Annotated in this window: 111 protein-coding genes and 2 pseudogenes (1 of these 113 only partly in view); 47 read left to right on the top strand and 66 right to left on the bottom strand. The window is 67.3% G+C overall.

Translation table 11 applies throughout. The features are described from left to right. The 7 genes from DDE13_RS00560 to DDE13_RS00530 all read right to left on the bottom strand — a co-directional run. A protein-coding gene (locus tag DDE13_RS00560) for a substrate-binding domain-containing protein (protein WP_235868523.1) crosses the window boundary here: on the bottom strand, window positions 1-909 show its 5' portion. The gene continues 243 nt to the left of window position 1, outside the view; 909 of the gene's 1,152 nt are visible here — the first part of the coding sequence; its start codon is at window positions 907-909; its stop codon lies off the left edge, out of view. Between the two features lie 42 nt (window positions 910-951). Beyond that, window positions 952-2,088: an ABC transporter permease gene (locus DDE13_RS00555; RefSeq protein WP_111400786.1), complete on the bottom strand. Its 1,137-nt coding sequence runs from the start codon at window positions 2,086-2,088 to the stop codon at window positions 952-954. Window positions 2,089-2,102: 14 nt separating this feature from the next. Then, window positions 2,103-2,870, bottom strand: a complete 768-nt coding sequence (locus tag DDE13_RS00550; protein ID WP_222625994.1) for an ATP-binding cassette domain-containing protein — start codon at window positions 2,868-2,870, stop codon at window positions 2,103-2,105. Window positions 2,871-3,061: 191 nt separating this feature from the next. After that, window positions 3,062-3,580, bottom strand: coding sequence for a gluconokinase (locus DDE13_RS00545; RefSeq protein WP_222625993.1), 519 nt, complete (start codon window positions 3,578-3,580; stop codon window positions 3,062-3,064). Between the two features lie 257 nt (window positions 3,581-3,837). Further along, entirely contained in the window at window positions 3,838-4,170 is a 333-nt protein-coding gene (locus DDE13_RS00540; protein ID WP_111400784.1) for a hypothetical protein, read from the bottom strand. Further along, window positions 4,167-5,054, bottom strand: a complete 888-nt coding sequence (locus tag DDE13_RS00535) for an NAD(P)-dependent oxidoreductase (protein WP_111400783.1) — start codon at window positions 5,052-5,054, stop codon at window positions 4,167-4,169. The genes DDE13_RS00540 and DDE13_RS00535 overlap by 4 nt, the downstream gene beginning before the upstream one ends. Before the next feature lie 64 nt (window positions 5,055-5,118). Next, window positions 5,119-5,877 (bottom strand): SDR family oxidoreductase, encoded by a 759-nt coding sequence (locus tag DDE13_RS00530; protein WP_111400782.1) that lies wholly within the window; start codon window positions 5,875-5,877, stop codon window positions 5,119-5,121. A gap of 110 nt (window positions 5,878-5,987) precedes the next feature. Here DDE13_RS00530 and DDE13_RS00525 point away from each other — a divergent pair, with 110 nt between their 5' ends. Beyond that, window positions 5,988-6,935, top strand: coding sequence for a 2-hydroxyacid dehydrogenase (locus DDE13_RS00525; protein WP_111400781.1), 948 nt, complete (start codon window positions 5,988-5,990; stop codon window positions 6,933-6,935). A gap of 8 nt (window positions 6,936-6,943) precedes the next feature. Continuing rightward, window positions 6,944-7,972 carry an L-idonate 5-dehydrogenase gene (locus DDE13_RS00520; protein ID WP_111400780.1) on the top strand — a complete coding sequence of 343 codons (1,029 nt, stop codon included), beginning with the start codon at window positions 6,944-6,946 and terminating at the stop codon, window positions 7,970-7,972. Here the strand turns inward: DDE13_RS00520 and DDE13_RS00515 are convergent. Together DDE13_RS00515 and DDE13_RS00510 are read right to left on the bottom strand one after the other, a co-directional pair. Continuing rightward, entirely contained in the window at window positions 7,963-8,373 is a 411-nt protein-coding gene (locus DDE13_RS00515) for a GlcG/HbpS family heme-binding protein (RefSeq protein WP_235868522.1), read from the bottom strand. The two genes, DDE13_RS00520 and DDE13_RS00515, sit on opposite strands and share 10 nt — an antisense overlap. 8 nt (window positions 8,374-8,381) lie before the next feature. Next, window positions 8,382-9,305, bottom strand: coding sequence for an SMP-30/gluconolactonase/LRE family protein (locus tag DDE13_RS00510; protein ID WP_111400778.1), 924 nt, complete (start codon window positions 9,303-9,305; stop codon window positions 8,382-8,384). A gap of 361 nt (window positions 9,306-9,666) precedes the next feature. Here DDE13_RS00510 and DDE13_RS00505 point away from each other — a divergent pair, with 361 nt between their 5' ends. From DDE13_RS00505 to DDE13_RS23330, 3 genes and pseudogenes are all read left to right on the top strand, one after another. Beyond that, window positions 9,667-9,891 carry a hypothetical protein gene (locus DDE13_RS00505; RefSeq protein WP_111400777.1) on the top strand — a complete coding sequence of 75 codons (225 nt, stop codon included), beginning with the start codon at window positions 9,667-9,669 and terminating at the stop codon, window positions 9,889-9,891. 33 nt (window positions 9,892-9,924) lie between these two features. Beyond that, window positions 9,925-10,008: pseudogene (locus DDE13_RS23710) on the top strand (hypothetical protein); the annotation flags it as partial. Between the two features lie 31 nt (window positions 10,009-10,039). Further along, window positions 10,040-10,213 (top strand): annotated as a pseudogene (locus DDE13_RS23330) (carbohydrate ABC transporter permease); the annotation flags it as partial. On the opposite strand, the gene uxaC reads toward DDE13_RS23330, so the two are convergent. The 4 genes from uxaC to DDE13_RS00480 are packed head-to-tail and all read right to left on the bottom strand — an operon-like array spanning window position 10,209 to window position 15,849. After that, window positions 10,209-11,648 (bottom strand): glucuronate isomerase, encoded by a 1,440-nt coding sequence (uxaC, locus tag DDE13_RS00495; RefSeq protein WP_111400775.1) that lies wholly within the window; start codon window positions 11,646-11,648, stop codon window positions 10,209-10,211. The pseudogene DDE13_RS23330 and the gene uxaC overlap by 5 nt on opposite strands. 22 nt (window positions 11,649-11,670) lie before the next feature. Further along, window positions 11,671-14,034, bottom strand: a complete 2,364-nt coding sequence (locus DDE13_RS00490) for a glycoside hydrolase family 31 protein (RefSeq protein ID WP_111400774.1) — start codon at window positions 14,032-14,034, stop codon at window positions 11,671-11,673. After that, entirely contained in the window at window positions 14,031-15,335 is a 1,305-nt protein-coding gene (locus DDE13_RS00485; protein WP_111400773.1) for a TRAP transporter large permease, read from the bottom strand. Before DDE13_RS00485 ends, DDE13_RS00490 begins: the two co-directional genes overlap by 4 nt. 10 nt (window positions 15,336-15,345) lie before the next feature. After that, a complete protein-coding gene (locus tag DDE13_RS00480; RefSeq protein WP_111400836.1) occupies window positions 15,346-15,849 on the bottom strand; it encodes a TRAP transporter small permease in 504 nt (167 codons plus the stop codon). Window positions 15,850-16,056: 207 nt separating this feature from the next. Here DDE13_RS00480 and DDE13_RS00475 point away from each other — a divergent pair, with 207 nt between their 5' ends. From DDE13_RS00475 to lpxK, 6 genes are all read left to right on the top strand, one after another. Beyond that, entirely contained in the window at window positions 16,057-17,055 is a 999-nt protein-coding gene (locus DDE13_RS00475; RefSeq protein ID WP_235868521.1) for a TRAP transporter substrate-binding protein, read from the top strand. A gap of 9 nt (window positions 17,056-17,064) precedes the next feature. Next, window positions 17,065-18,849 (top strand): glycoside hydrolase family 2 protein, encoded by a 1,785-nt coding sequence (locus tag DDE13_RS00470; protein ID WP_111400772.1) that lies wholly within the window; start codon window positions 17,065-17,067, stop codon window positions 18,847-18,849. Then, window positions 18,846-19,577, top strand: a complete 732-nt coding sequence (locus tag DDE13_RS00465; RefSeq protein ID WP_111400834.1) for an FCD domain-containing protein — start codon at window positions 18,846-18,848, stop codon at window positions 19,575-19,577. Before DDE13_RS00470 ends, DDE13_RS00465 begins: the two co-directional genes overlap by 4 nt. A gap of 260 nt (window positions 19,578-19,837) precedes the next feature. Then, window positions 19,838-20,086: a DUF4170 domain-containing protein gene (locus tag DDE13_RS00460; RefSeq protein WP_111400771.1), complete on the top strand. Its 249-nt coding sequence runs from the start codon at window positions 19,838-19,840 to the stop codon at window positions 20,084-20,086. A 2-nt stretch (window positions 20,087-20,088) separates the two neighbouring features. After that, window positions 20,089-21,381, top strand: a complete 1,293-nt coding sequence (locus DDE13_RS00455) for a 3-deoxy-D-manno-octulosonic acid transferase (RefSeq protein ID WP_111400770.1) — start codon at window positions 20,089-20,091, stop codon at window positions 21,379-21,381. Then, window positions 21,381-22,385 (top strand): tetraacyldisaccharide 4'-kinase, encoded by a 1,005-nt coding sequence (gene lpxK, locus DDE13_RS00450; protein WP_111400769.1) that lies wholly within the window; start codon window positions 21,381-21,383, stop codon window positions 22,383-22,385. The genes DDE13_RS00455 and lpxK overlap by 1 nt, the downstream gene beginning before the upstream one ends. Here lpxK and DDE13_RS00445 read toward each other — a convergent pair whose 3' ends face one another. Together DDE13_RS00445 and DDE13_RS00440 are read right to left on the bottom strand one after the other, a co-directional pair. After that, window positions 22,386-23,015 carry a DsbA family protein gene (locus DDE13_RS00445; protein WP_111400768.1) on the bottom strand — a complete coding sequence of 210 codons (630 nt, stop codon included), beginning with the start codon at window positions 23,013-23,015 and terminating at the stop codon, window positions 22,386-22,388. A gap of 11 nt (window positions 23,016-23,026) precedes the next feature. Then, complete coding sequence (locus tag DDE13_RS00440; protein ID WP_111400767.1) at window positions 23,027-23,548, bottom strand: DUF721 domain-containing protein; 522 nt, start codon at window positions 23,546-23,548, stop codon at window positions 23,027-23,029. Between the two features lie 84 nt (window positions 23,549-23,632). Between DDE13_RS00440 and DDE13_RS00435 the strand changes: the two genes are divergently transcribed. Beyond that, a complete protein-coding gene (locus DDE13_RS00435) occupies window positions 23,633-24,700 on the top strand; it encodes an A/G-specific adenine glycosylase (protein ID WP_111400766.1) in 1,068 nt (355 codons plus the stop codon). Here DDE13_RS00435 and DDE13_RS00430 read toward each other — a convergent pair. From DDE13_RS00430 to DDE13_RS00420, 3 genes are all read right to left on the bottom strand, one after another. Beyond that, entirely contained in the window at window positions 24,697-25,632 is a 936-nt protein-coding gene (locus DDE13_RS00430) for a pirin family protein (RefSeq protein ID WP_111400765.1), read from the bottom strand. The genes DDE13_RS00435 and DDE13_RS00430 overlap by 4 nt on opposite strands. A gap of 16 nt (window positions 25,633-25,648) precedes the next feature. Then, window positions 25,649-25,945 carry a GNAT family N-acetyltransferase gene (locus DDE13_RS00425; RefSeq protein WP_111400764.1) on the bottom strand — a complete coding sequence of 99 codons (297 nt, stop codon included), beginning with the start codon at window positions 25,943-25,945 and terminating at the stop codon, window positions 25,649-25,651. 88 nt (window positions 25,946-26,033) lie between these two features. After that, complete coding sequence (locus DDE13_RS00420; RefSeq protein WP_111400763.1) at window positions 26,034-27,485, bottom strand: aldehyde dehydrogenase family protein; 1,452 nt, start codon at window positions 27,483-27,485, stop codon at window positions 26,034-26,036. 129 nt (window positions 27,486-27,614) lie between these two features. Here DDE13_RS00420 and serB point away from each other — a divergent pair, with 129 nt between their 5' ends. Together serB and DDE13_RS00410 are read left to right on the top strand one after the other, a co-directional pair. Continuing rightward, window positions 27,615-28,490, top strand: a complete 876-nt coding sequence (gene serB, locus DDE13_RS00415) for a phosphoserine phosphatase SerB (protein ID WP_111400762.1) — start codon at window positions 27,615-27,617, stop codon at window positions 28,488-28,490. A 154-nt stretch (window positions 28,491-28,644) separates the two neighbouring features. After that, complete coding sequence (locus DDE13_RS00410; RefSeq protein ID WP_111400833.1) at window positions 28,645-29,175, top strand: invasion associated locus B family protein; 531 nt, start codon at window positions 28,645-28,647, stop codon at window positions 29,173-29,175. 56 nt (window positions 29,176-29,231) lie between these two features. On the opposite strand, the gene DDE13_RS00405 is transcribed toward DDE13_RS00410, so the two are convergent. Further along, a complete protein-coding gene (locus DDE13_RS00405) occupies window positions 29,232-29,900 on the bottom strand; it encodes a hypothetical protein (protein WP_111400761.1) in 669 nt (222 codons plus the stop codon). Window positions 29,901-30,099: 199 nt separating this feature from the next. On the opposite strand from DDE13_RS00405, the gene rlmN reads away from it, so the two are divergent. Continuing rightward, a complete protein-coding gene (gene rlmN, locus DDE13_RS00400; RefSeq protein ID WP_111400760.1) occupies window positions 30,100-31,311 on the top strand; it encodes a 23S rRNA (adenine(2503)-C(2))-methyltransferase RlmN in 1,212 nt (403 codons plus the stop codon). Here rlmN and DDE13_RS00395 read toward each other — a convergent pair. From DDE13_RS00395 to DDE13_RS00375, 5 genes are all read right to left on the bottom strand, one after another. After that, complete coding sequence (locus tag DDE13_RS00395; RefSeq protein WP_111400759.1) at window positions 31,272-32,873, bottom strand: caspase family protein; 1,602 nt, start codon at window positions 32,871-32,873, stop codon at window positions 31,272-31,274. The genes rlmN and DDE13_RS00395 overlap by 40 nt on opposite strands. A gap of 2 nt (window positions 32,874-32,875) precedes the next feature. Beyond that, the gene (locus DDE13_RS00390; protein WP_111400758.1) at window positions 32,876-33,241 is read right to left on the bottom strand and encodes a hypothetical protein; all 366 of its coding nucleotides are present in this window, start codon (window positions 33,239-33,241) and stop codon (window positions 32,876-32,878) included. A gap of 90 nt (window positions 33,242-33,331) precedes the next feature. Continuing rightward, window positions 33,332-34,654 (bottom strand): ABC1 kinase family protein, encoded by a 1,323-nt coding sequence (locus DDE13_RS00385; protein WP_111400757.1) that lies wholly within the window; start codon window positions 34,652-34,654, stop codon window positions 33,332-33,334. A gap of 240 nt (window positions 34,655-34,894) precedes the next feature. Beyond that, window positions 34,895-35,260: a cupin gene (locus DDE13_RS00380; protein ID WP_111400756.1), complete on the bottom strand. Its 366-nt coding sequence runs from the start codon at window positions 35,258-35,260 to the stop codon at window positions 34,895-34,897. A gap of 130 nt (window positions 35,261-35,390) precedes the next feature. Then, window positions 35,391-35,960 (bottom strand): YceI family protein, encoded by a 570-nt coding sequence (locus DDE13_RS00375; protein WP_111400755.1) that lies wholly within the window; start codon window positions 35,958-35,960, stop codon window positions 35,391-35,393. 341 nt (window positions 35,961-36,301) lie between these two features. Between DDE13_RS00375 and DDE13_RS00370 the strand changes: the two genes are divergently transcribed. From DDE13_RS00370 to DDE13_RS00335, 8 genes are all read left to right on the top strand, one after another. Beyond that, window positions 36,302-36,913, top strand: a complete 612-nt coding sequence (locus DDE13_RS00370) for a ribonuclease D (protein WP_111400754.1) — start codon at window positions 36,302-36,304, stop codon at window positions 36,911-36,913. After that, a complete protein-coding gene (locus DDE13_RS00365; RefSeq protein ID WP_394340273.1) occupies window positions 36,883-37,875 on the top strand; it encodes a KpsF/GutQ family sugar-phosphate isomerase in 993 nt (330 codons plus the stop codon). Before DDE13_RS00370 ends, DDE13_RS00365 begins: the two co-directional genes overlap by 31 nt. Before the next feature lie 3 nt (window positions 37,876-37,878). Next, on the top strand, window positions 37,879-38,478 hold the full coding sequence (locus DDE13_RS00360) for a hypothetical protein (protein ID WP_111400752.1): 600 nt from the start codon (window positions 37,879-37,881) through the stop codon (window positions 38,476-38,478). A 23-nt stretch (window positions 38,479-38,501) separates the two neighbouring features. Continuing rightward, the gene (locus DDE13_RS00355) at window positions 38,502-39,017 is read left to right on the top strand and encodes an LptA/OstA family protein (RefSeq protein WP_162630808.1); all 516 of its coding nucleotides are present in this window, start codon (window positions 38,502-38,504) and stop codon (window positions 39,015-39,017) included. After that, window positions 39,014-39,769 (top strand): LPS export ABC transporter ATP-binding protein, encoded by a 756-nt coding sequence (gene lptB / locus DDE13_RS00350; RefSeq protein WP_111400750.1) that lies wholly within the window; start codon window positions 39,014-39,016, stop codon window positions 39,767-39,769. The genes DDE13_RS00355 and lptB overlap by 4 nt, the downstream gene beginning before the upstream one ends. Window positions 39,770-40,044: 275 nt before the next feature. After that, window positions 40,045-40,620 carry a ribosome hibernation-promoting factor, HPF/YfiA family gene (gene hpf, locus DDE13_RS00345; RefSeq protein ID WP_111400749.1) on the top strand — a complete coding sequence of 192 codons (576 nt, stop codon included), beginning with the start codon at window positions 40,045-40,047 and terminating at the stop codon, window positions 40,618-40,620. A gap of 72 nt (window positions 40,621-40,692) precedes the next feature. Continuing rightward, window positions 40,693-41,157 carry a PTS sugar transporter subunit IIA gene (locus tag DDE13_RS00340; RefSeq protein WP_111400748.1) on the top strand — a complete coding sequence of 155 codons (465 nt, stop codon included), beginning with the start codon at window positions 40,693-40,695 and terminating at the stop codon, window positions 41,155-41,157. Continuing rightward, a complete protein-coding gene (locus DDE13_RS00335) occupies window positions 41,154-41,462 on the top strand; it encodes a Flp family type IVb pilin (RefSeq protein ID WP_222625991.1) in 309 nt (102 codons plus the stop codon). The genes DDE13_RS00340 and DDE13_RS00335 overlap by 4 nt, the downstream gene beginning before the upstream one ends. A gap of 42 nt (window positions 41,463-41,504) precedes the next feature. On the opposite strand, the gene galU is transcribed toward DDE13_RS00335, so the two are convergent. The 4 genes from galU to DDE13_RS00315 form a co-directional block, all read right to left on the bottom strand. Beyond that, entirely contained in the window at window positions 41,505-42,398 is an 894-nt protein-coding gene (gene galU / locus DDE13_RS00330) for a UTP--glucose-1-phosphate uridylyltransferase GalU (protein WP_111400747.1), read from the bottom strand. A gap of 114 nt (window positions 42,399-42,512) precedes the next feature. Next, window positions 42,513-43,316: a 3-deoxy-manno-octulosonate cytidylyltransferase gene (locus tag DDE13_RS00325; protein WP_111400746.1), complete on the bottom strand. Its 804-nt coding sequence runs from the start codon at window positions 43,314-43,316 to the stop codon at window positions 42,513-42,515. Beyond that, window positions 43,313-44,110 carry a 3'(2'),5'-bisphosphate nucleotidase CysQ gene (gene cysQ / locus DDE13_RS00320; RefSeq protein ID WP_111400831.1) on the bottom strand — a complete coding sequence of 266 codons (798 nt, stop codon included), beginning with the start codon at window positions 44,108-44,110 and terminating at the stop codon, window positions 43,313-43,315. The genes DDE13_RS00325 and cysQ overlap by 4 nt, the downstream gene beginning before the upstream one ends. 76 nt (window positions 44,111-44,186) lie before the next feature. Beyond that, window positions 44,187-44,828: an alpha-ketoglutarate-dependent dioxygenase AlkB family protein gene (locus DDE13_RS00315; RefSeq protein WP_394340272.1), complete on the bottom strand. Its 642-nt coding sequence runs from the start codon at window positions 44,826-44,828 to the stop codon at window positions 44,187-44,189. 149 nt (window positions 44,829-44,977) lie between these two features. Here DDE13_RS00315 and dnaK point away from each other — a divergent pair, with 149 nt between their 5' ends. The 3 genes from dnaK to radC all read left to right on the top strand — a co-directional run bounded on the left by dnaK (window position 44,978) and on the right by radC (window position 48,955). Then, entirely contained in the window at window positions 44,978-46,894 is a 1,917-nt protein-coding gene (gene dnaK / locus DDE13_RS00310; RefSeq protein WP_111400745.1) for a molecular chaperone DnaK, read from the top strand. A gap of 78 nt (window positions 46,895-46,972) precedes the next feature. Beyond that, window positions 46,973-48,121 (top strand): molecular chaperone DnaJ, encoded by a 1,149-nt coding sequence (dnaJ, locus tag DDE13_RS00305; RefSeq protein WP_111400744.1) that lies wholly within the window; start codon window positions 46,973-46,975, stop codon window positions 48,119-48,121. Window positions 48,122-48,184: 63 nt separating this feature from the next. Beyond that, a complete protein-coding gene (radC, locus tag DDE13_RS00300; RefSeq protein ID WP_111400743.1) occupies window positions 48,185-48,955 on the top strand; it encodes a RadC family protein in 771 nt (256 codons plus the stop codon). Between the two features lie 16 nt (window positions 48,956-48,971). Here radC and DDE13_RS00295 read toward each other — a convergent pair whose 3' ends face one another. The 5 genes from DDE13_RS00295 to dapD all read right to left on the bottom strand — a co-directional run bounded on the left by DDE13_RS00295 (window position 48,972) and on the right by dapD (window position 55,153). Next, entirely contained in the window at window positions 48,972-50,270 is a 1,299-nt protein-coding gene (locus DDE13_RS00295) for a lytic murein transglycosylase (RefSeq protein ID WP_111400742.1), read from the bottom strand. 95 nt (window positions 50,271-50,365) lie between these two features. Continuing rightward, window positions 50,366-52,630, bottom strand: a complete 2,265-nt coding sequence (gene rnr, locus DDE13_RS00290) for a ribonuclease R (RefSeq protein WP_111400741.1) — start codon at window positions 52,628-52,630, stop codon at window positions 50,366-50,368. Between the two features lie 135 nt (window positions 52,631-52,765). Next, a complete protein-coding gene (dapE, locus tag DDE13_RS00285; protein ID WP_111400740.1) occupies window positions 52,766-53,926 on the bottom strand; it encodes a succinyl-diaminopimelate desuccinylase in 1,161 nt (386 codons plus the stop codon). A 7-nt stretch (window positions 53,927-53,933) separates the two neighbouring features. Continuing rightward, window positions 53,934-54,281, bottom strand: coding sequence for a hypothetical protein (locus DDE13_RS00280; protein WP_111400739.1), 348 nt, complete (start codon window positions 54,279-54,281; stop codon window positions 53,934-53,936). A gap of 23 nt (window positions 54,282-54,304) precedes the next feature. Next, window positions 54,305-55,153 (bottom strand): 2,3,4,5-tetrahydropyridine-2,6-dicarboxylate N-succinyltransferase, encoded by an 849-nt coding sequence (dapD, locus tag DDE13_RS00275; protein WP_111400738.1) that lies wholly within the window; start codon window positions 55,151-55,153, stop codon window positions 54,305-54,307. An 86-nt stretch (window positions 55,154-55,239) separates the two neighbouring features. Between dapD and DDE13_RS00270 the strand changes: the two genes are divergently transcribed. Then, window positions 55,240-56,067 (top strand): LOG family protein, encoded by an 828-nt coding sequence (locus tag DDE13_RS00270; RefSeq protein ID WP_111400737.1) that lies wholly within the window; start codon window positions 55,240-55,242, stop codon window positions 56,065-56,067. 13 nt (window positions 56,068-56,080) lie between these two features. On the opposite strand, the gene DDE13_RS00265 is transcribed toward DDE13_RS00270, so the two are convergent. Continuing rightward, window positions 56,081-56,422 carry a DUF2853 family protein gene (locus DDE13_RS00265; RefSeq protein ID WP_111400736.1) on the bottom strand — a complete coding sequence of 114 codons (342 nt, stop codon included), beginning with the start codon at window positions 56,420-56,422 and terminating at the stop codon, window positions 56,081-56,083. 171 nt (window positions 56,423-56,593) lie between these two features. Here DDE13_RS00265 and msrA point away from each other — a divergent pair, with 171 nt between their 5' ends. Then, a complete protein-coding gene (gene msrA / locus DDE13_RS00260; protein ID WP_111400735.1) occupies window positions 56,594-57,265 on the top strand; it encodes a peptide-methionine (S)-S-oxide reductase MsrA in 672 nt (223 codons plus the stop codon). 13 nt (window positions 57,266-57,278) lie between these two features. On the opposite strand, the gene DDE13_RS00255 is transcribed toward msrA, so the two are convergent. Continuing rightward, complete coding sequence (locus tag DDE13_RS00255; RefSeq protein WP_111400734.1) at window positions 57,279-59,534, bottom strand: NADP-dependent malic enzyme; 2,256 nt, start codon at window positions 59,532-59,534, stop codon at window positions 57,279-57,281. Window positions 59,535-59,698: 164 nt separating this feature from the next. Here DDE13_RS00255 and mutS point away from each other — a divergent pair, with 164 nt between their 5' ends. After that, window positions 59,699-62,332, top strand: coding sequence for a DNA mismatch repair protein MutS (mutS, locus tag DDE13_RS00250; RefSeq protein WP_111400829.1), 2,634 nt, complete (start codon window positions 59,699-59,701; stop codon window positions 62,330-62,332). A gap of 114 nt (window positions 62,333-62,446) precedes the next feature. Here mutS and DDE13_RS00245 read toward each other — a convergent pair whose 3' ends face one another. Together DDE13_RS00245 and hrcA are read right to left on the bottom strand one after the other, a co-directional pair. Next, entirely contained in the window at window positions 62,447-63,043 is a 597-nt protein-coding gene (locus tag DDE13_RS00245; protein WP_111400733.1) for a nucleotide exchange factor GrpE, read from the bottom strand. Window positions 63,044-63,054: 11 nt separating this feature from the next. Continuing rightward, window positions 63,055-64,119 carry a heat-inducible transcriptional repressor HrcA gene (hrcA, locus tag DDE13_RS00240; protein WP_111400732.1) on the bottom strand — a complete coding sequence of 355 codons (1,065 nt, stop codon included), beginning with the start codon at window positions 64,117-64,119 and terminating at the stop codon, window positions 63,055-63,057. A gap of 95 nt (window positions 64,120-64,214) precedes the next feature. Between hrcA and rph the strand changes: the two genes are divergently transcribed. Genes rph through DDE13_RS00220 form a run of 4 tightly spaced genes read left to right on the top strand, consistent with a single transcriptional unit; the run spans window position 64,215 to window position 67,045 of the window. Beyond that, window positions 64,215-64,928 (top strand): ribonuclease PH, encoded by a 714-nt coding sequence (gene rph / locus DDE13_RS00235; protein ID WP_111400731.1) that lies wholly within the window; start codon window positions 64,215-64,217, stop codon window positions 64,926-64,928. Further along, the gene (gene rdgB, locus DDE13_RS00230; protein ID WP_111400730.1) at window positions 64,925-65,545 is read left to right on the top strand and encodes an RdgB/HAM1 family non-canonical purine NTP pyrophosphatase; all 621 of its coding nucleotides are present in this window, start codon (window positions 64,925-64,927) and stop codon (window positions 65,543-65,545) included. The genes rph and rdgB overlap by 4 nt, the downstream gene beginning before the upstream one ends. Then, a complete protein-coding gene (gene hemW / locus DDE13_RS00225; protein WP_111400729.1) occupies window positions 65,502-66,689 on the top strand; it encodes a radical SAM family heme chaperone HemW in 1,188 nt (395 codons plus the stop codon). The genes rdgB and hemW overlap by 44 nt, the downstream gene beginning before the upstream one ends. 2 nt (window positions 66,690-66,691) lie before the next feature. Next, window positions 66,692-67,045 carry a YbaN family protein gene (locus DDE13_RS00220; protein ID WP_111400728.1) on the top strand — a complete coding sequence of 118 codons (354 nt, stop codon included), beginning with the start codon at window positions 66,692-66,694 and terminating at the stop codon, window positions 67,043-67,045. Here DDE13_RS00220 and DDE13_RS00215 read toward each other — a convergent pair. The 7 genes from DDE13_RS00215 to hemJ all read right to left on the bottom strand — a co-directional run bounded on the left by DDE13_RS00215 (window position 67,020) and on the right by hemJ (window position 74,363). After that, window positions 67,020-67,916: a ParB/RepB/Spo0J family partition protein gene (locus DDE13_RS00215; RefSeq protein ID WP_111400727.1), complete on the bottom strand. Its 897-nt coding sequence runs from the start codon at window positions 67,914-67,916 to the stop codon at window positions 67,020-67,022. The two genes, DDE13_RS00220 and DDE13_RS00215, sit on opposite strands and share 26 nt — an antisense overlap. A gap of 18 nt (window positions 67,917-67,934) precedes the next feature. Further along, window positions 67,935-68,765 (bottom strand): ParA family protein, encoded by an 831-nt coding sequence (locus DDE13_RS00210; RefSeq protein ID WP_111400726.1) that lies wholly within the window; start codon window positions 68,763-68,765, stop codon window positions 67,935-67,937. Continuing rightward, on the bottom strand, window positions 68,725-69,336 hold the full coding sequence (locus DDE13_RS00205) for a 16S rRNA (guanine(527)-N(7))-methyltransferase RsmG (protein WP_111400725.1): 612 nt from the start codon (window positions 69,334-69,336) through the stop codon (window positions 68,725-68,727). Before DDE13_RS00205 ends, DDE13_RS00210 begins: the two co-directional genes overlap by 41 nt. Beyond that, the gene (gene mnmG / locus DDE13_RS00200) at window positions 69,329-71,191 is read right to left on the bottom strand and encodes a tRNA uridine-5-carboxymethylaminomethyl(34) synthesis enzyme MnmG (protein WP_111400724.1); all 1,863 of its coding nucleotides are present in this window, start codon (window positions 71,189-71,191) and stop codon (window positions 69,329-69,331) included. Before mnmG ends, DDE13_RS00205 begins: the two co-directional genes overlap by 8 nt. 12 nt (window positions 71,192-71,203) lie before the next feature. Then, window positions 71,204-72,481 carry a tRNA uridine-5-carboxymethylaminomethyl(34) synthesis GTPase MnmE gene (gene mnmE, locus DDE13_RS00195; protein ID WP_111400723.1) on the bottom strand — a complete coding sequence of 426 codons (1,278 nt, stop codon included), beginning with the start codon at window positions 72,479-72,481 and terminating at the stop codon, window positions 71,204-71,206. 19 nt (window positions 72,482-72,500) lie between these two features. Next, a complete protein-coding gene (gene rho / locus DDE13_RS00190) occupies window positions 72,501-73,784 on the bottom strand; it encodes a transcription termination factor Rho (protein ID WP_111400722.1) in 1,284 nt (427 codons plus the stop codon). 129 nt (window positions 73,785-73,913) lie between these two features. Continuing rightward, complete coding sequence (gene hemJ / locus DDE13_RS00185; RefSeq protein WP_111400721.1) at window positions 73,914-74,363, bottom strand: protoporphyrinogen oxidase HemJ; 450 nt, start codon at window positions 74,361-74,363, stop codon at window positions 73,914-73,916. Between the two features lie 403 nt (window positions 74,364-74,766). Between hemJ and DDE13_RS00180 the strand changes: the two genes are divergently transcribed. The 4 genes from DDE13_RS00180 to dnaQ are packed head-to-tail and all read left to right on the top strand — an operon-like array spanning window position 74,767 to window position 77,483. Beyond that, a complete protein-coding gene (locus tag DDE13_RS00180) occupies window positions 74,767-75,366 on the top strand; it encodes a Maf family protein (protein ID WP_111400720.1) in 600 nt (199 codons plus the stop codon). Continuing rightward, window positions 75,363-76,196, top strand: a complete 834-nt coding sequence (locus tag DDE13_RS00175; protein ID WP_111400719.1) for a shikimate dehydrogenase — start codon at window positions 75,363-75,365, stop codon at window positions 76,194-76,196. Before DDE13_RS00180 ends, DDE13_RS00175 begins: the two co-directional genes overlap by 4 nt. After that, the gene (coaE, locus tag DDE13_RS00170) at window positions 76,193-76,786 is read left to right on the top strand and encodes a dephospho-CoA kinase (protein WP_111400718.1); all 594 of its coding nucleotides are present in this window, start codon (window positions 76,193-76,195) and stop codon (window positions 76,784-76,786) included. The genes DDE13_RS00175 and coaE overlap by 4 nt, the downstream gene beginning before the upstream one ends. Continuing rightward, window positions 76,779-77,483, top strand: coding sequence for a DNA polymerase III subunit epsilon (gene dnaQ, locus DDE13_RS00165; RefSeq protein ID WP_111400717.1), 705 nt, complete (start codon window positions 76,779-76,781; stop codon window positions 77,481-77,483). The genes coaE and dnaQ overlap by 8 nt, the downstream gene beginning before the upstream one ends. A 10-nt stretch (window positions 77,484-77,493) precedes the next feature. Here dnaQ and secB read toward each other — a convergent pair whose 3' ends face one another. Continuing rightward, entirely contained in the window at window positions 77,494-78,003 is a 510-nt protein-coding gene (gene secB, locus DDE13_RS00160) for a protein-export chaperone SecB (protein WP_111400716.1), read from the bottom strand. A gap of 79 nt (window positions 78,004-78,082) precedes the next feature. Then, a complete protein-coding gene (locus tag DDE13_RS00155) occupies window positions 78,083-78,577 on the bottom strand; it encodes an FxsA family protein (protein WP_111400715.1) in 495 nt (164 codons plus the stop codon). Between the two features lie 105 nt (window positions 78,578-78,682). Between DDE13_RS00155 and DDE13_RS00150 the strand changes: the two genes are divergently transcribed. From DDE13_RS00150 to hslU, 3 genes are all read left to right on the top strand, one after another. Continuing rightward, window positions 78,683-79,351 (top strand): Tim44/TimA family putative adaptor protein, encoded by a 669-nt coding sequence (locus tag DDE13_RS00150; RefSeq protein ID WP_111400714.1) that lies wholly within the window; start codon window positions 78,683-78,685, stop codon window positions 79,349-79,351. A 21-nt stretch (window positions 79,352-79,372) separates the two neighbouring features. Next, window positions 79,373-79,999 (top strand): Smr/MutS family protein, encoded by a 627-nt coding sequence (locus DDE13_RS00145; protein ID WP_111400713.1) that lies wholly within the window; start codon window positions 79,373-79,375, stop codon window positions 79,997-79,999. Window positions 80,000-80,061: 62 nt separating this feature from the next. Further along, the gene (gene hslU / locus DDE13_RS00140; protein ID WP_111400712.1) at window positions 80,062-81,366 is read left to right on the top strand and encodes an ATP-dependent protease ATPase subunit HslU; all 1,305 of its coding nucleotides are present in this window, start codon (window positions 80,062-80,064) and stop codon (window positions 81,364-81,366) included. A 236-nt stretch (window positions 81,367-81,602) separates the two neighbouring features. Here hslU and hslV read toward each other — a convergent pair whose 3' ends face one another. The 12 genes from hslV to trhO all read right to left on the bottom strand — a co-directional run bounded on the left by hslV (window position 81,603) and on the right by trhO (window position 99,016). Continuing rightward, on the bottom strand, window positions 81,603-82,163 hold the full coding sequence (gene hslV / locus DDE13_RS00135; protein ID WP_111400711.1) for an ATP-dependent protease subunit HslV: 561 nt from the start codon (window positions 82,161-82,163) through the stop codon (window positions 81,603-81,605). A 67-nt stretch (window positions 82,164-82,230) separates the two neighbouring features. Further along, window positions 82,231-82,845 (bottom strand): response regulator transcription factor, encoded by a 615-nt coding sequence (locus DDE13_RS00130; protein ID WP_111400710.1) that lies wholly within the window; start codon window positions 82,843-82,845, stop codon window positions 82,231-82,233. An 86-nt stretch (window positions 82,846-82,931) separates the two neighbouring features. Next, entirely contained in the window at window positions 82,932-85,565 is a 2,634-nt protein-coding gene (locus DDE13_RS00125) for a hybrid sensor histidine kinase/response regulator (protein WP_111400709.1), read from the bottom strand. Between the two features lie 273 nt (window positions 85,566-85,838). Further along, window positions 85,839-86,159: a thioredoxin gene (gene trxA / locus DDE13_RS00120; protein ID WP_111400708.1), complete on the bottom strand. Its 321-nt coding sequence runs from the start codon at window positions 86,157-86,159 to the stop codon at window positions 85,839-85,841. Window positions 86,160-86,217: 58 nt separating this feature from the next. Next, a complete protein-coding gene (addA, locus tag DDE13_RS00115) occupies window positions 86,218-89,646 on the bottom strand; it encodes a double-strand break repair helicase AddA (RefSeq protein ID WP_111400707.1) in 3,429 nt (1,142 codons plus the stop codon). Further along, window positions 89,643-92,603, bottom strand: coding sequence for a double-strand break repair protein AddB (addB, locus tag DDE13_RS00110; protein ID WP_111400706.1), 2,961 nt, complete (start codon window positions 92,601-92,603; stop codon window positions 89,643-89,645). The genes addA and addB overlap by 4 nt, the downstream gene beginning before the upstream one ends. Continuing rightward, window positions 92,600-93,313 carry a nucleotidyltransferase family protein gene (locus DDE13_RS00105; protein WP_235868517.1) on the bottom strand — a complete coding sequence of 238 codons (714 nt, stop codon included), beginning with the start codon at window positions 93,311-93,313 and terminating at the stop codon, window positions 92,600-92,602. Before DDE13_RS00105 ends, addB begins: the two co-directional genes overlap by 4 nt. After that, the gene (locus DDE13_RS00100) at window positions 93,303-94,301 is read right to left on the bottom strand and encodes an aminoglycoside phosphotransferase family protein (RefSeq protein WP_111400705.1); all 999 of its coding nucleotides are present in this window, start codon (window positions 94,299-94,301) and stop codon (window positions 93,303-93,305) included. The genes DDE13_RS00105 and DDE13_RS00100 overlap by 11 nt, the downstream gene beginning before the upstream one ends. Then, window positions 94,294-94,851, bottom strand: coding sequence for a tRNA (adenosine(37)-N6)-threonylcarbamoyltransferase complex ATPase subunit type 1 TsaE (gene tsaE / locus DDE13_RS00095; protein WP_394340271.1), 558 nt, complete (start codon window positions 94,849-94,851; stop codon window positions 94,294-94,296). Before tsaE ends, DDE13_RS00100 begins: the two co-directional genes overlap by 8 nt. Before the next feature lie 57 nt (window positions 94,852-94,908). Further along, entirely contained in the window at window positions 94,909-96,243 is a 1,335-nt protein-coding gene (locus DDE13_RS00090) for a S41 family peptidase (RefSeq protein ID WP_111400704.1), read from the bottom strand. Window positions 96,244-96,405: 162 nt separating this feature from the next. Next, window positions 96,406-97,926 carry a 2,3-bisphosphoglycerate-independent phosphoglycerate mutase gene (gene gpmI, locus DDE13_RS00085; RefSeq protein ID WP_111400703.1) on the bottom strand — a complete coding sequence of 507 codons (1,521 nt, stop codon included), beginning with the start codon at window positions 97,924-97,926 and terminating at the stop codon, window positions 96,406-96,408. A 172-nt stretch (window positions 97,927-98,098) separates the two neighbouring features. Beyond that, window positions 98,099-99,016, bottom strand: coding sequence for an oxygen-dependent tRNA uridine(34) hydroxylase TrhO (gene trhO, locus DDE13_RS00080; RefSeq protein WP_111400702.1), 918 nt, complete (start codon window positions 99,014-99,016; stop codon window positions 98,099-98,101). 112 nt (window positions 99,017-99,128) lie between these two features. On the opposite strand from trhO, the gene pncA reads away from it, so the two are divergent. Then, window positions 99,129-99,731: a bifunctional nicotinamidase/pyrazinamidase gene (gene pncA, locus DDE13_RS00075; RefSeq protein WP_111400701.1), complete on the top strand. Its 603-nt coding sequence runs from the start codon at window positions 99,129-99,131 to the stop codon at window positions 99,729-99,731. Window positions 99,732-99,751: 20 nt separating this feature from the next. Next, window positions 99,752-101,041 carry a nicotinate phosphoribosyltransferase gene (gene pncB / locus DDE13_RS00070; protein ID WP_111400700.1) on the top strand — a complete coding sequence of 430 codons (1,290 nt, stop codon included), beginning with the start codon at window positions 99,752-99,754 and terminating at the stop codon, window positions 101,039-101,041. Between the two features lie 24 nt (window positions 101,042-101,065). Here the strand turns inward: pncB and DDE13_RS00065 are convergent, their stop codons facing one another. Beyond that, window positions 101,066-101,389 (bottom strand): H-NS histone family protein, encoded by a 324-nt coding sequence (locus DDE13_RS00065; protein WP_111400699.1) that lies wholly within the window; start codon window positions 101,387-101,389, stop codon window positions 101,066-101,068. Between the two features lie 262 nt (window positions 101,390-101,651). Between DDE13_RS00065 and DDE13_RS00060 the strand changes: the two genes are divergently transcribed. Continuing rightward, a complete protein-coding gene (locus DDE13_RS00060) occupies window positions 101,652-102,191 on the top strand; it encodes a sigma-70 family RNA polymerase sigma factor (protein ID WP_111400826.1) in 540 nt (179 codons plus the stop codon). Beyond that, entirely contained in the window at window positions 102,188-102,913 is a 726-nt protein-coding gene (locus DDE13_RS00055; protein ID WP_111400698.1) for an anti-sigma factor, read from the top strand. Before DDE13_RS00060 ends, DDE13_RS00055 begins: the two co-directional genes overlap by 4 nt. 73 nt (window positions 102,914-102,986) lie before the next feature. Here DDE13_RS00055 and DDE13_RS00050 read toward each other — a convergent pair whose 3' ends face one another. After that, window positions 102,987-103,415 carry a c-type cytochrome gene (locus DDE13_RS00050; RefSeq protein WP_111400697.1) on the bottom strand — a complete coding sequence of 143 codons (429 nt, stop codon included), beginning with the start codon at window positions 103,413-103,415 and terminating at the stop codon, window positions 102,987-102,989. Window positions 103,416-103,765: 350 nt separating this feature from the next. Between DDE13_RS00050 and idi the strand changes: the two genes are divergently transcribed. After that, window positions 103,766-104,296 (top strand): isopentenyl-diphosphate Delta-isomerase, encoded by a 531-nt coding sequence (gene idi / locus DDE13_RS00045; protein ID WP_111400696.1) that lies wholly within the window; start codon window positions 103,766-103,768, stop codon window positions 104,294-104,296. A gap of 97 nt (window positions 104,297-104,393) precedes the next feature. Here idi and sseA read toward each other — a convergent pair whose 3' ends face one another. The 5 genes from sseA to dapA all read right to left on the bottom strand — a co-directional run bounded on the left by sseA (window position 104,394) and on the right by dapA (window position 107,649). Beyond that, complete coding sequence (sseA, locus tag DDE13_RS00040) at window positions 104,394-105,242, bottom strand: 3-mercaptopyruvate sulfurtransferase (protein WP_111400695.1); 849 nt, start codon at window positions 105,240-105,242, stop codon at window positions 104,394-104,396. Between the two features lie 128 nt (window positions 105,243-105,370). After that, on the bottom strand, window positions 105,371-105,655 hold the full coding sequence (locus DDE13_RS00035; protein ID WP_111400694.1) for a hypothetical protein: 285 nt from the start codon (window positions 105,653-105,655) through the stop codon (window positions 105,371-105,373). Window positions 105,656-105,734: 79 nt separating this feature from the next. Beyond that, the gene (gene smpB, locus DDE13_RS00030) at window positions 105,735-106,211 is read right to left on the bottom strand and encodes an SsrA-binding protein SmpB (RefSeq protein ID WP_111400693.1); all 477 of its coding nucleotides are present in this window, start codon (window positions 106,209-106,211) and stop codon (window positions 105,735-105,737) included. A gap of 65 nt (window positions 106,212-106,276) precedes the next feature. After that, the gene (locus tag DDE13_RS00025; RefSeq protein WP_111400692.1) at window positions 106,277-106,777 is read right to left on the bottom strand and encodes a TrmO family methyltransferase domain-containing protein; all 501 of its coding nucleotides are present in this window, start codon (window positions 106,775-106,777) and stop codon (window positions 106,277-106,279) included. After that, window positions 106,777-107,649: a 4-hydroxy-tetrahydrodipicolinate synthase gene (dapA, locus tag DDE13_RS00020; RefSeq protein ID WP_111400825.1), complete on the bottom strand. Its 873-nt coding sequence runs from the start codon at window positions 107,647-107,649 to the stop codon at window positions 106,777-106,779. Before dapA ends, DDE13_RS00025 begins: the two co-directional genes overlap by 1 nt. A 165-nt stretch (window positions 107,650-107,814) precedes the next feature. Here dapA and DDE13_RS00015 point away from each other — a divergent pair, with 165 nt between their 5' ends. Then, window positions 107,815-109,740: a transglycosylase SLT domain-containing protein gene (locus tag DDE13_RS00015; protein ID WP_111400691.1), complete on the top strand. Its 1,926-nt coding sequence runs from the start codon at window positions 107,815-107,817 to the stop codon at window positions 109,738-109,740. 1 nt (window position 109,741) lies between these two features. Here the strand turns inward: DDE13_RS00015 and mnmD are convergent, their stop codons facing one another. Next, on the bottom strand, window positions 109,742-110,413 hold the full coding sequence (mnmD, locus tag DDE13_RS00010; RefSeq protein ID WP_111400690.1) for a tRNA (5-methylaminomethyl-2-thiouridine)(34)-methyltransferase MnmD: 672 nt from the start codon (window positions 110,411-110,413) through the stop codon (window positions 109,742-109,744). A gap of 132 nt (window positions 110,414-110,545) precedes the next feature. On the opposite strand from mnmD, the gene DDE13_RS00005 reads away from it, so the two are divergent. Further along, on the top strand, window positions 110,546-110,868 hold a 323-nt coding region (locus DDE13_RS00005; protein WP_162630806.1), incomplete at its 3' end, for an FAD-dependent oxidoreductase.

Raw genomic sequence — 110,868 nt, 5'->3', positions numbered from 1 at the left:
GGTCCCGCCCCAGCCGGTCGAGAAGACGCGACCCGTGGCATCGACCGCGGCCTGCGCCTCGACTGAGCCCATCGCCATGGCGGTATTGGCGTTGTGGATCACGGTGGCTTCCGGATAGGCCTGCAGGATCAGCGAGGTGCCCTCGTAGCCGCCCTCGTTGGTGTATTCGCCGTAATGCTCATAGGCCATCGTCCAGTTGCCACGTTCCTCCACGCAGGCCGCCCATTCGCCCGAGCGCTGGTTGTCGGTGATGCCCGGAATGCCGCGGTTCATGGCATAGGTCACGTCGTTGCCCAGCCGTTCCAGCATGTAGTCGCACATCACCGACGCACCCAGCGAGGAAGAGAAGTCGAACCAGTTGGCCGGTTGGTTTTCGAGGTATTGCAGCGGCGTATGGAACGCCCAGACAAAGGTCGTCAGGTCCGGGTTGGCCGCCAGCTTGTCGATATTGTCGGCCTGCGTGGCCAGTTCCGAGGGACCGAAGATGACGAAGTCGTAGATGTCGGCGTCCTGATCGACCTGCGACGCATAGGTCGCCTGAAGCGAATGTTCGATCTGGCGGCTGGCGAATTCCGTGGTCTCGTAGGGAATCCCCAGTTCGTCCAGGCGTTTGGTCATCGCCAGGTAGTTTCGCGCCCAGAAATCCGACGTGTCCGCCGAAGGATAGATCAGCGCGATCTGGATCGGCCCCTCCAGCGTGCCCGAGAACTGTGCCGCCGGCTCGCCCGTGACGGCCTGCAACGCTTCGAGTGTTCCGGGTTCGTTAACCTGGCTGGGCAGCCAGTAGTCGCGTTCGCTGTCATCGGGCAGGGTCACGAGCGGCAGATGCCCGTCGGCCCAGACCATTCCCGCGGTCAGGGCAAGCGCCGGGGCGAGGCCCCAAAGCCCTATGCGTGTCGTCGGTTTCATGTGTCGTCCTCCCTTGGTGAACTGTGTGTCGTCCGCCTTGCGTCAGCCGCTCGCCCCCGGTGGGGTCGCAAGAACCGCTCCAATGGCGAACAGGGCCGCAAGGATTGCCGCGAAGGTCAGGACCAGCGACAGGATCTTCCGGTTGTCCGGATTGGCCAGCGCGGCGGAAAGCGATGCAGCCCCGTCGCGGTCCTTCTTCTGCAGAAAGGCATACGCCGCGACCGACAGGATGATGACCACGCCCGACGCGACCGATTGCCAGAAGAACTCGATCCGCAGGGTGACGAGCGCGTTGATCATCATCGACAGCAGCAGCACACCCGCGAGCGAGCCGACGATGGACGGGCGCCCGCCAAAGAGCGATGTGCCGCCGACCACGACGGCCGCGATGACGTGCAGGTTGAAATAGGGCGCGGAAGTCGCCTGGATCGCGTTGAGCTTGCCCAGCAGCATCAGCCCGGCCAGCGCCGCCATGGCCCCCATCAGCGTGTAGGCATAGACCTTGTGCCGGTCCACCGACACGCCGGTCATCTCCGACGCTTCGGGGTTCGACCCGATGGCGATGGTGTAGCGGCCGAAATGGGTGGTGCGCAGCAGGAAATAGCCCGCAACCATCGTGATCAGACCGATCACCACAGGCGTGGGCAGGATACCGAACATCTGGCCGCGGCCGATTTCCGTTATGAGATCCGGGAACCGTGCTAGGACGAGGCCTTTGGCAAGAACCAGCGCGAAGCCGCGATAGACCAGATCCATCGCCAGCGTGCCGATCAGGTCCGGAACCTTGAGCCGGGTGATGACAAGGCCGTTGATAAGCCCCATCGTTCCCCCAAGGCCCAGCGCGATGAACACGCAGACCCAGGCCGGAAAGCCGTATTGCTTCATCAGGAACGCGATGATGATCGCGGACAGCGCCGCCACGGAGCCGATGGACAGGTCGATGCCGCGCTGGGTGATGACGAAGGTCATCGCCATCGCCATCGGCATGTAGAGCGCCGCGTCCAGCAGGATCTGGTTCATGTTGGACAGGCGGAAATAGCGGGCCGGTTCGAACACGCCCATGAACAGCGCGATCATCACGATCATCACGAGCGGGCCGAGCACACCCATATAGGGTTCGATCCGGGCGATGAATCCGTTGGGGCGTGCGGACGCCGAGGCGGTGGTGGCGGTTGACATCTGTATGGATCCCTTCAGGCCGCGGTCGCCCTGGCGCCCGTGATCAGGCCAAGAACGTCTTCGACGGTGACATCTGCGGTTTCGACAACGCCGGCACAGGTGCCGCGGCGCTGGATATGGATTCGGTCCGAGATCTCGAACACATCGTCGAGCGAGTGCGATATGACGATCACGGCCAGCCCCTGGTCGCGCAGGGCCTTGATCAGGCTCAGTGTCCTTGCGGTTTCCTGCGGGCCGAGCGCCGCGGTCGGTTCGTCCATCACCAGCACGCGCAGATCCTTGTGCCGGACGGCGCGGGCGATGGCGACGGCCTGGCGCTGGCCGCCTGACAGGCTTTCGGTCAGCACGTTCATGTCGCGCAACTCAACGCCCAGTCGGGTCCGCAGCACCTCGGTCGCCTCCCGCTCCATGCGCGCGTTGTCGAGGATGTTCATGCCTAGATAACTGCGCGTCAGTTCCGCCCCGAGGAACAGGTTCTGGGCGGGCGTCAAGTGGTCGGCGATAGCGAGATTCTGGTAGACCGCGTCGATCCCGTTGGCGATGGCGTCGGAATGGTCGGCCATGGTGAAGCGCTTGCCGTCCAGTTCGACATGACCCGTCGTCGGCTGGTAGACCCCGGTCAGGATCTTGATGAGCGTTGATTTTCCCGCGCCATTGTCCCCGACGATGGCCAGAACCTCGCCCGCATAGGCATCGAGATCGACCCCGTCGAGCGCCACGACGCCGCCAAAGCGCTTGGTGATCCCGCGCATGGAGATCACCGGTTTCCTGTTGGCTGTCATGACATCCTCCCGGTCAGTCCGAAGCTGGTTGAAAGCTTATGGTATCGATACCATTCGTCAAGGCAAAATCGCATTCCATTCTGTTTACCTCCGTTCAGGGGCCGATATGGCCGGCTAGTCTACAACTGCTCCGGGCCATTCGGTGCTGCCCATTGGCCGGCCGGAACTTGCGGCCGAAGGCGCACACCAAGCTATAAGTCATCGTCGCGCGCGTCGGCGGTTGCCCCCATCAGCCCCGACAGGAAGGCCGCGACGATGGCCTGCGGCGGCGCGTCGATATCCGCCGTCACGCATCTTTCGTCCCGACCGGGGACCTCCAGTGTCGCGAGCTGGCTATCGAGCAGCGAAACCGGCATGAAATGCCCGGCCCGCAATGCCATCCGCGACAACAACACGTCGCGGCGACCCTTCAGGAACAGGAAGGTCACCGGCGCACCCGCGGCATCGCAGATCGCGTCGCGGTAATGCCGCCGCAGCGCGGAACAGGCCACGACGGTGCCGGGGTGCCGCAGGGTACCGCCGATCCGTTCGAGCCACGGCGCGCGATCCGAGTCAACCAGCGCCACGCCGCGGGCCATCTTCTCGACATTCGCCCGCGGGTGCAGGTCATCGCCGTCGAAAAATCGCGCGCCGATCACGCGGGCAAAGTCGCGCCCGATATGGGACTTTCCACAACCCGACACGCCCATCACCACGAATCGCCCGTTCATGACAGCGCCCCCCTATGCGCCTGTGCGGGAACATGACCAGAAGCGCCGGCCCCCGCCGGTCCCGCAAGATTGCCTCGGCTGTCGGAACGCCCCGACCGCGCGGCGGCCACGGCGCGTCCTTCGGCAGGGTGGAACCCTTCCAGCGCCATGATTCGGGCCTTCCCCGCTTCGAGACCTCTGCCATGCATTTTCGTTTTCGCCCTCACGGGCAACCCTGAAACCGCGGGCGCGACGGCTGCGACACCGGACCAGGGTTCCTAGCTCGGGAAGACGTGCAGGTTCGTGACATGGTGATGAATGCGCCCGTCGAAGAACTCCGCCACGATCTCGCCGGTCACATCCCTCGACGCAAAACGCGCCGGGCATCCCAGCGCCGCGTCCATCGTTGCCCGGTCGGGATAGCTGATGGCGAGGATCAGGGGAAACTCCGGCGCGCCGTCGTCCCGTTCCACGCTGAACATGACGCGCACGTCCGTGTTCCCGGTGAACTGCGTCCAGAGCGGCACGAGTCGTTCCTGCACTGCCGCGCGAAACGCGTCTGTCCGGCCTGGTCTGACTGTGCCCTCGAACAGGGCGAAACGCGTGATCATGGGATTGCATCCTTTCCGGCGCCCTTGAAGAATTCCATGACGGCTGCCTGGTCCTCGCCCCCCAGACCGGCAGCGGTCAGCATCCGGTGAATCTCGGCGCAGAGCGCGGTCATGGGCATGGCGGTCCCGGTCTGGCGCGACAGGTCCGCGGCCATCCCGAGATCCTTCACCATGTTGTCGATCCGTCCGGTGCGGCGATAATCCTTGCTGGCCATGCGCGGCATGTATTCCTGCAAAAGCGCGCTGTCGGCCCGACCGCCTTTCAACGCGACCGGGATCATCGCGGCATCCACACCGGCGTCCAACGCCAGTTGCGTGGCCTCCGCCACTGCGAGAAAGCCCAAGCCGCAAAGCACCTGGTTGATGATCTTCGTCGTCTGCCCGGCGCCCGGCCCGCCCATGCGGGTCATGTTGGCGGCAATGCCCTTCAGCACCTCCTGCGCGCGGGCCACATCCGCCGCGGCACCGCCCATCATGAGCGTCAGTTCCCCTGTCAGCGCCTTGGGCGCGCCACCGGAGAGCGGGCTGTCGACCCAGGCCAGCCCCTTTTCCGCGGCCTTGCGCGCGAAATCCCGCGTGGATTCCGGATCGATGGATGACATGTCGATGATCAGCGTTCCGGGGGCCGCGCCGTCGCCGATGCCTTCCCTGCCGAACGCGGCCAGCTCGACGATGCGTGCAGCGTTCAGGCTGGTGATGACGGCCGAGGCCCCGCGCGCAGCCTCGGCGGCGCTGCTTGCCGCGGTTGCGCCCTTGTCGACCAGTGCCGCCACCTTCGCGGGATCGAGGTCGAAGACCGTCAGGCGGCTGCCCGTTTCCAGAAGGCGGGTGCCGATCGCGCCGCCCATCGCGCCCGCGCCGATCAATGCGATGCTCTGGCTCATGTCACGATCCCTTCTTGTCGCGGCGGCATGCTATCGGCTCCGCCGCGGCGCGTCACGGCCATGGTCACAGGCTCGCCGTGATGCCACCGTCCACGAACAAGGTATGTCCGTTGACGAAGCTGGACGCGTCCGACGACAGGAACACCGCCGCGCCGACAAGTTCCTCGACCCGCCCCCAGCGCCCTGCCGGGGTGCGCTTTTCCAGCCATGCGGAGAACTCCGGGTCGGCCACGAGTGCTGCGTTCAGCGGCGTGTCGAAATAGCCGGGCGCGATCGCATTGCATTGCAGCCCGTGGCGCGCCCAGTCGGTCGCCATGCCCTTGGTCAGGTTGGCCACGGCGCCCTTGGTCGCCGTGTAGGGCGCGATCCCCGGACGGGCGAGCGCGCTCTGGACGCTGGCGATGTTGATGATCTTGCCCTGACCGCGTACGATCATGTGGCGCGCGACGGCCTGTCCGACATGGAACACGCTGGCCACATTGGTCTGCAACAGGCGCTCGAACGCGTCGGCAGGGAAATCCTCCAGCGTGGTGCGATGCTGCATCCCCGCGTTGTTGATGAGGATGTCGATGGGCCCGTGATCCGCCTCGAACCCGTCCACGGCGGTGCGCACCGCATCATGGTCGGTCACGTCGAAGACAAGGGTCCGCGCATCCACGATCCGGGCGGCTGCGGCGGCAAGCCTGCCTGCATCCCGCCCGTTCAGCACAATCCCGGCCCCGGCCTCCGCCAGACCCTGCGCCAGCGCGAAACCGATGCCCTGCGACGATCCGGTGATGAGCGCGCGTTTCCCCGCCAGCGAAAACAGACCCGGTGCTGCCATTCGAACTTTCTCCGTCTTGTTTCGGCGGCGGTCAGTAAGGACTTGCCGCCGCGATTTGTTATCGATACCATCTTCATCATGCGAAGGGCTGTCAACAGGGAATATCCGCCATGCCAAAACCCGTCATTCTCCAGGTAGGCCCTTATCCGGACTGGGATCAGGGTCCGATCGATGCGGCCTTCGACGCCCGGCGTCTGTTCGAGGCACAGGATCGGGATGCGTTCCTGACAGAGCACGGGCCGCATGTGCGCGCCATCGCAACCCGCGGCGAACTGGGTGCCGACGCCGCCATGATCGCGGCCTGTCCCCACTTGGAGGTGATCAGCGTATATGGCGTCGGCTATGACGCCGTCGACCTTGACACGTGTCGGGCGCGGAACATCCGGGTGACCAATACGCCGGACGTGCTGACCAGGGACGTGGCGGATCTCGGCGTGGCAATGATGCTGTGCCAAGCACGCGGCATGATCGGGGCCGAGGCATGGGTGCGGGACGGATCCTGGGCGGCGAAGGGGCTATATCCGCTCAAGCGGCGCGTGTTCGGGCGTCGGGCCGGCATCCTCGGGCTGGGGCGCATCGGGTTCGAGGTGGGCAAGCGCCTCGCCGGGTTCGACATGGACATCGCCTATTCGGACGTGGCCGCAAAGGATCATGCCTCTGGCTGGACCTTCCTGCCCGACCCGCTCGCCTTGGCCCGGCATTCGGATTTCCTGTTCGTGACGCTGGCCGCATCGGCGCAGACACGCCACATCGTCGGGCGCGACGTGATCGACGCGGTGGGGCCCGACGGAATGATCATCAATATCAGCCGCGCCTCGAACATAGACGAGGACGCGCTGATCGCGGCCCTGTCGGATGGGCGGCTCGGGTCAGCCGCGCTGGACGTGTTCGAGGGGGAACCGGCGCTGGATCCCCGGTTTCTCGACCTGCCCAACGTGCTCTTGCAGCCCCATCACGCCAGCGGCACGGTCGAGACGCGGCAAGCGATGGGCCAGCTTCTGCGCGACAACCTGACCGCGCATTTCGCAGGGCGGCCCCTGCCGACGGCCGTTCTGTGACGCGCGCCATGAAAGCCATCGTCGCGCACGCCGCGAAGGATCTGCGGATCGAGGACCGGTACATGCCCGCCCCTGCACCCGGCGAGGTGCTGATCCGCGTGGAACGGGGCGGCATCTGCGGGTCCGACCTGCACTATTACAACCATGGCGGCTTCGGCAGCGTGCGCCTGCGCGAGCCGATGATCCTCGGCCACGAGGTATCCGGCCGGGTCGCGGCATTGGGCGACGGCGTGACCGGATTGTCCTTGGGCGAACTGGTGGCGGTGTCCCCGTCGCGCCCCTGCTACGCCTGCGCCTATTGCCTCGAAGGGCGGCACAACCATTGCCGCGAAATGCGGTTCTACGGCTCGGCCATGCCGTTTCCCCATATCCAGGGCGCGTTCCGCGCGTACATCGCCGCGGATGCGCGCCAATGCGCCCGCGCCGAAGACCTGACGCCGGGCGAGGCCGCGATGGCCGAACCCTTGTCCGTGGTCCTGCATGCGGCGAAGCGGGCGGGCGACCTGATGGGCAAGCACGTGCTGGTGACGGGGTGCGGCCCCATCGGGCAACTGGCGGTGTTGGTGGCCCGCGCCGCGGGCGCCGCGCGGGTCGTCGCCACCGATATCGCGCCCTTCACGCTGCGCATGGCGCAGGACATCGGCGCGGACGCCGTGCACAACATGGCCGAGGACCCTGACGCGCTGGACCGCTACACCGCGGACAAGGGCCGTTTCGACGTGATGTTCGAATGCTCCGGCGTCGCAGCCGCCCTGTCCGGCGCCGTCCCGGCCCTGCGGCCCGGCGCGGTGGTGATGCAACTGGGGCTCGGCGGCGACATGACGCTGCCGGTGCAGGCCATGACGGCGAAGGAAATCGAATTGCGCGGGTCGTTCCGCTTTCACGCCGAGTTCTTCACCGCCGTCGCGATGATGCAGGGCGGGCGGCTGGACGTGACGCCGCTGATCACACAGGCCATGCCACTCGCCGACGTGGTGGCGGCCTTCGATCTCGCCTCCGACCGGGCGCAGGCGATCAAGGTGCAGATTCAGTTCTGAACCTCGGCCCCGATGGCCGCGAGCGCCGCCCGCGCCACCGCGATATCCTGGTCCGCGCTGCCCGACCCTACGCCGATGCCGCCGACCAGCACACCGTCGACGCGGATTGGCAGGCCGCCGCCAAGCCCGGTCATATTGCCCTGCGTCGCCGCCGCGATGTGCAGCCGCACCGGTTCTGGGATCGCGGACGATGGCGCACCGATGCTGGCCGCGGTGCGCGCCTTGGCCCGCGCGCTGCGCCGCGACAGGTACTTGGCCCCGGTCATGCGGATCTCGCCCAGCGTTTCGCCGCTGGCATCGACGATGACGATACATTGCGGCTGGTCGATCTCTTCGGCGCAGACCACGGCCGCACGCAGCATGTCCAGCACGGCGGCATGGGTCAGGGTCAGGGTCGCCACGACATGGCTCATACCGGCGAGACCCCGTTGACGTTCAGGAACACGGAGTAAAGCGAGGTCGTCCCGCAGATGAACAGCCGGTTCAGCTTGGCCCCGCCGAAACAGACATTGGCCACCATCTCGGGGATGCGGACCTTGCCGATCAGCCGCCCGTCGGGCGCATAGCAATGCACGCCATCGGCGGCCGAGGTCCAGATGCGCCCGTCCCGGTCCAGCCGGAACCCGTCGAAGACCCCGCTGGTGCATTCGGCAAAGACCTCGCCCCCCGACAGGGTGCCATCCGCGTTGACCGCGTGCCGGCGGATGTGTTTCGGCCCGCCCGCGTGATGGGTCACGCCGGTGTCGGCGATGTAGAGCAGACTTTCATCCGGCGAGAACGCCAGCCCGTTGGGCTTGAGGTAATCGGTGGCCACCGCCGCCACGGCACCATCCGGCCCGACGCGATAGACATGGCAGGCCCCGATCTCGCTCTCCGCCCGGTCGCCTTCGTAGTCCATCATGATCCCGTAGCTGGGATCGGTGAACCAGACCGAGCCATCGGATTTCACCACCACGTCATTGGGCGAATTCAGGCGCTTGCCATCGACCCGGTCCGCGATCACGGTCACGCGCCCGTCATGTTCGGTGCGGGTCACCCGGCGGGTCAGGTGTTCGCAGGACACGAGCCGCCCCTGCCGGTCCACCGTGTGGCCGTTCGCATTGTTCGACGGCTGGCGAAAGGTGGACACCGTGCCGTCGGTGTCGTCCCAGCGCAGGATGCGGTCGTTGGGAATGTCGGACCACAGAAGATACCGGCCTGCCGCGAACCAGACCGGCCCTTCGGACCAGCGCGCCCCGGTCCAAAGCCGTTCGACACGGGCATGCCCGATGATACAGGTCTCGAAATCGGGGGCGATCACGTCAAGACCCGTGCCGTCAATCACTCCGTACATGCTGCGGTTCCTTCTCCTTCTGGTGACATGTTCCCGGGCCGTTCGGGGGGCGGCGATGCGTCGGAGAAGCGCTGCCCGCTCCCCGGATGGCCCTGTTCGTGTCGATGGACCGGCCATAGACCGGCAGAATGACCAAAGCCGCAAGGACGGCCCGCCATCAGAAGCCGGTCACCAGCCACGTCCAGCACCGGGCATCCGTCCGCTACAGACCCGGCGGAATGACCGAAACCGCTGGAAACGGCGCGGCATGGTCCAGGGTCTTTTGGTTCGGCTCGAACACCTTGCGTCACTCTGCGTGTCCTCGTGTCTCGACGATCCCGCCCTTGTTACCGATAACAAGTGTCGCGCAGGATGCCCGCCGATGCAAGACGGCACGCGCATTCTCGGGCAACAACTGACGGTCACGGCGCCCGGCGTCGATGCGATCGCCCATGGGCGGCGGGTTCTCTTCGGCGCCATGATCGCGGCGACCGCATCCGCCTGTGGCAATCGCGGGTCCGGCCAGATCCGCAAGGCCGGTCATAAGGCGGCGTCCCGCCGTCCCGGTGCGACTGCGCGGTGTCGGGGAACCGTCACGCTCATGTAGTTACGGTGACAAGCAAAGTTGCTCGATAAAGGCATGTCGACTGGTCCGTCGAGCATGACCGAACGGCGTGACGAAATCCTGCGCCTTGCCCGGCGCGACGGCCGCGTGACGGTCGAAGTGCTGTCCGAATGCCTCGTCGTCTCCTCCCACACGATCCGACACGACCCGGCCCCTGACCGTCGGCCTGTCGATCTTCGCCGCGCCGGAAAACGGGGTGGACATCGCGGTGATATCGGCGGTCATGGTGATCGCGCCCCTGCTGATCGGCTTCGTGCTGTTCCAGCGCCGTTTCGTGCAGGCGTTCCTGCGCGCGGGCATCAAGCAGCCGTTGCAGACCGACCGCCGCCCGGCGGCACCGCCGGTCCGTCCACGAACCAGTCGCGCGCGTTGCGGTAGCACACGTTCCGCACAAGCTCATCCAGCGCGCGAGGCTGGTCGGGGACATGGCCCTCCGCCTGCCAGCGCCCCAGCATCCGGCAGAACAGCCGTCGGAAATATTCGTGCCGCGGGAAGGACAGGAAGGACCGGCTGTCGGTCAGCATGCCGAGGAATGTGGAGATCAGCCCCATCTGCGCCAGCGTGCGCATCTGCACCTCCATCCCGTCGAGCTGGTCGTTGAACCACCACGCGGTGCCCGCCTGCACCTTGCCGGGCACGGTGCCGTCCTGGAAATTCCCGGCGGTTGTCACGATCACCGGGTTGCGCGCGGGATCGAGCCCGTAGATCACCGTCCGCGGCAGCTCGTCCGTCCGGTCGAGCCGATCCAGCAGCCTGTTCAGCGGCCCCGCCAGGTCCGTATCGCGGATGGAATCCGCCCCCGCGTCGCGCCCGACCGACGCCAACAGCCGCGTGCGCGCGTTGCGCACGGCGTTCAGATGCAACTGCATGACAAGCCCGCGCCGCGCATAGGCCCGCCCCATGGCGACGAACACCGCCGCCCGCCACGCCGCCGCATCGCCGGGGGCCACGTCACGCCCCGCGCGGGCCGCATCGAGGGCTGCATCCAGCGTCGCCGCCCCCGCCTCCGCCCCGGCATCGAGCAGGTCGATCCCGTGGTCCGCCGCACGGCAGCCATGGGCCACGAAATGATCCAGCCGCATCTCCAGCGCCGCCACCAGATCGTCGAAGCCGCGGATCGGATGGGTGGCCTCCTCCAGCCGGTCGACATAGGCCGCGAAGCCCGCCTGCCCGATCTTCGTCACCGGGTCGGGGCGGAAGGTCGGCACCACCCGCCACGGGGCGTCGCGCAGCGCGGCATGGTGTTCCAGCGTGTCGAGCGGATCGTCGGTCGTGCCCACCAGTTCGACCTTCATCCGCGTCAGCAGACCCTGCGCCCCGTAATCCGGCTGGGCCAGCCGTTCGCGCGCGGCATCCCAGACGCGGTCGGCGGTGGACGGGTCCAGCACCGTGCCCTCCAGCCCGAAATACCGCCACAATTCCAGGTGGCTCCAGTGATGCACCGGGTTCGCCACCATCCGCGGCAGCGCATGGGCGAAGGCGTCGAATTTCGCGCGCGGGGGCGCGTCGCCGGTGACCAGACGTTCGTCCACCCCCGCCCAGCGCATCAGGCGCCACTTGTAATGGTCATGCCCGAGCCAGAGGGTCCCCAGCTCGTCCCAGCGCCGGTCCGCCGCGATCTCCGCCGGGGGCAGGTGATTGTGATAGTCGATGATCGGCAGATCGCGCGCCACGTCGTGGAACAGGCGGCGGGCCTCGGGCGTGTCGAGCAGGAAATCGTCGTTCAGAAAGCGGGTCATCGGCATCCTCTGGTGGGCGCGGTCAAAGCGCGATCTGATCGCCCGGCACCGCGTCACGGCCCCGCACGCGCAGGTTGCGGGTCTCCTCTGCCGGCAGGATCACGCGCGCCGTGGGCAGGACAGGCCGCCCCGGCCCGCGCTGCCGCCAGTCGAGAGACAAGGTACCGTCATCGGCATCCAGCGCGAAATCCAGCAGGCTGTGCACCGGATCGGTGCTGGCACCGTCATCCTCGTACATCAGCCCCCCGCCCGGCCCCTGCGGTGCTGGGAAGAGACGCAGTTCCCGCCCCGTCTCGGCCCCCGGATCCGCGCGCAAAGCCCCGGTGGACATGGGCAGCACGGCCCCCGCCCGCACGAACAGAGGAATGCTGTCCAGCCCGACCGCCAGCGTAACCTCCGTGCCCGGCGCGTGCCAGCGCCCGGCGTGGAAATCCCACCAGCCGGTGCCGTTTTCGGGCAGGCGCAGGCTGCGGGTCGTGGCACCTTCGTCCAGCACCGTGGCGACCAGCAGATCGCGCCCGAGCAGGAATTCGTCCCGTTCCCCCCAGCAGGCGGGATCGTCGGGATGGTCGAGAAACAGCGGCCGCAACATCGGTTCGTCCCGCGCCACCGCCTGCCACAGGCAGGTATAGAGATAGGGCAGGAACCGGTAGCGCAGTGCGATCGCGTCGCGCACCAGCGGCGTGACCTCCGGGTGCATCCACGGCTCGTTCACCGTGCCGTCGTCGTTCCAGGAATGGATGGTGAAGCGCGGATGGAAGACGCCGTTCTGCACCCAGCGCAGGAACAGCTCCGGCCCGGGACGCGGCCCGGAAAACCCGCCCACGTCATGGCCAATGTTGAAGAAACCCGACAGGCTCATGCCCAGCCCTGTGCGCTGGTTGTAGCGCAGGGTCTTCCACGCGGTGCGGTTGTCGCCGGACCATGTCTGCGCATGGCGTTGCAGGCCGGGCGCGCCGGACCGCGAGATCAGGTAGGGCCGCACGCCCGGCGCATGGGCGCGCTGCGCCGCCTCGGACGCGCGGGTCATCAGGATCGGCATGACCGGGCGCATCAGAGCGATGTCGATCGGCTGCCCGAAGCCCGCGCATTGCGCGGCCCCGTCCCAGACCTCGTACTCGTTGTTGTCGTTCCAGGTGGACCCGATGCCATGCTCCAGAAGCTGCGTCGTGACGCCGTTCTGCCACCACGCCGCCGCATCCGGGTTGGTGAAATCCAGATGCGAGCCTTCATCGTCCCAGAAGCTCGACCGTTCCGGTCGGTCGGGCGCATCGCCGTCGCGCACGAACAGACCCGCCGCCGCGACCTCGCCATAGCGGGGATGGTCCTGCAAGAGGCAGGGCTTGATGTTGGCGATCAGGTGGATGCCCGCCGCGCGGAACTTCGCGGTCATCGCGTCCACGTCCGGCACCTTCTCGCGGTTCCAGTGGAACACGTAGCGCTTCGCCCCGATGGAGCTGTAGCCCGACGACATCTGGAAACTGTCGCAGGGCAGCTCATGCGCCGCGATCCGGTCGATGAACCCTTCGAGCTGCGCCTGCGCGTCGGGCGCGTCGGTGTAGTGCATGGTCGAGCCGGAATAGCCCAGCGTCCAGCGCGGCGGAAAGGCCGTGCCCCCCGTCAGCCGCACCTGACCCTTCACCAGATCCAGAAGCTGCGGCGCCCAGCGGATGTAATAGTCGAGATCCCCGTCCTCTGCCCGGAAGGACCGATAGGGCACGTGGTAATTGTCGATCTCGTTGCCCAGATCGAACCAGCAGGACGCCAAATTGTCGTAGAAAACCGACCATGCGCCCGCGCCATCGGTCTGCGTCATCGTGAACGGCACGTGCTTATACAGCGGATCGGTGGTGTCCGCGTCATAGCCCATGGCATCCAGATTGCGCATCTCGAACCGCCGGCCCGTGCGCTCCAGATCGCCGGTCTTCTCGCCCAGCCCGAACACCCGCTCGCCGGGATGGCGGCGCAGGAAATGTCCGTGCCGGTGGTCGCGCGACCCCAGCATGGTGCCGCCCGTGGGGCGCTCGGCGGCAAAGGTCACCCAAGCATCGCCGATCCGCGCCGCCCAGGACAGGTGGAGCGGGTGCGACACGGTCAGCCGCAGCCGGTCGGTTTCGATCATCAGCCCGTCATCGCTGTCCAGGATGGCAGGGGTCGGGCAGGCAAACCCGTCCAGCCGGTCGCGGGCGCGGCCCTCCAGCGGCGCGTCGCCGCCCGGCGCCACGGTCCAGGTCCGGTCCAGCCGCCACGCGCCATCGCGCAGCAGCGACACGCGGATCAGGTCATGCTCCAGCACGCGCAGGCGCAGGATGTGCCGCCCTTCCACCAGCAGGTCCGCGCCCGCTTGGTGCCGTTCGGCAAGTGTCCAGTCGCGCAGCGTCTTCATCCGCCATACCCCAGCAGCAGGCGCGGCAGGAACAGGCTGATCGCGGGCACATAGGTCACCACGAACAGCAGCACCACCAGCACGGCATAAAGCGGCAGCAGCGGGCGGATCACCTCGGCGATGGACGTGCCGCCCACCGAACAGCCGACGAACAGCGCCGACCCCACGGGCGGCGTGCAGATCCCGATGCACAGGTTGAAGGTCATCACGATGCCGAAATGCACCGGGTCCATCCCCAGATCGCCCACGACCGGCATGAAGATCGGCGTGAAGATCAGCAGCGCGGGCGTCATGTCCATGAATGTGCCCACCAGCAGCAGCGTGATGTTGATCGCCAGCAGGATCATCAGCGGGTTGTCCGATATCCCCAGCAGCAGGTCGGAAATCGTGCCCGGGATCATGCCGAAGGCCATGGCGCGGCTCATGGCGATGGACGCCCCGATCATCAGGAGCACGACCGATGTGGTCACCGCCGAATCGACGATGATCCGCGGCAGGTCACGGACCGAGATCTCACGGTACCACACCAGCGCAAGCACCAGCGCATAGATCACCGCGGCCGCCGACGCCTCGGTCGCGGTGAACACCCCGCTGATGATCCCGCCCATGATGACGACGATCAGCCCCAGCGGCAGGATCGCATCGCGCCCCGCGCGCCAGACCTCGCCCCATGCCGGGCGGGGGGCCACGGGATAGCCCCGCCTGTGGGCGATGATGCCGGCCACCGTCATCAGCCCCAGCCCCATCAGCAGCCCCGGCAGGTAGCCCGCCACGAAAAGCGCCGCGATGGAGGTGCCCCCGGTGATCAGCGAATAGACGATCAGCGTGGCCGAGGGCGGGATCAGCAGCCCCGTCGGGCAGGACGCGATGTTGACGGCGGCGGAAAAGCCCCGGTCATAGCCTTCCTTGGCCTGAAGCGGCGCCATGACCCCGCCCACCGCCGCGGCGGATGCGACAGCGGACCCGGAAATCGCGCCGAACATCATGTTGGCGATAACGTTGCAATGGGCAAGCGCCCCGGGCAGCCGCCCGGCGAGGATCTTGGCGAAGGCGATCAGACGCAGCGCGATGCCGCCGCGGTTCATGATGTTGCCCGCGAGGATGAAGAACGGGATCGCCAGCAGCGTGAAACTGTCCAGCCCCGACGCCATCTGCTGGGCGACGATGAAGATCGACTGCTCGACCCCCATGAACAGCAGGAAGGTCAGCGTGGCGGCGGTGCCGATGGCAAAGGCGATGGGCACGCCCATGGCCATGAACAGGGCGAAGGATCCGAACAGGACCCAGATGGCGGAAGTCATGGGCGCGTCCTCATTCCAGCGGCAGGGCGGGTTCGGTGCCCGCGTCGGGCATCCGGCCGCGGGCGATCTGGGCCAGGAACAGCCCGCAGTAATAGACGATGACCGCCCCCGCGAAGGGGATGGCGCCATAGACCCAGCCCATGGGCAGCCGCAGCGCGGGCGTCACCTGCCCCGATGCCAGCGTGCGCGTCACCAGCGACATGCCGCCGCCGATCATCACGATGGCGGCGAAGCCGAGAACCACGAGGATCACCGCGGCCTCCGACGCCAGCTTCGCGCGCCCGCGCAGGTTCATGGTCAGCAGATCGATGGCCAGATGGCGGCGCTGCCCGAAGGTGTAGGCCCCGCCGATCAGCGCGAGCCACATGAACAGGAAGCGCGCGATCTCGTCCGTGACGGTGCTCGGCGTGCCGAGAACGTAGCGGCTCGTGACCTGCCATGTCACGCAGGCCACCAGCGTTGCGAAGACCACGATGACGATCCAGCGGAGCACGGCATCCACCCCCGCCTTCATGGCGCGGCACCCGGTCCCGGCCCGCAGCGCATGTGCATCGATATCATGTGACCCTCCCTGCCCCGTGATTTGCGCCACACTGTCAGCCCGCACAAAACTGGTCAACCAATTTCAGTTTTTGGTTGACTGATTTGACCGCCGATGCCCAGTATCCCCGTGGATAGGGCGCCCAGCCGCCTGTCCCCGACGTCAGACAGGGAGGAACCCATGACCATGCCGATCTTCAAGGCCACGACCGCGCTTGTCGCGCTGTCCGCCGCGATGACCACCGCCGCCGCCGCGCAATCCACGCTGCGGCTCAACCACAACAACCCGCCGGATCACCCCACCCATATCTCCATGGAATTCATGGCCGACCGGGTGGCGGAACTGACGGATGGCGAAATCCGCATCCAGGTCTTCCCGAACGCGCAACTCGGCACCCAGCGCGAATCCATGGAACTGGTGCAGAACTGCGCGCTGGAAATGGCCCGGTCCAACGCCTCCGAACTCGAAGCGTTCGAGGAAAGCTATTCCGCGATCAACCTGCCCTACATCTTCGATTCCGAAGAGCATTTCGAAGCGGTGATCTCGGGCGATGTCGGGCGCGAAATCCTCGATGCGTCGGTGGATAACGGGTTCCGCGGCATCGCCTTCCTGACCGAAGGGGCGCGGTCCTTCTATGGCCAGAAACCGATCCTGTCGCCCGCCGATCTCGAAGGGGTGAAGGTGCGCGTGCAGCCCTCGCCCTCGGCCATCCGCATGGTGGAACTCCTGGGCGGCAGCCCGACCCCGATCCCGTGGGGCGAGCTGTACAGCGCGCTGCAGCAGGGCGTGGTGGACGCGGCCGAGAACAACCCGACCGCGCTGACCAATGCCCGCCACGGCGAAGTGTCCAGCCATTTCTCGCTGGACGAACACACGATCATCCCGTCGGTCGTCGTCATCTCCAACTGCGCCTGGGACGACATGACCCCCGACCAGCAGGAGGCCATGCGCACCGCCGCCGCCGAAATGCAGGTCCGCCACGGCGAAGACTGGGGCAAGGTCTCGGACGCCGCGCTGGAAGAGGCGCAGGCGGACATGGGCGTGACGATCCACGAGGTGGACAAGGCCCCCTTCGTCGCAGCCGTGCAGCCCATGTTCGACGAGGTCGCGGCCCAGTCCGACGCGGTGGCCGCGCTGATCGAGCGCATCCAGGCGCTTGCCGAAGACTCCGGGTCGTGACGGGCAGCGATGCTTGAACGCTCCGATCTTGCGGAAAACGCGCTTCAGGCGCTGCATGACGAAGGCTACGACGCGCCCTTCAACACGCAGAGCCTGAACGCGGACACGCTGATCTTCACTGGTGGCCGGCAGGGCCGGTCGCTGGATGGGGACTGGTTCTTCTGCGTCGATCTGCTGGACACCGGCCTGCGGCAGAAATGGTTCGCCCTGCCGCAGGCGGCCCCCGAAGACCGCATCGAGCCGTGGGATTACGACCCCCGCGCGGGCGAAACGATCCCGGTGCCGTCCTGCTGGCAGATGCTGAAGGAGAAATGGTACTTCTTCGAAGGCTCCGGCTGGTATTCGCGGGCCGTCACGCTGGATGCGGCAGCCCCCGGACAGCGGCGGTTCCTGCACATCGGCGCCGCGCAATACGACTGCAAGGTGTTCGTGAACGGCCAATTCATGGGCAACCATTACGGCGGCTCGACCCCGTTCTGCGTCGAACTGACCGATGCGCTGGAACCGGGCGAGAACTGGATCATGCTGTGCGTGAACAATTCCCGCACGCGCGACCGGGTGCCCATGCGCAATACCGACTGGTTCAACTACGGCGGCGTCTACCGCGAGGTGACGCTCTACGAGACCCCGGCGACCGTGATCCGCGACCTGTTCCTGCGGCTGGATGGCGATGTGATCGCGGCGGACGTGATCGCGGACGGCCCCGCCGACAGCGCGCGGCTGGAAATCCCCGGCCTCGGCATCGACATCGCGATCCCGCTGGCGGACGGGCACGGGCAGGCGCGCATCCCCGCGCGCCCCGATCTCTGGTCGCCCGACACCCCGCATCTCTACGACGTGGCCTGCACCGTCGGCGGCGACCGCGTGACCGACCGGGTCGGCTTTCGCACCGTCGAACGGCGCGGCACCGACATCCTGCTCAACGGCAAGCCCCTGTTCCTGCGCGGCATCTCCGTGCACGAGGACGACGCGACCACCGGCAAGGTCACGACGGAGGCGGACCTGCGCCGCCGCTTCGCCCATGCGCGCGATCTCGGCTGCAACTTCCTGCGGCTCGCGCATTACCCCCATCACGACCGCGCCGCCCGCATCGCCGACGAGATGGGCTTCCTGCTGTGGGAGGAGATCCCCGTCTACTGGGCCATCGACTTCGCCAATCCCGACACGCTGCGCGACGCCACCAACCAGCTCCGCGAACTGATCCGCCGCGACCGCAACCGCGCCAGCGTGGCGATCTGGTCCATCGGCAACGAGAACCCTGACACCGACGCGCGGCTCGACTTCATGCGCCGCCTCGCCGATACCGCCCGCGCCGAGGATCCGACCCGGCTGATCGCCGCGGCCTGTCTGGTGAACCACGCCCGCCTGCGGATCGAGGACCGGCTGGCCCAACATATCGACGTGATCGGGCTGAACGAATACTACGGCTGGTATGATGAGGATTTCGACGAACTCCGCGTCATCGGCGAGAATTCCGACCCCGACCGCCCGGTGATCGTGTCCGAAACCGGCGCCGATGGCGACCACGAGGCCGGACCGGACCGCGGCCTCTTCTCCCTCGCCTACCAGGCTGAGGTCTACGAGAAGCAGATCGCGACCCTGCGCAGGCTCGACTACGTCAAGGGCATGTCGCCGTGGATTCTCTACGATTTCCGGGTGGAACGGCGGCAGAACGTGTTCCAGCGCGGCTGGAACCGCAAGGGGCTGATCGCCGCCGACAAGACCACGCGCAAGCCCGCCTTCGACATCCTCGCGGCCTATTACGCCGAATGCGCGGCACGGGACGCGCCATGAGCACCGCCCGCAAGTACCAGGAGGTCGCGCGCGCCATCCGCGACCTGATCGCGGCGGAACGGCTCGGTCCCGGCGACCGGCTGATGCCCGAACGCGGCCTGTCCGACCGGCTCGACGTGTCCCGCTCCCTCGTGCGCGAGGCGCTGATCCTGCTGGAGATCGAAGGCGCGGTAGAGGTCCGCAAGGGCTCGGGCATCTACATCTCGGACGATCCCCATGCCGCGGGCGGGCCCGTACGCGACGATATCGGCCCGTTCGAACTGCTTCAGGCGCGGCAACTCGTCGAATCCGACATCGCCGGGTTCGCCGCGCGCATGGTCACCAAGAACGACATCCTGCGCATGCGCGACACGCTGGACATGGAACGCGCCGATCTCGATCCGGGCCGCGCCGACTATTCCGGCGACCGCGCCTTTCACCGCCTGATCGCCGAGGCGACGCAGAATTCCGTGCTGGTGGACATGGTGGAGGATCTGTGGCGGCGGCGCGAACACAGCCCGATGTGGGCGCGGCTGCACAGCCGGATATTCGAGACGACCTACCGCCGCGCGTGGCTCGACGACCACCAGGCGATCCTCCAGGCGCTTCAGGCCCGCAACCCGGAGGCCGCCCAGACCGCCATGTGGCGCCATCTCGGCAATGTCCGCGAAACGCTCATGGCCCTGTCCGACGTCGACGACCCGGCCTTCGACGGCTACCTGTTCCAGCCCGTCGGCCTGACGGGCTGAGCGGCGCACCGCGCCGCCCCCGACAGGCATCACCACGCCCCCCCCCGCGGCTGACCCCTCGCCACTGCGATCTGTGCGCCGCTGCACAGCCTGTGCGGACCTCAGGCGGAGTTGGGGCGGCGCGGTCCGAGTCATACGGGAGTCATACAAGAGTCATACGCGAGTCATACGCCACGCACACGGCCCCGCCCCGCCTTCCTTGACCCCATGCCGCAAATGCACAATGGTCTGCGCACAGGTGGCAACGGAAAGGTTTTCCCATGGTCCAGCGGCTGCATCTCGTGTTCGGCGGAGAGCTTGTCGATCCCCAGAAGACGACCTTCACGGACCCGGAGTCGATTGATATAATTGGGATGTTTCCCGACTATGCCTCTGCCCATGCCGCGTGGAAATCCGCCGCCCAGCGCACCGTGGACGACGCGCACATGCGCTATTTCATCGCCCATATCCACCGCCTGCGCGACGAGGAACTGAGCCCCGACGCCGACGCGGGCGACGGGTCCGCCTGACCATGCCGCCCAGCCCTGCCCTCTGGGCCTATCTCCTTGTAACTGCAGGGTTTCCCGGGCTGGGCAGGCGTCAGGTTCGCAAGCGGCTGGCGGCGGGGAAGGAACACCCCGAACGCCACCTTGAACGTCTTGGAATCGCGTCACAAAATCGCCCCGAGGGACGTCTGGTGTGGTTTCACGCGGCCTCCGTCGGCGAAAGTCTCGCGCTGCTGGAACTGATCCGACGGCTGCTCGATGCCGACCCCGACATCCGGGTGCTCGTCACCACCGGCACCCTCACCTCCGCAGAGCTGCTCACCGAACGCTTGCCACCCGGCGCGATCCACCAGTTCATCCCTTTGGATTTCCGTCCTTTTGTCCAACGTTTCCTGGACCACTGGCACCCCGATCTGGCGATCTGGACGGAAAGCGAGTTCTGGCCGACACTGCTCACCCGCACCCATGCACGGGGCACGCCCATGCTGCTGTTGAACGCCCGCATGTCCATGCGCAGCGCACGCCGCTGGCGGCGCTACATGCCATGGGCGGCGCGGCGGCTCGTCACGCTCTTCACCGCAGCGCAGGCACAGGACCGCGCGACGGGCGCCGCCCTTGTACGGCTGGGCCTGCCCACCGGGCGACTGGCCATCACCGGCACCCTGAAGGAGGACACCCCGCCCCTGCCCTGCCGGGAGCCCGATCGCGCGCGCTTTGCCCGGCTGCTTGCGGATCGTCCGATCTGGGCCGCCGCCTCCACCCATCCCGGCGAGGAGGAGATGGTCGCGGACGCGCATATCACGGCGATGCGCAGCGTGATGCGCCTTCTGTGCATCCTCGTGCCGCGCCATCCCGAACGGGGAAACGAGATCGCGGCTGTCCTGCGTGCACGCGGCCTGAGCGTCGCGCAGCGGTCGCGCGGCGAGGATCCCGGCCCCAATACGGCGATCTTCCTGGCGGACACGCTGGGAGAGCTGGGCCTGTGGTACCGGCTGGCGCCGGTCAGCTTCGTGGGCGGGTCGCTGGTGCCGGTGGGCGGGCACAACCCCTATGAACCGGCGGCGCTGGGATCGGCGATCCTCCACGGGCCGCATGTAGGAAATTTCGCCGACATCTACCGCAAGCTCGATGCGGCGGACGCCGCGCGGCAGGTGGCCGGCACCGCCGGATTGGCCGAAGCGCTCGTGCATCTGTCCGAGCCGCAGAACCGCGCGCCCATGGCCTATGCCGCGTGGGAAGTCGGGTCGGCCACGGCGGAAGTCACGAACCGCGCGCTCCGCCTGATCCGCGACACGCTTGCAGCGACCGGGCCGCGCTGATGCAGGCGCCCGGTTTCTGGTCGCACCCGCCCGACCGGCCCGGGCTTGCGGTACGGCTGCTCGCCCCGTTGGGGTCCGTTTATGCGGCAGCCACCGCGCGCAGGCTGGCGCGCGGGGGGCCGGGCTGGCGGGCGGACGTGCCCGTGATCTGCGTGGGCAACATCAATGTCGGCGGTACGGGCAAGACACCCACGGTCATCGCGCTGATCGAATGTCTGCGGGCGCGCGGGCAAAGCCCGGCCATCGTGTCGCGCGGCCATGGCGGGCGGCTGACCGGGCCGGTGGCCGTGGACCCGCGCCACCATTCGGCGGACGACGTGGGCGATGAACCGCTTCTGCTGGCCGCCTTCGCGCCCGTCGTCGTGGGGCACGACAGGGCGGCGGCGGCGCGCATGGCGCAGGGCGGCGGCGCAAGCGTGATCGTGATGGATGACGGGTTCCAGAACCCGGCGCTTGCGCAGGACCTCGCCCTCGTGGTGGTCGATGCCGGGACGGGGTTCGGCAATGGCCGGGTGATCCCCGCAGGTCCGCTGCGCGAACCCGTGGCAACGGGGCTGGCACGGGCAGATCTGTTGCTGTCCATCGGCGGACACATGGCGCAGGCGGATTTCACCGCGCGATGGGGGAACGCCGTGGTTTGCCCGCAGATTACAGGCGCGCTGCAACCGTTGCAGACCGGCATGGACTGGAACGGCCTGCGCGCGCTGGCCTTCGCCGGGATCGGGATGCCGGAGAAATTCTTCGCCACCCTTCGCGGCCTGGGGGCAGATGTCGTGCAGGCCGTGCCGCTGTCGGACCACCAGGCGCTGCGGCCCGCCCTTCTGACGCGACTGGAATCCGAAGCCCGCCTGAAAGGGCTTCAGCTTGTGACAACGGAAAAGGACGCGGTGCGCCTGCCCGCGTCCTTCCGTCAGAAGGTCCTGACCCTGCCGGTGCGCCTGCGGATCGACGATACCGGGCCGCTGGATGCCGCGCTCGACCGGCTGCTGGCGCGCCCGGACTAATCAGCCCTCGGCGGCGGCGATCTTGTCGTCGAGGATCGCGCGCAGTTCGCCGTAGGACATGTTGGAATACATTTCGCCATCGATGACGAAGGACGGCGTGCCCTGGACCCCGTCGCGCGTCGCGTTGTCTTCGTACCATGCCACGAGCGCCTGCGCCTTGTCGGCATCGGTCAGGCAGGCATCCAGCTGGTCGTCGCTCAGCCCCGCGGTGCGGCCGATCCGGCGCAGGTTTTCGGCCACGGCGGCCGGTCCGTCGCCCTGGGTCCATTCCCGCTGACGGTCGTAGATCATGTCGGCCATGCCGAAATAGCGCATCTCGCCGCCGCAACGCGCGACCATCCCGGCCCACAGCCCGTAACGATCAAAATACACCTCGCGGTGGATGAAATGCACCTTCCCGGTGTCGATGTAGTCGCGCTTGAGCTGGGGAAACACTTCGGCGTGGAAGGTCGCGCAATGGGGGCAGGTGAAGGACGCGTATTCGACGAAGGTGACGGGTGCGGCGGCATCGCCGAGCGTCATTTCCGCAACGGCGGCGTCGTCCGCTTCCTGCGCGGGGGCTGTGAGGGGCATGACGGCCAGGGCGGCCGCGACAAGGGCCGGCAGCACGGGCGCGAACAGGTTACGCATGGATATCTCCTTCAGGTCTTTCGGGACAGAACCCGCGCGCCCAGCCCGGCAAGGGCGGCCCGCAGGTCGGGGTCGGTCACGCCATCCGCAAGATCGTCAGCGGCGGCTGCATGTTCAGGGGCTGGCTGGCGGCGGGCCGCGGGTTGTCCTCCCCATCCGGCCTGCGGTTCGGCGAAGCCGTCCGCGGCGGTCTGGGTGATGCGGATCTGCGCGACCGCGTTGTAGCCATAGCAGGCGTTCACCCGCGCGCGGATATCGGGCAGCTGCGCCTGCAGGATCGGCCCCGCCGCCCCACGCGCCAGCACCGTCAGCGTGGCGCCGATACCGCCCTTGCCGTAATTGATCCGCACCGGGCGGCACAGGCGCGCGATGTCCGTGCCAACGACTTCGGTCCAATGGGTCAGAAGGCGACTGACGGCAAAGCCCCGTGCCTCGCCCGCCTTTCGGATCTGGGCTTGCACGAGCCCGCCTGCCTGCGCGAAACCGCGGGCGCGGCGCTTGGGACGGGGGCTGGTGTAGGGCGGGTTGGCCATCGGGTGCGCGGTGTCCTTCTTTGGACCGTACCCTATCTCAGCACCACGCGGGGACCAGTGAAATGTTGAACGGGAACTTAAATCTTGCGTGATCCGGCCGATCTGGCCCCGGCGCTGCTGCGCGACTGGTACGACAGACACGCACGGGATCTGCCGTGGCGTGTGCCGCCCGCGCTGGCCCGCGCGGGCGTGCGGCCTGACCCCTACCGGGTGTGGCTGTCCGAGGTGATGCTGCAACAGACGACCGTCGCGGCGGTGCGCGGCTATTTTGCGGCCTTCACGGCGCGCTGGCCCGACGTGGCAGCACTGGCAGCAGCGGAAGACGCCGACGTGATGGGGGCCTGGGCGGGGCTGGGCTACTATGCCCGCGCGCGTAACCTGCTGAAATGCGCGCGCGTGGTGGCGCACGATCTGGACGGCGTGTTTCCCGAGACCGAGGACGGGTTGCGCGCCCTTCCGGGCATCGGACCCTACACCGCCGCGGCCATCTCGGCCATCGCCTTCGATCGGCCCGCGGTGGTGATGGACGGCAACGTGGAACGGGTCATGGCGCGGCTCTTCGACCTTCACGACCCGCTGCCAAGGTCGAAGCCCGCGCTCAAGGCTCTTGCTGCACGGCTGACGCCCGATGATCGGCCCGGTTGCCACGCGCAGGCGGTGATGGACCTGGGCGCCACGATCTGCGCGCCGCGCAACCCCGCCTGCGGCATCTGTCCTCTGCGTGACCTTTGTGCTGCGCGGATCGCGGGCACTGCGACGGACCTGCCGCGCAAGGCGCCGAAGGTGGCCAAGCCGAAGCGGCGGGGCGTGGTCTACATCGCGCGGCGCCACGATGGCGCATGGCTGCTGGAAACCCGGCCCGACACGGGGCTGCTGGGCGGGATGCTGGGCTGGCCCGGCAGCGGTTGGGCCGAGGAGGTGCCCGACCACCGTCCGCCACTGGAAGCGGACTGGCACGAGTTGGACGCAACCGTGCGCCATATCTTCACCCATTTCGAGCTGACCCTGACACTGCGCGTGGCGCACGTGGCGACGGGGGAGGAACCGGCGCAAGGCCGGTTCGTCCCGGCGCAGGATTTCCGGCCTGCCGATCTGCCCACGGTGATGCGCAAGGCATTCGACATGGCGCGGGGCGCGGTCTGTCAGGATTAATCCGGCGCGGGGATGAACTCCGCATCGTCGCCCGGCGGCAGGCTGAAACGCCCATGGGCCCAGTCCCCGGCCTTCCATGCCTCTTTCGCGGCGTCGATCCGGTCGCGGGAGGACGCGACGAAGTTCCACCAGATATGGCGCGGCCCGCCCAGCGTCGCCCCACCGAGCAGGATCAGCCGCGCGCCCTGCGGTCCGGCGGCCAGCGACAGGCGGTCGCCCGGGCGGAAGACCATCATCTGCCCGGCGGTGAAATCCTGCCCGGCCACGGTGATGGCGCCTTCGATGACATAGACACCGCGGTCTTCGTGGTTGTCGGGCAGCGGGATGGCGGCACCCGGCGCCAGCACGGCATCGGCGTAGAAGGTTTCCGAGAACACCTTCGCGGGGGCCGTTTCGCCCCATGCATTGCCAAGGATCAGGCGAACAGTCTTGCCCTCGCCCTCCAGCATGGGCAGCGCATCCTTGGGGTGGTGTTCGAAGCTCGCGCCCGCATCCTCCGCCCATTCGGGCAGCGCCACCCAGGTCTGGATACCGTAGAGGCTCGACGGGTTCGCCCGCGTCGCCGCACTCGTGCGTTCGGAATGGGTGACGCCATTGCCCGCCACCATCCAGTTGACCGCGCCGGGATGGATCATCTGGTCGGTGCCGAGGCTGTCGCGGTGTTGGAATTCGCCCCGCAGCAGGTAGGTCACGGTCGCCAGCCCGATATGCGGATGCGGGCGCACGTCGATGCCCTGCCCGGTCAGGAACTCAGCTGGGCCCATCTGGTCGAAGAAGATGAACGGCCCGACCATCTGGCGGCGGGGCGCAGGCAGGGCGCGGCGCACCTCGAACCCGCCGATGTCGCGGGCGCGCGGCACGATGACGGTTTCGATGGCGTCGGCTTCGTCGCCGATGGGGCAATGGGGGTCGAGCGCGGGGTTCCAGCTCATGGCCTGTCCTTTCCTGTCAGCGGTCCAGCACGTCGTGCCAGTCGGGGTGGCGGCGGAACTGCGCCGCGGCGAACGGGCAAAGCGGCGTGATCTTCACCCCCTCTGTCCGGGCGTCGGCGACGGCCCGCGCGACGAGCGCCGCGCCCACGCCCTGCCCGCGGAACGCGTCGGGCACTTCCGTGTGATCGATGATGATGCGCGTGGCCCCCAGCCGGGAATAGGTCATCTCGGCCGTGTGGCCGTCGGCGGTAAAGACGTAGCGACCCTTGCTGTCGCCCTGTTCGCGGTGGATCTGGTCGGCCGATATGGTCATGCCACGCTCCCTCTGATGTATGGAAGACGTTAACCCAGCCACGCAGATTCACATAGGGGCGGAAACACGCGGGAAGTGTGCGTTTTTGTCAGACCAGCGCCGCACCCGAGATCGACTTGATATCCTGAAACGCACGGATGCCCCACAGCCCGGCTTCGCGGCCCATGCCAGACCCCTTGACCCCGCCGAAGGGCGCGCCCGCGATGCGGCTCTGGCCATTGATCTGCACCATGCCCACCCGCAAGGCCCGTGCCACCCGGTCGGCACGCGCTGAATCGCCGGTCTGGACATACCCCGCCAGCCCGTAGGCACTGTCGTTGGCAAGGGCGATCGCGTGCGCTTCGTCCTCGAACGGGGTCATGGTCAGGACGGGGCCGAAGATCTCCTCCCGCCAGACACGCATGGCCGGGGTCATGTCGGCGAAGACCGTCGGGCGCGAATAGAAGCCGCGCGTGAAACCCGGTGCACGCCCGCGACCGCCCGCCACCAGCCGCGCGCCCTGCGCCACACCGCTGTCGATCAGGTCCTGCACATGGGCGAACTGTACGGCGCTGACCTGCGGGCCCAGATGCGCACCGGACCGGCCGGGCGCATCTACAGGCCAAGCGGCGGCAAGGTCCGCCGCAAGCGCGACCGCGTCCTCATACACTGATCGTTCCACCAGCATGCGCGCGGCGGCATTGCAGGACTGCCCGTTATTGCGGAAGCAATGCGCCAGCCCCTGTCGGATCGCCCGGTCGAGATCGCAATCGGCGAAGACGACATTCGGCGACTTGCCGCCCAGTTCCAGCACCGTGCGGCGGAACCCGATGGCGGCAGCAGACGCGATTGACTGGCCCGCGCGGGTGGAGCCGGTGAAGGAGATCACGGCGACGCGCGGATCGGCCACAAGCGCCGCGCCCACATCCGCCCCGCCCTGCAGCAGGTTGAAGGTGCCGGGCGGCAGGTCGGCATCCTGCATCGCGTCGGCAAACACCGCCGCGGTATCCGCCCCCAATTCCGACGGTTTCAGCACCATCGGGCAGCCCGCCGCCAGCGCCGCGCCGACCTTCAGTGCGACCTGGTTCAGCGGCCAGTTCCACGGCGTGATCAGCGCCGCGACCCCTGCCGGTTCGTACCGCACGCGGTGATCGGGCTGGCCGGGGGCGTGGGTGTCGTCGGGCGCGGCGGCCAGCGCATCGCGCGTGGCGGTCAGATGGCCGAGTGCAGCCGCGACCTGCCCAGAGCGCGCGAAATCGATGGGCGCGCCGATCTCGGCCGAGATCACCTGTGCCAGCGCCTCGGCCCGTGCAGCAAGTGCGGCCCCAAGACGGTCGAGCGCGGCCAGCCGGTCGTCACGCGACGCCGCCTGCCACCCGGACCCGGCCGCCGCGGCGACGGCACGGGCCACCTGGTCGGGACTGGCGGGGATGACCGGCGCGCGCGGGTCTTCGGTCGCGGGATCGACACGCGGTATCCGGGTGCCCCCGGCAGGCGCCTCCCACCGGCCCGCGATCAGCATCGACGGGGCATCGGCAAGGGCATGGGCGGGTTCGGACATGGCGGCACCTGTGACTTCGGCCCGCGCGTTGTGGGCGCTTTGGCGGGTGCGGTCAATCGCGGCTCTGGTCTTGGCGGCGCCTGCATGGTTTACACCACGGCGCAGGCCGACCCCGACACGAGGACACCGATGTTCGCCGTCACGCTTCTGACCAGCCCCGCCACATCCGTCCTGGACCGCGAGACCGCCGAGGCGTTGCGCAGCGCGTGGGGCGGCACGGCACTGCGCTGGCTCGATCCCCGCGTGGCGGTCGAATTCATGGTCCCCGACCGGCCCGATAATTTCTGGCAGGTCTGGGGCGATCTGCAGGCGCGCGGCATCGACATGGCGCTGCAACCGGCAGAAGCGCGCGCGAAGCGGATGCTGCTTGCGGACATGGACAGCACGATGATCCGGCAGGAATGCATCGACGAGCTGGCCGAGGTCGCGGGCGTGGGCGATCATGTCCGCGCCGTGACCGCCCGCGCGATGAACGGCGAGCTGGATTTCGAGGACGCGTTGCGCGAACGGGTGGCGCTGTTGGAGGGACTGGACGCGGGGGTGATCGACCGGGTGCTGGCCGAACGGATCACGCATATGCCCGGCGGGCGCGCCCTGGTGGCGACGATGAAGGCACGCGGCGGCCATGCGGCACTCGTCTCGGGCGGGTTCACGGCCTTCACCGGCGCGGTCGCAGCGGCACTGGGTTTTGACGAACACCGGGCCAACACGCTCCTGATGGCGGAGGGAAAGCTGACCGGCACCGTGGCCGATCCGATCCTCGGGCGGGATGCCAAGGTCGCGGCGCTGCACGAGATCACCGCGCGGATCGGGATCGCGCCCGCCGATGTGATCGCGGTGGGCGACGGGGCCAACGATCTCGGGATGCTGGGCGCGGCGGGCACGGGCGTGGCGCTCCATGCCAAGCCAAGCGTTCAGGCCGCCTGCGATATCCGGGTCAATCACGGCGACCTGACGGCGTTGCTGTACCTGCAAGGCTATTCGAGCGACGACTTCGCCGCCTGACACGCTGTTCACGATCCTGCCGGGTGCCCGGTTTCCCCTTTCGGCGGGGCGGCATTTTGCCTAGTTTGAAGCCGAGGTTTCATCCCGACGCATCACCGGGACACATGGTGGGCGGTGGACAATCGAAGCAGTCATCATGGAGGCATGGCGCGACATGGCACGCAAGGTCACCACATTCTTCGCAATCGCATTGGCAACCGGCATCGCATGCACGCCCGCGACAGCGCAGGACACGGCCAACAAGGTCGCCGCAAACACCGACTGGAGCGTCTTCGTCGAGGACAGCCCGAAACAATGCTGGGTCGTATCGGCCCCGAAGCAGGTCGTGAACACCCAGGACGGGCGCGTCGTCGCGGTGACGCGGGGCGATATCTACATGTTCGTGTCGTTCTGGCCGGAATCGGACCAGCTTGGCGAGGTGTCCTTCATGGGCGGCTATCCGTTCGCCGATGGGTCTTCCGTGTCGCTGACCGTGGGCGACAGCGAGTTCGAGCTGTTCACGGATGGAGAGATCGCCTGGGCGGCATCGCCCGAAGACGACCGCCGCATCGCCACCGCCATGAAACGCGGCGTGGAGGCGAAGGTGGTCGGCCTGTCGTCGCGCGGCACGACCACGACCGACACGTTTTCCCTGATGGGCTTTACCGCTGCCTACGAGGACGCGTTGCAACGCTGCGGTTCCTGACGAAAAAGGGGCGCCAGTGTACTGGCGCCCCTCCATTGTTTCGATGTCCGATGCGATCAGGCCTTGCGGCGCGCTCGCAGCAGACCCAGCGCACCGAAGGCCGCGGCCGCCAGCGGCAGCCCTGCGGGCAGCGGAACCGGGGTGGTCGTGTCGAAATCGGTGTTGAAGTTGTCGAAGGCGATCCCGATGTCGCGCGTGCCACCCGCGGTCGTGCCGGTGATGTCGATCTTCGAGATCAGCCCGGACAGTCCGCTGAATCCGATCCGGGTCACCACGGCATCGCCTGCGTCGGCATCATTGCCATTGACCGTCCGCGTGGCGAGCACATTGTCGTCCGCATCCAGCGCGGTGAAGGTGAACTCCTCGAGCTGGCTGCCCGACCCGTCGATATCGGCCACGTCGAACGACGCTTCTGCGACGGCCGTCGTGTAGGAGATGGACAGGTCCGTGATCTTGCTGAAGTTCGAGGTCAGGAAGAAGTCGCCGAAGGCATCGGCGGGAACCGGCGTATCGTTCGGCACGAAACCGTTGGTCGGTCCGCCCACCTTGACGATGTTCACGCCGAATGTGCTGGAAAAGGTCACGCCGAACGCGGCCTCGAACTCGTCCCCGACGATCGCGGTCTTGTCCGCGGAATAGCCGGTCTCGAAATCGAGAATGGCTGCCTGGGCCGCGCCCGATACCAGCAGGGCAGCGGCGAAGGCGGCAATGGAATAGGTTTTCATGGGTCACTCCTGAAATTTTTAAGCGTCTTGCACCGTTCCTATCCCAGCTCTTCGGAGAATCCCTAATGATTCAATGCAATAAGGTTAACGCACGCCGCGCAAACCCGCGCGCGAAGGGACCACCACGGGTGTTTCCACAACCCGCGGAATGCTGTATGACCAGCGTTCGATTTTCCGCCCCCTGCATGCGAGTCTCCCGATGACTGCCACATCGCCCATCACGCAGGATGTTCTGACCATCCCCCGCAAGCTGCCCGATGGCGCGCGGCAGAACCTTGTCGGTTTGACACGCGACGCGCTGCGCGACGCGCTGATCGCCGCGGGCACGCCCGAACGGCAGGCGAAGATGCGCGCGGGGCAGGTCTGGCAGTGGATCTACCAGAAGGGTGTGCGCGACTTCGACGCGATGACCAACCTCGCCAAGCCGTATCGTGTGCTTCTGGCCGAGAACTTCACCATCGAGATCCCCGAGATCGTCCGGCGCGAGATCAGCAGCGACGGCACCCGCAAGTACCTTGTCCGCATCGCAGGCGGGCACGAGGTCGAAACCGTCTACATCCCCGAAGAAGACCGTGGCACGCTCTGCATTTCCTCCCAGGTGGGCTGCACGCTGACCTGTTCGTTCTGCCACACGGGCACCCAGCGGCTGGTGCGCAACCTGACCGCGGCGGAAATCGTCGGCCAGGTCATGCTGGCGCGCGACGATCTGGGCGAATGGCCACTGCCGGGGCGCAATCCCAAGGACGAAACCCGGCTACTGTCGAATATCGTGCTGATGGGCATGGGCGAGCCGCTCTATAACTTCGACGCGGTGCGCGACGCCATGAAGATCGCCATGGACCCGGAGGGCATCAGCCTGTCACGCCGCCGGATCACCCTGTCCACCAGCGGCGTGGTGCCGGAAATCGCCCGCTGCGCGGAAGAAATCGGCTGCCTGCTGGCCGTGTCCTTCCACGCCACCACCGACGAGGTGCGCGACCGGTTGGTGCCGATCAACAAGCGCTGGAATATCGAGACGCTGCTGGACGCCCTGCGCGCCTATCCCCGGCTGAGCAATTCGGAGCGGATCACGTTCGAGTATGTGATGCTGCACGGCGTGAACGACAGCGACGAGGATGCGCGGCGGTTGGTGAAACTGATCGAGGGCATCCCGGCCAAGATCAACCTGATCCCCTTCAACGAATGGCCCGGCGCGCCCTACACGCGGTCGTCGAACAACCGCATCCGCGCCTTCGCCGACATCATCTACAAGGCCGGGTATGCCAGCCCCATCCGCACCCCGCGGGGCGAGGACATCATGGCCGCCTGCGGGCAGCTGAAATCCGAAAGCGAACGCGCCCGCAACCCGCGCAGGGCAACAGCGGCTGAAGGTTATTCCTCGGCGGGCACAGGGCCCGTGAAGTCGTTGTAAAGAAACAGGTAGACGGCGTCGAAGCGCTCTGACCACGGGACAGGGGCTGCGATGTAGACATGGGCCAGCCCGCCCAGAAGTAGCACGATCGACACGAGCACGGCCGTGGCGATGAACCCGAGATCGTCCAGCACAAGCCGCACGACGAACGTCACGACAAGCGTCACCGGGATGAAGAAGATGAAACCCATCAGTCCCACGAAGAACAGCTTGCCGAGCCAATGGTCCGCCACGGTCGCCGGTGGCAGGTCGGGATCGAGATAGGGCGGCGGCGGAACCAGTGAACTGGGTGCATGGGTCCAGACAGTCGTGCCGTGCAGCAGGAAGCTGGTCCAGAAGTATCCCACTGCGCCCACGACAAGGACCGGAACCAGCAGGATCAACAGGCCGAGAAGAAAATCGCCCCAAGTGCCGTCCGATTCTGGCACTGACGGTGTATTCGGTTCGCCCAAGGCGGCATCGGGGGCCTTCGCGGCCATCGCCTCCGGTTCCGGAGCCTGCGCTTCGGCACCGGGTGCGGTCGGTATCGGTTCGGGCATGGGCGCCGGCACGGTGGCGGTTGGTTCCACGGGCGCAGGCTTCGCCACCTCCGCGCGCCACCGCTTGGCGAATTCCATCAGCCCGATGGACCGGTCCCCGTAGTCACGCAGCGCCAGCAGCTTCGGATCGTCCGTGTCGGGCGCGTCGCAGGCCTCGATCCAGCTTTCGACCGAGTGCAGGAATTCAAGCGTCACGTCGTTGTCGCGCCGTGCATCCAGCAGGCGCGCGCGGCCCGCCGCCATCCAGTCCGCCGCGGCCTTCGCGGTTTCGGCCTGCGCGGCGGCGCGTTTGCGGGCGGCGTTTACTGCGACGACGAAGGTGCCCGACGCGGCCTTGGTGCTGATCTGCGGACGCTGCCGGTCGGCGCGCTTCGGAACCTCGTGGGCGACGTATTCGGCGATCTCGGCGACCGATATCCGCCCATCATCGTCATTGTCCGCGGCCCCGGACCGCATGCCTTCGACCAGCACCTCGGTGAATATGCTGTGGCAGCCGCCCTCCTTGGAAGTTTCGGCCTGACCGGCGGAGGACAGCACGAACATGCCCGTTCCGTCCGGATTCACCCTCTCGGGCTCGAAAAGCTTGCTGCGCACGCTGTCCTTCAGCCCCGCCGCGCCGCTGTAGCAGCAGTCAAGGATGATGAGGACGCGCCGCAGGTTCATGGCCTGAAGGTTCCGCGCCAGCCTGTCGAAGGACAGTGCCGTCAGGTCGAGCCTGTCGCCCTTGGAATCCTTCATGCACAGGTAGAGGTTGCCGTCATCGTCCCGCATCCCGTGACCCGAGAAATAGATCAGCACCGTGTCGTTGCGTTTGACCACGTCGAGGAACGCGGCAAGTTCGCGGGTCACATCGCTGTAGGTCGGGTCGAGCACGGGCATGACGTTGTACACGTCCTCGGTGCAATCGGGGTCGCGCAGGACCTGCGCCATCAGGTCCACATCGGCGCGGGGACAGGATAGCGGGGTCATGTCCCCGCCACCGCCGTAGTCCTGAACGCCGATGAGCAGACCGTGGCGGGCCATGATCAGCCACCCTTCATCATCGACAGGATGCGGTCGGTCGTGGCAGCGAACTCCGCGTCGCTCATGGTGCCGCGCAACTCGGCGCGCTTGCCGTCGAGTTCGACGATGATCGTCTTTTCGGACGGCCCGGCGGCCATCTGGGACAACGTGGTCTTGAGGTAGTCGAGAAGGATTTCGCCGCCGCCCGCGCTGAGGATGCTGACCCCGATGGTGCCGATCTGTTCGATCAGCCCCTTCTCGCCCGGCGCCGCCGGCAGGCGCACCAACTCGGCATCCTCTATATCGGGCAGCGTCAAGATGTCGTCCACCACGCGGCGGGACAGTTGATCGACATTGTCGGGGCCGGCGAGCGTCACCTTCAGATACATGACAGTCTCCGCCATCATGGTTAATGCGACCTCCAAGGTAGACGCGAAAGGGGCACCGGTAAAGCCGGGAAAAGAATACCCGCCAAGGGTCTACAGGTACGGTGCGAACAGGTCCGCCACCGGCACGCGGGCGCGCAGGCGGGCACCCAGCAGATACATCCCCGCCACCTTGCGCTGGATGAACAGCACGTCCATCGGGGGGATCGTGGCGAAGCTCCGATCCTCCCCCAGCGCCTGGCCCATGCGGCGCATCCGCTGCACGAAAGTCGGGTCGGCGAAATCGAACAGGCCCCCCGCGCGTAGCGGTTCCAGCGCCGAGTGGGCCATGGTGCGCAGCAGGTCGGCATGGTGTGGAGCAGTGCGGTCGTCGATGAACCCGGCATCGCGCAAGGCTCTGTCGATGCACGCGTTTTCCCCCGACAGACCGGCCCGCAGGATCGCGCGCAGACGGTCGGCGGTGGCCGGGTCGATGTCGCGCGCGGCACCGAAATCCAGCAGGACAATGCGCCCGGTTTCGGGGTCGTGGCGGTAGTTGGCGAAGTTCGGGTCGGTCTGCATCACGCCGAAGTCGAACAATTCGCGCAGGACGAGGCGGATGAGAAGCGCGGTGACCCGATTGCGCACCTCCTGCGGGGCGTCCGTCAGGGATTCCACGGGCTGACCGGGCAGGTAGGTCATGGCCAGCACGCTGTCGGTGGTCAGCGGGTCGTGCACCACCGGCAGGGCGAAGTCGGGATCGTCGGTGAGCAGGTCGCCGAAGCGGGCGAGGTAACGCGCCTCGCGGCGGTAGTCCGCTTCCTCGTGCAGCTGGCGTTTCGCCTCGGCCAGGAAGGGCGCGATATCAAGCCCTTGGGGCAGCAGGCCGGTCATGCGGATCAGGGCGCCGACATTGTCCACGTCGCTGTCGATGCTGCGGCGGACGCCGGGATACTGGACCTTGATCGCCAGATCCGTGCCGTCGGGCAGGCGCGCGCGGTGGACCTGGCCGATGGAGGCGGCGGCGATGGGGCGGACGTTGAAGCTGGCGAAGCGGGACTGGAAGCCGGGGCCCCAGGCGGCGTCGAGGACGCTCCGCAGTTGTTTCGGCGGCATGAAATCGGCGTCCTGCCGCAGGCGGGCGAGAATGTCGGCCAGTTCCGGCGGCAGGATTTCGCCGGACTCCATGGACAGAAGTTGGCCCATCTTCATCGCCGCCCCGCGCATCCGGGCAAGTTCGTCCGCGATGCGCTTGGCGTTGCCGGGCGTAAGAAGAAGATCCCTGAATTCAGGGCGTTGGCCCGCCATGGCGGCCCGCGCACCGTGGTAGGCGACGTTGCCCGCGACGCCGCCCGCCATGCCGCCAAGACGGGCAAGGCGGCTGAAGCGGCCGCTGGGGACGGCGAGGCCACGGGGGTCGGGGATGCGGTCGGTCATGGGGTTCTCTGAAGCTGCTCCGGCGGTTTGACCGGAGATAAGCCGGGCTGCCGGGAGGGCAATCGGCGTGTCGGAATCCTGTCGGAGTTTTGTAGGAGTCTTGTCGGTACGCGGGTGCGGCGGCGGCGAAGACTTTCATGCCGTCGGCGGGGATATTTCGGGGCAAAGGATCGGCGGGGCGCGTATGAGTCGCGTATGACTTTCATATGACTCCCATATGACTCGGCACGGAGGCGGCGGTCATTCGAGCTGGACGACGAGGGCTTCGAAATCGCTGTCGCCGATGACGCGGGTGTGATGGCCGCGGCCGGTCTTGTCCTCCATGTGCCAGACGGCACCGGGGCCGAGATCGCGGGCGGCGCCGTCGCTGGCGGTGACGCGGACGGTGCCCGCAAGCACCACGAGCTTCTGCCGGATGGGCGAGGGGTGGACCGGTTCGTCCCACCCGGCGCGCAGGCGCAGGAACATCACGCGGGTGGCGGGCTCGGGGTCGGAGACCTCGATGGCCTGTGCGGGCGGTGCGAAGGAGCGCTCGGTGAGCGTGACGGTCCGGTCGGACCAGACGCTGTCGCCGGACGGGGCGGCGGAAAGGTGGTGAAACTGCATGGGCGCGCTCCGGGGTTGGGGTGGAGCGAGCTTGCGCGCGGGGTGTCGTCGTGTCCAGTCAGTGGCGCGGCGGGTGCTGCCGCCGCGCCGTCAGTTGGGGCCGCATGGGCGCACGGCGCGCCCGTTCGGTTCAGGCCGGAGATGCCTCGAGCGAAATCACCACCTCGACCTCGGCCGGGATGAACGGGGTGAAGGCGCCCAGATTGAAGTTGGTCCGGTCGAGCGTCGTGGTCGCCTCGAACCCGGCGATGGGCTTGCCCTGCGGTCCGGCAGCGTTCTTGATCATGGTGGTGGACAGCGTGACTTCGTTGGTGACGCCGTTCAGGGTCAGATCGCCCGTGATGTCCGCCGTGTTTTCGCCCGTCACCGCGATGCTGGTGGACGTGAAGGTGATCATGCTGTCGGCGGCATTCTGAAAGAAATCGCCGGATTCCAGCAGATGCTGGGTGAATTCAGGCGTCACGATGATCGCCGAGGTTGGGATCTGGATCGCCACGGACGAGTTCGCCGGGTTCTCTTCGTCGAACATCAAATCGCCCTGGATGTCGAAGATGACACCGCGCGTCGTCGAGAAGCCGATATGGGACCACGACGCGACAAGTTCGCTGTGCGCGGGGTCGATCGTGTAGGGTTGCGGCTCTGCGACGGCCGCGCTGGCGGCAAGTCCGGTGGCGGCGGCGACGAGGAAAAACTGTTTCATGGATGTCCTGTGTGTTCGGGTCGGTTAGGGCGAGGTCTAGCATCCGACAGCCCGCATGTTGGCTGACAATATGCTTGCACGCGGTAACACGCGCGTGATGCCCGGGCAGGCCGTACCGAGGATGATCCGGCCCCGTGCCGCGTTTCCCCCCGTTCGGCGTGCAGGGCGAAGCCGTCTGCGGGTGATGCATGACGCGGGCCACGGCCGCGAAGGCCCGCGCGGGCCGCTTCGCAGACCTGCCGTGCGCCTGCTTTGCCCGGCGCCTGCGCCCGCGCGCGCCCTTTTGACTCCCGCCCGCGAAGGGACTACCGAGGCGCAAACCTCCAAGCACGGACGCGCGCGTGACCAATACCCTCCACAAGAACGACCTGCCCGACGGGCTGGACCTTGGCCCCGTCGTGGCCATCGATTGCGAGACCATGGGGCTGAACCCGCACCGCGACCGGCTGTGTGTCGTGCAGTTGTCGGGCGGCGACGGGAACGCCCATGTGGTGCAGATCGCCAAGGGGCAGACGGAGGCGCCGAACCTGTGCCGGATGCTGCGCGACCCGTCCGTGCTGAAGCTGTTCCACTTCGGGCGGTTCGACATCGCGGCGATGTATCATGCGTTCGGTGCGCTGGCGGCACCCGTGTATTGCACCAAGATCGCCAGCAAGCTGATCCGGACCTATACGGACCGGCACGGGCTGAAGAACCTGACGCAGGAACTTCTGGGCGTGGACCTGTCCAAGCAGCAGCAGTCGAGCGACTGGGGGGCGGCGACCCTGAGCGCCGCGCAGATCGAGTATGCGGCGTCGGACGTGCTCTACCTGCATGCGTTGCGGAAGGAACTGAACGCGCGGCTGGAGCGCGAGGGGCGGATGAAGCTGGCGCAATCCTGTTTCGATTTCCTGCCCACGCGGGCGCGGCTGGATCTGGAGGGGTGGCCGGACATGGACATCTTCAGCCATTGACCGGCGACCGGGAGACGTTCCTGGCGGCCGGGCGGCGGGTCATCGCCATCGAGGCGGCGGCGCTGACGGGGCTGGCCCACGCGCTCGACGACAGTTTCGCGGAAGCCGTGGCGCTGCTGCTGGGCGCGTCGGGCCGGGTGATCGTGTCGGGCATGGGCAAGTCGGGGCATATCGCGCGCAAGATCGCGGCGACGCTGGCCTCCACCGGCACGCCCGCGCATTTCGTGCACCCTGCCGAGGCGAGCCATGGCGACCTGGGGATGCTGGCGCGCGGCGACGTGGTGATGATGCTGTCCAATTCCGGCGAGACGCCGGAGCTGGCGGACATGATCGCCCATACGCGGCGCTTCGGCATCCCGCTGATCGGGGTGGCGCGCAAGCCGGGCAGCACGCTGTTGCGCCAGTCGGACGTGGCGCTGGTGCTGCCGCCGGCGGAGGAAGCCTGCGGGACGGGCGTGGTGCCCACGACATCGACCACCATGACGCTGGCCCTTGGCGATGCGCTGGCGGTGGCGTTGATGGAGCATCGGCAGTTCACGCCGCAGGATTTCCGGCAGTTCCATCCGGGCGGCAAGCTGGGCGCGCAACTGGCGAAGGTGTCGGACCTGATGCATAGCGGCGACGAAGTGCCGCTGGCCGGGATTGATACGCCGATGACCGAGGCGCTGATGACGATGACCGGCAAGGGGTTCGGCGTGGTCGGGGTGCTGGACGGCGGTGGCGCGCTGGCGGGGATCATCACCGATGGCGACCTGCGGCGGAACATGGACGGGTTGCTGGCGCAGCGCGCGGGCGAGGTGATGACGGCGGGGCCGAAGACGATTCAAGCGGGCGCGCTGGCACAGGAAGCCGTGCGCGCCATGGAGGATCGCAAGATCACCTGCCTGTTCGCGGTGGACGATGCGGGGGCGCTCGCGGGGATCATCACGATCCACGACTGCCTGCGCGCCGGCGTGGTGTGACGGGTGCCCCAGGGGCGGCGCTACAGTCTCGCGGTGCGGGCGGCCAAGCTGGTGCTGCCGCTGGTGGCGATTGGACTGCTGGCGCTACTGGTGTTGCTGGCGCGGCAGACGCCGGAGGGGGAGCCGCTGCGCTTCGTCACCGGGGAGATTGGCGCGCTGGTGGAAACCCAGCAGCTGGGCCGCCCGCGCCATGCGGCGGTGACGGATGACGGCGGCGAGGTGACGATCACCGCCGCGCGGTTCGTGCCCGACCCCACGCGCGACCGGGTCACGCTGGGCGAGGACGTGGCCGCCACGCTGACCATGCCGGACGGGGCGATGTACGATATCACGGCCCGGGCGGGCGAACTGGACGATCCGGCGATGCTGTCGACCCTGCGCGGCGACGTGATCGCGGTCACGACCGAGGGCGCGGTGCTGCGGACCGAGGCGCTGCGGATGCGCAACGACCGGAGCTACCTGGAAAGCCTGGCGCCGGTGCGGATCGATGCGGAGATGGGGTTTCTGGAGGCCGGGCGGATGGAGGTGTTCACCTCCCCCGGCGCGGAACGGCAGACCCGAATTGTGTTCACCGGCGGCGTCCGGCTGCTATATACCCCCTGATGGGGTCTGGAAGGGGGTCGCGGATGCGCGGGCGAAATTGGGTGCTGGCAGCGGTTGTCGCCGTGGCGCAGACGGCCGGCGCCGTGGCCCAGACCGGCGGCGCGACCACGGGCGGATTTCGCAACGACGATCCCGATGCGCCGGTCGAGGTCACGGCGGAACGGCTGGACCTGGAACGCGACGCGGGCACGGCGCTGTTCACCGGCAACGTCGTGGCGGTGCAGGGCGACATGCGGCTGACGGCGGACTGGGTTCTGGTGGAATACATGCTCAACCCCGACGGCACGCTGGGCGAGGATATCGACCGGATCACCGCGCGCGACAACGTGCTGCTGGTGACACCGGAGGAGGCCGCGGAGGGCAACGAGGCGATCTATACCCTGCGCACCAACGAGGTCGTGATGACCGGCGACGTGATCCTGACGCAGGGCGGCAACACCGTGGCGGGCGACCGGCTGGTGGTGGACATGGAGACCGGCATCGGCGAGGTGCAGGGCCGCGTGCGCACCGTGCTGCAGCCCGAGCGGACGCAGGAATGACGGCCCCGCTGACCATGACCGAGGGAACGGCGGGCCTGCGCGTGATTGGCCTGCGCAAGAGTTACCGCAAGCGGCCGGTGATCCGCGACGTATCGCTGGAACTGCGCCGGGGGGAGGTCGTGGCGCTGCTGGGGCCGAACGGATCGGGCAAGACCACGTGCTTTTACTGCATCGCGGGGCTGGTCACGCCTGAGGGGGGGCAGGTGATGGTGGACGGGCGCGACGTGACGCTGCTGCCCATGTACCGCCGTGCGAAGCTGGGGATCGGCTATCTGCCGCAGGAGGTCAGCATCTTCCGCGGCCTGAGCGTGGAGGACAACATCCTCGCCATCCTCGAGATCGCGACGGAGGACCGCACGACCCGCAGCGAACGGCTGGAGGAGTTGCTGGCGGAGTTTTCAATCGGCCACCTGCGCCGCGCGCGGGCGCTGTCGCTGTCGGGCGGCGAACGGCGAAGGGTGGAAATCGCGCGCTGCCTGGCGGCGAATCCCCGATACGTGCTGATGGACGAACCTTTCGCGGGGGTCGATCCGATCGCGGTGGGCGACATCCGGGCGCTGGTGACGGCGCTGAAATCGCGGGGCATCGGGGTGCTCATCACCGATCACAACGTGCGCGAGACGCTGGAGATCGTGGACCGGGCCTATATCCTGCATGACGGCACGGTGCTGATGAGCGGCACGACCGAGGACGTGGTGCGCAACGAGAACGTGCGCCGCGTCTACCTAGGGCAGGGGTTCCGGATCGACTGACCGCGAGGGGCGCACAAGGGGCACGGCGATTGACATGGGGCAGGGTTCTGGCTCCAAATGAAGGGACGGAAGCGGGAACAGGCTTCCCGGGCGCAGATTTGCCAACGACCTGCCGATGGCTTGCCGCCGATCGGGCGCCATGGCAGACCGGTCGCCACGGGACGAGGAGTTCAGCGGTGCGGCAAGCACCCGGATTAAGGGGACCTTAACCCCCGCGCCACAGGATCGGGACGCGACCGGTGGTGCGAAACAAGAAGAACGGCGCAGGAGGACACATGCGTTACCAGATCACCGGGAAACATATCGACATCGGCGAGGCATTGCAGACCCATGTTCAGACCGAACTGGGGGCTGTCATGGAAAAGTATTCCCAGCGCCCCACCGAGGCCGTCGTGGTGTTCTCGAAATCGGGGCAGGAATACCTGTGCGAGGCCACGGTGCATCTGTCCACCGGCCTGACGGTCAGCGCCAAGGCCCACGCCTTCGAGATCTATCCGAGCTTCGAGTCCTGCTGCGAGAAGATGGACAAGCAGTTGCGCCGCTACAAGCGCAGGTTGAAGGATCACCACAAGGACCGCGCCCAGCCGGTTGAAGCCTTCGGCGCTTCGTCGTATGTGATCGCCGCAAGCGAAGTCGAAGCGGACGACGAACCCGAGACGCTCACGCCGGTCATCATCGCGGAAATGCAGACGCGGATCCCGTCCATCTCGGTGGGCGAAGCCGTCATGCAGATGGAACTGGCCGAGGCGCCCGTTCTGGTTTTCCGCAACGAGGGCACATCGGGGGTCAACGTGGTTTATCGGCGGGACGACGGCAATATCGGGTGGATCGAGCCCGAGCGCGCCAGTTGAAGAACGTTCCGGTCGGCCGCGAAGGGGTTGCGTCCGGGGCCGGGCGGAACACGGACAGGAAAGCCTGACGACATGAACCTTGGGTCCATACTGAAACCGGAAGCGGTGCGCGTTCTGGGCAGTGTCACAAGCAAGAAACGGCTGATGCGCGATCTGAGTGACGTGGCCGCCGCCTGCTATGACATCGATTCCGAAGCCGCGATGGCCGCGTTGCAGGACCGCGAGAGCATCGGCCCGACCGGGGTCGGCAATGGCGTGGCGTTGCCCCATGCGCGGATTCCGGGGCTCGACCGGGTGGCGGGCGTGTTCATGAAGCTGGACCGCCCCGTATCTTTCGACGCCGTGGACCGGGTTCCGGTTGACCTGGTGTTCGGGCTGTTCGCGCCCGAGGACAGCGGCGTGCATCATCTCAAGGCGCTGGCGCTGGTGGCCCGCGCGCTGCGGCAGACGAAGGTGCAGATGAAGCTGCGCGCCAATGACGATCCGCTGACGCTGCATGCGATCCTCGTGGATGCGCAGGAAAGCGAGGCGGCGTGACCGTTTCGCGGCAACCCGGCCCACCCCGCGCCGGCCATGGCACCCGGACCCGCGGACTCCTGGGGTTCGGGGCATCCACGCGCGGCGCGACGGCGGTCGAGTACGGGCTTTTCGTGTCGCTGGTCGCGCTTGCGATCGCGGCGGGGGTCGTCGCGATCGGTGTGGATATCGGGGACGTGTTCCGGACCATCGGGGCCCGCTTCGATCCGGCGTCTGCGCCCACCGATGAAGCCCCCGACACTTCGTCGGAATCGGGCGGCGACTGGATCATGGTGCGTCCGGGCGGAGTCGTCGAACGCCGGTAACCCAGGGCGACCACCGGCAATTCGGGGGTGCGCCGCGGCCGGTCACTCTGCCGCGTGCAGGCTTCCCATGATGTCGTTCAGGAAGGCTTCGAATTCCTCGGACAGTTCCGGGCGCGACAGGCCGAAGGCCACCGTCGCCTGGAGGAAGCCGGCCTTGGAGCCGCAATCGAACCGCTGGCCGCTGAAGCGGTAGCCATGCACGCCGGGCGTGCCGCCGATTTCCTGCGCGATGGCGTCGGTGAGCTGGATTTCCCCGCCCGCGCCCGCGCGCATGTCGTTGAGATTCTCCAGCACCTTCGGCGTCAGGATGTAGCGCCCGATCACGGCGAGGTTCGACGGCGCGTCCTCGGCCTTGGGCTTTTCCACCATGCCCTTGGCGGTCACGATGTTGCCGCGGCTTTCGGCGATGTCGAGCACGCCATAGGCCGACACCTTGTCGTTCGGCACTTCCATCGCGGCCACCATGCAGCCGCCCGTTTCGGCATAGGCTTCGACCATCTGCTGAAGGCATGCCTTGTCCGCCGCGATCACGTCGTCGGGCAGCAGAACGGCGAAGGGTTCGTCGCCGATCAGGCGCCGCGCGCACCACACGGCATGGCCTAGCCCGAGCGCTTCGCGCTGGCGAACATAGGCGATGGCGCCCGAGGGCATGTCGGTTTTCTTGAGCGCGTCGAGCAGGGCGGTCTTGTTCTTGGCCTTGAGCGTTTCCTCGAGCTGCGGGGCCGCGTCGAAATAGTCTTCGAGCGCGGACTTGCCGCGGGAGGTGACGAAGATGAACTCTTCGATCCCGGCGTCGCGCGCTTCGTCGATGGCGTACTGGATCAGCGGCCTGTCCACGAGGGTCATGATTTCCTTGGGGATGGACTTGGTTGCGGGCAGGAACCGCGTGCCGAGCCCGGCGACCGGAAAGACTGCCTTGGATACCTTGCGTGTCATGGCCTGACCTTTTTACCCTTTACGTCTAAAGCAGCGCGATCTTGCGTCGGGCTGCATGGAATTGCAACGGCAGTACTTTCCGCCACGGCACCGGTTACGGGGCTGGCGCGCGCGTCAGACCGCACCCGGCACATCCGCGAGGATCGCTTCGATGCGGGCGACATCCGCGGGATTGTTGAGTTCCCAGAAGCTGCGCCCGCGCGCCGCGACCTCGACGCAATGGACGGAGCAGCCGTTTTCCATGAAGCGGAGCTGTTCGAGCCCTTCGAGCCGTTCCAGCGGTCCTTCGGGCAGGGCGCGGTAGGCGCGCAGCGCGTCCGGGCGATAGGCGTAGACACCGACATGGTGGAAGACGGGCGTGTCCGCGTCGTCGGGATAGTCGCGCCCGGTGTAGGGGATGACTTCCTTGGAGAAATAGAGCGCGCGGCTGTCCGTGCCGAAGACGGCGGTGGTGCCGCCGACGCGCCCCGCCGCGCGGTCGTCGCGGAAGCCGCGCAGGGCGCGCCCGTCGCAGCGCAGGACCGGCGTGGCCACCTGCGCGTCGGGGTTGGCGCGCAGGGCTGCGACCAGGTCCTCGACGAACCATGGCGGGGTGAGCGGGGCGTCGCCCTGGAGGTTCACGACGATCTCGGTCACGACATCGAGCCGGTCGATAAGGTCCGCGCAACGTTCCGTGCCGTTGGCGCAGGCGGGGTCGGTCATGGCCACCTCGGCCCCGAAGCCGCGGGCGGCCTCGGCGATGCGGTCGTCGTCGGTGGCCACCACCACCCGATCCGCGCCCTGCACCGACATCGCGGCACGCCACGACCGTTCGATCAGGGTCCGGGCCACCCCGTCCGGCCCGCGCAGCGGCACCAGCGGCTTGCCCGGATAGCGGGTGGAGGCGTAGCGCGCCGGGATGGCGATCAGGACGCTCATGCCGGTTTCAGCGCTACGCCCGGTGCGTGGGCGATGAAGAACGGGTTCTCGTAGCCCGGCTTGCCATAGGTCAGCGGGGTGTGATCGTCGAAGCGCACTGTCGTGCCCCCTGCCCCGCGCAGCACGGCATCGCCCGCGGCGGTATCCCATTCCATCGTGCGCCCGAGGCGCGGATAGAGATCGGCTTCCCCGGTGGCGACGAGGCAGAGCTTCAGCGAGGATCCGGCGCTGGTCATGTCGCGCACGGCGTACTTGCCGATATAGGCGTCGGTGGCAGCGTCCCGGTGGCTTTTCGATGCCACCACCATCAGCGCGTCATTGTCGGGCGTGCCGACCTGCACCGGGCGGGTGGCGCCGGGCGTGTCGGGGTCGAAGGGGCCCGTTTCCTCCACCGTGCGGCCATCGGCGCGGGTGTAGAACAGCCTGTCCTTCGCGGGCGCGTAGACCACGCCGCGGATCGGTGTGCCGTTTTCCACATAGGCGATGTTCACGGTAAAATCGCCGCGGCGCTGGACGAATTCCTTGGTGCCGTCCAGCGGATCGACGATCAGGAAGCTGTCCGCTGTCTGGCCGTGGGTGCCCGCCTGTTCCTCGGTCACGAGCAGGACATCGGGAAAGGCCGCGCGCAGGCCGGTGGAGATATGGGCGTCAGCACGTTCGTCCGCCTCGGTCACCGGGCTGTCGTCGCCCTTGGCGCGGACTTCGAAATCGGAGCTGCGATAGACCTCGAGGATGAGCGCACCGGCTTCGATCGCCAACCGGCGCATCACGCCTTCGAGCTTGGCATGATCCATCTTCACCCCCGTATCACCGACACACGCGCCGCGATGCTGCGGCTGCACACATGCCAGCTTCATACGCGGGATGGGGTCATGTGACAATGCGCAAGGTAAGGTTGATCCGCCCGCCCTTCGGCAGAAGCGCGCTGGTGCCGAAACGGATGCGGTCGATCCCGTGATAGGCCATACGCCCCGGCCCCGCGAGCACGACGACATCGCCGGACCGCAGCCAGACCGACCGGGTCGGCCCGCCGCGCGTCGTGCCGCCGACCCGGAAAAGCGCATCGTCGCCCAGGCTGACGGACAGCACCGGCTGGGTCAGGTCGGCCTCGTCCCGGTCCTGGTGCAGGCCCATGCGCGCGCCTTCGGTATAGAAGTTCACGAGACAGCAATCGGGGTCGCGGGACGCGGGCAGCAGGTCACGCCACAGCGCGAGCAGCCGTGCGGGAATCGGCGGCCAGTCCACGCCCGACGGGTGGCGCGGGTCGTAGCGATAGCCCGCCCGGTCAGACACCCAGCCGCAGCGCCCTGCGGATGTCATGCGCACCGACATCGGCTTTCCGCGCGGCGTCGTCGGCGTGAAGAACGGTGCGGCGGCCGCCACGGCGCGCAGATCCGCCACGAGTGCGGCCTGTTCGTCCGGTGCGATCCGGCCCGGATGCACCTGCACACCGTTCAGATCGAGCGGCCGGCCCGCGCCATCCGCGCCCGAAAATGTCGGTTTTGTCGCCAAATCCGCGTTTCCCCCGTTCTTGCAGGCCCCAGACCCCGCGCTTATATACCCCGCAGTCCGCCGGAGACATCCGGCACAGTCAACAGCCACGGGATAGGGGACGGCGCCGCAGTCGGGCCATCCCCGCAATCGCCAAGGAAAGGTAAGCCATGGGCAAAGTCATCGGTATCGACCTCGGGACCACGAACTCCTGCGTCGCCATCATGGATGGGTCGCAAGGCCGGGTCATCGAGAATTCAGAAGGCGCGCGTACAACGCCCTCCATCGTCGCCTTCACGGAAAACGAACGCCTGGTCGGCCAGCCCGCCAAGCGCCAGGCCGTCACCAACCCCGACAACACCATCTTTGCCGTCAAGCGCCTGATCGGGCGCCGTTTCGACGACAGCGACATCGCCAAGGACAAGAAGAACCTGCCCTTCACGGTCGTCGATGGTGGCAATGGCGACGCATGGGTCGAAGCCCGCGGCGAGAAATATTCGCCCAGCCAGATTTCCGCGTTCATCCTCGGCAAGATGAAGGAAACCGCCGAAAGCTATCTTGGCGAGGAAGTGACGCAGGCCGTCATCACCGTGCCCGCCTATTTCAACGACGCCCAGCGGCAGGCGACCAAGGACGCGGGCAAGATCGCGGGCCTCGAGGTGCTGCGGATCATCAACGAACCGACCGCGGCCGCGCTGGCCTACGGGCTCGACAAGAAAGAGGCCAAGACGATCGCCGTCTATGACCTTGGCGGCGGCACGTTCGACGTGACCATCCTGGAAATCGACGACGGGCTGTTCGAGGTGAAGTCCACCAACGGGGACACGTTCCTTGGCGGTGAAGACTTCGACATGCGGATCGTCAACTACCTCGCCGGCGAGTTCAAGAAAGAGCACGGCGTGGACCTGACGCAGGACAAGATGGCCCTGCAGCGGCTGAAGGAAGCCGCCGAGAAGGCCAAGATCGAACTCTCCTCGGCCAGCCAGACGGAAATCAACCAGCCGTTCATCTCGATGGGCAGCAACGGTCAGCCGCTGCACATGGTCATGAAACTGACCCGCGCCAAGCTGGAAAGCCTTGTGGGCGATCTCATCAAGGCGTCGATCAAGCCGTGCCAGGCGGCGCTGAAGGATGCGGGCCTGTCCGTGGGCGATATCGACGAGGTGGTCCTGGTCGGCGGCATGACGCGCATGCCCAAGGTGATGGAAGAGGTCACAAAGTTCTTCGGCAAGGAACCGCACAAGGGCGTCAACCCGGACGAAGTCGTGGCGCTGGGTGCGGCGATCCAGGCGGGTGTGCTGCAGGGCGACGTGAAGGACGTGGTCCTGCTCGACGTGACGCCGCTGAGCCTTGGCATCGAGACTCTGGGCGGGGTGTTCACGCGCCTGATCGACCGCAACACGACGATCCCCACGAAGAAATCGCAGATCTTCTCCACCGCCGAGGACAACCAGTCGGCCGTGACGATCCGCGTTTTCCAGGGGGAGCGCGAGATGGCGTCGGACAACAAGATGCTGGCCCAGTTCAACCTTGAACAGATTCCGCCCGCACCGCGCGGCATGCCGCAGATCGAGGTGACCTTCGACATCAACGCCGACGGCATCGTGTCGGTCAGCGCGAAGGACAAGGGCACCGGCAAGGAGCAGAAGATCACGATCCAGGCGTCGGGCGGCCTGACCGAGGACGAGATCGAACAGATGGTCAAGGACGCGGAGGCCAATGCCGAGGCGGACAAGTCCCGCAAGGAGCTGGTGGAAGCCCGCAACCAGGCCGAAAGCCTGATCCATTCGACCAAGAAGTCGCTCGAAGAGCATGGCGACAAGGTCGATCCGACCACGGTCGAGGCGATCGAGTTCGCCATCACGGCGCTGGAAGAAGCGCTGGAGAAGGACGACGCGGCCAAGATCAAGTCCGGCATCCAGAACGTCATGGAAGCGTCCATGAAGCTGGGCGAAGCGATCTACAAGGCGCAGACCGCCGAGGGCGGATCGGACGGCGATGACGATGGCGACGGCCCGAACGGGTCGGACGAGGACATCGTGGATGCCGATTTCGAAGACCTCGGCGAGGACAAGCGCGCCTCCTGAGCGCGGTGACATGGGGGGACCGGTTCCGGTGCGCGTTGCCGGGGCCGGTCCCTTGCATTTCCAAGGGGACACCCGCGAATGGCGAAACGTGACTATTACGACATCCTGGGCGTGGCGCGCGGCGCATCGCCGGATGACATCAAGAAGGCCTATCGCCAGAAGGCCAAGGAATTCCATCCGGACCGCAACGCCGACAACCCGGATGCGGAGCCGAAGTTCAAGGAAGCCAACGAAGCCTACGAGGTTCTGAAGGACGCCGACAAGAAGGCGGCCTATGACCGGTTCGGCCATGCGGCCTTCGAAGGCGGCACGGGGGGCGGCCCGCGCGGCGGCGGCGGCGCGGGGCAGGCGGATTTCGCCTCGGCCTTTTCCGACGTGTTCGACGATCTCTTCGGCGATTTCATGGGCGGCAACGGGCGCGGCGGTGCCCGGCAGCGCGCGGCGCGCGGATCGGATCTGCGCTACAACCTGCGCATCTCGCTCGAAGACGCCTATCGCGGCTTGCAGAAGACGATCAACGTGCCCTCTGCCGTGGCCTGCGGGTCGTGCAACGGCACGGGCGCCGAGGGCGGATCGGAACCCGTCACCTGCCCGACCTGTTCGGGTATGGGCAAGGTGCGCGCGCAGCAGGGTTTCTTCACGGTGGAACGCACCTGCCCGACCTGTTCGGGGCTGGGCCAGATCATCAAGAACCCCTGCGGCGCCTGCCGCGGCACGGGCCGGGTCGAAAAGGACCGCGCGCTGTCGGTGAACATCCCAGCGGGCGTGGAAACCGGCACGCGCATCCGGCTGGCGGGCGAAGGCGAAGCGGGCATGCGCGGCGGGCCGACAGGGGACTTGTACATCTTCATCGACGTGGCGGACCATGCGCTGTTCCAGCGTGACGGCGTCAACCTGTTCTGCCGGGTGCCCGTCGCGATGACGACCGCGGCACTGGGCGGCGACGTGGAGGTGCCGACCATCGACGGCGGGCGCGCGCGGGTGAAGGTGCCGGCGGGCAGCCAGTCGGGCCGCCAGATGCGCCTGCGCGGCAAGGGCATGCCCGCCCTGCGCGGCGGCGGCACGGGCGACATGTTCATCGAGATGGCGGTGGAAACCCCCGTGAACCTGACCGGCAAGCAGAAGGAACTGCTGCGCCAGTTCGAGGCGGAATCGGGCGACAACCATCCCGAGGGCGACAGTTTCTTCACCAAGGTGAAGGGCTTCTGGGACAGCATGAAAAGCTGACCTGCGCGGCCTCGGTCAGCGCAAGTTAACGCGAAATTTAGACAGTTTGCGGAGGGTGACGGGATGAACGATCCCGGTGCCTTCCGCGAACCGTTGCTGCCCCTGTTCGAGGGGCAGGAATTCATCTCGACCGATCCCAAGGGGCGCAAGCTGCCGTCCTATATCAAGGATCACCGCAGAAGGCTGCGCGACCGGTTCCTGGCGGGCGGTGCGGCGGCGATGCCCGATTACGAATTGCTGGAACTGGTGCTCTTCCGGGCGCTGCCGCGCTGCGACGTGAAGCCGGTGGCGCGGCGGCTGATCGAGGCGTTCGGCGATTTCGGACGGGTCTGCGCCGCCCCGCGTGACCGGCTGATGAAGGTGCGCGGCGTCGGCGACGCGGTCGTGCTGGAACTGAAGATCGTGGAAGCCGCGTCGCACAGGCTGGCGCGGGCGCGGGTGATGCAGAAACCCGTGATTTCAAGCTGGGACGCAGTGCTGGACTATTGCCACACGACCATGGCGCATCTGGAGCTGGAACAGTTCCGGGTGCTGTATCTCGATCGCAAGAACGTCCTGATCGCGGACGAGGAACAGGCGCGCGGCACCGTGGACCATGTGCCCGTCTATCCGCGCGAGGTGGTCAAGCGCGCGCTGGAACTGAACGCCTCGGCGCTGATCCTCGTGCACAACCATCCGTCGGGCGACCCGACGCCATCGGACGCGGACATCACCATGACCGAGAAGATCCGGCAAGCGGCATCGGTCATGGGCATCAGCCTGCACGATCATCTGATCATAGGCAAATCGCGGGAACTGAGCTTCCGCACGATGGGCTATCTGGACGGGGCATGACCCCTGCCCGCCCCCGTCAGCGCAACTGGTTCAGCAGGGCCGCCGAGGCATAGCCATCCGGCACCAGCCCTGCGGCCTGCTGAAAGCGGCGGATCGCGGCGATTGTGTCGGGGCCGACCTTGCCGTCGATGCCGTTCGTGGAAAAGCCGCGCGCGGTCAGGCGGCGCTGCATGTCGCGCTTTTCCTCTGCGCTCAGCGCGCGGTCGCCGCGTGGCCACGACTGTTGGAACGCGGCCCCGCCGCCGATGCGGTCGCCAAGATGCCCGACCGCGAGCGCGTAGCTCGTGGACGAATTGTAGCGCTTGATGACGTCGAAATTTCCGAAGGTCAGGAAGGCCGGGCCGCGCGCGCCCGCAGGCAGCAGCAGGCTGGCCTGCCCATGATCCGGCAGCGCGCCGCCGCCCGCGCCGCGCACACCCAGCCGCGACCACGCGGCGACGGATTTCGCACCCGCGCCCGCCAGCGCATAATCGAACCCCTGCGGCAGCCGCACCTCCACGCCCCAAGGCTGTCCGCTGGTCCAGCCCGCGTCACGCAGATAGGCGGCGGTGGAGGCAAGCGCGTCGGACGGATCGTCCCCCCAGATGTCGCGTCGCCCGTCGCCGGTGAAATCCACCGCATGGGCGAGGTAGGAGGACGGCATGAACTGCGTGTGCCCCATCGCCCCGGCCCAGCTTCCCCGCATCCCGCGCGGCGCGGTATCCCCCGCCGCGACGATCCGCAGGGCGGCCATTAATTCGGCTTCGAAGAAATCCCCCCGCCGCCCGTCATAGGCCAGCGTCGCCAGCGCCGCGATCGTGTCGGTGTTGCCCTTGAAGCCGCCATAAGCGCTTTCCAGCCCCCAGATGGCGACGACGGTTTCCTTTTCCACGCCGTAACGCCGTTCGATCCGGTCGAGCGTCGCGCCGTGGCGCGCGGCCATGGACCGGCCCGTGCCGATGCGGTCCGCCGACACCGCGCTGTCGAGATAGTCCCAAAGCTGCTTGCTGAATTCGGACTGGTTGCGGTCGAGATCCACGATCCGGTCGTCGTAGCGGATGCCGGTCAGCGCGTCGCGGACGACCTCGAACGGGATGCCCTGCCGCTGCGCGCGGCGGGCGAAATCCTGCACCCAGTCGTTGAACCCGGCAGGGCCGAGGGACGCGCGCTGCACGGTTTCTGGCGCCGTGGCCGGGCGCAGCGCGGGGCGCGGCGAGATCTGCGCGGCCTGGCTGACCGCGACGCGCGCGTCGGGCCGTGGTGTCGGGGTCTGGGCCAGCGCCGGCAGAGCGGGCGCGGCAAGGGTCAGGCTGAGGGCGATCAGAACGGGGCGCATCGGGATTCTCCTGCTCGGGGACGGCGCATTGACCGGGGCCTTTGCGGCCCTCGTTATCGCGCAGGATAGCCGAAGCCGGGCCTTCGGCCTAGGGGTCAGCTGCGGCTGCGCTGAACCTTGCGCTTCACTTTCGCGGCCTTGGCCTTGGCTTTTGCGGGTTTGCGCCGGGGCGGGGCCCCCCTGCGCATGCCACGCCCGCCACCGCGCGGCATGGCCTGTCCCTCGACCTCCAGCAATTCGAGGATCACGCCACCCGTCACCGGCGCGGCCTCGGCCAGTTTCACCGTCACGACCTGGCCCATGCTCAGCGTGCGCCCGCTGTCGGACCCCATCAGGGTCTGTGTCTTGGCGTCGAAATGGAAGAATTCCGCCCCCAGCGTGCGCACAGGCACCAGGCCGTCCGCGCCGCTGTCGTCGAGCTTCACGAACAGCCCGAAGCGGGTGACGCCGGATATGCGGCCTGTCATCTCGTCGCCCACCCGTTCCGACAGGTATGCGGCTAGGTAACGGTCGGTCGTGTCGCGTTCGGCCAGCATCGAGCGGCGCTCGGTGTCGGAGATGTGCTTCGCCGTCGCCTCCAGCCGGTCGATATCGTCTGCCGACAGCCCGCCCTTGCCCCAGCCATGGGCCGAAATCAGCGCGCGGTGGACCAGCAGGTCCGCATAGCGCCGGATGGGCGAGGTGAAATGCGCGTACTGGCGCAGGGCCAGCCCGAAATGGCTGAAATTCTCGTGCGAATAATAGGCCTGCGTCATCGATCGCAGGGTCGAGATGTTGATGAGTTCGGCGTCGGCGGTGCCGGCGGCCTGCGCCAGCAGGCGGTTGAGATGCCGGGTCTGGAGCACCTGCCCCTTGGCCAGCGTCAGCCCGGCGGCCTGTGCGACCTCGCGCAGCGCATCGAGCTTGTCGGGGCTCGGTTCCTCGTGCACGCGGTAGAGGAGCGGGCTGCGCTTGGCATCCAGCGTCTCGGCGGCGCAGACATTGGCCAGCACCATGCATTCCTCGATCAGCCGGTGCGCGTCGAAGCGGGGCCGAAACGCGACGGACGTGACCTTGCCATCCTCGGACAGTTCGATACGCCGTTCGGGCAGGTCGAGATCCAGCGGCTGGCGCCGGTCGCGCGCGGATTTGAGCGCGGCATAGGCGGCATAGAGCGGGCGGATCACGGTATCGAGCAGGGGCGCGGCGCGGTCCGAGGGCGTGCCGTCGATCGCTTCCTGCGCCTCTTCATAGGTCAGTGACGCGGCGGAGCGCATGATCCCGCGCACGAAACGATGGTCGATCTTGTCGCCCGTCTCCGTGATGCGGATGCGCACGGCGAGGCAGGGGCGCGGCACCCCTTCGTGCAGCGAGCAGAGGTCGCCGGACAGCCGGTCGGGCAGCATCGGCACCACGCGGTCGGGAAAGTAACTGGAATTGCCGCGCTTGCGCGCCTCCCGGTCCAGAAGCGATCCCGGAGTGACGTAATGGGCGACATCGGCGATGGCGACCCAGATGACATGTCCGCCCGGGTTGTCGGGCGCGTCGTCCGGCAGGGCCAGCACGGCGTCGTCATGGTCCCGCGCGTCCGCCGGGTCGATGGTCACGAAGGGCAGGTCACGCAGATCCTCGCGCCCCGACAGGCCCGCGGGGCGGGCACGGTCGGCCTCGGCCAGAACGTCGTCGGGGAAGGCGTCGGGGATTCCATGTTCGTGGATCGCGATGAGCGACACCGCGCGGGGGGCGGTCGGGTCGCCCAGCCGTGCGACCACACGCGCATTGGGCAGACCGAAGCGCACCCGCGGCCCCGCGAGCTCCCCTTCGACCAGTTCGCCGTCACGGGCATGGCCGGTCTGGCCTGCCTGAACGATCCATTCCTTGTCGGCCTTCTTGTCGATCGGCACGATCCGCCCGCCTTCGGACCCTTCGCGGAAGATACCGAGGATGCGGCGCGGTGTGACGGCGATGCGACGGATCAGCCGGGCCTCGTAGGTATAGTCGTCGAGCCCCACATGGGTCAGCCGCGCAAGGATGCGGTCGCCGCCGCCCAGCGCCGGTTCGGCCGGGCGCTGGATCACCAGCACGCGTGGCGCCGCGTCGGCGTCGCCGTGCCACTCGATGGGCCTGGCATAGAGATCGCCATCGGGGCCGGGCGGGATCACCTCCAGCACGGAAACGGGCGGCAGGCGGTCGGGATCGCGATAGGTCTTGCGCCGCTTTTCCAGATGGCCATCCGCCTCCAGTCCGCGCAGGACGGCCTTGAGCGGTATGCGGTCCGCGCCCTTGATCCCGAAGGCCCGGGCAATGTCGCGTTTGGAAGTCTGGGTCGGGTGGTCCGAGATCCAGGCAAGGATCTCGTCCCTGGTGGGGATACGTGCCATGGCCCGGACCTAGCACGGGTGCCGGGGCGCGTCATGCGCGAAAGCGGCATCGCGGCGCCGGTCCCGGCACGGGATGTGCAACCCGGGGCTGCCCCCTATCGGCTTGCGGCAACAGGCGGGAGCCTTGCGCCCGGCCTATGTCTCTTGCGCGAAATATGACGCCAGCACCCGGCCGTAGACAGCCTTGAGCGCATGGATTTGCGCGACATCCACGTGTTCGTCAACCTGGTGCATGGACGACCCCACCAGCCCGAATTCCACCACCGGGCAATGGGTGCGCACGAAACGCGCGTCCGACGTGCCGCCCGACGTGGACAGGACCGGCGTCACGCCCGTCTCGGCCGTGACCGCCCGCGCCACGAGATCGCTGAGCGGGCCGGGCGGCGTGATGAAGCTTTCGCCCGAGACCTTGATCTCCAGCCCGATCTCGATGTCGAAATCGGCGCTGACGCGCGCGGCCTCGGCCCGGAGCCAGTCGGACACGCTATCGGACGTGTGCGCATCGTTGAACCTGATGTTCACCGTCGCGCGGGCCTGCGCCGGAATCACGTTGTTCGCGGGGTTTCCCACGTCGAAGGTCGTCACCGCCAGCGTGGAGGCGTCAAAATGTTCGGTCCCGCCGTCCAGCTCCGCCGAAGCGAGCCGGTCCACCAGCCGCGCGAGCGCCGGCACCGGGTTCCGGGCGCGATGGGGATAAGCCGCATGGCCCTGCACGCCCGTCGCCGTGATCCACGCGGTCATCGACCCGCGGCGCCCGATCTTCATCATGTCGCCGAAACGGTCCGGGCAGGTCGGCTCCCCCACGAGGCAGGCTGACATCGCCTCCCCCGCGCCCGCCATCCAGTCGAGGATCGCTGCCGTGCCGTCCACGGCATCGCCTTCCTCATCCCCGGTGATGGCAAGGATCACGGCGCCATCGGGCGGCGTGTCGCGCACGAAGTCCACCGCCGCCGCGACGAAAGCCGCGACCCCCGATTTCATGTCGCAGGCCCCGCGCCCGAACATCCGGCCATCGCGGATCTCCGCCCCGAACGGGTCGCAGGACCATGCGGCGCGGTCACCCACCGGAACCACGTCCGTATGACCGTTGAAGCCGAAGGTGTGCGGATGGCACTTCGCACCCCAGCGGGCGAAAAGGTTGGCGATCCCGTTCCGGTCGCAGCGGGTGCAGGCGAACCCCGCGTCGGTCAGCAACCGTTCCAGCAGCACCAGCACGCCGCCTTCGCCGGGCGTGACCGACTGGCAGCGGATCAGCCGGGCGGTCAGGTCCGCGGGGTCGAGAGGCACACGTGTCATGGCAGGCTCAGTTCGGGTCCACATCGGTAAAGAACGGCGTCATCTGCGCCACGATCACCGCGTTCTCGTCGCGCGCCCGGTCCATCAGGTCGCGCTCGTCGGCGTCGATATCGTGGCCCTCGGCCAGCCGTTCCGCCAGTGTGCCGTAGCCCGTGACATCGAGCGGCGCGAGCCCCGCCTGCTTCAGGACCGCCACCGTTTCGCGCACGGCCTCGGCTTCGTCCTCGCCTGCGGCATAACACATGAGCGCCGCCCCGGTGGCCCCGTCTGGCAGCCCGTCCCCGTCCTTGCGGCCGACCTGAACCAGCAACGTGTAGACGGGGTCGCCTGCGGATGTGTCGGCCTTTCCGGACATGGTGCCACTCCGTTCGCGCTGGGTCAGTCGCGCAGCAATTCGTTGATGGAGGTCTTGGCGCGGGTCTGGGCGTCCACGCGTTTCACGATCACCGCGCAGTAGAGGTTCACGCCGTTCTTCGACGGCATCGAGCCCGACACCACCACCGACCCCGAGGGCACTTCGCCGAAGGTCACTTCGCCGGTTTCGCGGTCCACGATCTTGGTCGACTTGCCGATGAACACGCCCATGCCCAGCACCGAGCCTTCGCGGACGATGCAGCCTTCGACCACTTCGGACCGGGCCCCGATGAAGCAGTGATCCTCGATGATGGTCGGACCCGCCTGCATGGGTTCCAGCACGCCGCCGATGCCAACGCCGCCCGACAGGTGCACGTTCTTGCCGATCTGCGCGCAGCTGCCCACGGTCGCCCATGTATCCACCATGGTGCCGCTGTCCACATAGGCGCCGAGGTTCACGAAGGACGGCATCAGCACGACGCCCGGCGCGATATAGGCGGACTTGCGCACGACACAGTTGGGCACGGCGCGGAACCCGGCTTCCTTCCAGTCCTTCTTCTTCCAGTCGGCGAACTTGCTGTCCACCTTGTCCCACCAGCCGCCGCCCTGCGGGCCGCCGCTGTGCTTTTCCATGTCCTTGATGCGGAATCCCAGCAGCACGGCCTTCTTCGCCCACTGGTTGACGTGCCACTGCCCGTCATCGCGCGGTTCGGCCACGCGCAGCGCACCGCTGTCCAGTGCCTCCAACGTCGCCTCGATCGCGTCGCGCGTGTCGCCCTTGGTGTCGGGCGTGATCGTATCGCGGACCTCCCACGCGGCTTCGATGGCGGTTTCCAGCGCGGCGTTGTCGGTGTCGGTCCTGGGGGCGGTCATGACGGCGGTTTCCTCTGGTTTGCGGCTTCCGGAGCCTATAGTCCGGAGGGAACCGCCACGCAATGCCACCAACCGGAGGCCCGCCCATGACAGCGCCGCGCAGGCCCGATGCCGCCCATCCGCTGCCCGATGCGCGGGACGATATCGAACGTGCGCGTCATGTCCCGCAGACCCCGCAGACCCTGTCGCCGACCCACCGGCTTGCCTTTGCCGATCCGGATTTCCTGGCGCGGCAGGACATGCGCCCGGTGCGGCTGCAACTGGAACTGCTCAAGGCCGAGGTGACGCTGGCCGAGGCCGGGATCAATTCGACCGTGGTGATGTTCGGCGGCGCACGCATCCCGGCGCCGAAGGACGCGGCGGGCGCCCATCCGGGGCTTGCCGCGCTGTCGCCCTATTACGACGCCGCGCGCGCCTTTTCGCGTGGCGTGACGGAACGCAGCATCGCGGCGGGCGGCACGGACAACGTGATCGTCACCGGCGGCGGTCCTGGCGTGATGGAGGCGGGCAACCTGGGTGCCGCGGATGCAAACGGCGTATCCATCGGGCTGAACATCGTGCTGCCCCATGAACAGGCCCCGAACCTGCACGTGACGCCCGCGCTGTCCTTCAACTTCCACTATTTCGCCGTGCGCAAGATGCACTTCTTGATGCGCGCCAACGCGATCACGGTGTTTCCGGGCGGCTTCGGCACGCTCGACGAGCTGTTCGAGGCGCTGACCCTGATCCAGACGGGCCGCATGGCGCGGGTGCCGATCCTGCTGTTCGGCACGGAATTCTGGCAGCGCATCGTCAACTGGGACGCGCTGGCCGACAGCGGCACGATCTACCGCGAGGACCTTGGCCTGTTCCGCTTCGTGGACACAGCCGACGCAGCGCTTGCGGCGCTTGACGAAGGCGGCGTGTTCGGCTGACGTGAAACCCCTGTCAGGCGTAGACGCTTTCGCGGCCGAAATGCACGACCAGCAGGTAATAGAACACGGCCCGCAGCTTGCGCCGCTCTGACGCGCCATAGGTTTCGGTGGCGGCCGCGATCCCGGCATCGAGTTCCGGACCGTCGGGCAGGCCCAGCTTGCCCATCAGGAAGTTCTTCCGGATGCGCGCCAGTTCCTCGGGGTCTGAACTGGCCACAGTGTTGCTGTCGGCATTGTAGATCACCGGCCCCAGCCCGATGGTGACCTTGGTAAGCAGGTCCATGTCGGGCGTCACGCCGCATTTCTGTTCAAGGTCCTGCGCATATTGCGCGATCAGGTCGTCCCGCTTGCCCATCGTCTCTGCCCCTCGCCCTGCATGGTTCCCCGACGTCAGAACAGCACGGTTCGACACATCTGCCAAGCCCGCACGCGCGGTCACGCCCCGATCAAGGCTGCGTGACGGGATGCGCAGGGCGATTGCCCGGACCGCGCAAGCGGATCATGCTGCCTCCAACGGAGGTGCATCATGCGACGGATAGAGACCCTCAAGATACTGATGCTCGCGCTGGCGATCGTCGCGGGGCTGGGCATGCGCGGCGCGCAAGCGCAGGAACAGGAAGGTTCCGCACTTGTCGCGGGCGGCTGCTTCTGGTGCGTGGAGGCGGATTTCGAGAAGATCCCCGGCATCACCGAGGCCGTGTCGGGCTTTGCCGGTGGCACAGTCGAGAACCCGACCTATCGGGAGGTGACGCGCGGCGGCACCGGCCATCTGGAGGCGGTGATGATCCGCTACGACCCGTCGGTGATCGGCTACCGCGAGGTCCTCGACATCTTCCTGCGGTCCATCGACCCGCTCGACGATGGCGGACAGTTCTGCGACCGCGGCCACAGCTACAGCCCCGCCATCTTCGCGCTGGACGACGCACAAGCCCGCATCGCCGAGGCGGCACTTGCGGGCGCCGCCGCGGATCTGGGGCGCGGGTCGCTGAAAGTGCCGCTGCGCGAGGCGGCGCCATTCTATCCTGCGGACGCGTATCACCAAGACTACTACAAGTCCGACGACCTCATCATCAGCCGCTTCGGCCCGATTTCCAAGGCCAACGCCTATGTCCGCTACCGCGATGCCTGCGGGCGCGACCGGCGCATCCGCGCCGTCTGGGGCGACGCGGCGCTTCCGGGCGAGGCGCTGGTGAACTGACCGGCCGGGGCGGTCAGCCCGCGTTGGCCGCCGCAAGCACCGCCATGTTGAGGATGTCGGTTTCCGACGCGCCCGTGCTGCACAACTGGATGGGCTTGCGTACACCGGACAGAATCGGTCCGATCACCGTGGCGCCCGCCATTTCCTGCATCAGCTTGACCGAGATCGATGCCGAATGGCGCGCGGGCACGACAAGGATGTTCGCCGGGCCGGTCAGGCGCGAGAATGGATAGGCTTTTGCCGCGTCCGCGTTCAGGGCCACGTCCACGGTCATCTCGCCCTCGAACTCGAAATCGACACCGCGCTGTTCCAGTATCAGCGGCGCACGGTGCATCTTGCTCGCGCGCTCCGACACCGGGTAACCGAAGGTGGAGAAGCTGACGAAGGCCACGCGCGGTTCCAGCCCCAGCGACCGGGCGACGGCGGCGGCGCCTTCGGCGATGTTGGCAAGGTCTTCCTCGTCGGGCCATTCATGCACCAGCGTGTCCGCGATCATCACGATCCGCCCGTTGTGCAGCAGTGCCGTCACCCCGACCGCGCCGTGGGCACTGTCGGCGTCGAAGACGTGGTTGATCTGTTCCATCACATGGGCGGATTTGCGGGTCGCACCCGTCACCATCGCGTCGCCATGCCCATGGGCCAGCATCAGCGCCGAGAACACGTGCCGGTCACGCGCCGCGAGCCGGTGGATATCGGCGGCATCGAACCCGCGCCGCTGGAGCCGGTCGTAGAGAAACGTCTTGTAGGTTTCCAGGTGCTGGGTGTTCGCCGCGTTGATGACCCGCAATTCGCGCACGGCGTCGGCCAGACCGGCGGCATCCAGCTTGGCCTTCACGTCGGCCTCGCGCCCCACGACGATCGCCTTGCCCAAGCCCGACCGCTGGTAGGACACGGCGGCGCGCAGCACGCGGATATCGTCGCCTTCGGCGAAGATCATCTGCGCCTGCGCCTGCCGCGCGCGGGCGTGGAGACCTTCGAGCACGGACGCGGTGGGATCCATCCGCGCCTTCAGGCTGGTCGTGTAGCCTTCCATGTCGATGATCGGGCGGCGCGCGACGCCCGTGTCCATGCCCGCCTTCGCCACGGCGGGCGGGATGCGCCAGATCAGCCGGGGGTCGAAGGGCGTGGGGATGATGTAGTCGCGCCCAAAGCTCAGCTTGCGCCCATAGGCGACAGCGACCTCGTCAGGCACGTCCTCGCGCGCCAGTGCCGCGAGTGCCTCGGCGCAGGCGATCTTCATCTCGTCGTTGATGGCGCGCGCGTTCACGTCCAGCGCCCCGCGAAACAGGTACGGAAAGCCCAGCACGTTGTTGACCTGGTTGGGGTAATCCGAACGCCCCGTGGCCACGATCGCATCGAGCCGCACCGCGTGCGCCTCTTCCGGGGTGATCTCGGGGTCGGGGTTGGCCATGGCGAAGATCACCGGGTTGTCGGCCATGCTGGCCACCATCTCGGACGTCACGGCGCCGCGCACCGACACGCCCAGGAACACATCCGCACCGTTCATCGCCTCTTCCAGCGTGCGCAGATCGGTCCGCGCTGCATGGGCCGATTTCCACTGGTTCATGCCTTCGGTGCGGCCCTGCCAGATCACGCCTTTGGTGTCGCACATGATGCAGTTGTCGTGTTTGGCACCCATGGATTTCAGCAGTTCGAGGCACGCGATCCCCGCCGCCCCCGCGCCGTTCAGCACGATGCGCACATCCTCGATCTTCTTGCCCGACAGGTGCAGCGCGTTGATCAGCCCCGCCGCGCAGATCACGGCCGTGCCGTGCTGGTCGTCGTGGAAGACAGGGATGTCCATCTCTTCCTTCAGGCGCTGTTCGATGATGAAGCACTCGGGCGCCTTGATGTCTTCGAGGTTGATGCCCCCGAAGGTCGGCCCCATCAGCCGCACCGCGCGGCAGAATTCGTCCGCGTCCTCGGTATCCAGTTCGATATCGATGGAGTTGATGTCGGCGAAGCGCTTGAACAGCACCGCCTTGCCTTCCATAACCGGCTTCGACGCCAGCGCGCCAAGGTTCCCAAGCCCCAGCACGGCGGTCCCGTTGGAGATCACGGCGACCATGTTACCCTTGGCTGTGTAGTCATAGGCAGCCTGGGGATCTGCGGCGATGGCTTCGCAGGGCACCGCGACACCGGGGCTGTAGGCGAGGCTGAGGTCGCGCTGGGTGCTCATGGGGACCGTCGCATGAACCCCCAGCTTTCCGGGTGTCGGGTTCAGGTGAAAGGCCAGCGCCTCTTCGGGGGTGATCTTCGCGTTCGACATGGGCCTTGGTCCTCCGTCCCGGTCGGGCTGTCTTACGCGACGCGCCCGGGTGCCTCAACACGCGGCGTGACGGGGTTAGCGTTATCAGGCACGCACGGGCGCGGTGTGGATTTTCGGGTTTTGCGTGGGCCCGGGCTGGACTACACCGCATGGACACCGGCCGCATGAAGGACCCGCCCATGACGCCGATGATGGCGCAATACCTGGAGATCAAGGCCGCGCACCGCCACGCGCTGCTGTTCTACCGAATGGGCGATTTCTACGAGATGTTCTTCGACGATGCCGTTGCCGCCGCCGCGGCGCTCGACATCGCGCTGACGAAACGCGGCCAGCATGACGGTGCGGACATTCCCATGTGCGGCGTCCCGGTCCATGCGGCGGAAAGCTATCTGCTGACGCTGACGCGCAAGGGCTTCGTGGTCGCCATCTGCGAACAGCTTGAAGATCCGGCGGAGGCGAAGAAACGCGGCAGCAAGTCGGTGGTCAAACGCGGCGTGGTGCGGCTGGTCACCCCCGGCACGCTGACCGAGGACACGCTGCTCGATGCGCGGCGGCACAACTACCTTGCCGCTTGGTCGCTGATCCGCGACGCGGGCGCGCTGGCATGGGCGGATATGTCCACGGGCGAGGTGACGGTGACGCCCTGCGCCCCGGCCATGCTCGCACCCACCCTTGCGCGCCTGTCGCCCGCCGAAGTGCTGTGCCTGCCGCCGCAGGACGAGATGCTGCGCGACCTGACGGGTGCGGCGATCACCGCGCTGGCCGCGGGCAGCTTCGACAGTGCCTCGGCCGAGGCGCGGGTTTGCAAGGTCTATGGCGTGGCCTCGCTCGATGCGTTCGGGACGTTCACCCGCCCCGAGGTGTCGGCGCTCGGCGCGCTCGTGGATTACCTCGACCTCACGCAACAGGGAAATCTGCCGCTGTTGCAGCGGCCGCAAAGGGAGGCCGGCGGCGGCGCGATGCAAATCGATGCGGCCACCCGGCGCAACCTCGAGCTGACACAGGCCCTGTCAGGCGGGCGTGACGGTTCGCTGCTGGCCGCCATCGACCGGACCGTGACGGCCAGCGGCGCGCGGCTTATCGACCGGCGGCTGGCGGCACCGTCCTGCGACCTGTCCGAGATCCACGACCGGCACGATGCCGTCGCCCGGCTGGTGGATGACGCACGACTGCGGGACGATCTGCGCGACGCGCTGCGCCGGGTACCCGACATGGAAAGGGCGCTGTCACGGCTGGCGCTGGACCGTGGGGGGCCACGGGACCTGTCAAGCCTGCGCGATGGGTTGGCCCAGGCGGAAGCGGTGGCCCGGCTGCTCGCTTCGACCGACATGGCCGCGCGCCTGACCACGGCGGCGAGCGATCTGACGGGCCATGACGGCTTGCGCGATCTTCTCGACGCCGCGCTGGTCGCCGAACCGCCCCATCTTGCCCGCGACGGCGGTTTCATCGCGCCCGGCCACGACCCGGAACTCGATGCCGCGCGGCGCCTGCGCGACGAGGGTCGTGGTGTCATCGCGGGGATGCAGGCGGATTACGCGGCGAAGGCCGGGGTGCCGTCGCTGAAGATCAAGCACAACAACGTTCTGGGCTATTTCATCGAAACCACGGCCACCCATGCCGCGAAGATGATGGCCCCGCCCCTGTCGGAGACCTTCATCCATCGGCAGACCACGGCCAGCGCCGTGCGGTTCACCACGGTTGAGCTGTCCGATCTCGAACGCCGCATCCTCAGCGCGGGATCCGAGGCGCTTGGCATCGAAAGGCGCCATTTCGACCGGCTGCGCGCTGCCGCCGCCGAACACGCCGCGGGCATCGGGGCCGCGGCCCGCGCACTGGCCGAGATCGATCTCGCCGCGGCCTTCGCCGATCTCGCGGTCGGATCCGACTGGTGCCGCCCGCAGATGGAGGACAGCCGGGCCTTCGACGTGACCGCAGGCCGTCACCCGGTCGTGGAAGCGGCCCTGCGCCGCACCGGCGGCAGTTTTGTCGCCAATGACTGCCGCCTGACAGCGGATGCCGACCGCGCGGCGATCTGCCTGCTGACGGGTCCCAACATGGCCGGCAAGTCGACATGGCTGCGCCAGAACGCCCTAATCGCGCTTCTGGCGCAGGCCGGGGCCTATGTGCCCGCGCAATCGGCGCGGCTGGGGATCGTGTCGCAACTTTTCAGCCGTGTGGGTGCTGCGGACGACCTGGCGCGCGGGCGATCGACCTTCATGGTGGAAATGGTGGAAACCGCCGCAATCCTGAACCAGGCCGACGACCGCGCGCTCGTGATCCTCGACGAGATCGGGCGCGGGACAGCGACCTATGACGGGCTGTCCATCGCCTGGGCCACGCTGGAGCACCTGCATGACGTGAACCGCTGCCGGGCGCTGTTCGCGACCCATTACCACGAACTGACCGCGCTGGCCGACCGCCTGCCGGGTGCCGCGAACGCGACGGTCGCGGTCAAGGAATGGGACGGCGACGTGATCTTCCTGCACGAGGTCCGTCCCGGCGCCGCCGACCGAAGCTACGGCGTGCAGGTCGCGCGGCTGGCCGGCCTGCCCGAGGCTGTTGTCCGCCGCGCCCGCGCAGTGCTCGAACGGCTTGAAGCCGCGGACCGCGCGGGCGGCGCGAAACCGGTGATCGACGATCTGCCGCTTTTCGCGGCGACCCCGCCGCCCGCCGCGCCGAAGCCGCGTTCCGACGGGCTTCGCGACAGACTGGCTGGCGTATCTCCGGACACACTGACGCCACTCGACGCGCTCGCGCTGGTCTACGACCTCAAGACCCTCGCCGGCCGCGGCGACTGACCCCAACCCATCTTCTGTCCGGAAACATCCTCGCGCGAAGCGCATCGCGCGCGGCACGCGTGCCCGGCGTCGTGTGTCTGCGCGGGACGCGCAGGCGCCTTTTGATTACCCCGGTCAGCCCGGATTGGACGACACACCGACCTGCGCGGGGCGCAGCAGCCGGTCGTGCAGCAGGAAGCCCATCGCCATCACCTCGATGATCTCGCCCTGCTTGGTATCCGGCAGCGGGGCTTCGAACATCGCCTGGTGAAGCTGCGGGTCGAACCTGTCGCCCTTCTGCGGCGCAACCTGGGTGATCCCGTGCTTGTTGAAGATGTTCGTCAGCTCGCGCAGAGTCAGCTCCACGCCTTCAAGCAGGGCCTTGTCGTTTTCGCGCTGTTCCGGGCTCGCGGCGGCCAGCGCGCGGGACAGGTTGTCATAGACCGGCAGAAGGTCGCGGGCGAGCTTGCTGCCGCCGTAATTCTCGGCCTCGCGCCGGTCCTTGTCGGCGCGCTTGCGCATGTTCTCGGCGTCGGCCAGCGCGCGCATGAAGCGGTCGCGCATGTCGTCGCGTTCGGCGCGCAGCGTCTCGATCTCTTCGAGCAGGGCCGCGTCCTGCGGCGCGTCATCCGCCTGATCCGACAGCGCGTTGATATCGACGGGCGGCTCGTCACCCACCGAGGACAGGATGTCCTGCAGATCGGTCACGTCCTTCTTCTTCGGGTCCGCCATGTCCACTCCTTCTAACTTCGGTCGGAAATCATCTTCCCGACAAGTTGGGCAGTGTAGTTCACGATGGGCACGATCCGGCCATAGTTCAGCCGGGTCGGCCCGATGACACCCACCGCACCGATGATCTTACGATCCGCGTTCATATATGGGCTCACCACCAGAGAGGAACCGGAAAGTGAGAAAAGCTTGTTCTCGGACCCGATAAAAATGCGCACACCTTCGCCTTCCTCGGTCAACTCGAGGAACTCGGCGATGTCGCGCTTGCGTTCGAGATCGTCGAAAAGGCTGCGGATTCGGGCAAGGTCCTCTTCCGACTGGCTGTCGAGCAGGTTGGAACGGCCGCGCACGATCAGCCGCTCGGTGCCTTCGCCCGCGACCCCGTCCCAGACGGCAAGCCCCGATTCCACCAGCGCGCGGGCCAGCCCGTCGATTTCCTGCCGTCTGCGGCGAATCTCCGTGTCGATCCGGCGGCGGAGATCCGACAACGTGGTGCCCTCGGCCAGCGCATTGAGGAAATTCGCGGCCTCCCGCATCGACGACGGCGTCTGACCGGGCGGCGGGGTGAAAACCCGGTTCTCGACATGCCCGTCCGAGAACACGAGCACGACCAGCGCCCGGTCGGCGGCCAGGCTGACGAACTCGATATGCCGGATCGGCGCCTCGTGCTTCGGAGACAGCACGAGGCTGGCGCCGTGGGTCACGTGGGACAGTGCCGAGCCGATATTGTCGAGCATCGCGCCAACATCGGCACCGTTGTTTCCCAAAGTCGCGTCGATCTTCTCGCGGTCCTGCACGGTCAGGTCATCCACCTCGAGGAACCCGTCCACGAACATGCGCAGGCCCTTTTCCGTGGGGATCCGCCCGGCAGAGATATGCGGGCTACCGAGAAGGCCGAGATATTCCAGATCCTGCATCACGTTGCGGATCGTGGCGGCACTGACCTTTTCCGTCATCTCGCGGCTCAGCGTGCGCGACCCCACCGGATCGCCGCTGTTCAGATATCCTTCGACCACGCGGCGGAACACCTCGCGCGAGCGGTCGTTGAGTCCGTCGATCAAACTGCTGTCTCGTGCCATCGTGACTGTTCCCAACCTGTGGCGCTGCGCGGCAGGGCTTGAACTGCGCCACCGGGCAAAGATAAGGGTCCGCAACCCCAACGCAAGGACACATCATGCGCCCCTCCGGCCGAAAGCTTGACGAACTGCGCCCCGTGACCATCGAAACCGGCGTGACGCGGCATGCCGAAGGATCCTGCCTGATCCGCATGGGCGACACCCATGTTCTCTGCACTGCGACACTGGAAGACCGTGTGCCGCCCTTCCTGAAGAATTCCGGCCTTGGCTGGGTCACGGCGGAATACGGGATGCTGCCGCGCGCCACGCACAGCCGGATGCAGCGCGAGGCCAAGCGCGGCCAGTCCGGGCGCACGCAGGAAATCCAGCGGCTGATCGGCCGGGCCCTGCGGGCGGGGCTCGATCGCGTGTCGCTGGGCGAGCGGCAGATCACCATCGACTGCGACGTGATCCAGGCGGATGGTGGTACGCGCTGCGCGTCGATCACCGGCGGCTGGGTCGCGCTGCGGCTAGCCGTCGACAAGCTGATGAAAGCGCGCGAGATCGTGACCGACCCGCTGACCGACCCCGTGGCGGCGGTAAGCTGCGGGATCTATGCCGGGCAGGCTGTTCTCGATCTGGACTACCCCGAAGACAGCGAAGCCGGGACCGACGGCAATTTCGTGATGACGGGCAGCGGCAAGCTGATCGAGGTGCAGATGTCGGCAGAGGGTGCCACCTTTTCCCGCGAGCAGATGAGCGCGTTGCTGGACCTGGCCGATGCCGGGACACGCGATCTGGTGGCCGCGCAGATGGCAGCGGTGGGCCGATGAGCGTGCCGGGGGCATTGGGCGACCGCGTCGTGATTGCATCGCACAATTCAGGCAAGATCCGTGAAATCGGTGCGCTGATGGCTCCTTATGGAATTGCAGTGCAGTCCGCGGCGGAACTGGGATTTGCTGAACCGGACGAAACCGAAGACACGTTCGCGGGCAATGCCCGGATCAAGGCCCATGCCGCGGCCCGTGCTTCCGGTCTGCCTGCGCTCAGCGACGATAGCGGCATCATGGTCGATGCGCTGGACGGCGCGCCGGGCGTCTATACCGCCGACTGGGCCGAGACCCCGGGGGGACGCGACTTCCCCATGGCCATGAAGAAAGTCTGGGACATGCTGGAGGACCAGGGTGCACCCGAGCCGCGCACCGCGCGGTTCTGCTGCACGCTCTGCGTCGCGTGGCCCGACGGGCGCGACATGCTGTTCGAAGGTACGGTGCCCGGTCGGCTCGTGTGGCCGATGCGTGGCGATCTGGGTTTCGGTTTCGACCCGATCTTCCTTCCCGATGGCGAAACGCAGACCTTCGGCGAGATGGACCCAGCACGCAAGCACGCCATGAGCCATCGCGCCAATGCCTTCGCCAAGCTCAAGGCCGGGCTGCTTGACGGACGCTGACTGGCAGGCGGGCGGCTTCGGGCTGTATGTGCACTGGCCCTTCTGCGCGGCCAAATGCCCTTATTGCGATTTCAACAGCCATGTGACCGCGCATGTGGACCATGGACGCTGGGCTAGGGCGCTTGTGTCCGAATTGCGCCGGAACGCGGCACGGACACCTGATCGGGTGCTGAACACCGTGTTCTTCGGCGGCGGCACGCCAAGCCTGATGGATCCGTCGACGGTCGATGCGATCCTTTTGGAAGCCCGCAGCCTTTGGCCCGCCGCCAACGACATGGAGGTGACGCTGGAAGCCAACCCGACATCCGTCGAGGCGGGGAAATTCCGCGCCTTTCGCGATGCGGGCGTGAACCGGGTGTCGATGGGTGTGCAGGCGCTGAACGACGCGGATCTGCGCCGGCTCGGTCGGCTGCACAGCGCGGAGGAGGCGATGGCCGCCTTTGACGTGGCCCGCAACATTTTCGACCGGGTGAGCTTCGATCTGATCTACGCGCGTCAGGGACAGACCCTAGTCGACTGGCAGGCGGAGCTGCGCCGCGCGCTGGCGCTGGCCGTGGATCACCTGTCGCTCTACCAGTTGACGATCGAGCCGGGGACGGCTTTCGGTGATCGCCACGCGCGGGGCGGCCTGCGGGACCTGCCCGATGACGACATCGCGGCCGACATGTACGATGCCACGCAGGAAATCTGCGAAAGTCATGGCATGCCAGCCTATGAAGTGTCCAACCACGCGGCGCCCGGTGCGGAAAGCCGGCACAATCTGATTTATTGGCGGTATGGCGATTATGTCGGGATCGGTCCCGGCGCCCATGGGCGGATCACCGGCCCACACGGTCGTCTGGCAACCGAAACGCACCGCATGCCAGGACAATGGCTCGCACAATCCGAAGCCGGGAACGGCGATAGCCTGACCGAACCGCTCAGCTTGGCCGATCAGGCCGCAGAATATCTGATGATGAGCCTGCGCCTGTCCGAAGGCACCGACCGCGCGCGGCTGAAGCGGCTGGGCCTGGAGCCCGAGGCGACGACCCTGCAGCATCTGAGCGGGCTCGGTCTTCTACGTGTGACCGAGACAAGCCTGTCGGCAACCATGGCGGGGCGTCGCGTGCTCAACGCCGTCCTCCGCGATCTGCTGGCGGGCTGAGGGTGCGCGCCCTGTGGATATCCGCGGGCCTCATGTCGGTTGCGACGGGCTTGGTGGGGATCTTCCTTCCGCTGCTGCCGACAGTGCCGCTCATGATCCTCGGGGCATTCTGTTTTGGCAAATCCTCGCCCCGACTGCATCGCTGGCTTATCGAGCATCCGGTCCATGGCCCGCATATCCGTGACTGGCAGGCGCGCGGCGCCATCCGTCCCGCCGCCAAACGGCTTGCGACGCTATCCATCGCTCTTGCCTTCGGGGTATCCGTGCTGCTTGGCGTGCGGCCCGTGATCCTTGGGATTCAGGCGCTGGTTCTTCTGGCCGTTCTCATCTTCATATGGACGCGCCCGCCGGGCTGAGGCTGAGCATGCGGCACAGTTCGTCAAGCTGGTCGAGCGACTTGTAATTTATTGAAATCGTTCCGCTTTCTTTGCTTTCGTCGTGGTTGACCACCACCTTCATGCCCAGGTTTGCGCTCAGATCCTGTTCCAGCGCCCGGGTGTCGGCATCCTTTTCCGATGACCGTTCGGTCCGCGAAGGGCGCGGCTTGGAATCCCCGACCTTGGCCAGCTTTTCGGTCTCGCGGACGGACAGCCCCTTGTCGACAACGATTCGCGCCAGCTTCAGCGGATCGTCCGTCGGGATCAACGCCCGCGCATGCCCCGCGCTGAGACGGCCATCGGCAAGATAGGCCTGCACTTCCGCAGGCAGGCTGAGCAACCGCAGCAGGTTTGCAATGTGGCTGCGGCTCTTGCCCAATGCCTCGGCGAGTCGCTCCTGCGTATGACCGAAACGGTCCATCAATTGCCGATAGCCTGCAGCCTCTTCCACGGGGTTCAGATCCGCGCGCTGGATGTTCTCGATGATGGCAACCTCGAGAACCTCGGTATCGTCTAAATCCCGAACGAGAACCGGTAGATCATGTTGCTGGGCCATCTGCGCCGCCCGCCACCGGCGTTCCCCCGCAACGATCTGGAAGCGGTCTACCTGGCCCGGCGCAGGCCGCACGATCAATGGCTGGATCACGCCCTTTTCACGGATCGAATTGGCAAGGTCCGCAAGCTGCGCGTCGTTGAAATGCCGGCGCGGCTGGTCGGGATTCGGTTCGATCTGCTCGACCGGGATTCGGCGCTCCCCTTGCGGACGCGCACCCTGTGTCGGCTCAGCCACCGCAACATCGGCCATCAGGGCGGAAAGCCCTCGCCCAAGTCCGCGCCGTTCTTTTGTCATGCTGCTGCCCCTCCCCCGTCAGGCCATGGCGGGCGCGTTTCGCGCCAGAATTTCAGCGGCCAGCGCGGTGTAGGCTGCGCTCCCCTTGGACGCCGGATCGTAATCGATAACCGGAACCGCGTAAGACGGAGCTTCGCTGACACGCACGTTGCGCGGAACGATTGTCTGGAACACGAGATCCCCGAGCGTGTCCCGCGCATCCGCCTCCACCTGTTGCGCCAACCGGTTGCGGGCATCGTGCATCGTCAGAAGGACACCTTCGATGCGCAAGGCCGGGTTTGCGGTCTGACGAACCTCGCGAATCGTGAGCATCAGTTGCGACAGCCCTTCAAGCGCGAAGAACTCGCTTTGCAGCGGGATCAGGATCGAATCGGCGGCAACCATTGCGTTGACGGTCAGAAGGTTCAGCGACGGCGGACAATCGATCAGTACGTAATCCACATCTAGTGCCACAAGGTCCGGACCACGCAGGATATCGCGCAGTAGGAAGCTCCGCCGTTCGTTGGCCACCAACTCGATATCGGCGGAACTCAGATCGGTCGTCGCAGGTGCGATGACGATTCCAGGTACGTTGGTCGGGCGCACAACCTCAGAAAGTGGCATCTGATCGATCAGAAGATCATAGGTCGTGTTGATTCGATCTTCGATATTGATGCCAATTCCTGTCGATGCATTGCCCTGCGGGTCCAGGTCGACGATCAGGCATCGCAGGCCGCGCTTTTCGAGAGCAGAGGCGAGATTGATCGCCGTCGTGGTTTTACCCACGCCGCCCTTCTGGTTGGCGACAGCGATAATTCGGGTGGCCAGTTCAGACACGGCGAGGCGCTCCAACCTTGTAGATGACGGCATCGGGATCAGTACAACTGGTAAAGGTCTCGCACCTGAACTGCCAGTTCTTTTCGGCGTCTGACCGTTCTTTTTCGTGTTGCGCCCCTTTCTGGAACATCCCGACACCGTCGGCTGCAAGATGCCGCGCCGCAAAGCCCATCAATATATCCAGAGGCGCCAGCGCCCGCGCGCTTAGAACAGCCGCGCCCAGGGGCGGAATGCGTTCTATCCGATCGGCGACGACACGGAACGGCACGCCTGTTTCACGTGAAACAATCCCAAGGAACACCGCCTTTCGCTGATCGCTTTCGACACAGACAAATTCGAGCTCGGGTGCCCTTTCGGCGGCAATAATTGCGGCAACAACGCCCGGAAGTCCGCCACCAGAACCGATATCGGCCCAGAGACCGCGGGATGCATGAGCCACCACGAAAACCTGAGCCGAGTCACGGATATGCCTGCCCCACAAATCGTCGACTGTACCTGGCGCGATGAGGTTGATCTTGCGGGTCCATTTTCGCAGCAGGTTCGCATAGACTTCAAGCCGCTCCAGTGTTTCACGTGAAACATCGAGATCGCCCGACTCAGGCATGCTTTCGCAACGGACGCAGATGGGACAGCAGCAGCGCAAGCGCCGCCGGCGTCATTCCCTCGATCCGCCCGGCTTGCGCCAGCGTTTCCGGCCGCCTCGTTTCGAGCTTCTGTCTGAGTTCATTCGATAGCCCGGAAATCCTGCCAAAATCGAGATCGACCGGGATCGCCATGGCCTCTTCACGCCGCAACAGGGCAACATCCCGCTCTTGCCGGTCGAGATACTTCGCGTACAGCGCATCTCGCCAGAGCTGATCCTGGATCTCATCAGGAATCGCCGCATGCGCTGGATTCAATCGGATGAGGTGCTCGAAACTTGCCTTTGGGAACGACAGGATGTCGAGACTGCTTCTCCGCCCGCCATCGGCCGCCACGGCTATACCCGCGCCGAGGATCTCGCGCGGCAGCCATGTCTCGCGATCAAGAGCCTCCTTACTATGTGATAGAAGATTGATCTTTTCCTCGAATTGCGCGCGGCGAGGCTCGCCCACACATCCAAGCGTGATCGCCATCGGGGTAAGTCGCTGATCGGCATTATCTGCGCGAAGCGAAAGCCGGAACTCGGCGCGCGAGGTAAACATCCTATATGGCTCCGCCACGCCGCGCGAGGTCAGGTCGTCGACCATCACGCCGATATAGCTGTCGCTACGGCTGAAATGGACGGCGCTTTCGCTGCGCGCGCGCCGAACAGCGTTGATCCCGGCGACGAGCCCTTGGGCAGCGGCCTCCTCATAGCCTGTTGTTCCATTGATCTGCCCCGCGAGGAAAAGCCCGGGACAGGACTTGAGCTCCAGCGATAGCGAAAGCGCACGCGGGTCGACATAATCGTACTCGATGGCGTAGCCAGGTTGAAGAATTGTTGCGGCCTCGAGCCCTCGCATTGACCGAACATAACGCAACTGCACGTCGGCCGGCAGCGACGTGGAAATCCCGTTTGGGTACACGGTGTGGTCATCGATCCCCTCGGGCTCAAGGAACACTTGGTGGCTGTCCTTGTCCGAGAAGCGCACGACTTTGTCCTCGATCGACGGACAGTATCGCGGACCGACGCCATCGATACGTCCACCGTACATTGCTGACTTCTCGAGATTTTCCTGAATGATCCGGTGTGTTTCAGTGTTTGTGTGCGTGATCCCGCAGGCAATCTGCGGGGCCTGCACTTCGCGCGTCATGAACGAAAAAAACGTCGGCGCCGGGTCGCCGGGTTGTTGCTCCAAAGCAGCCCAATCGATGCTGCGTCCGTCAAGTCGCGGCGGTGTCCCGGTTTTGAGCCGGCCCATGGGCAACCCCATCGACCGCAGCCTTGCCGCAAGCGCGTTGGCCGGCTTTTCACCCATACGACCGGCAGCGAAGGACTCTGACCCGATATGGATTATTCCGCCAAGGAACGTCCCTGTCGTAACGACCACTGACCAAGCACGCAAATTGCGGTCATCGGCAAGAGTGACGCCGCGAACCTCGCCGTCTTGCATCAAAACGTCAGCAACTTCGCCGGTTATTATCTCGAGCTCTGGTCGCGCGCGCAGCTCGGCCTGCATGGACTCACGATAGATGCGGCGGTCGCTTTGGGCCCGCGGGCCCTGGACTGCTGGACCTTTGCGCCGGTTCAATAGGCGAAACTGAATACCCGCACGGTCGGCGACGCGCCCCATCACGCCGTCGAACGCATCAATCTCTCGCACGAGATGGCCTTTGCCAAGCCCCCCGATCGCTGGATTGCACGACATCACCCCGATCTTGTCGACATCAAGGGTAACAAGCGCAACCGCAGCCCCAAGGCGGGCCGCAACATGGGCGGCTTCGCACCCGGCGTGGCCGCCTCCAACCACAAGGACGTCATAGTTGTCATGTTTCACGTGAAACACTCCTCACTTGCCGAGGCAAAAATTCAGGAAAATCGAGTCGAGAAGATCCTCCACATCCACCTTACCAACCAGAACATCAAGGCCCATGACGGTACTCCGCAAATCCTCGGTCAATAATTCCGGTTCCGCAAGCCCACCAAGAATTTGCGTGCGCGCCCGATTGAGGTGATCGAGCGCCTGCGCCAGCGCGACGCGGTGCCGCTCCTGCGTGGCGAGACCGGCCATGGCGGCACGACCTGAAAGCGTCTCGGTGATCCGCTCAAGCAGCTCCGGGACACCCTGCCCCGTCGTTCCGGATACACCCGTTCCGGTCACATCGGCCTTTGCCTGCACCACGATATCTTCCGTCAATGGCGGAAGAAGCGGTGGCGCCTCGCCCTCGACCAGGAACACGCGCAGGTCCGCCTGCGCTGCACGCTGCCGCGCGCGCGCGATCCCAAGCGATTCCACCTGATCGTCAGTGTCGCGCAGGCCCGCTGTGTCCAGAAGCGTGACAGGCAAGCCGCCAAGATCCATTCGGACCTCGATCACGTCACGGGTGGTGCCCGCCACATCCGAGGTAATGGCCGCATCACGACCCGCAAGCATATTCAAAAGCGTTGATTTTCCGACATTCGGTGGACCGACAATGGCCACCTCGAACCCGTCCCGGATGCGACTCGCTGCTGACAGTCCATCCAGTTCTGCTTGCAGACCAGTAGTCAAGTCATCGAGGATTTCCGAAACCTCGTCCGTCAGATCGTCAGGCACATCCTCGTCGGAAAAATCGATGGTGACCGCCAGTAATGACAGCGCCTGTATCAACGCCGTGCGCCAATCCGCGACCTTCCGGCCCAACGCCCCGTCAAAGACGCGAAGGGCGAGCTGCCGCTGCGCTTCGGTCTCTGACGCGATCAGGTCTGCGAGCCCTTCGACCTCCGTCAGGTCCAGTCGGCCGTTCTCCAATGCGCGACGTGTGAACTCGCCCGGCTCGGCAAGCCGAAGTCCCGGCTGTTCGCCAAGCCGACGCAACACCGCCGCCACGATGGCCCGGCTTCCATGCAGGTGGAACTCCGCGACATCTTCGCCCGTGAAGCTGGCGCCTGCGCCGAAGACGATAACGAGCGCCTTGTCCAGCATGCCCCCGTCGCTATCGCGCAATGCCCGAAGAACAGCGCGGCGCGGCGGTGGAACCGTGCCACATAGGGCTGCGGCAGCGCGATGGGCCAAGGTCCCCGACACACGAACAACGGCAACGCCTGCCTTGCCAGGTGCCGAAGCTAAGGCATATATGGTATCCATGACATGATACCTAACAACATCATGTATTCATGGACTCGAAGAACTCAGAGTTCGTCTTGGTCTGCTTCAGCTTCGACAGCAGGAATTCGACAGCGTCGGTCGTGCCCATCGGGTTCAGGATGCGCCGCAGGATGAAGGTCTTTTGCAGGTTCGCCCTGTCGATCAGCAGGTCTTCCTTCCGCGTACCCGACTTCATGATATCGATGGCCGGGAAGACGCGCTTGTCCGCGATCTTTCGATCCAGCACGAGTTCCGAGTTGCCGGTACCCTTGAACTCTTCGAAGATAACTTCGTCCATGCGGCTCCCGGTTTCGATCAAGGCCGTGGCGATGATGGTCAGAGATCCGCCTTCCTCGATATTCCGGGCAGCGCCGAAGAAACGCTTGGGCCGTTGCAGTGCATTGGCATCCACACCGCCCGTCAGGACCTTACCCGAAGATGGCACCACCGTGTTGTAGGCCCGCCCCAGTCGCGTGATGCTGTCGAGCAGGATGACCACGTCGCGCTTGTGCTCCACCAGCCGCTTGGCCTTTTCGATCACCATCTCGGCCACGGCGACATGGCGCGAGGCCGGTTCGTCGAAGGTAGAGGATACCACCTCCCCCTTCACCGACCGCTGCATGTCGGTCACTTCTTCGGGGCGTTCGTCGATCAGCAACACGATCAGGTAGCATTCCGGATGGTTGCGTTCGATGGACGCCGCTACGTTTTGCAGGATCACGGTCTTGCCGGTGCGGGGCGGTGCGACAATCAGCGACCGCTGGCCCTTGCCGATCGGTGCCACCAGGTCGATGACACGCGCCGTCTTGTCCTTGATCGTCGGATCTTCGATTTCCAGCTTCAGCCGTTCATCGGGATAAAGCGGTGTCAGGTTGTCAAAGTTGATCTTGTGGCGCGCACGCTCCGGGTCCTCGAAATTGATCTTCGTGACCTTGGTGAGGGCAAAATAGCGCTCGTTGTCCCGCGGTGCCTGGATCACACCTTCGATCGTGTCACCAGTACGCAGCGAATATTGGCGGATCATGTCGGGCGACACATAGATGTCGTCAGGACCGGGCAGGTAGTTCGCTTCGGGCGACCGCAGGAAACCGAACCCGTCCTGCAACACCTCGAGCACGCCATCACCCGAGATTTCCCAGCCCTCGTCCGCGCGCTCGCGCAGGATCTGGAACATCATCTCGCCCTTGCGCATCGTCGACGCGTTCTCGATCTCAAGCTCCTCGGCCATGGCCAGCAGGTCCTTGGGGCTCTTGGCCTTGAGATCGGACAGGTTCAGACGGTCTTGGGAAACGGCGATGTTCATGGAAACGGACCTCGGGCGCCCGGCTATTCGGGGCGTCTTGTCAGGCTGGCAGGGAAAGCACGGACGGACGCCCGCCGGGTGCGCATACATCCCCTACGCCCCCAAGTCAATCTCGGTGCTACGGCAGGTTCAAGGCTTTACGATCACCGAGATGACGATGACGACCATGAGAAGCGTCGGTACCTCGTTCATGAGGCGATAATCGCGTCCCGTCCGCGTGTTGTTCTGCGCGACGAAATCCTTTCGCCGCCGTCCGCACCAGTGATGGAACCATGTCATCCCGGCGATCGCCGCGCCCTTCGTGTAGGGCCAGACGGACACCCAGTCCACGATCCCTGGGATCAGGACAAGCAGAATGCCAAACACATATGTCGATATCATAGAGGGGTTCATGATCAACCGGAACAACTTCTGTTCCATGGTCTGGAACAGCCCGTCCGTGTCGCTGCCCGCTGTCACCCGTTCCGTATGGTAGACGAAGAGCCGAGGCAGGTAGAACAGTCCGGCCATCCACGCAATCACGGACATCACATGAAACGACAGGATCCAAGGGTAGTAAGCAGACAAGACACTGAACATGGCAGCTCCGGTAGGTTGCCATCTTCAAACAACAAAACGAAAGAGAAGAAAAGTTGATGTAGTCAGTAGAGCGCTGGACAGTGTGAATTATTGCCTTCTCAACAGGCTTGCCCAGTGTGGATTATCCCGTTTCGATTGTGGTCATATACACATTGCCGGTTTAAAGTAAATAAATATCAGGTACTTGCGGCACATATCTCAATGTCAGCCTGTGGATAAGTATGGGGACGATGGTTGTGCCTTCGGTCCGTCCACACCCTGCGATGGCCCGTCATGCACTGTGGATGGAGTCCCGGATGACAGCGCGGCGTTGCCACGTCGGTCCGGGTGTGGAGGTTTCCCGGCATTTCATGCACACAGTCGGGGATCGTTTTCGGCAGAGTCGCGCACAGGGTTTTCCCCAATGACACCTCACCTTGTCCTTGCCTCTGGGTCCGCCATACGCCGCCAGCTTCTGGAAAATGCCGGACTTGTGGTCGAGGTGTCGCCAGCCCGCATCGACGAGGATGCGATCAAGGCGGCACTGCTGGCCGAGGGCGCTCCGCCGCGCGACATTGCCGACACCCTTGCCGAAGCCAAGGCGCGCAAGGTGAGCCCCCGTCATCCTGGCGCGCTCGTTCTCGGCTGTGATCAGGTGCTGGCCCATGATGGCGCATGCCTGTCAAAGCCAGAGAGCCCTGACGAGGCACGCACGCAATTGGCACGGCTGCGCGGCAGCCAGCACCGGCTCCTGTCGGCGGCTGTCATCTACAGGGACGGAGAACCGCTCTGGCGGCATGTCGGGACCGTGCGGCTGACCATGCGCGATGCGACTGACAGTTATCTCGACGGTTATGTCGCGCGAAACTGGAACAGCATCCGCCACAGCGTCGGCGCCTACAAGGTGGAGGAAGAAGGCGTGCGCCTGTTCACTCGGATCGATGGCGACTACTTCACGGTCCTCGGGCTGCCGCTTCTCGAACTGCTGGCCTACCTCACGTTGCGCGGAGATATCGACGGATGACACACCCAATCCCCCTGGCCGGAGTCATCGGACATCCCATCGCCCACAGCCGGTCCCCGCGCCTGCATGGCTTCTGGCTGTCGCGGCTCGGGTTGCCGGGTCACTACGTGCCGCTTGATGTGGCGCCCGGCGATTTGGCCATGGTGCTGGCCGCCCTGCCCCGTGCCGGGTTCCTTGGCGTGAATGTCACCACCCCCCATAAGGAGGCGGCGCTGGCCCTCGCTCACAGCGCAACGGAACGGGCGCAACGGATCGGCGCCGCCAATACCCTGACCTTCCGCGCCGATGGCGGGTTCGAAGCAGATTGCACCGATGGTGAAGGCTTCATCGCCAACCTTCGGCAGGAACGGCCTGACTGGCGCGCTGATACAGGGCCCGTGGCCGTCTACGGGGCGGGCGGTGCCGCGCGAGCGGTGCTGGATGCCCTGATCGCCGCCGGTGCGACCGAGATCCGGCTCGCCAACCGGACGCGGGCGCGCGCCGACGCCCTGCGCGACGCGTTCGGCCCGGCGATACACGTCGTGGATTGGGCGGATGCCGGCGCCATTGCCGACGGCGCCGCGACGCTGGTGAACACCACGTCGCTGGGCATGTCCGGTCAGCCCCCATTCGATGTGCCGCTCGCAGGCATGGCATCGGGCGCGCTGGCGACCGATGTCGTCTATGCCCCGCTCGACACGCCGTTCCTGCAGGCAGCGCGGGCTGCCGGGGCCGGTACGGTCGATGGGCTCGGGATGCTTCTGCACCAGGCGGCGCCCGGATTCGCCCATTGGTTCGGACAGTTGCCGGTGGTCGATGCCGAAACCCGCGCGCGTGTTCTGGCGGCATGAGCCGACCTTTCCGCCTTGGCCTGACCGGATCCATCGGCATGGGTAAATCAACGACGGCGCGGATGTTCGCGGATCGCGGCTGCGCCGTGTGGGATGCCGACGCCGCGGTGCATCGCCTTTACGGTCCCGGCGGCACCGCCGTGGTACCGATCGCGGCCCTTTGCCCCGATGCAACCAGCCCGGACGGTATCGACCGCGCGGCGCTGAAGGCATGGATCGCCCGCGACACGACCGCGCTGTCCCGGCTGGAATCCATCGTGCACCCGCTCGTTGCGCAGGATCGCGCGGACTGGGCCGCCCGCCAGGACGCCGAAATCGTCGTGTTCGACATCCCGCTCCTGTTCGAAACCGGCGCCGACGCGGACATGGATGCAACCGTTGTCGTCAGTGCGCCGGAAGCCCTGCAACGACAGCGCGTTCTTGCGCGTCCGGGCATGACAGCAACCGATCTGGACCGTATCCTTGCGCGACAGATGCCAGATGCCGACAAGCGCGCCCGCGCCAACCATATAATCGACACCACCTCCCCGGAGACCGCGCGCCGCGATGTGGACCGGGTGATAGAAGTAATCGGGTCAGACCATGCGTGAACTCGTCCTCGATACCGAAACCACCGGGCTCGACCCGTTCGACGGCCACAGGATCGTGGAAATCGGCGCCGTGGAACTGGTCAATCACATGCCGACCGGGCGGACCTGGCACCAGTATATCAATCCCCAGCGCGACATGCCGCAGGGCGCGTTCGACGTGCATGGGCTCAGCAGCGAATTCCTTGCCGACAAGCCGCTGTTCCGCGACATCGCCGCCGATTTCATCGCCTTTTGCGAAGATGCGAAGCTGGTGATCCACAATGCCACGTTCGACATGAAATTCCTGAACGCGGAATTGTCATGGGCGGGGTTCGCGGCTCTGCCCAATGATTGCGCGGTCGACACGCTGGCCATCGCGCGGCAGCGCTTCCCCGGATCGCCCGCGTCGCTCGATGCGCTCTGCCGGCGGTTCGGCATCGACAACAGTACACGCACCAAGCATGGCGCGCTTCTGGATAGCGAAATCCTGGCCGAGGTGTACCTGGAACTGATCGGGGGGCGGCAGCCGGGGCTCGTGCTGCAATCCACCAGCCCGCGCAGTACCGCGGCGGGTCAGGTGGCCGAAGACTGGCGCCCGCGCCCGCGCCCCGCGCCGTTGCCCTCCAGAGTGACGGACAGCGAAAAGGCCGCGCATGCGGCCTTTGTCGAGGAACTGGGACCGGATTCGGTCTGGCGCCGGTTCGATCCCGGCGCCTGACCGGCTGCGATCAGCTTGCGGTGGGCTGGGGCGCTGCGGACTCGCGCTGCCGCCGCTCGATCTCGTTGCGATAGATCGACATGAAATCGACTGTGTCGAGATTGAGCGCGGGGAACCCGCCATCGCGCGTCAAGTCCGACACGATGCGCCGCACGAAGGGGAACAGCATCCGCGGGCATTCGATCATCAGGAACGGATGCAACTGCTGTTCGGGGACGCCCTCGATCAGGAAGACGCCGCCATAATCCAGTTCCATCGCGAACAGGACATCGCCGCTGTCCTTGTTCTTCGACGTGATCGTGAACTTGGTCAGAACCTCGTACTGGTTCTCCGTGCTGCGCTTCTTCGCGTCCAGCCCGACCTGCACCTGCACGTCAGGTTTCACGTCGCCGCCCGAACCCTTCTGGGCAAGGATGTTCTCGAAGGACAGGTCGCGGATGTATTGCGCCAGTACCTGCATCTTGACTTGCGGCTGCTGCGGTTGCTGCGGCTGCGCTGCACCGTTGGGAGTGTCGGCCATGGGTCGCTCCATCGTTTCTGTTGGCGGCGTGCTAGCAGATCGCCCCCCGGCTCACAAGTTGCGGCGGACCGCTCAGGGGTCAGTCGCGGGTCCAGCCGGATGGCGCATCGCCGCGTCGCGGCGGGATGCTGTCGGGGTCGATTTCGTGGAATTCGCCGTCGATCACGCCAGGGCCGCGCGGCCGGTTCCGGAACTCCGGTTCCGCCTCGCCCGTGCGCACGCGGTGCACCTCCACCCGCCGGAGTATTTCGGCAATCACGCGTTCGCGGACGGCCGGAACCAGGAGCGCGAAGCCGATCGCGTCGGTGAAGAACCCCGGTGTCAGCAGCAAGACCCCCGAGACGAGGATCATGGCGCCATGGGCCAGTGGACCCGTCGGATTATCCAGCCGATCGATGGACCGCTGGATGTTTCCCAGCGCCGAAATACCCTGCGACCGCACCAGCGCGGTGCCTGCGATGGCTGTCAGAACCACGATCAGCAGCGTCGGCCACAGGCCCAGAAGCCCGCCGACCTGAATGAAAAGCGCGATCTCGATCAGCGGAATACCGATGAAAGCCGCAAGAAGCCACATGATGTCTCACATTCCTCTTTCTTCTGTCCGGTGGACTTGGCCGACCGCCTCTCCTACATAAGGAGAACAAGTGCAAACCGCCATCCCAACCCCCGAGAGGCCGAAATGAGCTCTGCCGTGATCCAGCTACTGGTGCTCGCCGGTGTCGCCATCTTCCTGATCCTGCGGCTCAAGAGCGTTCTGGGCACGCGGGAAGGTTTCGAAAAGCCGCCGGTGCCGCTGTCGGGCAAGTCCGATATGCGCGACACGAACCGCCCCGAATTCGAGGTGATCGAAGGCGGGCCGGACCACGACATCATCGACAACGTGCCGGAAGGCAGCGATGCCGCGCACGCGCTGGCCGCGATGAAACGGGTCGATGACGAATTCAACGTCACGCAGTTCCTGCAAGGCGCGCGTGGTGCCTACGAGATGATCCTCATGGGCTTCAAGTCGGGCGACCTGTCCGAGGTCGAAGGCTTCATCGCGCCGGATGTGCTGGAGAGCCTGAACGAGGCGATCGCGGAACGCGAGCACCAGGCGCTGACCATCGACGCGACATTCGTCGGCATCCGCGAATTGAAGCTCGTCGAGGCCAAGTTCGACCAGGCATCGGGCGACGCCGAGATGACGGTGCGCTTCGTGGGCGAATTGACATCGGTCGTGAAGAACCCCGCCGGCGAGATCGTCGAGGGCAACCCGAACGAGATCGTGCGCCAGCGCGACACGTGGACCTTTGCCCGCGACATGCGCGCGGACGACCCGAACTGGCAACTCGTCGCCACGGGCGATTGATCCGCTGCGCGCCCCGATGCCATGCAGCGCCGTCGCCGCAAGACACCGGGGCAGACCCCAGAGGATCGTGCGCTATGGGCGCGTGTGACCGAAACGGTCAAGCCGCTGCACGAGTCAGGCGTGTCAGAAGCCGCGCTGATGTCGGGCGACGGCGGGCAGGAACATCACGACCGCGCGCCCGAACCCAAACCGCCGACAGCCCAGCGTGTTGACAGTTTCCGGATCGGCAGCCGCGTGCCGGCGCCGCCCCCCGTGGTGGATCGCGCCCCCGATCCGTCCCGCGCGCTCGAAGCGGCAGCGCCGCGCGTCGATGGCCGCACCCACGCCCGCCTGCGCCGCGGCAAGCTGCGGCCCGAGGCGCGGATCGACCTGCACGGCATGACACTTGCCGAGGCGCACCCTGCCCTGAACCGGTTCCTGGTCGCGGCCCATGACGGCGGCAAGCGGCTGGTGCTGGTCATTACCGGCAAGGGAAAGGATCGTGACGATGGCGGCATCATGCCCGTCCGCCGCGGCATCCTGCGCCACCAGGTCCCGCACTGGCTCCAGACCCCGCCGCTGCGGTCGATTGTCCTGCAGATCACGCCCGCGCATTTCCGCCATGGCGGCGACGGCGCGTATTACGTCTATCTCCGCCGCGCGCGATAGCGGCGCTTGCATCCCGTGCGGCGGTGCTTACGTTCCGCGGACACAGGACAGAAGGCAAACCCATGACCACCCTCACCCCGCGCGAGATCGTTTCCGAACTGGACCGCTTCATCATCGGGCAGGCCGATGCGAAGCGCGCCGTGGCGGTGGCCCTGCGCAGCCGCTGGCGGCGGCGACAACTGGCGGACGACCTGCGCGACGAGGTATATCCCAAGAACATCCTGATGATCGGCCCCACCGGTGTCGGCAAGACGGAAATCAGCCGCCGGCTCGCCCGGCTCGCACGTGCGCCGTTCGTCAAGGTCGAAGCCACCAAGTTCACCGAGGTCGGATATGTGGGGCGCGACGTTGAACAGATCATCCGTGATCTGGTGGAGGTCGCCATCACCGACACCCGCGCCCAGATGCGCGAGGACGTGAAGGCCCGCGCACAGGCCAATGCGGAGGATCGCGTGATTTCCGCCATCGCCGGGACAGACGCCCGCGAAGGCACGCGGGAACGGTTCCGCGAAAAGCTGCGCGCCGGTGAACTTGACGGTCACGAGATCGAGATCGAGGTTCAGGATACCTCCAACCCGATGCCGATGATGGACATCCCCGGACAGCCGGGCGGCGCGGGGATGCTCAATATCGGGGACCTGTTCGGCAAGGCGTTCGGCGGGCGCAAGGTCAAGAAGCGTCTGACCGTTGCCGACAGCTATCACGTCCTGATCGACGAAGAGGCCGACAAGCTGCTGGACGACGAGACCGTGACCCGCACCGCGCTGGAGGCCGTGCAGGAAAACGGGATCGTCTTCATCGACGAGATCGACAAGGTTTGCGCCCGTTCCGATGCCCGCGGCGCCGATGTCAGCCGTGAAGGGGTGCAGCGCGACCTTCTGCCACTGATCGAAGGTACGACCGTCAGCACGAAACACGGCGCGGTCAAGACGGATCACATCCTGTTCATCGCGTCCGGCGCTTTCCATATCGCGAAACCGTCGGACCTGCTGCCGGAACTTCAGGGCCGCCTGCCCATCCGGGTGGAGTTGCGCGCGCTGACCGAGGACGATTTCGTCCGCATCCTCACCGAAACCGACAACGCGCTGACGCGGCAGTATTCCGCGCTCATGGCGACGGAAGACGTCAGCGTGACCTTCACCGAAGACGGTATCCGCGGGCTGGCCAGCATCGCCGCGGAGGTCAATCGCAGCGTCGAGAACATCGGCGCCCGGCGGCTTTATACAGTGTTGGAGCGCGTGTTCGAGGAACTCAGCTATACCGCGCCCGATCGCGCCGGCGACACGGTGACCGTCGATCGCGCCTTCGTGGATACGCATCTGGGCGCGCTGGCTCAATCCGCCGATATCAGCCGCTACGTCCTGTAGCGGCGCATCCGGCCTGCGGCGCGCTTTCCGCACCGCAGGCACCAAGCGCGGTCAGTCCTTGCCGGGATACCCGGTGACGAAGGCGAAGATCGCCCCGCCCGTCATGATCACCAGAAGGATCAGTGCGCCGCCTGCCATCATGTCCATGTCGGTACCTCCCGTATCGCTGCGGCGGTCCTTCGCGCCGCCGCCGCAAAGCTAGTTCCTGGCCGACCATCTGCCAAGCGTCCGGCCGTTCAGCCGCCGATGGTTTCCACGGTCAGGTTGCCGTTGGTGTAGACGCAGATATCCGCCGCGATGGCCATGGCCTTGCGCGCGACATCCTCGGCGGACAGCTCCGCGTTCTCCATGAGCCCCCGTGCCGCCGCGAGCGCGAAATTGCCCCCCGATCCGATGGCGGTCACGTCGTGTTCCGGTTCCAGCACGTCGCCCGCGCCGGTGATGACGAACATGTCCGTCCCGTCGGTGACGATCAGCATCGCCTCGAGCTTCTGAAGATACTTGTCCGTGCGCCAGTCCTTTGCCAGTTCCACGCAGGCACGGGCCAACTGTCCCGGCGTCGCCTCGAGCTTGGCTTCCAACCTTTCCAGCAGCGCAAAGGCATCGGCTGTCGATCCGGCGAAACCCGCCACCACGTCCGATCCGCCGGGGCTGAGCCTGCGCACCTTGCGGGCCGTGCCCTTGATGACCGTCTGACCAAGGCTCACCTGCCCGTCGCCCGCCACCACCACGCGCCCGCCGCGGCGCACGCCGATGATGGTCGTGCCGTGCCAGCCGGGAAAATCACTGTCTGCCATGAAGCCTCCGTTCCGTGCTGCCGGATATATGGCGGTCCGCGGGCCGCGGCTCAACCGCCCCTTCGCGTCAGAACAGCCCGGCTTCCTTGGCGATCATCGCCGCATGGGTACGGTTCTTGGCTTCCAGCTTGGTGCAGAGCGTCTTGACATGCAGCTTGATCGTGACTTCCTGGAGGTCCAGTTCGCGGGCGATTTCCTTGTTTGCCAGCCCGCGGCACAGCCCGCCCAGCACCTCCATCTCGCGCTTGGACAGCTTCGCGGCGATGGGATTGACCTCGGAAACATCTTCGGTGGTCAGGAACTTGACCGGGACATAGGTCTCGCCCGCCGCCATGAAGCGGATCGCGTTCACCAGCGATTTCGCGGGCAGTGTCTTGGGCAGGAACCCGATGGCCCCGGAATCAAGCGCTTCCTGCGCGACCGCGCGCGGGGCCGTGCCCGACATGATCGCCACCGGCTTGCCGTCATTGACCGCCAGCGCGCGACGCAGACCGTCAAGCCCGTTCATCCCCGGCATGGTATAGTCGAGCAGCACGAGGTCATAAGCCCCGTTCTTGCCCACCAAGGTAAGCGCCTCGTCCAGATCCTCGGCGGTTTCGACGTTGATGCCGCCCTCGGCCTCGAGGAACGCGGCCAGCGTGTCGCGTACAAGGTCGTGGTCGTCGGCGATGAGAATTTTCATGCTGGGCCTCCGGAAGATTTTCCCGCTCCGGCAGAGTAGTTTGCCGGAAGGTCCGGCCACAACATGTATATTGCGTCCGCCGTGGATCAGGGGGCCGCGGAATTGGGCGGGGCTTCGGCGGCTGCCCGAAGGACGGGACGAGTTTCCGCCCAGATCGTGCCCAGTTCGTGCAGGCGCACGGGCACTTCGGCACCGTGTCCGGTCTTGCCCATGCCGTCGAACTCGCGCAGCCGCGCATAAAGCCGGGCTGCCCCGAACATCGCCGCGGATCCTGCGAGCTTGTGCACGGCGGCCAGTGCTTCGTCGGTTTCCCCGGGGCGGCCCGTGGTCAGATCGGCGATGGCCCGGTCCGCTTCGTCGATGAAGCGGCCAAGAAGCACGTCCGCACGCGCGCGCCCGATCTCGGATCGCAGCGTGTCGAGTTGTGCGCGGTCCAGCGCCATCTCGTCCTGTGCCGGGTCGTCCGGCGCATGCGGGGCGGGGCTTGCCGGAGATGTGGGGCGTGTCTGTGCGTCCGCCTCCGTAGGTACGGGCTGCGCCGTCTCCGGCGGCGGTCGCATTTCGCCGGCGATCACCAGCGCGCGGTCCAGTGATCGGCGCGAGATCGGCTTGGTGATCGTCTCGTTCATGCCAGCGTCGCGGAAGATCGACACCTCGTGCAGCAGCGCGTTCGCCGTCAGCGCCACGATGGGCGTGTCGCTGCACGGCCCGCCGCCGGTCCGGATGCGCCGCGTGGCTTCGACCCCGTCCATGCGGGGCATGCTGATATCCATCAGGATCAGGTCGAAGCGCCGCGTCTCGGCGGCGTCGACACCCGCGCGGCCATCCGGCGCCTCGGTGACCATGTGGCCTGCGGCCTGCAGCATTTCCCGCACGACCAGCCTGTTGATCTCGTTGTCCTCGACCACAAGCACATCGAGAGCGTTCCGGGCCGCGCCGTCCGAAGGCAACGTGCTCGCCCCGATGCCTGTCCCCGCATGCGCCGGCAGGGGAACCCGGATCCAGAACAGGCTGCCTTCGCCCGGTTCGCTTTCCAGCCCGATATCGCCGCCCATCTGGCGCACCAGCCGCTGCACCACACCAAGCCCCAGCCCGGTCCCAGACTGCGCGCGATCATAGCCGGTGTCGAGCGTGGTGAAATCGTCGAAGATGCGCGCCTGGTCGTCTGGGGCGATGCCGATGCCGGTATCCGCGATACAGAACTCCACCACATCGCCCGCACCAAGCCGGTCCGCGGAAATGTCCACGCTGCCATCGCGCGTGAACTTCACCGAGTTGCCCACGAGGTTCGTCAGCACCCGGCGCAGGGCAATGGGGTCGCCGATCACGCGCGCGTCGTCCGGCACACTCACACTGAGTGTCGTACCGTTCGCGGCGGCCTGCGTCTGAAGCTCGGCCACCACCTCCTTTACGATCGTACCGAAATCGATGGGCCGGCCCGCGCCCACCGCGCTGTCCGAATCCATCTTCGAGATGTCCAGAACATCATCGACATGGCCCAGAAGCACCTTGCCGGATGTCTCGATCACCGAAACATACCGCGCCTGCTTGTCGTCCAGTGCCGTGTCCTGAAGCAATTCCACCGTGGCGAGGATACCGTTGAGCGGCGTGCGCATCTCATGGCTCATCACGGTCAGCAGGCGTTGCTTGGCCCGTTCACCCGCCAGCGCCGCGTCGCGGGCCGCGCGCAATTCACGTTCGGCATGGGTGCGCGTGGTGATGTCACGCAGGAAGTACACGGTCATGTCCGCGCCATCCGCATCGCGGGAAGTCGTCACCGCGGCTTCCAGCGGAAAGCTCTCGCCCGTCATGCGGGTCGCGGTCAACGTCACGAAGGTGTCGCCTTCGGTCTGGGATGTGCCCGTCTGTGCATTGGCACCGGACGGCGCGGGCAGCCCGTGGGGAAGCAGCGTGTCGCGGACGGGCCGGCCGATCTGTTCATCCCGCGCGCAGCCGAACATGCGCTCCGCCGCGTGGTTGAAATTCTGGACGCTGCCGGCGGCATCGGTGATCACCACGGCGTCGAACGCGTTCTCGACCACGGCGGCCATGCGTGCCGCACTCCGTTCCGCCGCGACCGCGTTCTGCCGCGCCGTCCGGTAGAGCGTCCACATATGGGTGACGACCGCCAGAAGCAGCCCCAGGAGCGCCACCGTCAGAAGCCCCAGCCGCCGCAACGTGCCCGCCGCACTTATACGCCCGCCATCCATGCGGCCCGCGGCGTGATCCGTGCCGCGCGCCACGATCTGCCGGATGTCGTCCGTGCTGGCGGTCAGGTCCGTGCGCAGGTCCGGCAAGGCGCGCAAGAGCGTGTCGTCCGGCCCGTCCATCACGGGCATGGCCGCGTCGATCGTCCGCGATACAGCGTCCAGCGGCGTGGAAAATGCCGGATCGGCGCGCAGGTCTGCAAAGGTTCGCCCGGTGCGCAGCGGTGCGAGGTTGCTGTGGAACGCGTCGAAGCGATCGCGCAGATCGCCGAGGTCGCTGCCGGTCTCGGCGGTATCCAGCGTGCGCAACAACACAAGATGGTCGATCTCGAGCTGCGTGAACTGCCGTTCGAGCGGGTTCGACGTCGCTGTGGTGAGCGTTTCAAGCTTGTCGTTGATGTCGTCGATGATGATGGCGATGAACCCGAAGACAAGCGCCGCGATGCCAAGCGCGACCAGCGACTGCACGGTCGAGGATCGGGGCCTGTCCGGCGCGGTCTGTCTCCCGTTCATGGTGCCGTGGCCCCGTCATGGGGCTGCGCGGTCCCGACCAATTGCCGATGGTGGTCCGGACTGGTCCGGGGCGTGTCACGGATCATGGGCGACTCTCGTTGCGCGGGATACGGGAAGAAGCCTAACGCCCGTCAGCGCGCCACCCAAGGTTCACCGACGTGCGGTCGCGCGGAAAAAGCATACCAACGCTATACTTTCGTATGGCGCCGCGTCCCGCAACGCAAAAGACCCCGCGCTGCGCGCGGGGCCTGATGTCGCCGTTGGCTTTCCGGCTCAGATCGCGCCTTCGATCCAGCTTTGCAGCGCGGCCTTGGGGGCGGCACCGGTCTTGTTCGACACGACCTCGCCGTCCTTGTAGATGAAGAGCGCCGGAATGCCGCGGATATGCAGCGATTGCGCGGTCTTCATGTTCTCGTCCACGTTGACCTTCACGACCTTGATGCGGCCTTCCATCTCGGTGGCGATCTCTTCCAGCGCCGGGCCGATCTGGCGGCAGGGGCCGCACCATTCTGCCCAGAAATCCACCACGACCGGGATGTCGGATTGCTTCACTTCGGTGTCGAACGTGTCGTCTGTGACGGCCTGCGTTGCCATGGTGTCCTCCTTGGCGACTTTGCGGATCGTTGCAAGGTATGAACGCGCCCCGGTATCGTCAAGCAGCGCCCGGTCCGGCGGCCGCCCGGCGCAAGGCCGCCATGACGAGATCGCGGGGCAGGGGCATCAGCCGTGGGCCCCGGGTCCACAGCAGCGACACGTCTACCGACCGGCCGGGATAGAGATACTCAAGCGCCGCGGCATAGGCCCCCATCTGGCGCAGCAATCCCTCGGGCACCGTGTCGGGCCGGTCCGGTATCGTGGCGTTCGACTTGAAATCGACGGCATGCACTCGGTCGGTCGTGACGACCAGCCGGTCGATCACACCCGTCAGCCGGTGATGGGGCGTGGGCAGCAGGCCGGGCAGGGGGCAGGACAGCGCCACCTCAGCAAGGCTGCCGGGTCCAAAGATCGCCCGCAGCGCCGGATCGGTCAGCACGGCGATGGCCTCCTCCACCAGATCCGCGGCGGTGTCCGCGTCGGGCGGGTCCTCGGCCATGCCCAGCAGGTCGGGCGCGATGGCGGTCCATGACGCTGCGGGCCACGCGGGCAGATGTTCCAGCAGCAGGTGCAGATGGGTGCCGCGGGTCTTCGCGGTGTCTTCGTCCAGCCCCGCGTCGCCCGGCAGCGCCTTGGCCCCGCCAAGCGCGCTTGCCGCGATGGGGCCGTGTCTCGCCGGGTCGGGCGCGGGGTGATCGCCAATCCAGCCGGGCAGGGCGACCTGCGCCACGCTATCCACAGCCGCGGGCTGTGCCACCGGCCCGTGCCAGTCGCCATGGGTCAGCCGCAGCCCCGGCCCACAGGGCGTGTCGAACGCCCCGGCCCCCAGCCGCGCCAACCCGTCGGACACAAGATCATGCCAGCCGGGCGCCTTGTCGGGCCGTTTCCCGTTTGCCGCGCAGACCCAGAGCCAGCTTTCCGCCCGCGTCATGGCGACATAGAGCAGCCGAAGCGCTTCGTCCCGCTGGCGTGCGATGGCCGCATCCCGTGCGTCGGACAGGATGTCCGGCGTGTCCGCGGCGGCGGGGGTCCAGACCGCGTGGCCTGCATCATCGGTCAGGATGGCCGGAGGACGCGGGGCCTGACCGGGGCGCGCGCAGTCGGGCAGGATCACCAGCGGCGCCTCTAGCCCCTTGGCGCCATGCACCGTCATCACGCGCAACTGCCGTCCCGCGCCCTCGACCTGCCGCTTGATGTCGATTGTGTCGTTCCGCATCCATTCAAGGAACCCGGTCAGGCTCGGGATGTTGCCTCGCTCGAAGGACAGCGCCTCGGCCAACAGGGCGTCGACGGCTTCCTCGCATTCCGTGCCCAGCCGCGCGATCAGCCGCTCCCGGCCCCTGTGGCGGATCAGGATGCGTTCCAGCAGGTCATAGGGGCGCCGGAACTCCGCCTCGTTCAGAAGGTCGGACAGCATGTCATGGGTCGGCGTGCCCCGGTGCCCGTCACGCAGCGCCGCCCAAAGCGTGCCGTTGCGCGGCTGGGCAAGGCGGTACAGGTCATCCTCCGACCACCCGAACAGCGGCGACCGGAGTGCTGCGGCCAGCGACAGGTCGTCTTCGGGCAGCGCAAGGAAAGCCAGCAGCGCCATCAGGTCCTGCACGCCGAGATCGCGGCTCAGCCGCAGCCGGTCCGCCCCGGCGATATCCAGCCCTGCCGCCTTGCAGGCGCGAATGATCTCCCGGTAGATCGCGCCGCGCTTGCGCACGAGGATAAGGACATGGCCTTCGTGCAGCGGCACGCGGTTGCCCGCGCCGTCCGGCACCGTCTCGCCCGCGTCGATCAGGCGGCGCAGTTCCCCCGCGATGGCGTCGGCCAGCCTTGCGGGCGGGGCCTGCGGGCTGAGCCTGTCCACCGGGTCGGACCATGGCGTGTCGTCGTCGGCGTCGTCTTCGGGGTCGATGGCAGGCCACAGGTCCACACGCCCCGGCAGGTCGGCCTTGAAGGCGCTGTGCCTCGCCGCGTCGCCCACCGCTGCCGCCAGATCGGGGCCGTCGAAGGTCGCGTCCACCGCGCGCAAGATCGCGGGCGACGAGCGGAAGGAATATTCCAGCGTCGTCTTCTGCAGTCCCGGTCCGCCTGCGGCCAGCGCCGCGTCGAACCGGTCGCGCAGCCGGTCGAACCCCGCCGGATCTGCACCCTGGAAGGAATAGATTGACTGCTTCTTGTCACCGACCACAAAGATCGTCCGGGCCACCCCGTCCCGAGCACCCGTCCCGGCGGCCAGTTCCTGCGCCAGATGGCCGATGACGTCCCATTGCGGCGGCGACGTGTCTTGCGCCTCGTCCACGAGGATATGGTCGATCTTGCCATCGAGCTTGAAGAGCACCCAGTCCGCTGCAGCCTTCTCGGTCAGAAGCGCACGGGCGCGCAGGATCAGGTCGTCGAAATCCAGCACGCCGCGCGCCGTCTTCTGTGCCGCAACGGCGGGCAGCAGCACCGCGGCGAAGCGGTGCAGCGCCGCAGTGCGCCGGGCCGATGCCAGCGCCAGCCGCGACTGCCGCGCATCCGCCACGCGCTGCATCAGGTCGTCGAGTGCATCGGTGACGACATCGCCCAGCCTGGTGCGGGTCGGCTTGGTCGGGAACGCGCCGATCTTGGGCGAGAACGGGGCCTTGCCGCCCTGGGTCAGCAGAACGCTTTCGAGCACGCGCAGCCCGTCCGCCGTCTCGATACGCCCGACGATGGCTTGCAGTCTGACCGCCGCCTTCTCGTCGTTGCCACCCTTCGCCAGCAGCGCGGGCAGCATCCCGGCGATCAGTGCCTCTTCACCGCCCGCGAAGACCTCGGCCAGCAGGGCCGCGTCGTCGTACCCTGCGGGCAGACCGTGCACGGCAAGGCAGGCATCGAGGTCAAGCGGCGTCTCGAAATCCGCCCGCCGGGACAGGATCGTGCGCGTCAGATCGCCCAGGTTGTCGTCGGACAGGTACCGCGCCACCCCGTCCAGCGCCGGGCCGTCCGGCCCGTCCGCCAGCAGTTCCAGCGCCGCCTCGGCCAGTGCCTGCCCCGACCGGTCGTCGAGTTCCGTAAAGCCGGGCGACACCCCGGCCTCCAGCGGGAACTGGCGCAGGAGCGCGGCGCAGAACGCGTGGATCGTCTGGATCTTCAGCCCGCCCGGCGTCTCGATCGCCTGCGCGAAAAGCCGCCGCGCGCCGTTCAGCGCCGCGCCGTCCAGCGAGCCGGTCACGCCCAGATCGGCCAGCGCGTCGCGCAGGTCGCTGTCGTCGGTCATGGCCCAGCCGCCCAGCCGCGCGAACAGCCGGTTCTGCATCTCGGACGCCGCGGCCTTGGTATAGGTCAGGCACAGCACGTTCTGCGGCGGCGTGCCCGCCAGCAGAAGCCGCGCCACCCGGTCGGTCAGCACGCGGGTCTTGCCGGACCCCGCATTGGCGCCCAGCCACGTGGACCGCGCCGGATCCGCGGCTTCGATCTGGCGTAGGGTGGCGTCGTCCCGTGCGGGGCGCAGGTGGCGGTCGCGGACGGTCATCGCCCCACGTCCTCGCGCGTGGGCGGCACGCTCAGGTCCCATTCGCCGGACCGCGCGAGATGGTCGTAATCCCCCGCCGTGTCCATGAACTGCAGGGCCTTTTGCGCGGTATAGCCCCGCGCCGGATCGTCGTAGTGGCGGATCAGCCGGGCCAGACGTGCGCGGGCTTCGGCGGGCGGCAGCTTGTCCAGGGGTGCCTCCACCGTGGCGGGTGTGTTGCCCAGCCCCAGATAAGCCGCGCGCAGGACGGGCGCGGGCGGAATGTCGTCGAACCCTTCGGCTTCGGCGATCATCGCCAGCAGCAGGAGTTGGGCGTTGAACTGCTCCTGTGCCTTCACGCTGGGCGGGGTGCCGGTCTTGTAGTCGTAGATCACCAGGCGGCCATCTTCGGTCACGTCCACCCGATCGGCCCGGCCGGTCAGCCTGAAGTCCACCTCGGACAGGTGCAGCGCGCCCTTCTGTTCGTATCCTTCCGGATGTGCAAGCGCGTGGCGCGCCTCCTCCTCGGCCATGAAGATCGCGGCCACACGGGTCAGCCGTCCCTGCCACAGCCGCCGCGCCACGGGCCAGGGCACGTCACGGTCCAGCACCTCCCGCGCTGTGTCGAGCAGCCGGTCCACCCGGTCGGCGGGCGGCAGGGCGGCGAATTCGGGGATGAAGCGTTCCATGACCTCATGCAGGACGCTGCCCCGGTCGCGCGGGTCCGGGTCGCGGTGCAGCGGGTCGAGCGGGCGCAGCTTGAGGATGCGCTTGGCGTAAATCTCGTACGGATCGCGGATCAGCCGTTCGATGTCCGTCACGGGCAGTTCGCGCGGGCGATGGTCCACGGGCGGACGTGGCGACGGGCGCCGGGCGGGCGGTACCGTGGCGGCGGGCCGATCCATCGCCTGCGCCAGCCGCACCCATTCCGTGCCACGGTCGCGCATGGCCGACAATGCGCCGGGCCCGCCCTGCGCCGGCAGGCCGTCCATCAGGTTCACAAGCCGGTTGAGCCAGCGCGACGGCACGGTCTGCGCATCCGCATCGCGCCGCGCACGCGACAGCACCACCTGCGGGGCGGCGATGGCCTGCTGAAAATCATGGGCCGCCAGCCCGATCCGCCGTTCCGGCATCAGAAGCCCCGCCTGCGCCCGCATCCGCCGGTTCAGCCACGGGTCTGGCGCGGGCAGTTCCGGCCATGTCCCGTCGTTCAGCGCCCCGAGGATCACCAGATCCGCCCCCTGCACACGTGCCTCCAGCGTGCCCCAGATCATCACGCGTTCGTCCGGCACCACGGCGTCGCGGACCTCTTCACCGAGCACGCTGTCGAGCACGGCGCGGAACGCCGGCGGTGCCATGTCGGCGGCGGCGTCCGCTTCGTCCAAAAGCTGGTCGAGCGCGCGGCGGGCCTTGCGCCCGTCCGGGTCTGTCCAGACACGCATCGTGGCGTGACAGCCATCCGACCCGACCGCAAGCCCCGACACCCGTTCGATCAGCTGACCGACCCGGTCGGCGAGCGGGCGGGCGCTGTCGTCCTCCAACCCGGTGCAGTGTTCCGCCACCCACTCGGCCCACGGTCGCGGGTCCGGCACATGTGGCCGTTTCGCGTGATACCCCGTGGCCCAGGCGTTCAGCGATGCAGCATCGGGGAAGGGCGGGCCGAAGCGACGGAGCGACACCTCCAGCTCGCGCAGCCACAGCAGATGCTGGTTGCGCCCGTCCGCGTCGTGCACCAGCGGATGCTTGAGCAGCGTCACCAGCGCCTCGGCGGTCAGCCGTTCGCCCATCAGCCCGGCGACATGGCGGACGAGCCGCCCGGCCGCGGTCTGGCGCAGCGGTTCCCCCGCGCTGTCGTCGGGCACGATCCCCCAGCGGTCGAGCTGCGCCTCGACCCGCCGGGTCAGCATCCGGTCCGGGGTGATGAGTGCCGCGCGCTGCCCGTCTTCCAATGCAGCACGCAGGCGCAGCGCGATGGCGAGCGCCTCCATCCGCGGGTCGGGCGCCTCGATCAGGCTGACCCCGCCGGTGGCCCTGAGCAGGCATCCCAGCCCGGGTCCGTCGCGCCGCCAGCCATCCGTCACCGGCGCGGGCCGCAGCGCCAGCGACACGAGCGCGTTGCGCGCAGGGTTGGGCGGGGCCATCGCCACCCAGTCGGGGATCGCCGCGGGATCGGTGCCCAGGGCCTGTGCCAGTGCAGCGAAGCGGTATTGCGGATGGTCCTCCTGCGGCGCTGGGTCGGTCAGCCCCGCCCAGATGGCAGCGGGCATGTGGCGATCCACGCCGGGCAGCACCACCGCGCCGCAGGGCAGCCCTGCCACCGCCGCCATCAGCCGCGCCGTGGTGCCCCGCGACCCGGTCGATCCGGCGACGATCACCGGGCCCGCGGGCGGGGCATCGGCCCAGCGGTCGATGAGCAACTCCACCATGCGCCGCTGTCGGGCTTCGGGGTCCGTGGGGGAGGACGGATCCGTATTCAGGAATGTGCCGACCAGCGACAGGAATTTCTGACTGCGCGCCCAGTGGCCGGACTGGTCGTCCACATTCAATGTGGCGATGGCATCAAGCCCCACGCCCTCGCCCTGCATCTCGTCCATCAGCGCAGCCAGCGAGGTGGCAAGGTCGAACGCCGCGTCATGGGGGGCGATGTCCGGTTCGGCCCGGATCAGTGCCTCCACCAGCCGCGCCAGTTCGAGGCGGCGGCGCAGGGTCGGGACGGCGGGGGGCAGGTCGGCGGCGCCCGCGCGGCCGATATCCGTCACCAGCCGCAGGCGCGGCAGCAGCACGGGCGGGCCATCGGCGAACAGCATCTCGATCCGGCGGGCCATGCGGCGCGTGTTCACATACACGGTCGCGCGCGCCAGCGACTCGGGCGGATGCCCCGCGAAACGCGCGCGCAGGCCGGCCACGAGGGCCGCGGGAAAATCCACGCCCGGCGCCACGGCATATAGCCCGCGCATCTGCGGCGGCGCATCCGTCATGGCAGGGGTGCGGGCGGGTGGTTCAGCATCGCTTCCGCGGCGTGTATCCCTTCCGGGTGACCCACGTCGCACCAGCCGCCCTTGTGCACCGCCCCGAACAGGCGGCCATCGGCGGCAATGCGGTCCCACAGGCGATTGAGCGAAAACGCGGTCTGGCGGATACTGCCCAGCCCCGCGGGATCGACGATCTGTGCGCCGGTATAGACAAGATCGCCGCCACGCTCGATGCGTCCGTCCGGGGCCAGCGCGAAATCGCCGCCGCCATCGTGGCCATGCGCCCGGTCGGCGGGCACGAGTAGCAGAAGCGAACCCATGCGTGCCGGAGCCCAAGCCTTGCGCAGGGCGATCAACGGATTCGGCCCCGTCCAGACCGCATCGGTGTTCAGCGTGAAGACAGGCCCCGGCCCCAGCAGCGGCAGCGCTGCCCGCAGGCCGCCCCCGGTATCGAGGATGTCGGGGCGCTCCACCGACAGCGCCGCGTTGGTCCCGGCCAGGTGCGCCGCGATCTGGTCGGCCTTGTAATGGGCGTTGACGACCCGTGTCGTCACCCCGGCGCCGTCCACCAATGCCAGCGCGTGGTCCAGCAGCGCGCGCCCGCCCACCGGGATCAATGGCTTGGGCCGGTCGGCGGTCAGCGCGCCCATCCGGGTGCCGAACCCCGCGGCGAACAGCATCACGGCGACGGGGTCGCGGGGCGGATCAACGGGCATGGGCGGTGATATCCATCTGCAGGGCGGTATCGGGCGGCGGCAGGGCGTCGGTCACGATGCGGCGCAGCGCGCCGAGGTCGGGATGGGCGAGGTCGCCCATCAGGTGTCCCCAGACCCGCGGCAGCAGCGACAGGTACCGCGGCTTGCCATGGGCGCGGGCCAGCCGCACGAACACGCCGAGGATGCGCAGGTTGCGCTGGGCGCCAAGCACGGCCAGCGAGCGGTCCAGCGCGGCGCGGTCGGTGTCCGTTTCATCCGCGAACCGGTCGACCAGCCGGTCGCGCAGGCCGGGGGCGAGATCGCGGCGGGCGTCTTCCAGCAGCGACACGAGATCATAGGCCGGGTGCCCCGCGAAGGCGTCCTGGAAATCCAGCACGCCCACGTGGCCAGCCCCTTCGGCATCGGGCAGCCAGATCAGGTTCTCGGCATGGTAATCGCGGTGGACAAGGACCGGTACGCCGTCCGCAAGGCCGGCGAGCAACGGTGCCAACGCGCCGGATATCGTGCGGGCCAGCGCGGGCTGCGGCGTGCCGCCTCCAGCGTACCAGTCCGCGGCGGGCGCGGTCATCACCGCCAGTGTCGCGGTATCGGGTGCGGACAGATCGGGCGGGGCTGGGTGCCGGTGCAGCATGGCCAGCAGGTCCACCGCCGCATCGTAAAGCACCGGTTCCATGGATGAATCGGCGTCGATCACGCGGGCGAAGACCGCATCGCCCAGGTCTTCGAGCAGCGCCAGCCCTTCGTCGGGCCTTGATGCAAGGATCGCGGGCACGCGGATGCCGCGGTCGGCCAGGGCCTTCGCCACTGCCACGAACCGCGCGGTGCTGTCGTCAGGCGAAGGCGGGGCGATCATCAGCACGGCGCGCGCGCCGTCGCCCCGTTTCAGCCGCAGGTAACGCCTGTCAGACGCGTCGCCCGCCAGCGGCGTGGCCTGCGCGTCGCCCCAGCCTGCCGCCGACAGGAATTCGCGCTGCGCCACTTCAGTCATGGGCAACGGTCGCGCGGTCGCGGATCGGGGCCAGCCGGTCGGCCCAGCCGCCGCCCATGGCGTGCAGACGCGCGATCCGGTCGTCGGGTCCGCTGCCCGGATCGAGCCGCAGGTGCAGCGCGCGGCCCGGCAGGTCGGACCCCAGCCGGTCGGGCCATTCGATCAGGCACAGCGCCGAGTCGAACGCGTCTTCCAGACCCAGCTCGAGCACCTCGTCGGCATGGGTCAGGCGATAGAGATCGCTGTGCCATATCTCGATCTCGTCCGCATCATAGGTCTGGACGAGCGTGAATGTGGGCGAGGGAATATCCTCGGCCCGGCCCGCGGCGGCCAGCCTTGTGGCGATGAGGGCGCGGGCGAAATGGCTTTTCCCGGCGCCGATGCCGCCCCACAGCGCGATAACGTCGCCCGCCCGGCACAGGGGCGCGATCGACGCGGCCAGTGCCGCGGTCGCGTCGGGGCCATGGAGCGGCAGAACAAGATCGAAGGGCGCAGGCATGGCGCGACTATGGTGTGTCGCCGTGTGCGGGGCAAGCGGGGGCAGCGCCATCGCCTTCTGTCCGGATCGGTGCCCCGCCGCGCATCTTGGGCGGCGGGGCTGGTCAGGTCAGTCGCCGGCCGAGAACACCGACAGCCCGTTCAGGATGTCGATGGCATAGGCCAGCTGGTAATCCTGCTCGCGCAGTTCCGCGGTGGCGCGGGCGCGGGCTTCTTCTTCCTCCAGTTGCTGCATCTCGTCCTCGGACACGTCCTCGTTCGTCAGGCTGCCGCGCAGGTCGGCCTCGCTCCGGCCGGGGGTGTCCTCCTCGGCCTCTGCCTCGGCTTCAGGGTCGCGGCGGGGCTGTTCCACGATGATGTCGGGCGCGACGCCAAGCGCCTGGATCGACCGGCCCGAGGGCGTGTAGTAGCGCGCCGTGGTCAGACGCATCGCGCCGTCGCCGCGCAGGGGCATGACCGTCTGCACCGATCCCTTGCCGAAGCTCTTGGTGCCCACGACGATGGCGCGGCGATGATCCTGCAACGCACCCGCCACGATTTCCGACGCCGACGCCGAGCCGCCGTTGATGAGCACGACGATGGGCCGCCCTTCGGCCAGGTCGCCTTCGGTCGCGTTGTAGCGGTCGCTGTCGACGATGTCCCGTCCGCGGGTGGACACGATCTCGCCCGCCTCGAGGAAGGCATCGGACACGCGGATCGCCTGTGTCAGCAGCCCGCCGGGATTGTTGCGCAGATCCAGAACGAAGCCGCTGACATTCTCGATCCCGCCGAGTTCTTCCACCGACTCGCGCAGGCCGCTTTCGAGATTGTCGAAGGTCTGGTCGTTGAAGGTAGTCACCCGCAGGATCACCGCATCGCCTTCGGTGCGGGTGCGCACGGCGGTCAGCTTGATCGTGTCGCGCACGATGGTCACGTCGAACGGGTCGGCCTCGTCCTCGCGCACCACGGTGATGACGATTTCCGACCCGACCGGGCCGCGCATCAGGTCCACCGCCTCGTCCAGAGACATGCCGAGAACCGGCTCGCCATCCACATGGGTGATGAAGTCCCCGGCCTCGATCCCGGCTTCGTCCGCAGGGGTGCCGTCGATGGGCGATACGACCTTCACGAAGCCGTTTTCCTGCGTCACCTCGATCCCCAGCCCGCCGAATTCGCCGCGGGTCTGTACCTGCATGTCGCTCGCGTCTTCGGGCGAGAGATAGCTCGAATGGGGGTCGAGCGAGGTCAGCATCCCGTTGATGGCCGCCTCGATCAGGTCGCCGGCCTCCACTTCCTCGACATACTGGGCGCGGATGCGTTCGAAAATGTCGCCGAACAGGTCGAGCTGTTCATAGACCGAACTTTCGCCCTCGCTCTCCTGTGCCAGAAGCGGCCCGGCAAGTTGCGTGCTCAGAATCGCTCCGGCCAGCGCGCCACCGACCGTCGCCCACATGATTGATTTCATCTCAGATCCGTCCTTTCGCCCGCGTGACCCTCAGCGGCTTCGGGGCACAGTAACCGCGGCACCGCGGCGGATACCAGACCCGCACCGCGCCGGTGGCGTCAATGTGACCGCCCCCCGCCTGTCGCGCAAGCTAGCAGGCGCACGGGCGCGGTCCAGCGGCGGTCAGGTGCGCAGCAGGCTTTGGCCCGTCATCTCGGGCGGCGGGTCGATGCCCATCAGCGCCAGCACCGTCGGCGCGAGATCCGCGAGCCGCCCGTCGGCGAGCGTGGCCCCCGCGGGCCCGCCCACCAGCGCCACCGGCACGGGGTTGAGCGTGTGCGCCGTGTGCGCGCCGCCGGTTTCCGGGTCCACCATGGTTTCGCAGTTGCCGTGGTCCGCAGTCAGGAGCATCGCGCCCCCTGCCTGTCCGAGCGCCTCAGTGACGGCGGCAAGGCCCCGATCCACCGCCTCGCAGGCCTTGATGGCGGCATCCAGGTCGCCGGTATGCCCGACCATGTCGGGGTTCGCGTAATTGGTCACGATCAGGTCATAGCCGTCGCGGATCGCCTGCACGAAAGCGTCCGTGACCTCGGCCGAGGCCATTTCCGGGGCAAGATCGTAGGTGGCGACCTTGGGGGATTGCGGCATCTTGCGGTCCTCCCCGTCCTCGGGCGTTTCCTTGCCGCCGTTCAGGAAAAAGGTGACATGGGGGTACTTTTCCGTCTCGGCCAGCCGGAACTGGCGCAGCCCGTGGCGGGCGACCCACGCGCCGAGTGTGTTCACGACAGGTTTCTTGGGGAAGGCCGCGGTCATCCAGGCGTCGTGGTCGGTGGAATAATCCACCATCCCGAGGATCGCGGCCCAGTCGGGGGCCTTGCCCCGGTCGAAGGCGTCGAAATCGGGCTGGGCGATGGCGCGCAGGATCTCGCGCGCGCGGTCGGCCCGGAAGTTCAGGCAGAAGAACCCGTCGCCGTCCCGCGCGCCCGCATAGTCGCCGATCACCGTGGCAGGGATGAATTCGTCGGTCTTGCCCGCTTCGTGCGCCTGCGCGACTGCTGCTGCGGCGCTGGGGGCCGTGTTGCCGGCGCCCTGCACCATGGCGGCATAGGCGGTCTGCACCCTGTCCCAGCGGTTGTCGCGGTCCATGGCGAAATAGCGCCCCGTGACCGTCGCGATGCGCGCGCCGTCCGGCAACTCGGCCTGCAGCCGGTCGATGAAGCCCGGCGCGGAGGACGGGGCAACGTCCCGCCCGTCGGTCACGGTATGGAGTGCGACAGGCACGCCCGCGCCCGCGATCAGCCGGCACGCGGCGAGGATATGGGTGATGTGCCCATGCACCCCGCCGTCGGATGCGACCCCCATCAGGTGCGCCGTGCCGCCGGTGGACTTGAGCGTGTCGATGAAGGCGCGGATGGCGTCGTTCCGGTCGAAGCTGCCGTCTTCGATCGCAAGGTCGATGGCGCCGAGATCCATGGCCACCACGCGGCCCGCGCCGATATTGGTGTGCCCGACCTCGGAATTGCCCATCTGGCCGCTGGGCAGGCCGACATCGGGGCCGTGGGTGATCAGCGTGGCATGGGGGCAGGTGGCCATGATCCGGTCGAAGGTCGGCGTGTGGGCCAGAGCCGGCGCGTTGGCCGTGGCATCGCTACGCGCGCCCCAGCCGTCGAGGATGCACAGGACAACGGGTTTCGGTGCGGTCATGGGGGCCTCCGGGTCTGGTGTTGCCGTCTCATAGCCGATGGATGCGCGCGGGGCGAGGGGTGGGAACCTTCAGCCATGCGGAAAGCCCTTGCGGGCTTGCGCGATGCTTACGCGCGCTGCGCGCGCGGGCCTTCGGCGGGGATATCCCGGCGTAAAAGCCGGGGCGGCGCCTTCAGACGTCGGTATCCGCACGCCCCAGGTGGCGTTCGCCGCGGGCGCGGGCCAGCGCGATCTGCCGCTGGCGTTCGCGGAAACGTTCCTTGTCCTCGGGCGTCGTGTCGGCGTGGCACAGGTGGCAGGACACGCCCTGTTCGTATTCGGGCCGGGCGCGGTCGTCGGGCAGGATGGGGCGGCGGCAGGCATGGCACAGGATGTGCGGCCCTTCGGCAAGCCCGTGGCCGACCGACACGCGCCCGTCGAACACGAAACAGTCGCCGCGCCAAAGACTGTCCTCGGCGGGCACCTCTTCAAGGTATTTCAGGATGCCGCCCTTCAGGTGAAAGACGTCCTCCACGCCCTGGCCCAGCAGCCAGTTGGTGGATTTTTCGCAGCGGATGCCGCCGGTGCAGAACATCGCGATGCGCTTGTTGTGAAAGCGGTCCCTGTTCGCCGCCCACCACGCGGGGAAATCGCGGAAGCTCTCGGTTTGCGGGTCCACCGCGCCCTCGAAGGTGCCGATGGCGACTTCGTAATCGTTGCGGGTGTCGATCACGGCGACATCCGGCGCGGAAATCAGCGCGTTCCAGTCGGCGGGATCGACATAATGGCCGGTGCGCGCGCGCGGGTCCACGCCGGGCTGACCCATGGTGACGATCTCGCGCTTGAGCCGGACCTTCATCCGCCCGAAGGGCTGGGTGTCCGTGGTGCTTTCCTTCCAGTCGAGATCGGCACAGCCGGGCAGGGCGCGGATATGCGCCAGCACCGCGTCGATGGCCGCGCGCGACCCGGCGATCGTGCCGTTGATGCCTTCGGGTGCCAGCAGCAGCGTGCCGGTGACGCCCTGCGCACAACACAGCCGCACCAGCGGACCGCGGATCGCGGCAGGGTCCGGAAAGGGCGTGAAATGATAGAGCGCCGCAATGATGAACATGGGCGCGTGCCTAGCCAGCGGGCGGGGCGGCATCAAGGGGCGTCGGCGTCGCGGTTGACCTGAGCGGCGCCGTTGCGTAGCCGTCAACCAACATGTTGCGGAGGGAACGCCCATGGCACGCGAGGCCCTGCTGGTCATCGACATGCAGAACGACTTCTGCGAGGGCGGCGCGCTGGCCGTGCCGGGCGGCGCCGGTCTGGTCGCGCCGGTCAACGCGGCCATGGCACAGGCAGAGACGGTGATCCTGACCCAGGACTGGCATCCGGTCGGCCATTCGTCCTTCGCGTCGCAGCACCCCGGACGCGCCCCGTTGGAGATGATCGACATGCCCTATGGGCCGCAGGTCCTGTGGCCCGACCATTGCGTTCAGGGCAGCGCGGGCGCCGAATTCTGCCCGGGGCTCGACACGGACCGCGCCGATCTGATCGTCCGCAAGGGGTTCCGGCGCGCGATCGACAGCTACTCGGCCTTTTTCGAGAACGATCACGTCACCCCCACGGGGCTGGAGGGCTATTTGCGCACCCGCGGGATCGACCGTCTGGTGCTCGTCGGGCTCGCGCTGGATTTCTGCGTGAACTACTCGGCGCTGGATGCCGCCCGCCTGGGCTTCGCGGTCGAGGTGCGCACGGATCTGTGCCGGGCCATCGATCTGGACGGATCGGACGCCGCGGCCCGCGCTGCCATGGCAGGGGCGGGTGTCCGCCTGACCGGCTGACCTGCGAAAAGGGGGCAGCGGTGGACATCGCGCAACGCGTCTATAATCACAAGTGGAAGATCGATCCGATCGTGCGGTCGCTGATCGACACGGATTTCTACAAGCTGCTGATGTGCCAGTCGGTGCATCGCAATCGGCCGGACACCCATGTCACATTTTCGCTCATCAACCGGACGCGGTCGATCCGTCTGGCCGACCTGATCGACGAGGGCGAACTGCGCGAGCAACTGGACCACATCCGGTCGCTGCGGCTGAGCCGGGGAGAATCGACCTTCCTGCGCGGCAACACCTTCTATGGTAAACGGCAGATGTTCCGCCCCGATTTCATGGAGTGGTTCGAAGCTTTCCAACTGCCGCCCTATCACCTGGAAAAGCGCGACGGGCAGTATGAACTGACTTTCGAAGGGCCGTGGCCCGAGGTCATGCTGTGGGAAATTCCCGCGCTGGCTGTGCTGATGGAATTGCGCGGGCGGGCCGTTCTGAAACACATGGGGCGGTTCGAGCTTCAGGTGCTTTACGCGCGCGCCATGACGAAACTGTGGGAAAAGGTGGAGCGTCTCCGCGGCGTGCCCGATCTGCGGATCGCCGATTTCGGCACGCGGCGCCGCCATTCCTTCCTGTGGCAGGACTGGTGCGTGCAGGCGATGCTGGAAGGGATGGGGTCGAGTTTCGTGGGCACGTCCAATTGCCTCATCGCCATGCGCCGCGAGGTGGAAGCGATCGGCACCAATGCCCATGAATTGCCGATGGTCTATTCCGCGCTGGCCGAAACCGACGCCGAGCTGCGCGATGCGCCCTACCGGGTGCTGGCCGACTGGCACGAGGAACACGACGGCAACCTGCGCGTGATCCTGCCCGACACCTTCGGCACCAGCAGCTTCCTCGAACGCGCGCCGGACTGGCTTGCGGGATGGACCGGCATCCGCATCGACAGCGGCGATCCGGCCGCGGGGGCGGAAACGGCCATCGCCTGGTGGAAGAAGCGGGGCGAGGACCCGCGCACCAAGCTGGTGATCTTCTCGGACGGGCTCGACGTCGACAAGATGCTGGAACTTCAGGCGCAATTCCGCGGGCGGGTGCGCGTGTCCTTCGGCTGGGGCACGCTGCTGACCAACGATTTCCGCGGGCTCGTGGCCGATGACGCGCTGGCGCCGTTCTCGCTGGTCTGCAAGGCCGTGAGCGCCGACGGCCGGCCCACGGTCAAGCTGAGCGACAATCCCAACAAGGCGATGGGACCCGCCGCCGAGGTGGGGCGCTACAAGCGCGTCTTCGGCGTCGGCCCGCAGGAACCCCAGCGCGTCATCGTGTGACCCGTTTGGCCGCGCGGGCCGGGGTCAGGCGGAAATCAGCAACTCGTCGGGATCGGTCCCCGCTTCGACGGCGTCCTTGAACCATTGCGGCTGACGTCCGCGGCCGGTCCAGGTGAGATCCGGATTCTCGGGATGGCGGTATTTCGGCGGGCGCGGTGGCGGCGCGCCTTTCTTGCCGCTGTCCAGAAGTTCGGAAATGGAAAACCCGAATTCACGGGCCTTCGCGTCCGCTGCGGCGAGTGCCTCTTTCCGGCGCCGGTCCTCGAAAGTGTCAATGGCGCGGTTAACCTTGGTGCGCAAAGATTTCAGGTCTTCGAGACTCATGCTCGTCAGGTCGACTTCAGTCATTCTCTTCCCCATTTCAGAGTGATTTCTCGTACTGCGTTGTACCGATCAAGACAATTTCTTTTTTCGGGCGCCCCATTTCAAGTGAGATATTATCGTACTTTTTGGCGAGAACTCCACTTAATGGTGTAGTGCCTTGATAAAACGTGCATGAAACGCGGCCGGATAGTTCGCGCCGTATGGCATTTCCGGACATTCCCGCATGACAGCGCGTTGTCGCCGCGCTAGACCACGTATGTCGTGGGTGGTTAGCGCGGTCCGGAACGTGTCACATGTCGAAATCGAACACCTGATCGCGCGGGTCGCGATGGGCGATCGGGAGTCCTTCTCCCGGTTGTATGACGCCGTGGCGCCGAAACTTCTGGGCGTGGCCTTGCGTGTTCTTGGTGACCGGGCCAGCGCGGAGGATGCGATGCAGGAAGCCTTCGTGAAAATCTGGCGCCACGCCGACCGCTACGGGGTGACCGGGCACAGCCCGATGACCTGGCTCATCACGATCGCCCGGAATACGGCGATCGACCGGCTGCGCCGGCAGCGCCCGGTCGAGGATATCGACGCGATGGCCGAAACCCTCGCGGATGTCGGCGCCTGCGGCGAGGCCGCGGCGGTGGCCCGGTCGGAGGCGGCGCGGATCATGGCCTGTCTCGACGAACTGGAACCCGCCCGGCGGGACTCCGTACGCGGAGCATATCTGGAAGGGCGCAGCTATGCCGATCTGGCTGCGCAACACGACGTGCCGCTGAATACCATGCGCACTTGGCTGCGGCGCAGCCTTCTGCGCCTGAGAGAGTGCATGAGCCGATGACCGAGTATGGCGATCCCCCCGGCGGTGAACCGCCGCTGACGCCCGAGGATCGGGCGCTCGCCGCGGAATACGTCCTGCGGCTCCTCGGGCCCGATGCGCGTGCCGATTTCGAATCCCGGCTGGCCTTTTCGCGGGCCCTGCGGACCGAGGTCGCGGCATGGGAAACGCAGTTTTCCGCCATGGCCGATGCGGAAGTGGCAGAGATCGCGCCGCGGCCCACGGCGAAGACGGCGCTGATGCGCGGGCTGTTCGGCGAATCACCGCAGCTCCGCCCGCCCTGGTGGCAGCGCGCCTTCCTGTGGCAGGCCACGACCGTCGCGGCGCTGGCGGCGGCAGTCGGGCTGGGGTTCATGGTCCTGCAGCGTCCCGATGGCCCCGCGCCATTGCTGGTGGGCGAGATCGCCGCGGGCGACGACAGCCTGCGGCTTCTGGTGCTCTATGACGGCGCGGACGGGTCCTTGCGGCTGACCCGCACCGACGGTGTGGCGCCTGCGGGCCGCGTGCTGGAATTGTGGGCGCTGACGGCGCCGGATGCGCCCGCGGTATCGCTGGGACTGCTGGATGAAACCGGCCAAGGGGTCGTGACGATCCCGCCGCGATTGCGGGATGCCGCGGACGACCTGACGCTGGCGATCAGCGACGAACCGCCCGGCGGGTCACCGACGGGTCAGCCGACGGGCAATGTGCTGGCACTGGGCGGACTTGCCGATCTCGAACCCTGATGCACCGCTGAACCCGAACGCGAAACGCCCCGCCGATGGCGGGGCGCGTCGGCCGTGTGGCTGCAATGTCCGGTTATTCGAGACTGGACAGGTAGGCATAAAGGTCGGCGGCGTCCTCTTCGCTGCGGACCTTGTAGGACATGCTGCCGCGCGCGCTGCCATCGTCGAGATATTCCTGCAGGAACCCGGTCGGATCCTGCACGTAGGCCACGAAATTCTCTTCGGTCCACTCAAGCCCCGCTTCGCCCGCCTCGGTCATGGAACCGGAATAGCGGAAGCCGTCGACGCTGCCCGCGGTGCGGCCCGACACCTGGTACAGGTTCGGCCCGGTCTTCGCGTTGCGTCCGGCAAGCGTGTCGCCGGCATCGTTGACAACCACGTGGCAGGCCTGGCAGCCACGGAACGCGCGCTCACCGGCCGCCGCGTCCCCGGACTGGGCGGTGGCCGCCATCGGAATCGCGGTGAGTGCCGTTGCCGCAAGGGCTGCAAGAAGTCGTGTCATGAATCTCTCCCTGTTCAGTCGTCTGACCAGAAGATCGTAGTCCGTTCCCCGGTCATGGCCAAGATGTCGTTGCGCAAGCCCTGGTGCAACGGCGTTGCCGTGCGGGACCGCGCACGGTGCAGTCGTCGCGCACATCGGCATGCGATGCAAGCACTCATGCGAAACATTCTATGTGACGCGCCGCCCCGCGCGCGCCCGGCCGGACGACCATGGGGCGGGACGCGGTGTCCCTGTGTCACGATGTCGGCGTGCAAGTCCGGGGCAGCCGGGTTTAGGCTGGCCGAAGCAGCAGCGGTGGGATGCTGTGATGTGACGTATGCTCAAGGCCCGCCGCCGATCGAGGCCGCAGAATGACCGAACTTATCCCTGCCTGGGTAGATGACGAACTCATGCCGGTGGACAAGATTGCCGTGCATCGCCAGGGGTTGCGGCACCTTGCCGTGTCCGTGTTCATCATGGACGGGCAGAACGTGCTGATCCAGCGCCGCGCCATGTCCAAGTATCACACGCCCGGCCTGTGGGCGAATACCTGCTGCACCCATCCTGCCTGGGGCGAAAGCCCGGCGGATTGCGCGGTGCGGCGCCTGCGCGAGGAACTGGGGATCGGCGGGGTCTATCCGGCCAAGCGCGACACGGTGGAATACCGTGCCGATGTGGGCGGGGGCATGATCGAGCACGAACTGGTGGACATCTTCCTCGCCTCCGCGCCCAAGAGCTTGAAGGTCACGCCGAACCCCGCCGAGGTGATGCAGGTGGAATGGGTCGGGCTCTACGATCTCGCGGCCGAGGTCGCGCGACGGCCCGAACGGTTCACGCCCTGGCTGCGCATCTATCTCCAGGACCACAAGGACATGATCTTCGGCAGTCTCGTGCGGGTCTGAACCGCGCCTGCGCCCGTGCCGCGACCCGACGGCAGGGGGCGGCGCGTCGGGCCGCCCGCCCGTGGCCGCATGGCTGGCCCCGGTGCCCGTGGGCAGGTCAGCCCGTGGCCACCTCCAGGTCGCCATACATGCCCCATTCCGCCCACGACCCGTCATAGAGCGCGTGATCGCTCTTGCCGAGCCGCGCCAGCGCGAGGTTCAGGATGGCCGCCGTCACCCCCGACCCGCAGCTCGTGATGACCGGCCTGCCCAGGTCCACCCCGGCCGCGTCGAAGGCCGCGCGCAGCGCATCCGCGTCCTTCATCGTGCCATCCGCGTTCAGCAGTGTGGCGTAATGCAGGTTGACGGAACCGGGAATGTGCCCCGCCCGCAACCCCGCCCGCGGTTCGGGCGCCGCGCCCCGGAACCGTTCCGGCGACCGCGCATCGACGATCACGTGGTCGCCCAGCTTGGCCGCGCGCGCCACCTGTGTCACGTCGCGCACCAGCGCCGCCTGCCGCTGCACGGTCATGTGCCGGTCGCGGATCACGGGCGGCAGATCCTCGATCTCGCGGCCCTCGGCGCGCCATTTCGGCATCCCGCCGTCCAGCACCGCGACCTCCGTCTTGCCCATCAGCCGGAACAGCCACCACACCCGCGCGGCAGAAAACAGTCCCGCCCCGTCATAGACCACCACCTGGTGCCCGTCGCCCACGCCCAGCTTGCGCAGGCGCGACATGAACTTTTCGGGCGGCGGCGCCATGTGCGGCAGGTCCGACCGGTGGTCCGAGATGTCGTCGATGTCGAAGAACCGCGCGCCGGGGATGTGCCCCGCGTCGTATTCGGCCCGGGCGTCGCGTCCCATGTCCGGCAAGTAGTAGGACGCGTCGAGTATCCGCAGGTCCGGGTCGCGGATGTGATCCGCCAGCCAGCCGGTGGACACGAGGGTCTTGGGGTCGTCGGACATCGCGGCCTCGTTATTGTCTGCGCAACAATATTGCTAGACGCCGCGTGACCCCTGCGCAAGCCCGCGTGCACCGGGCCCGCATGAAAGATCGCGCCCTGACACGCACGTGTGAAGGCGCGATCTCGGGATCACTTGCCCATGGCGTTCCGCACAAGGGCCAGGACGGCCAGCAGCACCCCGCCGCCGACGCCGCCCGATGCGACCTGCCCGATGATCGTGCCGAGCCCGAGCCCGCCCGCGCCTTCGGCGGCCACCGCGCCGGCGCCGAGCATCGCCAGGATCTGCCCGCCAAGCCCGCCGCCGACGATTCCGGCGACCGAATTGACCAGCGTTCCCTGGTTCAGAGACTTCACGAGAGCACCGGCGAGATTGCCGCCGGCCGCCCCTGCGATCAGGCTGATGAGAAGTTCCATGTCCGTGTTCCCCGTTCAGGCGGTACCCGCGACCGCACACCGAAAGCGTAGCACGGCCAGATGGCGAATCCGCGAAGCTTCAGCCGCCCTGCCGCAACAGCCGCGCCTTCTGGCGCTGCCAGTCGCGCTTCGCCTCGGTCGCGCGCTTGTCGTGGTTCTTCTTGCCCTTGGCGATGCCCAGCTTGATCTTGGCGATGCCCTTGTGGTTGAAATACAGCACAAGCGGGACGAGCGTCATCCCTTCCTTCTGGGTCGCGGCCCAGAGCTTCGTCAGTTCCTTGCGGTTCACCAGCAGCTTGCGGCGGCGGCGTTCCTCGTGGCCCCAGGTCTTGGCCTGCTTGTAGGGCGCGATATAGCCGTTCACGAGCCAAAGCTCGCCGTTCTCGACCGCGGCATAGCTGTCGGCGATGTTCGACCCGCCCACGCGCAGGGACTTCACTTCCGACCCTTGCAGCATGATTCCGCATTCGATGTCGGATTCGATGGCATAGTCGTAGCGCGCGCGACGGTTCTCGGCGACGACCTTGTAGTTCGGGTTCTGCTTGTCCTTGGCCATGATCGCCGTGACATATCCATTCCCGCGGGCAAGGCCAAGGGGCCCCGGGTCAGGCCCGGGGCGGGTCAGCCCGCCGGGCCACCGTCGGTCTCCGGGGGCATGTCCACCGTCGGCAGCCATGGTTTGATATCCACGACCGGCGTGCCGTCGAAGGCGTCGGTCGCGTCGATGCCGATCACGCCGGCGTCGATGTCGAGCGACGCGATGACCACGGTCGAAAGCGCGACCGGGTTGGGCCTGCGCGGCGAACGTATGGCGAAGGTGCCCCGCGGCCCGTCGGCATGGCGCGGCGCCTGCACGATCAGGTCGCGGCGGCCCTGGTGCATCCAGGTCATCACGATGATCGGCTGGCCGACCCGAAGCCCGGTCAACCCCGCTGCCATCCCCTCGAACAGTTCGATCCGAGCGCCCTGCCCGGTCGTCCGCGCGGGGCCGATGTTGCGTGGTGTGTCGGTGTCCGGGCCCCAACCGGATCGGACGTGCCCGATGAAACAGACCGTGGCATCCGCGCGCGCGGCGGGATCGAAGGGCAGGACCGCCTCGCCGTCGCGCAGGTCGTCGCCCATCAGGTCAGCCCGGCATGGGCCAGCGCCGCATCGATCCGCGCCTTCACCGGGTCGGTCAGTTCGACCAGCGGCAGGCGCACATCCGGCGCGCACAGGTCCAGCCGCGACATGGCGTATTTCGCGCCCGCGACGCCGGGTTCCAGGAAGATCGCTTCGTGAAGGGGCATCAGCCGGTCCTGATACGCCAGCGCCGTGGCATAATCCCCGGCCAGCAGCGCGGCCTGAAACTCCGCGCACAGTTTGGGCGCGACGTTCGCGGTGACGGAAATGCAACCCACGCCGCCATGGGCATTGAACCCCAGCGCCGTCGCGTCCTCACCCGACAATTGCACGAAGTCCGGCCCGCAGGCCATGCGCTGTTCGCTGACGCGGGCCAGATCGCCGGTCGCATCCTTCACCCCGATGATCCGCGGCAGCTTCGCCAGCGTGCCCATGGTGGCGGGCGTCATGTCCACAACCGACCGGCCGGGAATGTTGTAAATGATGATCGGCAGCTCGCAGCAATCGTGCAGGGCCGTGAAATGGGCGATCATGCCCGCCTGCGTCGGCTTGTTGTAATAGGGGGTGACCACCAGTGCGGCATCCGCGCCCACGGCGGCGGCGTGCCGCATCAGCCCGATGCCCTCGGCGGTGTTGTTCGACCCGGCACCCGCGATCACGGGGATGCGCCCCGCGGCGGCCTTCACCACGGTTTCGATCACCGCCTCGTGCTCGGCATGGCTCAGGGTCGGGCTCTCGCCCGTGGTGCCCACCGGCACCAGCCCGTGGCTGCCCTGATCGACATGCCAGTCCACCAGCTTGCGCAGTTTGTCATGGTCCACCGCGCCGTTCGTGAAGGGGGTGACGAGGGCGGGAAGCGATCCCTTGAACATGACGGTCTCCTGCGTATGCGCGGTGCAGGCCGGGCGCCCCCCGGCCATCCGCGTGGCTCATACAGGCCGCCGCCGGGATTGCCAAGAATTTGAGTTGCGCCGCCCGCGCGGGTTGCTAGGTCTGCCCCAGCACGGGTTCGGGCACGGGAACAGGGGCGGGGCATCATGGGCAGGCGGATACTCCTCGGGGCGGCGTTCGCGGCGGCGGCGGCGCTGCCCGCGCAGGCCGACCTCGCGGGGGCGCTCGATCATGTCCGCGCGCGGGACTGGGCCGCCGCCGACCGCGCCGCGCGGGCGGAGGGCGAGATCGCCCGCGCCATCGTCGCATGGCACCGCCTGCGCGCGGGGGACGGGTCGCTCGACGACTACCTCGCCTTCCTGCGGGACTATCCCGACTGGCCGGGCCTGCCGCTCCTGCTGCGCCGGGGCGAGGCCGTGATCGACCCCGCCGCCCCGCCGCGCGACGTGATCGAATACTTCTCCCACCACCTGCCGCAGACCACCGACGGCGTGCTGCGGCTGGTCCGCGCGCTCGACGCCACCGACCGGACCGCGGATGCCGGGGCGCTCGCCGTTCTCGCCTGGCGCAGCATGGACCTGGGCGCCCAGGCCGAAAGCGTGCTGCTCGCCGCCCATGGCGAAGCGCTCGCCGCCCACCACACCGCCCGCATGGACGACCTTCTGTGGCGCGGACGGCTGGAAGCCGCCGAACGGCAACGCACCCGCGTGCCCGAAGACTGGCGGCGCCTGCACGACGCCCGCGCCGCCCTGCGCGACGACCGCCCCGGCGTGGACGCGCTGATCGCCGCCGTGCCCGACAGCCTGGCCGACGATCCCGGCCTCGCCTTCGAACGGATGGAATGGCGCGCCCGCCGGGGCCGCGACGACGGCGTGATCGAGATCCTGCTCGACCGGTCCACCAGCCCCGAACGCCTCGGCCGCCCCGAGGCCTGGGCCCCGCGCCGGCGCCTCGTCGCGCGCACGCTTTTCGGCGATGGTCGCACGCGCGAGGCGTATCTGATCGCGTCCGGCAACCACCTGACCACGGGCGCCGATTTCGCCGATCTCGAATGGCTGGCGGGCTATCTCGCCCTGCGCAATCTCGACAGCCCCGCCGCGGCGCTGGCCCATTTCCGCCGCCTCGGCTCGGGCGTGTCCAGCCCGATCAGCCTCGGCCGCGCCGGATACTGGGAAGGCCGCGCCCACGACGCCCTCGGCCAGGCCGCCGATGCACAGGCCGCCTATGCCTTCGGGGCGGAATACCAGACCAGCTTCTACGGCCAGCTTGCCGCCGAACGCGCGGGCCTGCCGCTCGACCCCCGGCTCGACGGGCACGAAACCTTCCCGGTCGCCCGCGACAGCGCCGTGGCCGCCAGCAGCGTCTACCGGGCCGGTGTCGCGCTCCACGCCGCAGGCGACCTCACGCTCGCGGCGCGGTTCTTCGCGCATATGGCCGAAAGCCTCGACCGTGGCGATATCGGGCGGCTCCTGTCCCTGACGGAACAACTGGGCGAACCCTATATCCAGCTCACCATCGCCAAGCGCGCGGCGGATCGCGGCCATGTCTTCCACCGCGACTATTTCCCGGCGGCGCGGATCGACGTGCAGGGCCGCCCCGGCGTGACCGAGGAACTGGCCCTCGCCATCGCCCGGCGCGAAAGCGAATTCAACCCGGTGGTCCAAAGCCCCGCGGGCGCGCGCGGCCTGATGCAGGTCATGCCCGGCACGGGCGAGGACGTGGCCCGCGATCTCGGCGTGGCGTGGTCGCTCTCGCGGCTCAGCACCGACCCCGACTACAACGCGCGGCTGGGCACGGCGTATCTTGCGCAGCTCATCGACGAATTCGGTCCGAACCCGGTGCTGGTGGCCGCAGGCTACAACGCCGGTCCCGCTCGCGCGCGTCAGTGGATCCGCGAATTGGGCGATCCGCGCGCACCGGGCGTCGATATCGTGGACTGGATCGAAGCGATCCCCTACCGCGAAACCCGCAACTACGTGATGCGCGTGACCGAAAGCCTCGCCCCCTACCGCGCGCGCCTGACCGGGCAGACCGGGCCCGTGACCCTGTCGGCGGATCTCGCGGCGCGCTGACTCAGGCGAGATGGCCGAGCGTCATGTGCCGCTTGCGCCCGAAGCCCGGCACCTTGGCCACGGTGAAACCCGCGGCTTCCAGCCCCCGCCGCACGACACCCGCCGCCGTATAGGTCGCAAGCGTCCCCCCCGGCGCGGTATGCAGCGCCACGTCCGTCAGAAGCGGCGCTTCCCACAATTCCGGGTTTCGCGCCGGGGCGAAACCGTCAAGAAACCACGCATCGGCCACGCCGTCCCAGCGCGACAGGGTCTCGCGCGCATCGCCCAGCACGATCTCGGCCTCGAGATCCGGGGCGCGCAACCGGGTCTCGCCACGGTCCCAGGCGTCCAGGAACGGTTGCGCCAGCGCGGCGATCTCGGGAAAGGCGCGCAGCGCCAGCGCGATATCCTCGGCGGGAAGGGGGTAGGCTTCGAACCCGGTATAGCGCAGCGCCCCCGGCACGCCCGCCGTGCGCCACGCCTGCAAGGCGGCGAACAGGTTCAGCCCGGTGCCGAATCCCAGCTCCGCGATGTGAAACCCGGGGCGGAAGCGTTCCGGCAGCCCGTTGCCCGACAGAAACACGTGGCGCGTTTCGGCCAGCCCGTCCTCCAGCGAATAATACGGGTCGTCGAACCGCTCCGATACCGGCACACCGGTGTCGCCCCACTGGATTTCGACCGGATCGGCTGTCATGACGGGTATCTCCTGACCTCGCGGTGAACCGATGCTCCCCTGTTGCGTAAAATTGCGACAAACCCGGAAAAGTCAACGTGATGTTGCACTGCGGCGAAATCTGTCGTCGCGGCCGGACAGGGGGGAACCGCGATGCGGCCTGACGTGATCCTGCGCGGTGCGGGGGTGTTCGGGCTGGCCTGCGCATGGGCCTGCGCGCGGCGCGGTGCGCGGGTGGCGGTGGTCGACCCCCATGGCGTGGGGGCGGGTGCGTCGGGCGGGATCGTGGGCGCGCTCGCGCCCCACGCCCCGGGCGGATGGAATCCCAAGAAGCAGTTCCAACTCGACAGCCTGCTGATGGCCGCAGACTGGTGGGCCGGCGTGGCGGAGGCGGGCGGCGGCGATCCGGGCTACGCCCGGCACGGGCGGTTGCAACCGGTGCCCGACGACCGCGCCCGCGCGCTGGCCGACGCGCG

The organism is Meridianimarinicoccus zhengii (genome assembly GCF_003254465.1).
Taxonomy (GTDB): domain Bacteria; phylum Pseudomonadota; class Alphaproteobacteria; order Rhodobacterales; family Rhodobacteraceae; genus Meridianimarinicoccus; species Meridianimarinicoccus zhengii.
This window is presented reverse-complemented; position numbering and strand designations above follow the sequence as displayed.

Excerpts from the sequence above, each read along its gene's own strand:
- DDE13_RS00555 (WP_111400786.1), bottom strand. The coding sequence starts at position 2,088 with ATGTCAACCGCCACCACCGCCTCGGCGTCCGCACGCCCCAACGGATTC.
- DDE13_RS00550 (WP_222625994.1), bottom strand. The coding sequence starts at position 2,870 with ATGACAGCCAACAGGAAACCGGTGATCTCCATGCGCGGGATCACCAAG.
- DDE13_RS00545 (WP_222625993.1), bottom strand. The coding sequence starts at position 3,580 with ATGAACGGGCGATTCGTGGTGATGGGCGTGTCGGGTTGTGGAAAGTCC.
- DDE13_RS00540 (WP_111400784.1), bottom strand. The coding sequence starts at position 4,170 with ATGATCACGCGTTTCGCCCTGTTCGAGGGCACAGTCAGACCAGGCCGG.
- DDE13_RS00535 (WP_111400783.1), bottom strand. The coding sequence starts at position 5,054 with ATGAGCCAGAGCATCGCATTGATCGGCGCGGGCGCGATGGGCGGCGCG.
- DDE13_RS00530 (WP_111400782.1), bottom strand. The coding sequence starts at position 5,877 with ATGGCAGCACCGGGTCTGTTTTCGCTGGCGGGGAAACGCGCGCTCATC.
- DDE13_RS00525 (WP_111400781.1), top strand. The coding sequence starts at position 5,988 with ATGCCAAAACCCGTCATTCTCCAGGTAGGCCCTTATCCGGACTGGGAT.
- DDE13_RS00520 (WP_111400780.1), top strand. The coding sequence starts at position 6,944 with ATGAAAGCCATCGTCGCGCACGCCGCGAAGGATCTGCGGATCGAGGAC.
- DDE13_RS00510 (WP_111400778.1), bottom strand. The coding sequence starts at position 9,305 with ATGTACGGAGTGATTGACGGCACGGGTCTTGACGTGATCGCCCCCGAT.
- DDE13_RS00505 (WP_111400777.1), top strand. The coding sequence starts at position 9,667 with ATGCAAGACGGCACGCGCATTCTCGGGCAACAACTGACGGTCACGGCG.
- uxaC (WP_111400775.1), bottom strand. The coding sequence starts at position 11,648 with ATGACCCGCTTTCTGAACGACGATTTCCTGCTCGACACGCCCGAGGCC.
- DDE13_RS00490 (WP_111400774.1), bottom strand. The coding sequence starts at position 14,034 with ATGAAGACGCTGCGCGACTGGACACTTGCCGAACGGCACCAAGCGGGC.
- DDE13_RS00485 (WP_111400773.1), bottom strand. The coding sequence starts at position 15,335 with ATGACTTCCGCCATCTGGGTCCTGTTCGGATCCTTCGCCCTGTTCATG.
- DDE13_RS00480 (WP_111400836.1), bottom strand. The coding sequence starts at position 15,849 with ATGAAGGCGGGGGTGGATGCCGTGCTCCGCTGGATCGTCATCGTGGTC.
- DDE13_RS00475 (WP_235868521.1), top strand. The coding sequence starts at position 16,057 with ATGACCATGCCGATCTTCAAGGCCACGACCGCGCTTGTCGCGCTGTCC.
- DDE13_RS00470 (WP_111400772.1), top strand. The coding sequence starts at position 17,065 with ATGCTTGAACGCTCCGATCTTGCGGAAAACGCGCTTCAGGCGCTGCAT.
- DDE13_RS00465 (WP_111400834.1), top strand. The coding sequence starts at position 18,846 with ATGAGCACCGCCCGCAAGTACCAGGAGGTCGCGCGCGCCATCCGCGAC.
- DDE13_RS00460 (WP_111400771.1), top strand. The coding sequence starts at position 19,838 with ATGGTCCAGCGGCTGCATCTCGTGTTCGGCGGAGAGCTTGTCGATCCC.
- DDE13_RS00455 (WP_111400770.1), top strand. The coding sequence starts at position 20,089 with ATGCCGCCCAGCCCTGCCCTCTGGGCCTATCTCCTTGTAACTGCAGGG.
- lpxK (WP_111400769.1), top strand. The coding sequence starts at position 21,381 with ATGCAGGCGCCCGGTTTCTGGTCGCACCCGCCCGACCGGCCCGGGCTT.
- DDE13_RS00445 (WP_111400768.1), bottom strand. The coding sequence starts at position 23,015 with ATGCGTAACCTGTTCGCGCCCGTGCTGCCGGCCCTTGTCGCGGCCGCC.
- DDE13_RS00440 (WP_111400767.1), bottom strand. The coding sequence starts at position 23,548 with ATGGCCAACCCGCCCTACACCAGCCCCCGTCCCAAGCGCCGCGCCCGC.
- DDE13_RS00430 (WP_111400765.1), bottom strand. The coding sequence starts at position 25,632 with ATGAGCTGGAACCCCGCGCTCGACCCCCATTGCCCCATCGGCGACGAA.
- DDE13_RS00425 (WP_111400764.1), bottom strand. The coding sequence starts at position 25,945 with ATGACCATATCGGCCGACCAGATCCACCGCGAACAGGGCGACAGCAAG.
- DDE13_RS00420 (WP_111400763.1), bottom strand. The coding sequence starts at position 27,485 with ATGTCCGAACCCGCCCATGCCCTTGCCGATGCCCCGTCGATGCTGATC.
- serB (WP_111400762.1), top strand. The coding sequence starts at position 27,615 with ATGTTCGCCGTCACGCTTCTGACCAGCCCCGCCACATCCGTCCTGGAC.
- DDE13_RS00410 (WP_111400833.1), top strand. The coding sequence starts at position 28,645 with ATGGCACGCAAGGTCACCACATTCTTCGCAATCGCATTGGCAACCGGC.
- DDE13_RS00405 (WP_111400761.1), bottom strand. The coding sequence starts at position 29,900 with ATGAAAACCTATTCCATTGCCGCCTTCGCCGCTGCCCTGCTGGTATCG.
- rlmN (WP_111400760.1), top strand. The coding sequence starts at position 30,100 with ATGACTGCCACATCGCCCATCACGCAGGATGTTCTGACCATCCCCCGC.
- DDE13_RS00395 (WP_111400759.1), bottom strand. The coding sequence starts at position 32,873 with ATGGCCCGCCACGGTCTGCTCATCGGCGTTCAGGACTACGGCGGTGGC.
- DDE13_RS00390 (WP_111400758.1), bottom strand. The coding sequence starts at position 33,241 with ATGTATCTGAAGGTGACGCTCGCCGGCCCCGACAATGTCGATCAACTG.
- DDE13_RS00385 (WP_111400757.1), bottom strand. The coding sequence starts at position 34,654 with ATGACCGACCGCATCCCCGACCCCCGTGGCCTCGCCGTCCCCAGCGGC.
- DDE13_RS00380 (WP_111400756.1), bottom strand. The coding sequence starts at position 35,260 with ATGCAGTTTCACCACCTTTCCGCCGCCCCGTCCGGCGACAGCGTCTGG.
- DDE13_RS00375 (WP_111400755.1), bottom strand. The coding sequence starts at position 35,960 with ATGAAACAGTTTTTCCTCGTCGCCGCCGCCACCGGACTTGCCGCCAGC.
- DDE13_RS00355 (WP_162630808.1), top strand. The coding sequence starts at position 38,502 with ATGCGCGGGCGAAATTGGGTGCTGGCAGCGGTTGTCGCCGTGGCGCAG.
- lptB (WP_111400750.1), top strand. The coding sequence starts at position 39,014 with ATGACGGCCCCGCTGACCATGACCGAGGGAACGGCGGGCCTGCGCGTG.
- hpf (WP_111400749.1), top strand. The coding sequence starts at position 40,045 with ATGCGTTACCAGATCACCGGGAAACATATCGACATCGGCGAGGCATTG.
- DDE13_RS00340 (WP_111400748.1), top strand. The coding sequence starts at position 40,693 with ATGAACCTTGGGTCCATACTGAAACCGGAAGCGGTGCGCGTTCTGGGC.
- galU (WP_111400747.1), bottom strand. The coding sequence starts at position 42,398 with ATGACACGCAAGGTATCCAAGGCAGTCTTTCCGGTCGCCGGGCTCGGC.
- DDE13_RS00325 (WP_111400746.1), bottom strand. The coding sequence starts at position 43,316 with ATGAGCGTCCTGATCGCCATCCCGGCGCGCTACGCCTCCACCCGCTAT.
- cysQ (WP_111400831.1), bottom strand. The coding sequence starts at position 44,110 with ATGGATCATGCCAAGCTCGAAGGCGTGATGCGCCGGTTGGCGATCGAA.
- dnaK (WP_111400745.1), top strand. The coding sequence starts at position 44,978 with ATGGGCAAAGTCATCGGTATCGACCTCGGGACCACGAACTCCTGCGTC.
- dnaJ (WP_111400744.1), top strand. The coding sequence starts at position 46,973 with ATGGCGAAACGTGACTATTACGACATCCTGGGCGTGGCGCGCGGCGCA.
- radC (WP_111400743.1), top strand. The coding sequence starts at position 48,185 with ATGAACGATCCCGGTGCCTTCCGCGAACCGTTGCTGCCCCTGTTCGAG.
- DDE13_RS00295 (WP_111400742.1), bottom strand. The coding sequence starts at position 50,270 with ATGCGCCCCGTTCTGATCGCCCTCAGCCTGACCCTTGCCGCGCCCGCT.
- rnr (WP_111400741.1), bottom strand. The coding sequence starts at position 52,630 with ATGGCACGTATCCCCACCAGGGACGAGATCCTTGCCTGGATCTCGGAC.
- dapE (WP_111400740.1), bottom strand. The coding sequence starts at position 53,926 with ATGACACGTGTGCCTCTCGACCCCGCGGACCTGACCGCCCGGCTGATC.
- DDE13_RS00280 (WP_111400739.1), bottom strand. The coding sequence starts at position 54,281 with ATGTCCGGAAAGGCCGACACATCCGCAGGCGACCCCGTCTACACGTTG.
- dapD (WP_111400738.1), bottom strand. The coding sequence starts at position 55,153 with ATGACCGCCCCCAGGACCGACACCGACAACGCCGCGCTGGAAACCGCC.
- DDE13_RS00270 (WP_111400737.1), top strand. The coding sequence starts at position 55,240 with ATGACAGCGCCGCGCAGGCCCGATGCCGCCCATCCGCTGCCCGATGCG.
- DDE13_RS00265 (WP_111400736.1), bottom strand. The coding sequence starts at position 56,422 with ATGGGCAAGCGGGACGACCTGATCGCGCAATATGCGCAGGACCTTGAA.
- msrA (WP_111400735.1), top strand. The coding sequence starts at position 56,594 with ATGCGACGGATAGAGACCCTCAAGATACTGATGCTCGCGCTGGCGATC.
- DDE13_RS00255 (WP_111400734.1), bottom strand. The coding sequence starts at position 59,534 with ATGTCGAACGCGAAGATCACCCCCGAAGAGGCGCTGGCCTTTCACCTG.
- mutS (WP_111400829.1), top strand. The coding sequence starts at position 59,699 with ATGAAGGACCCGCCCATGACGCCGATGATGGCGCAATACCTGGAGATC.
- DDE13_RS00245 (WP_111400733.1), bottom strand. The coding sequence starts at position 63,043 with ATGGCGGACCCGAAGAAGAAGGACGTGACCGATCTGCAGGACATCCTG.
- hrcA (WP_111400732.1), bottom strand. The coding sequence starts at position 64,119 with ATGGCACGAGACAGCAGTTTGATCGACGGACTCAACGACCGCTCGCGC.
- rph (WP_111400731.1), top strand. The coding sequence starts at position 64,215 with ATGCGCCCCTCCGGCCGAAAGCTTGACGAACTGCGCCCCGTGACCATC.
- rdgB (WP_111400730.1), top strand. The coding sequence starts at position 64,925 with ATGAGCGTGCCGGGGGCATTGGGCGACCGCGTCGTGATTGCATCGCAC.
- hemW (WP_111400729.1), top strand. The coding sequence starts at position 65,502 with ATGCCTTCGCCAAGCTCAAGGCCGGGCTGCTTGACGGACGCTGACTGG.
- DDE13_RS00215 (WP_111400727.1), bottom strand. The coding sequence starts at position 67,916 with ATGACAAAAGAACGGCGCGGACTTGGGCGAGGGCTTTCCGCCCTGATG.
- DDE13_RS00210 (WP_111400726.1), bottom strand. The coding sequence starts at position 68,765 with ATGCCGTCATCTACAAGGTTGGAGCGCCTCGCCGTGTCTGAACTGGCC.
- DDE13_RS00205 (WP_111400725.1), bottom strand. The coding sequence starts at position 69,336 with ATGCCTGAGTCGGGCGATCTCGATGTTTCACGTGAAACACTGGAGCGG.
- mnmE (WP_111400723.1), bottom strand. The coding sequence starts at position 72,481 with ATGGATACCATATATGCCTTAGCTTCGGCACCTGGCAAGGCAGGCGTT.
- rho (WP_111400722.1), bottom strand. The coding sequence starts at position 73,784 with ATGAACATCGCCGTTTCCCAAGACCGTCTGAACCTGTCCGATCTCAAG.
- hemJ (WP_111400721.1), bottom strand. The coding sequence starts at position 74,363 with ATGTTCAGTGTCTTGTCTGCTTACTACCCTTGGATCCTGTCGTTTCAT.
- DDE13_RS00180 (WP_111400720.1), top strand. The coding sequence starts at position 74,767 with ATGACACCTCACCTTGTCCTTGCCTCTGGGTCCGCCATACGCCGCCAG.
- DDE13_RS00175 (WP_111400719.1), top strand. The coding sequence starts at position 75,363 with ATGACACACCCAATCCCCCTGGCCGGAGTCATCGGACATCCCATCGCC.
- coaE (WP_111400718.1), top strand. The coding sequence starts at position 76,193 with ATGAGCCGACCTTTCCGCCTTGGCCTGACCGGATCCATCGGCATGGGT.
- dnaQ (WP_111400717.1), top strand. The coding sequence starts at position 76,779 with ATGCGTGAACTCGTCCTCGATACCGAAACCACCGGGCTCGACCCGTTC.
- secB (WP_111400716.1), bottom strand. The coding sequence starts at position 78,003 with ATGGCCGACACTCCCAACGGTGCAGCGCAGCCGCAGCAACCGCAGCAG.
- DDE13_RS00155 (WP_111400715.1), bottom strand. The coding sequence starts at position 78,577 with ATGTGGCTTCTTGCGGCTTTCATCGGTATTCCGCTGATCGAGATCGCG.
- DDE13_RS00150 (WP_111400714.1), top strand. The coding sequence starts at position 78,683 with ATGAGCTCTGCCGTGATCCAGCTACTGGTGCTCGCCGGTGTCGCCATC.
- DDE13_RS00145 (WP_111400713.1), top strand. The coding sequence starts at position 79,373 with ATGCAGCGCCGTCGCCGCAAGACACCGGGGCAGACCCCAGAGGATCGT.
- hslU (WP_111400712.1), top strand. The coding sequence starts at position 80,062 with ATGACCACCCTCACCCCGCGCGAGATCGTTTCCGAACTGGACCGCTTC.
- hslV (WP_111400711.1), bottom strand. The coding sequence starts at position 82,163 with ATGGCAGACAGTGATTTTCCCGGCTGGCACGGCACGACCATCATCGGC.
- DDE13_RS00130 (WP_111400710.1), bottom strand. The coding sequence starts at position 82,845 with ATGAAAATTCTCATCGCCGACGACCACGACCTTGTACGCGACACGCTG.
- DDE13_RS00125 (WP_111400709.1), bottom strand. The coding sequence starts at position 85,565 with ATGAACGGGAGACAGACCGCGCCGGACAGGCCCCGATCCTCGACCGTG.
- trxA (WP_111400708.1), bottom strand. The coding sequence starts at position 86,159 with ATGGCAACGCAGGCCGTCACAGACGACACGTTCGACACCGAAGTGAAG.
- addA (WP_111400707.1), bottom strand. The coding sequence starts at position 89,646 with ATGACCGTCCGCGACCGCCACCTGCGCCCCGCACGGGACGACGCCACC.
- addB (WP_111400706.1), bottom strand. The coding sequence starts at position 92,603 with ATGACGGATGCGCCGCCGCAGATGCGCGGGCTATATGCCGTGGCGCCG.
- DDE13_RS00105 (WP_235868517.1), bottom strand. The coding sequence starts at position 93,313 with ATGCCCGTTGATCCGCCCCGCGACCCCGTCGCCGTGATGCTGTTCGCC.
- DDE13_RS00100 (WP_111400705.1), bottom strand. The coding sequence starts at position 94,301 with ATGACTGAAGTGGCGCAGCGCGAATTCCTGTCGGCGGCAGGCTGGGGC.
- tsaE (WP_394340271.1), bottom strand. The coding sequence starts at position 94,851 with ATGGCGCTGCCCCCGCTTGCCCCGCACACGGCGACACACCATAGTCGC.
- DDE13_RS00090 (WP_111400704.1), bottom strand. The coding sequence starts at position 96,243 with ATGAAATCAATCATGTGGGCGACGGTCGGTGGCGCGCTGGCCGGAGCG.
- gpmI (WP_111400703.1), bottom strand. The coding sequence starts at position 97,926 with ATGACCGCACCGAAACCCGTTGTCCTGTGCATCCTCGACGGCTGGGGC.
- trhO (WP_111400702.1), bottom strand. The coding sequence starts at position 99,016 with ATGTTCATCATTGCGGCGCTCTATCATTTCACGCCCTTTCCGGACCCT.
- pncA (WP_111400701.1), top strand. The coding sequence starts at position 99,129 with ATGGCACGCGAGGCCCTGCTGGTCATCGACATGCAGAACGACTTCTGC.
- DDE13_RS00065 (WP_111400699.1), bottom strand. The coding sequence starts at position 101,389 with ATGACTGAAGTCGACCTGACGAGCATGAGTCTCGAAGACCTGAAATCT.
- DDE13_RS00055 (WP_111400698.1), top strand. The coding sequence starts at position 102,188 with ATGACCGAGTATGGCGATCCCCCCGGCGGTGAACCGCCGCTGACGCCC.
- DDE13_RS00050 (WP_111400697.1), bottom strand. The coding sequence starts at position 103,415 with ATGACACGACTTCTTGCAGCCCTTGCGGCAACGGCACTCACCGCGATT.
- idi (WP_111400696.1), top strand. The coding sequence starts at position 103,766 with ATGACCGAACTTATCCCTGCCTGGGTAGATGACGAACTCATGCCGGTG.
- sseA (WP_111400695.1), bottom strand. The coding sequence starts at position 105,242 with ATGTCCGACGACCCCAAGACCCTCGTGTCCACCGGCTGGCTGGCGGAT.
- DDE13_RS00035 (WP_111400694.1), bottom strand. The coding sequence starts at position 105,655 with ATGGAACTTCTCATCAGCCTGATCGCAGGGGCGGCCGGCGGCAATCTC.
- smpB (WP_111400693.1), bottom strand. The coding sequence starts at position 106,211 with ATGGCCAAGGACAAGCAGAACCCGAACTACAAGGTCGTCGCCGAGAAC.
- DDE13_RS00025 (WP_111400692.1), bottom strand. The coding sequence starts at position 106,777 with ATGGGCGACGACCTGCGCGACGGCGAGGCGGTCCTGCCCTTCGATCCC.
- dapA (WP_111400825.1), bottom strand. The coding sequence starts at position 107,649 with ATGTTCAAGGGATCGCTTCCCGCCCTCGTCACCCCCTTCACGAACGGC.
- DDE13_RS00015 (WP_111400691.1), top strand. The coding sequence starts at position 107,815 with ATGGGCAGGCGGATACTCCTCGGGGCGGCGTTCGCGGCGGCGGCGGCG.
- mnmD (WP_111400690.1), bottom strand. The coding sequence starts at position 110,413 with ATGACAGCCGATCCGGTCGAAATCCAGTGGGGCGACACCGGTGTGCCG.